The organism is Novosphingobium sp. (assembly GCF_965214355.1).
In the GTDB taxonomy this organism is placed as follows: domain Bacteria; phylum Pseudomonadota; class Alphaproteobacteria; order Sphingomonadales; family Sphingomonadaceae; genus Novosphingobium.
Genome location: NZ_CBDCBI010000002.1, coordinates 113,795 through 227,016 on the forward strand (window position 1 = coordinate 113,795; position 113,222 = coordinate 227,016).

Sequence of the window (113,222 nt, forward strand, 5' to 3'; positions counted from 1 at the left end):
GCCCGCGCGCGAACGGCAGACGCGGCTTTACCGCGATGTGCTGGAAGCCGCCGGCGACCGGCCGGTGGTGTTCCGCACGGTCGATATCGGCGGCGACAAGGTGCTGCCCTACCTGCGGCAGGACGACAGCGCGCTGGAGGAAAATCCCGCGATGGGCTGGCGCGCGCTGCGGGTTGCGCTCGATCGCGACGGCTTGCTGAAAGTGCAGGCGCGCGCGCTGATCGAGGCGGCAGGCGGGCGCACGCTGAACGTGATGTTCCCGATGGTGACCGAGCCGTGGGAATTCGACGCGGCCAAGGCCGTGTTCGAAAGCCAGCTGCAATTCCTGAAAAAGCGCAAGAAGCTGTTGCCCGAGGCGATCCGCTATGGCGCAATGCTCGAAGTGCCGGCGATTGCGGAATATCTCGATATCCTGGCGCCGCGTTTGTCGTTCCTGTCGATCGGCACCAACGACCTGACCCAGTTCCTGTTTGCCGCCGACCGGGGCCATCCCAAGCTGGCCGAACGCTATGACTGGGTTTCGACCGCGATCATGCGCTTTCTCAGCCGTGTCGTGCGCACCGTCGCACCGTTTGGCACCGATACCACGGTATGCGGCGAAATGGGCGGGCGGCGGCTGGAGGCGCTGGCGCTGATGGGCCTGGGCATTACCCGGCTGTCGATCACGCCGGCATCGGTCGGCCCGATCAAGGAGCTGGTCGGGCAGGTCGATCTGGGCGCCATTCGCACCGCGATGGACGGCTGGCTGGCGCAGCCGCCGCCAAGCATGCGCGTGGCGCTGCTGGAATGGGCGGCAAACCACGGTATCGATTGCGATTGAGTGATTGGGCGTTTTTCCTGCGTGCGCGACACCGGCTTGACCCGCGCACCGCAAACCCTGGCCATTTGACCGCGATTCCCGTTGACATTTCTCCGTTTGCAACCAAGCCTGATGCGTGAATGTTTACGATGCAAAGGGCTGCACAAAGGCAATGGATGACGCGCGCGAGGTGGTGCCCCGGGATGGCGATGATGATCGTGGGAACGACCAGCAAGCGATGAACGAGACCATGGCCGGCATCCCGGCGGTGCCGCCAACTGCGAGCGCGCGCTTGCGCACCGCGCGGGAAGCGCAGGGGTTGACCACGACCGATATTGCCGCGCGCACCCGCATTACCATCCGCCATGTCCTGGCGCTCGATCGTGGCGATCTTGCGGCGTTGCCGGGCCGGCCTTACGTCCTGGGCTTCGTCCGCAATTACGCGCGTGCCGTCGGGCTGGATGGCGCCGAACTGGCCGAATTGGCGCGTCAGGAAATGGACGCGGGCGTGCCGCGCGCGGCACCGCGCATGGTGCACCAGTTCGATGTCGACGATCCAGCCAAGACGCCGTCGCGGCTGGTGACATGGGTCGCTCTGGGCCTGGTCGTTGCGGTGCTGGCCGCAGGCGCGGTATTCTGGCGCAGCTATTATTCGCCCGATGCGGCACTGCCCTCGCTGGCCCAGCCCGATCAGCCCGCCGCCACGCCCGCTGCGGCCGGCGCGCCGGCGGTTGCACCGGCCGCGGTCGCCGGGGGCCCGGTGGTGTTCACCGCCAAAGAGAATGCCATCTGGGTCAAGTTCTACGACGGCCATGGGCAACAGCTGTTGCAGAAGCAGCTCGCCATGGGCGAGGCATACACCGTACCCGCCGATGCGTTCGAGCCGAAGCTGTGGACCGGCCGTCCGGATGCACTGACCGTTACTGTCGGCGGCCGGGCGGTTGCACCGATATCCGACAAGCAGGTGATCGTGCGCGATGTGCCTGTCACTGCGCAGGCGCTGCTGGCGCGGGGGCAGCCGGTGCCGGCTGCCGGCGCCACGCCGACGATGACGCCGGGCGCGGCTGCGCCGGTGGCGGGCGCGACCCAATCCGCGGCGCATCCTGCAACGCATATGGCACACGGACGGCTGCGCGAGTCGCCGGTTGATCACAATTCGGTCGATCTTGCACCGCCGACGACGGCGGTGCCCACTGCCGTACCAGCCCCGGCGGCACCACAATAGGTATTCGGGCAATAGGCGATTGGCGTGGGCGCTTTGCGCGCCTACGCATCAAGGCGTTGCTTGGCTTTGCGCCGGCGACCTGTTTTTGCGGGGACCATTGATGATTTGCCGATCCACGACCTGGTCGACGCGCCTGATGCCGCTGGTCCTGATCGCCTTGACTGTGCCCGCGCTGGTGCCGGTTGCGGCGCATGCGCAAGCCGACGGCACCGAGACGACCGAAGCGCGCTTGCGCCGGATCGAGGGCCAGATGCGCGCGCTGCAGCGCAAAGTGTTTCCCGATGGCGCAGGCAAGACCTTTGCCCCCGAAATCGCGCCGGGCGAGGCCACGGTGACAACCGCTGTACCCACGGGCAATGCCGGTGCGCTGGCCGATGTCCTGTCGCGGATGGACGCGGTCGAGGCGCAGATGAAAGCGCTGACAGCGAGCGGCGAAGACACGCAGAACCGGCTGGGCAAGCTGGAAAGCCGCGTCGGCGCGGTTGAAACGACACAGGCCAGCGCTGCTGCGGCGCCTGTGGCGCAGCCGCCGGTTGCCGCTCCCGTCGATGATACGCCCCCTTCGGCCAAGCCGGGCCGCCATTCGGCGAATGATGGCGCGGTTGCACCGTCCACGCCCGTTGCGGGGGATCGCGCGGCCGCGGTCGCCGCGATCAACCGGCCTTCGTCCGATGACAAGGGCGAAGACGCGTATATGTACGGATACCGGCTGTGGGAGGCGAAGTTTTATGCCGAGGCCGAGGCCGTGCTGCTCGATTTCGTAAAGCAGTATGCCAGCCACAAGCGCATCAGTTATGCGCGCAACCTGCTGGGCCGCGCTTATCTTGACGACAACAAGCCGGGTGCAGCGGCGCAGTGGTTTGCGCAGAACTACCGCGCGGACAAGACCGGCGATCGCGCGCCCGACAGCCTGCTGTACCTGGCCGTGGCGATGACCCGGCTGAAGGACACCAAGCGCGCGTGTATCGCGTTGGGCGAATTTCATCAGACGTATCCGGGCGAATCGGCTGGCCGGCTGAAAGGCCAGTACACCGCGGTAACCAAGACGGTGACGTGCAATTGACCGCAACGCACTGAGATTTCGGGCGGATTGGGCGCGGCTCTGGCCCGCCTGCCTGCCCGTCGGCTTGGCAGTGTCGGGTGGGCCCGACAGTCTGGCGCTGCTGATCCTGGCGCACGCGGCGCTGCCCGATGGCGGGTTTGCCGTTGCCACGGTCGACCACGGTCTGCGCCCCGAAAGTGCGGCCGAAGCCACCCATGTTGCCGGTATCTGTGGCGAACTCGGTATCGCCCACACCACGTTGTCGATCGCGATGGATCGGGGATCGGCCATGCAGGAACGCGCGCGCGACGCGCGGTATCAGGCGCTCGCGCACTGGTGCCGCGCCACCGGACTGGCGGCGCTGGTCACCGCGCATCACGCCGATGACCAGGCCGAAACGCTGATCATGCGGCTCAACCGGGGCGCGGGCCTGCGCGGCCTGGCCGCGATGCGCCCGATCGCCCAAGTGCCGGGCGACACGCTGCTGCCGGGCGACACGCTGCCGCTGCTGCGCCCGCTGCTGGGCTGGGCCCGCGCGTCGCTTGCAGACGTGGTTGATTATGCCGGCTTGGTCGCGATCGATGATCCGTCGAACCGCGATATCCGTTTCGAACGCGCGCGGCTGCGCACGCACCTGGCCGGTGCCCCCTGGCTCGACCGGCAGGGCCTCGCCGCCAGCACAGGGCATCTGGCGGAGGCGGATGTCGCGCTCGATTGGGCGGCCGCCGCCGTGCCCATCGGCGAGGCTGACGGGGGCCTGGCGCTTGAACCGGACCTGCCCCGCGCCCTGGCGCTCAGGGTGCTGGAACGGGTGATTGCGCGCCTTGGCGGCAGCACCCCGCGCGGCCGCGATCTTGCGCGGTGGCATGACAGGCTGGCGGCGGGGGACGTCGCCACGCTTGGCGGCGTTCGCGGCGACGGGCGGGCAAAGCCATGGCGATTTACGCTTGCGCCGCCGCACCGTTCACTGTGAACGAAAAAATGCGCAGGACCCGCGCAAATTCGGGTGCGCGGTTATATTGCCATTCACCCACGTCATCCTACATTGTGGTATCGAAGTGGTAGCACGACAGCGCCAGCATGATTCTGGCCGGCAGGAAGCGACAGGCAATGAACGAAGACCAGCCACAGGGTAACCCCTGGATCAAGAACCTCCTGGTATACGGCGGGATCTTTCTCGCGCTGTTGCTGGTGGTGTCGATGTTCAGCGCCCGCAGCGAAACCGCCGGCACCGTGATCGGCTATTCCGATTTCCGCGCGCATGTCGTTGCAGGCGACGTTCGCGAAGTGCAGATCGGCACCGACAAGATTACCGGCACGCTGAAAAACGAACAGCAGTTCCAGACCGTTCCTGTCCCCGGTGATGCCGATCTGACGCGCCTGTTGCAGGAAAAGGGCGTGCGTTACGCAGGCAAGGCGGCCGAAGAGCCCAATGTCCTGTTGTATATCCTCGCCAATTCGCTGCCGTTCCTGCTGATCCTGGGCATGATCTTCTTTGCCATGCGCCAGATGCAAAAGGGCGGTGGTTCGGGCGCGATGGGCTTTGGCAAGTCCAAGGCCAAGCTGCTGACCGAACGGTCGGGCCGCGTCACGTTCGATGACGTCGCCGGCATCGACGAAGCGCGCGAAGAACTGCAGGAAATCGTCGAATTCCTTCGCGATCCCACACGCTTTTCCAAGCTCGGGGGTCAGATCCCCAAGGGCGCGTTGCTTGTGGGCAGCCCCGGCACCGGCAAGACCCTGCTTGCTCGTGCCATCGCGGGCGAAGCCGGCGTGCCGTTCTTCACCATCTCGGGCTCCGATTTCGTCGAAATGTTCGTCGGCGTCGGTGCCAGCCGTGTGCGCGACATGTTCGAACAGGCCAAGAAAAACGCGCCTTGCATCGTCTTTATCGACGAAATCGACGCGGTCGGTCGCCATCGCGGCCATGGTCTGGGCAATTCGAACGACGAGCGCGAACAGACGCTCAACCAGCTGCTGGTCGAAATGGACGGTTTTGAAGCCAACGAAGGCATCATCATCATCGCCGCGACCAACCGTCCCGATGTGCTTGATCCCGCACTGCTGCGTCCCGGCCGCTTCGACCGCCAGGTCGTGGTGCCGATCCCCGATATCGAAGGCCGCGAAAAGATCCTGGGCGTGCACATGAAAAAGGTGCCGCTCGCCCCCGACGTCAATCCGCGCGTGATCGCGCGCGGCACCCCCGGCTTTTCGGGTGCAGACCTCGCAAACCTCGTCAACGAAGCAGCACTGCTCGCCGCTCGCCGCAACAAGCGCCTCGTCGCGATGCAGGAATTCGAAGACGCGAAGGACAAGGTCATGATGGGCGCCGAGCGCCGGTCCATGGTCATGACCGAAGACGAAAAGAAAATGACCGCCTATCACGAGGCCGGCCACGCCATCGTCTCGGTCAACGAACTGGCCAGCGATCCGATCCACAAGGCCACGATCATTCCGCGCGGACGAGCGCTCGGCATGGTCATGCGCCTGCCCGAGCGAGACAGCTATTCCTACCACCGCGACAAGATGCTGGCCAACCTGTCGGTCAGCATGGGCGGCCGCGTCGCCGAGGAAATCATCTTCGGCTACGGCAAGGTCTCGTCGGGCGCGTCGTCGGACATCCAGTACGCCACCGGCCTTGCCCGCAACATGGTCATGCGCTGGGGCATGTCCGACAAGCTGGGGCCGCTGCTCTATGAAGAAAGCCAGGAAGGTTACCTCGGCATGGGCTCGTCACAACGCACGATGATCTCTGACGAAACCGCCAAGCTGATCGACAGCGAAATCCGCCACCTGGTAGACGATGCCCACGCCCGCGCGACCACGATCCTGACCGAACACGCCGACAAGCTGCACCTGCTCGCGCAAGCCATGCTCGAGTACGAAACGCTGACCGGCGAGGAAATCAAGTCGCTGATCGAAAACGGCAAGCTCGACCGCCCCGACCTGACAACCGACACCTCGCGTCCGCCTTTGCCGCAAATCGTGTCGGTGCCCCGGGCAGGACGCCGGTTTATCGGCCGGGATACCGGCACGTCGCCGCAACCTTTGGGGGCCTGAGGGCCTCCGGCGGCAAAGGGTTATTACCCTTTGATCCCGTTACTTTCTGCGGCAGCCTCCTAATCGGTGCTTTGCGCCACAATCGCCAGAGTAAATATCCCCAGGGCAATGGCTGCCGCAACCAGCAGACCGAACGTGCGCAGGACCGCGCCGGGCCACGAACATTGGTAAGCGCCGCGTAGCTGCCGGTACATATGAACTGGCACCACCGCCGCGATCAGCCAATCGAACGACGCAAATCGCAGCCTGTCCGCTATCAGCATAATGACGCTGAGCAATGTCATGAAGCTGATCGAATACGTTACGAACACGGTGTGGTCGTAGATCGGAAAACGGCGGTCGAATGGAAACATCAGCCACACGAACGGGACCGAGATCGGTATTAGCAGCCAGCTGTACTTGTAGGCGTGGCTTTCGACTTTGTAGCGGACGAGCTCGGGATTTTCCCTGACGCTGGCGATCACGCGGTCAACAAAGGCAAGACCGGTCGGCATCCCGGTTATGGTCGCGGACTGCCCCTCGGGACTGATGCCGTGCCGAATCGAACTCAAGACGCTTTGCAATCTGGCGATACCGACGTCTGTGTCATGGGTGTCGTCATGGTGGGCCACCTCGGCGCGACGCTCGTCCTGCAATTTGCTGATCTGCGCCTCCACCTGCTGCAATTGCGTGGTCTGGCTGACACTGCTGCGTTGCGGTTCGGGCGGGGTGCCTTGCACGGTCAGCTGGATCGAGGCGTAGAGCAGAAACACGCAGAACAGGAATAGTGCGAGCGGCGAGATGAACCGGGTGCGTTGGCCGTTGATATACCGCCGCGTCAGCGCACCGGGTCGCGCGACCAGCAGCGGCAGCGTGTGCCAGATGCTGCTTTCGAAATGCAACACACCGTGGAGCAGGTCGTGAAAAAACGCCGCCAGCGTGCGGTGAGCATGCGCCGCCTGGCCACACTCGGTGCAGAACGGGCCGACCAGCGGCGTTCCGCAGTTCAAACACGCGGTTTCGTGCGTGTGGCCATCGTCCGGCATTGTCGGATCGGTGGCGCTATCCGGCAAATGGACGTTCTTTGCGGATCCGCCCTGTTCTCCGGCCAGTTCGGATATGCTCATGATTGCCCCCAAACCTGCAAAGCAGGTGCGATTTTACGCGCTGTTAACCCTGCGCGTGAGAGGGATCATACCGTGCTGGCTGTATAACGGAAAGACGACGCGCATGAGCTTTATCGGCTCCGATACCGCACAGTTCGAACCGCGCGGATTTGGCCGCGCGCTGCCGGGGCAGGCCGGCACGCGGCGCAGTGCGCTGTCGCATGCAGACGTGCGGCCGGCGCTGCTGCCGGCGTCCTTGCGCGATTGGCCGCATCCGCTGGCGCGGATATGGGATCGCTGGTGCCGCCGGATCGAAACGCGCTTTGCCGGGCAATCGCTGGCGGTGGACCTGCGCGACACCATCGGCAGCCGGAATTGGTTTGCCGGGCTTGCCCGCCTGATCGCGCTGGCGACGCTGGCGCTTGCATGCATGCCCCGCCTGACGCCATTCGAAGCGTCGCCGCTGCCGCTGCCCGGCGATAGCGAGCGATCCGAGTTTCACGCGCAAGCCATTGCCCCCCTCATCACCGGCGGTGCGACAGGGCGACATTTTGCCGCAACAAACAAAGTCGTGCGGCTCGATTCGGTGCCGGAACGCGCAACGATCGCGCTGGATGCCGTGCTGGGCGAAAACGATGACCTGGCGCACATGCTGCAACGCATCGGCCTGACCACCGGCGATGCCGATGCGGTCAAGGCCATGGTCACGCCGCTTGGGCCACCCGTACCGGGCACACGCTTTGCCATCACGCTCGGCCCCCGCGCTTCCGTGGGTGAGGCGCGGCCGTTGCAGTCGCTGACTTTCAGGCCACGCTATGATCTCGATGCCTCGATCGTGCGACAGGGCGGCGGGCTCACGCTGATCAAACACGACATTCCGGTCGATACTACGCCGGTACATCTGGTCGCAGCGGCCGGGTCCAGCCTGTATCGCTCGGCCCGCGCCGCCGGTGCCGCGCCCGAAACGGTGCAGGCCTATCTTCAGGCGATCGACCAGTATCTGCCGTTCGAAGCGATCGCGCCGACCGACCAGTTCGAGCTGGTGGTGTCGCACAAACAGGCGATCGACGGCACCAGGGGCGGATCGGGGCAGGATGGCGAATTGCTGTACGCCGGCGTGCTGCGCGAGGGCAAACCGCTGTTGCGGGTGATGCGGTGGGGCAAGGACGGCAATTTCTTCACGCCCGAAGCGTTCGCGGGTTCAGCGGATCAGGGTTCGGGATCAGGCTTGCTCGCGGCGCCGGTTGCGGGCAATATCACCTCGTGGTTCGGATACCGCCGGCATCCCATCCTGGGGTATGTACGCCTGCACGCCGGGGTCGATTTTGGCGCGCCCTATGGCACGCCGATCTTTGCGGTGACTGATGGCGCGGTGATCTATGCCGGGTGGCACGGCGGGCACGGCAATTATGTGCGCCTGACGCATGGCGGGGGCACCGACACCGCATATGGCCATATGAGCCGCATCGCGGTGGCCATGGGCCAGCATGTGTCGCGCGGGCAAGTGATCGGCTATGTCGGTGCGACAGGGCTCGCGACCGGGCCCCACCTGCATTACGAATTGTACCGCAATGGTCAGCCGGTCGATCCGCTGTCGATGCGGTTCGTCCCGCATCACAGCCAGGTCGATCCCGGGGAACTGGCGTCGTTTCGCGCGAAAATGAACGAATATCTGGCGTTGCCCCGGCTCGGTACACCGGCCCGCGGTTGAAAACCCTTTTGCGCGAGCGCCGGGGGCGATATGACTTCGCCCATGACCAGCTATCCGCATCTGCGCCTGCGCCGCACCCGCGCCTTGCCATGGAGCCGTGCGCTCCACCGCGAAGTCGAAATCACCCCTGCCGACATGATCTGGCCGCTGTTCGTGACCGAAGGGCACGATTGCGAAGTGCCGGTGGCTGCGTTGCCCGGCGTATCGCGCTGGTCGGTCGATCGCATTGTCGATCAGGCCAGGCTGGCGGTCGCGGCGGGCATTCCTGCGCTGGCGCTGTTTCCCAATACGCAGCCAGAGCGGCGCACGCATGATGGCGGCGAAGCGCTCAATCCCGATAACCTGATGTGCCGCGCGATCCGCGCGATCAAGGACGCCTGTGGCAGCGATATCGGCGTGCTGACCGATGTCGCGCTCGATCCCTATACCAGCCACGGCCAGGACGGGTTGATCGACGATCACGGCTATGTGGTGAATGATGACACGGTCGAAGTGCTCGTTGGGCAGGCGCTGAACCAGGCCGCAGCGGGCGCGGATATCATTGCGCCATCCGACATGATGGACGGCCGCGTCGCTGCAATCCGCACCGCGCTCGAGGATTCGGGGCATATCCATGTCCAGATCATGTCCTACGCGGCGAAATACGCCTCTGCCTTCTACGGTCCGTTTCGCGATGCGGTGGGCAGCCGGGGTTTGCTGAAAGGCGACAAGAAAACCTATCAGATGGACCCGGGCAATGCCGAGGAAGCGCTGCGCGAAGTGGAACTCGATCTGAACGAGGGCGCGGACAGCGTGATGGTCAAGCCCGGATTGCCCTATCTCGATATCATCTACCGCGTGAAGCAGGCGTTCGGCGTGCCCGTCTTTGCCTACCAGGTCAGTGGCGAATACGCCCTGATCGAGGCGGCAGTGGCCGCCGGCGCTGCGGATCGTGATGCGATGGTGCTCGAAACGCTGACCGCGTTCAAACGCGCCGGCTGCTCGGGCGTGCTGACCTACCACGCGCTCCACGCCGCGCGGTTGCTCGGCGCCTGACCATGCGCCCCGATGTCACGATCCTGTCGTTTGGCGGGCAAACCCCGCGCATTCACGAAACCGCATTCATCGCGCCGGGCTGCCGGATCATCGGCGATGTCGAAATCGGGCCCGATGCATCGGTCTGGTACAATTGTGTGATCCGGGGCGACGTCAACCGCGTGGTGATCGGCGCGCGCAGCAATATCCAGGACGGCACGGTCATCCACTGCGACAGCCCCGATCCGCGCCACCCGGAGGGCTTTCCCACGCTGATCGGGGACGACGTGCTGGTTGGGCACATGGTGATGCTGCATGGCTGCACCATCCACGATCGCGGGTTTGTCGGGCTGTCGAGCACGGTCATGAACGCGTGCGTGATCGAAAGCGACGGCATGCTGGCGGCAGGCGCGCTGCTGACCCCGGGCAAGCGGATTGCGTCGCGGCAATTGTGGGGCGGGCGCCCGGCCGCGTATATGCGCGATCTGACCGATGCGGCGCTGGCCGAGATGCAATTGGGCGTGGCGCATTATGTGGCGAATGCGCGGGCGCACAAGGCGGCACTGGGTTAGGCGTCGTCCCCGGTAAACGCGACCGGTGCCGACAGCCGGAGAGCAAAGGGCAGCATGACACCCGCCCACGCTGCGGCGATCCAGAGGCTTGCGAACGGGAGCCGCGAGTCCAGAAATGCACCGGTAACCGCCCCGGCCAACAGGCCGCACCATAGCCGCGCGTTGCTGCTCCAGCCCAGTGAAGGCCGGCCTGTCAGCCGCTGCGCCAATCCCTGACCCAATTTGACCAGCGCCCCGGTCATGTATGTCAGCCCGATCGCGACTTCGCGTAAGCGCTGTCCGGCCCCCACCTTGCGTGGGTGATGCCCAGCGTGGAGTTTGCGCGGCCTGATTTGGGCCGAGGGCGTTACTCCTATGATAATCCCGTGTGATGATCCTGTGAGCAAGGGCCCGCAGCGGTTCGAGATATTCACGGGCAAAGGCAAGCGGCGGGAATGGCCGCCGGAGCTCAAGGCCTCGATTGTCGCGGAATGCTATACTGGCGGCGAGCGTGTCGGCGCTGTCGCGCGGCGACATGGGCTTGATCCTTCGCAGGTCTATGCCTGGCGGAAGGATTTGCGCAAAGAACTTGAGGGTCAGGGATTGGCGCCTCCCCTGACAGAGCCGGTCAGCACGATGTTCGTGCCAGCAGTGGTCGAGCCGTCCACGCGACCGGAACCGGTAGCTGCGCGCCGAACACGGCGCAGGCGGCGTACCACAGCTGCTGCTGTCGAACTGGAGATCGATGGCGTGGCGGTGAAGATTGCGCGCGGCGCCGATGCCGGCGTGATTGCCGCGGTAATCGAAGCGCTCAAGGCCCCGCGATGATCGGGCCCGGTTCCGGCGCGCGCGTGATGGTCGCAACGCGTCCGGTAGATTTCCGCAAAGGGCCTGACGCGTTGGCTGCGCTGGTCGGTGCCGAGTATGGCGGCGATCCCTTTTCCGGAGTGATCTACGTGTTCCGGGCCAAGCGCGCAGACCGGATCAAGCTGGTCTGGTGGGACGGCACCGGCCTGTGTCTGATGGCCAAGAAACTTGAGCAGGGCGGCTTCAAGTGGCCGGGCATTCAGGATGGTGTGATGCGGCTGACGGCAGCGCAATTGGGCGCGCTTCTGGAAGGGCTGGACTGGCGCCGGGTGCATGGCGGACGCAAGCCCATCGCCCCGCAAATTGCCGGTTGACGGGGCTTTCTCCTGCTGATTCAATGCGTCCATGCTCATGGAAGCGGACCTTCCCGAAGACGTTGAAGCGCTGCGTGCGTTCGCACTCGAGCAGTCCCGCAAGCTCGCCGAAGTGACGGCGGCCAAGGGCGAGGCGGACGCCGAGATCGAGCGGCTGCAGTCGATTGTCGATGCCTTCATGCGCCACCGGTTCGGTGCGCGTTCCGAACAACTTGACCCTGATCAGTTGCAGCTTGGCCTTGAAGATGTTGAGACCGCGCTGGGTCAGGCTCGTGCGGCACGCGACGCGGCAATCGGCCAGTCCAGGTCTGACCGACCACGCAAGGTCAACCGTGGCTCGCTGCCTGCGCATCTCGAGCGGATCGAGCAGGTTGTCGATATCGAGGACAAGACTTGCCCTTGCTGCGGCGGGGCGCTCCATCAGATCGGTGAGGACGTTGCCGAACGCCTTGATGTGGTGCCGATCACCTTCCGGGTGCTGGTCACGCGCCGGCCTCGCTACGGCTGCCGCGCATGTGAGGGTGCAGTCGTGCAAGCTCCGGCACCGGCGCGGATCGTCGAGGGCGGCATTCCGACCGAAGCACTGATCGCACAGGTCCTGGTCGCAAAATACGCCGATCACCTGCCATTGTACCGGCAAGCCCAGATCTACGCGCGGCAAGGTATCCAGCTTGATCGCTCAACGTTGGCGGATTGGGTTGGCAGAGCAGCATGGTATCTGCGCCCTTTGCGCGACCACATCCTGGAACGATTGCGACGATCCGAGCGATTGTTCGCCGACGAAACAACAGCGCCGGTGCTCGATCCCGGGCATGGCCGGACCAAGACGGGGCAACTGTGGGCCTATGCGCGCGACGATCGCCCATGGGGCGGCGATACCCTGCCAATGGTCGCTTATGTCTATGCCGCCGACCGCAAGGGGGAACGGGCGGAAGCGCATCTCGGCAATTTTGCGGGTATCCTGCAGGTCGATGGCTATGGCGGCTACACCGCGCTGGCCAAGCGCCGACAGCAGATCGTTCTCGCGTTCTGCTGGGCGCACGTCAGGCGCAAGTTTTACGAGCTGGCGGACAATTCCCCGGTCGCCGTCGAAGTGCTGCAGCGGATCGCAGCGCTCTACAAGATCGAGGACGAGGTGCGTGGTGCCTCTGCTGAACAGCGCCAGCAAATCCGACATCAGCGCAGCCGCGTCATTGTCGACGACCTGCGGACATTTCTCGAGACCAAAAACCGCCAAGTCAGCGCAAAGGCCAAGCTCGGCGAAGCCATCCGCTATGCGCTGACGCGCTGGGATGGCTTGTCACGGTTCCTCGATGACGGTCGCGTCGATCTCGACAGCAACACCGTCGAACGCAGCATCAGGCCGCTCGCCCTGAATCGCAAAAACGCCCTGTTTGCTGGTTCGGACGAAGGCGGCGACAACTGGGCGGTGATCGCCACGCTCATCGAAAACTGCAAGCTCAGCGGCATCAATCCGAATACATGGCTGACGCAGACGCTCGAAAAACTGGCCAACGGTCATCCGGCGAACAGCGTCGGCGAACTCATGCCGTGGATCGCCGTGGCCTGAGAACATCGCTTACGACTTCGCCGTCGCGCTGAAACGTATTGTTGATTGCTCCCATCGCAAGCACCAGCGCGCCCAGCGTCACCACTTCCATTCCCAGTTGCCGGGCCGCAGCCCCCGTCAGCAGCAGGATCGCGACCAGCAACGCGATCGCTGGCTTGCGCCGGCGCCCGGCCGCGGTGGCGAGCAGCGAACCGGCGGTCACCCCCACGACAAAGCCCGCGATCAGCAACGCCGGGACCAGCGCTTCATGCGGGGCAGTGCCCAGCGCGACACCGAGGCGGGTCGTATTTCCCGACATGAACGCGACAAAATAGCCACCGGATGACAGAAATCCGATCGTATCGACGCAGCCGGACAGCGCGGCGAGGGCAACGGCATAACGCTGTCGATTGCGGTCATAGGCGATCATCGATCGGTTGTAACAGACCTGCCCAAATGTCCGTTATCAATCCGCGATCAACGCGACCAAAGAGGCCAGCAGATCGGCCTCATGCGCCGGCTTGTCATGCCGGATGCGGTTGATGCGCGGGAAACGCATGGCGACGCCCGATTTGTGACGCTTGCTGGCGTGGACCGAATCGAAGGCGACTTCGAACACCAGCGATTTGTCGGTTTCGCGTACCGGGCCGTATTTGGCGACGGTATGGTGGCGGACGTGGCGGTCGAGGTCTTTGAGTTCGGCATCGGTAAAGCCGAAATAGGCCTTGCCCACGGGCACCAGTTCGCCGCCGTGGTCGGGATCGCCGGTCCAGCAGCCAAACGTGAAATCGGAATACAGGCCCGAACGCTTGCCGGAGCCGGCTTGCGCGTACATCAAAACGCAATCGATCAGTAGCGGATCGCGTTTCCACTTGTACCACAGCCCGACACGCCGGCCGGCGACGTAAGGCGACTGGCGGTGCTTGAACATGATCCCTTCGATCGCGGCGTCGCGTGCGCTCGCGCGCAATTCCGCCAACGCATCCCAATCTGCCACATCGATGAGCGGCGACACATCGAAGTATATTCGATCGAGCCGACCGACGAATGCATCGAGCAGGACACGACGCTCGTGCCAAGGCAGCGGGCGCAGATCCGCACCATCGGCCAGCAACAGATCGTAGACCCTGAGAAATGCCGGTGCCTCGGCCAGCATTTTTGCACTGACGGTCTTGCGCCCCAGCCGTTGTTGCAAGGCGTTGAAGCTTGCCGCGCCGACGCCGGTGCTGAACCCTTGCGCCTCGCCACGCACCATCAATTCGCCATCGAGCACGGCCGGAACGTTCAGCGCACCGATCATTTCGGGAAAAGCGGCGGAAATATCGTCGCCGCCGCGCGAATAGAGCCGCGTCTGGCCCGCGACATGGACCAGTTGCACGCGGATGCCGTCCCATTTCCATTCGGCGACGAATTCGCTCAGATCGAGCGTCCCGTATTCCAGCGGGCTGGAAAGCATGAACGGGCGGAACAGCGGGACAAGGTCGGATGAGGGCGCGACCGCGCCATCGGCGGCCCATGCGAACAGTGCGGTGTAGGGCGGTGCCTGGCCATGCCAGTATTCCTCGACCAGCTCGACCTCGACGCCAAACGCTTCGGCAAAGGCGACTTTGGCCAGGCGCGCCGAGACGCCGATGCGCAGGGCACCAGTCGCGAATTTGAGCAGCGCATAGCGCCCGCTTTCATCCAGGCGATCGAGCAGGTCCGCCAGGATGGTGGGCGCATCGGCGCGGGTGGCATGAGTCAGGCGTTCGACGACTTCGGTCAGCGAGGGTTGGGGGCCGGGGTCGCCAGGCGGTTCGGGCCACAACAGACACGCGGTTTCGGCAGTGTCACCGACGAAATCGCGCGACAGGGCCCATAATACCGGATCGACCCGCCCGGCCAGCAGCGCGCGGATCGTGCCACCTTTGATCGCGGGAAAATCGACCCCCCCGGTCAGCGCGGCCAAAGCCCAGCCGCGATCGGGGTCGGGCATTTCGCGCAAGGTGCGCACGATCGCGGCGATCTTGCCCAGCCGGGACCGCGTCAGCAGCAGCGTATCGAGCAGGGTCGCAAACCGCCGCATCAGTCGTCTTCGTCTTCATAGCCGACGAGCGCCAGCGCACGGGCGCGGCGCTGGGTCAGTTCGCACCAGCGCAGCAAAGCGTCTTCGCGGCCGTGGGTGATCCAGGTTTCGGCCGGGTTTACCTGGGTGATCGTCTCGGTCAGTTCGTCCCAGTCGGCATGGTCGGAAATGACCAGCGGAAGCTCGATCCCGCGCTGCTTGACGCGCTGGCGCACGCGCATCCAGCCGCTGGCCATCGCCGGGATCGGATCGGGCATCCGCGTGGACCAGCGATCCCCCAAGGCCGAGGGCGGGCAGATCACGATCTGGCCAGCCAGCGCCGCTTTGGGCGTGCCGGCGACGGTGCGCAATTCTCCGAGCGCGACACCGTGCGCTTCGTACAGCCGGCACATTTTTTCCATTGCGCCGTGCAGGTAGATCGGCGCGTCGTATCCGGCGATGCGCAGTTCGCTGATCACACGCTGCGCCTTGCCCAGCGCATAGGCGCCCACGAGAATGGCGCGATCGGGATTGGCTTCGCGCGCGGCCAGCAGGCGCGCCATTTCATCCGCAATCGGCGGGTGGCGGAATACGGGCAGGCCGAATGTCGCCTCGGTGATCAACAGGTCGCACGGGGTTACGACGAACGGTTCGCACGTCGGATCGGCGCGGCGCTTGTAATCGCCGGTGACGATCACGCGTTCGCCGGCGTGTTCCAGCAGGACTTGCGCCGACCCCAGCACGTGGCCTGCGGGTATCAGCGTGGCGTGGACGCCGCCGGCCAGGGTTGCGCGCTCGCCATAGGGCATGGGCCATGCTTCGCCGATTTGGCCATAGCGTTCGCGCATGATCGCGATTGTTGCCGGGCTTGCCATCGTCACGCCATGGCCGGCGCGGGCGTGGTCGGCGTGGCCATGGGTGACCAAAGCAGAGCCGACTGCATGTGACGGATCGATCCACACATCGGCGGGGCGGATGTACAGCCCGCCGGGTTCGGGGCGGATCCAGGCGAAATCAGATGGCATCGTATGTGTGTAATGCGCGACATGGGGGCGGGGTGCCAAATCCTCCCCGAAACGGGGAGGGGGACCGCGCGAAGCGTGGTGGAGGGGCGGTGCCCCAAGGGAATCGTACGATCGGGCGCGCCTGCCCGGGTGGCCGGGAGTGCCTCATCGCGGACTTGACGCCAAGAGGCACCGCCCCTCCACCACCCTGCGGGCGGTCCCCCTCCCCGTTACCGGGGAGGATTTTGTTATACTTCGTCGATATTTGGCTCCGGCGTCGTGCCGGCCTTGGGCTTGCGCATCTTGCGCTTGACCAGTTTTGGCGCCGCCGGAGTCAGTTCGAACGATAGCGCGGTTACTTTCTGCGCGTCTTCCTTCAGGCTGACATGCACTTCGCCGCCAAACGCCAGCTTGCCGAACAGCAATTCCTCGGCGAGCGGTTTCTTGACCTTTTCCTGGATGACGCGCGCCATCGGGCGGGCACCATACAGCTTGTCATAGCCCTGTTTGGCCAGCCATGCGCGGGCATCGCTGTCGAACTGGATATGCACGTTCTGGTCGGCGAGTTGCAGTTCGAGCTGCAGGATGAACTTGTCGACCACGCGGCTGACAACTTCGGGCGGCAGATAGGCGAACGGCACGATCGCATCGAGGCGGTTGCGGAATTCGGGGGTAAACATGCGTTGCACCGCATCGTTGCCGGCGTCTTCCTTCGACACGTCGCCAAAGCCGATACCCTGTTTGGCCATGTCCGATGCGCCCGCATTGGTGGTCATGATCAGCACCACATTGCGGAAATCGACGGTCTTGCCGTGGTGATCGGTCAGGCGGCCGTTGTCCATCACCTGCAACAGGATGTTGAACAGGTCCGAATGCGCCTTTTCGATTTCATCGAGCAGCAGCACGCAATGCGGTTGCTGGTCGATCGCATCGGTCAGCAGGCCGCCTTGGTCGAACCCGACATAGCCCGGGGGTGCACCGATCAGGCGGCTGATCGAATGGCGTTCCATGTATTCGGACATGTCGAAGCGTTGCAGCGGAATGCCCATGATCTGCGCCAGGCTGCGCGCGACTTCGGTCTTGCCGACGCCGGTCGGCCCTGAAAACAGGAACGAGCCGATCGGCTTTTCCGGATCGCGCAGGCCCGCACGGCTCAGCTTCATCGCGCTGGACAGCACTTCGATCGCCTTGTCCTGGCCGAACACCAGGCGCTTCAGGTCACGGTCGAGATGTTCGAGCACGCGCTTGTCGTCGGTGCTGACCGATTTGGCCGGGATGCGCGCCATCGTGGCGATCACGAGCTCAATCTCGCGCGCGGTGATGGTTTTCTTGCGCTTCGATGGCGCCACCAGCATCTGCATCGCGCCGACTTCGTCGATCACGTCGATCGCCTTGTCGGGCAATTTGCGGTCGTTGATATACCGCGCCGACAGCTCGACCGCGCTCTTGATGGCCTCGGGCGTGTACTTGACCTTGTGGTGTTCCTCGAACGCGCTGCGCAGACCCTTGAGGATCTTGATCGTGTCCTCGATGCTGGGCTCGTTGACGTCGATCTTCTGGAACCGGCGCAGCAACGCACGGTCCTTTTCGAAGTGGTTGCGGAATTCCTTGTAGGTGGTCGAACCGATGCAGCGGATCGTGCCGCCCGACAGCGCGGGCTTGAGCAGATTAGACGCATCCATCGCGCCACCGCTCGTCGCGCCGGCACCGATCACGGTGTGGATTTCGTCGATGAACAGGATCGCGTCGGGCATCTTCTCGAGCTCGTTGACGACCTGTTTCAGGCGTTCCTCGAAATCGCCACGATAGCGCGTTCCAGCCAGCAGGCTGCCCATGTCGAGCGAATAGATCACCGCTTTCAACAGCACTTCGGGCACTTCGCCCTCGACGATCTTGCGCGCCAGGCCTTCCGCGATCGCGGTCTTGCCCACGCCTGGATCGCCCACATACAGCGGGTTGTTCTTCGACCGGCGGCACAGGATCTGGATCGTGCGATCGACCTCTGGCCCGCGCCCGATCAGCGGATCGACTTTGCCGAGCAGCGCCTTGTCGTTCAGATTGACGCAGAACTGGTCGAGTGCCGAATCCTTCTTGTTCGATTTGGTGTCGGTCTTCTCTTCCTGCTTGGGCACATCGTCCTCGGCGCCCTTGGGCGCACGGCTGTCGACCTGGCGGCCGCCCTTGCCGATGCCATGGCTGATGTAGCTGACGGCATCGAGCCGGCTCATATCCTGCTGCTGCAGGAAATAAACCGCATACGAATCGCGTTCGGAAAACAGCGCGACCAGCACATTGGCGCCGGTGACAGTGTCCTTGCCCGACGACTGGACATGCAGGATCGCGCGCTGGATCACGCGCTGGAACCCGGCGGTCGGCTGCGGATCGGCCTTTTCCTGCGTTTTCAGCGACTGGTATTCCTGGTCGAGATACTGGCGCACGACATCGCCAAGATCGCCAAGATCGACACCGCATGCCTGCATGACTTGCGCAGCATCGGTATCATCGATCAGCGCGAGCAGCAGATGTTCGAGAGTGGCGTATTCGTGGCTGCGTTCCGACGCATTGGCGAGCGCAGCATGAAGCGTCTTTTCAAGGCTTTGAGCAAAACTGGGCATCTGCGCTCTTCCGTCAGGCAGCCCGGCTGAAGATAGCCGGGTGCAGGGTGGGGACATCGTTCCACGGCAAGTCTATGCTTCGATTCTTAACCGGGCATAAACCACGTGTAGGAGGGTTTGGCAGGAGTGACAGAAACCCTGCACCACGGTTGAACGTGAGATACGGGCGGTTGCGTTGGATGGATCTGGAACCAGCAATATAGGTGTGCCGCCCGGGGTTTGAAGGGGCGACAGTCATCATGACGATTTCGGCCTGTTGAACAGCGAGTCGGCGGCAAGGCGATGCGTTCTGGCCTTGTCGCGGTGCGCCGCAGTCCGCGCGATTTCCGTTTCGAGCAGAGCGATTCGATCGCCCAGTTCATCAACCGAAAGATGGTCGAGCGATTCCATCGCCAGTTTGCTGGCCAGATCGCCGGTCGGGCGCGGAAGGTCGATACCGTCCATCGCCATGCACAATGAAGCGCCTTCGTTCTTGCTGTCAACCGGTCGTGTGAGTAGGGGGGCCTAATAGGATTTCTGCGTGGGGGCACCGCGCCCGTAACAACAGGTTCGGCCAGGCACATGGGTATCGCAAGCACGACGATTCCGGGCACGATGATCGCGATTGGTATTGCAGGGCCGGGCGGACCCGAAATGCTGCGCGGTGAAGCGCTGCCGGTGCCGGTTCCCGGGGCCGGCCAGGTCCTGATCGGTGTCGCGCATGCCGGGGTCAACCGGCCCGATGTGGCGCAGCGGCGCGGCGTCTATCCTCCGCCGCCGGGCGCATCACCGATCCCGGGACTTGAAGTCGCCGGACATGTCGTCGCATTGGGCGACGGTGTCACACAGCTTTCCATCGGCACGCCGGTGGCCGCGCTGGTCAATGGCGGCGGCTATGCACCGTTTTGCCTGGCGCAGGCAGACACCTGCCTGGTCGTGCCGCCGGCGCTGTCGCTGGCAGAGGCAGCGGCGTTGCCCGAAACGCTGTTTACGGTGTGGCACAATGTGTTCGGGCGCGGGTATGCGCGCGACGGCGAGACGCTGCTGGTTCATGGCGGCACCAGCGGTATCGGCACGATGACGGTCGCGCTGGCGCGGTTGTTCGGCCTGACCACGATCGTGACGTGTGGCAGCGCCGAAAAATGCGCGCGCGCGGTCGAATTGGGCGCGACTCATGCGATCGATTACAACGCGACCGATTTCGTCGCCGAAGTCGCGCGAATCACCGACAACCGCGGCGTCGATCTGGTGCTCGACATGGTCGCGGGCGATTATGTGCCGCGCAATCTGAAATGCCTCGCTCCCGATGGCCGCCATGTCACGATCGCGGTGCAGGGCGGCGTGCGGGCCGAGATCAACATGGCCGAGGTGATGATGCGCCGGCTGACGCTGACCGGATCGACGCTGCGCGCGCGCAGCGACGCGTTCAAGGCGGCGCTGGCCAGTGAAATCCGCGAAACCGTATGGCCGCTGGTGGCTGCGGGCGAATTGCGCCCGGTGATGGATGTCAGCTTTCCGCTGGCAGAGGCTGCGGCCGCACATGCCCGGATGGAACAGGGCAGCCATGTCGGCAAAATCGTGCTGAATGTTGCGTAACCGCGCGACAGCGCAACCCATACGATCCGATTGCAGCTTGCCGTTTGATTGTGGCTGGCCTACATCATGACAGTCTAGGCCGTCCCGCAGGGGCGGCCCTTATTGTTTTCACAGCTTTATTATAAAGAGGTTTTCGTGAGCCAGCAGGCTACGTATCCGTTGATGCCACATGCGACTGCGTCGTGGCTGGTCGACATCACCGCCCTGACCTTCGAACAGATCGCAGAATTCTGCGGTCTGCATATCCTGGAAGTGCAGGCGATGGCCGACGATCTGGCAGGCGCCAAATACACCGGGCGCGATCCGGTGCATTCGGGCGAACTGACCCAGCTCGAGATCGAGCGCGGCCAGGCGAACCCCGAATACCGGCTGAAAATGCAGAAGGCGCCGTTGTCCATCGGCCGCACCAAGGGCCCGCGCTATACCCCGGTGTCGAAGCGCCAGGACAAGCCCGACGGCATCGCCTGGATCCTGCGCAACCATCCGGAAATTTCGGACGCGCAAGTCGGCAAGCTGATCGGCACCACGCGCAACACCATCGCCGCGATCCGCGATCGCAGCCATTGGAACATCAGCAATATCAACCCGAAGGACCCGGTCACTCTGGGCCTGTGTTCGCAGCGCGAGCTCGATGCGCTGGTCGCCAAGGTCGCCAAGAAAATGGGCGTTCCCGAAGACGACCAGGGCGATGTCCGTCTGGGGTCCGATCGCGATGCGCTGATCGAGGAACTGCGCGCCGAACGCGAAGCGCTGAGCAAGGTGTCGGTGTCGGCCGGGGCGAGCCCCGAGGCCGAAGCGGCCGCCTGGCTTGCGGCGCGCCGCACGGAAGGCCGCTCGGACAGCTGATTTTCTGGTTTCAGGTTACGAAAAAGGGGCGATCCGCCGGCCGGATCGCCCCTTTTTTTCATTGCGCCATCACGAAAATTTGGTGTGGTTTACCCGATCAGCGCCAGACCCGGGCTGGCCGCGCCGTCGCGGCGCGCAAAATGTCCGTCGACATGCGCGCCCTGTTCGATCGTCAGCGCGTCATAGCGCACATCCCCGCGCACCATGGCGCTTTTCAGGATCACCACGTGCGCGGCCTCGATCGGGCCTTGCGTCGTGCCCGACAGGCGCACGCTGTCGGCGGTGATCGATCCGGTGATCGTGCTGCCTTCGCCCTGGACGAGCGCCTTGCACACGACATCACCCTCGATCGTGCCATCGACATGCAGGTCGGCATCGGCGTGCAGGCTGCCGCGCAGCACGATATCGGCGCCAAGCACCGAGAAGCTGGGGTCTGTCCCGCGATTAGCCATGGCTGACGGGCCGCCCGGTTGATTGGGTTTCCTGGAAAACATGGGGCAGCGGAGCCTCCAGAAACGGGCGCGGATTGACCGGCCGGTCGTTGACGCGAACTTCGAAATGCAGGTGCGGTCCGGTCGAGCGGCCGGTGCTGCCGATCGCGCCGATCGGCGTGCCGGCGACAACGGTCTGGCCCAGGTGCGCGATAATCCGCGACATATGGGCATAGCGGGTGACCAGGCCGTGGCCGTGGCTGATCTCCACGCAATTGCCATAGCCCTGGCGCACGCCGGTAAAGCTGACTTCGCCGGTGGCGGCGGCGTAGATCGGCGCGCCGACCGGGCCTTTGAAATCGAGCCCCGGATGGAACGCCGCGCCGCCGACAATCGGGTCGGTGCGCACGCCAAAGCCCGACGAGATATATTCAAAGCTGGCGGGCATGGCGTTGGGGATATGTGCCAGCCCCGCATTTATGGCGCTCATCTGGCCCAGACTGGCGGCGAGGCGTTCGAAGCGGGGGTCGATGCCGTTCCAGCCGAGCCGGATCAGCGGCCCCCCTTGCGCATGCGCGTCGCCGGCGATCACGCTGTCGGGGTTCAGCCCGACTTTGCGGATCGCGCCGCTGGCGGCGTTGGCGCGGTCGTCGGCAAACCGGGTCAGGCGTTCGGCAAAGGCGATCTGGCGCGCCTCGATCCGCGCGAGGCCGGCGGCCTGCGGCATGGCCTGCGAAATCTTGCGCACGGTCCGGGCGGTTTCACCCGTGCTGTCGCTGACGGTGCCTTTGGGCAGCGTTGCCGGAATCGGCCCGATCACGCTCTGCACCGCCTTTTCGAGAAAATCCTGCCGGCGTTTCAGATCGGTCGCGACCGCATCGAGATTGGCGTGATAGCGCGTGACCCGGCTTTCGGCATTGGCGACTGCCGCTTCACGCTGGAGCAGCGCATGGCGGTCGGACCCGTCAAACACCTGGCCGATCAAAGCCCAGGCGAGGACGCCGACCCAGCTCAGCACCATCACGGCCAGGGCAGCCGCGATCCGCGTCTGAAACCGGGTGGAGATGCGCACGAAGCGGACATGGCCTTCGCTGCGCATGAAAAATTCGCGTTCGGGAAACCAGCGTGTCGCATGGGCCCGCATCCATCCGCGCATGGCGATGAGACCTGCAATCCAGTTCATTGGCCAACCGGCAGGCGCGGCACCCGGGCGGGGCCGTGGAGGAATTGTACTTTGACCTGGCAAACTGGCGACCTTTTGTGGCTTCACGATACCGGCGTGAATGCCACCCCGCCGTGCGCAGGGCGTTCGACTCCAGCCGTGTGTCGCCTAGTATGCAAAGGGTTGCAGGGCACTAGGATCATGCCATTTTAGCGTTGGGCTGTTGCGTCAGAGCGGCCAACGGAACGCGGGAGGGCGGAACCGCTAACCAATCCGACCGATCGCGCGCGCGACTCGAACGCCGGTGCGGGGGCTGACAGTGACCGGTGGCCGTGATAGGACAAGCCATGGCTACCATCATCGAAACTGCGCCCCAACAGGCAGATACGCCCGGCGGCGAAAGCGTGACCGATCTCGTCCACCGGCTGGCAATCGATGCGCGCGCTGCACAGCGCGTGCTGGCGGCGATGCCGGCGGACGCCCGCGAACGCGCGCTGTTGCTGGCGGCCGATGCGTTGCGCGCGGCGGCGCCGGATGTGCTTGCCGCCAATGTGCGCGACATGGCCGCGGGCGAGGCGGGCGGTCTGACCGCTGCGCTGCTTGATCGGTTGCGGCTCGACCAGGGGCGGATCGATGCGATTGCGGCGGCGGTTGGCGATGTTGCGGTGCTGCCCGATCCGACCGGCAGTGTGATCGAGCGCAGTGCGCGGCCCAATGAACTGGTGCTGGAACGCGTGCGCATTCCGATCGGCGTGATCGGTATCATTTACGAAAGCCGGCCCAATGTTACCGCCGATGCGGCCGCGCTGTGCGTGCGCGCGGGCAATGCGGTGCTGTTGCGCGGTGGCAGCGAGGCGGTGCATTCGAACCGCGCGATCCATTCCGCGCTGGTCTCCGGGCTGGTCGCCGGCGGCGTGCCGGCAGCCGCCGTGCAATTGCTGCCGACGCAGGACCGTGCCGCGGTCGGCGCGATGCTCGGTGCGGCGGGGCTGATCGACATGATCGTGCCGCGCGGGGGCAAGAGCCTGGTCGCGCGGGTGCAGGCCGATGCGCGTGTGCCGGTGCTGGCGCATCTGGATGGCAACAACCACACCTTTGTCGATCGTGCGGCCGTTCCGGCAATGGCCAGCGCGATCGTGCACAATGCGAAATTGCGGCGCACCGGCATTTGCGGCGCGATGGAAACGCTGCTGATCGATGCGTGCTATCCCGATGCGCATGGCCTGGTCGAACCGCTGCTGGCGGCGGGATGCGAATTGCGCGGTGATCCGCGCGCGCGCGCGATCGATCCGCGCATCCTGCCTGCGACCGAGGCCGATTGGGATACCGAATATCTCGATGCGATTGTCAGTGTGAAGGTCGTCGACGGGCTCGATGCGGCGCTGGCGCATATTGCGGCGCATGGTTCGGGACACACCGATGCGATCGTCACCGCCGACGAGGCGGCCGCCGAGCGCTTTTTGCGCGATGTCGACAGCGCGATCGTGATGGTCAATGCGTCGAGCCAGTTTGCCGATGGTGGCGAATTCGGGCTGGGCGCGGAAATCGGCATTGCCACCGGGCGGTTGCATGCGCGCGGACCGGTCGCGGTGGAGGGACTGACCACGTACAAATGGCTGGTGCGCGGCACTGGCCAGATCAGGCCGTAATCCTGACCGGTACACGGACAATCGGGCTGCTTGGCGGCAGTTTCAATCCGGCTCACGGCGCGCATCGGCGGATCAGCCTGCATGCAATCAAGGCGCTGGGCCTGGATGAAGTGTGGTGGCTGGTGTCGCCGGGCAATGTGCTGAAACCCGCCGATGGCATGGCCGGCCTGCCGGCGCGCTATGCTTCGGCGCAGCGTGTTGCGCGCGGCGCGCCGATTCGCGTGACTGCGATCGAGGCCGAAATGGGCACGCGTTATACCGCCGATACGCTGGCGAAACTGGTGCTTCGGTACCCGCGGTTCCGGTTTATCTGGTTGATGGGGGCCGATAATCTGGCGCAATTCCATCGTTGGCGCAACTGGCGCGGGATCGCGCGACTGATGCCGATTGCAGTCATCGCGCGTCCGGGGTATGATGCACGTGCTATGGCGAGCCCCGCCATGGTCTGGCTGCGCCGCTGGCGCCGGCGGCACGGGCAGGGATGTCTTGCAAAAGACGGGTCAGGCGCAAGGCGGAGCAATCCGGCGCTGTACACGTTGCATTTCGATCCCGATCCGATGTCGGCCACGGCCATTCGCGCCGCCGACCCGGATTGGCATCGCCGCATTCCCGCCGCTCTCTTGCGCGATATGCTGACGAAACACCCGGTTCGATTGCCAAACCTCGGGGCAAAATCCTGACTTGTCGGGTTCGAATTCTTCGGTCTGCGCCATTCAGGGCAAGGGCCGCATTTGCCATTTCTGCCCTTTCAAGACGGAGCCAATCCCATCCCGATGACCGAAGTTCAACCTGATCCGACCCCGGCCAACACCGCCCCAAAAGCTGCGGTGGTGCAGCCGCGTCCGGCACCGACCTCGCTCCACGATCTTGTCATGCAGTCGCTCGACGATGACCAGGCACTGGAAGTCGTCTCGATCCCGCTCGAAGGCAAAAGCAGCATCGCCGATTTCATGGTGGTCGCGTCGGGCCGTTCGACACGCCAGGTTGCGTCGATGGCGCAGAAACTGGCCGAACGCATCAAGCACGGCGGCTTCGGCCATGTCCGGATCGAGGGCCTGCCTGCCGCCGACTGGGTGCTGGTCGATGCCGGCGATATCGTCGTGCATCTGTTCCGCCCCGAAGTGCGCTCGTTCTACAACCTGGAACGGATGTGGGCGTTCGGCGACCAGGGCGCCGCGTAAATCCGGATTCGCGTCGCTCATAATCTGCGCTAAGGCGGGGCATGCAATTGCACGTCATCGCCCGTGGCCGGATCGGCCGCACGCCAGAGGCGGACATGGTCGATCGCTATGCCAGGCGCATCGCGACCGGGCCGCTGGGCGCGCTGAAAGTGACCGAATTGCCCGATCGCGGTGGCACGCTGCCGCCACCGCCCGCCGGCGCCTTGCGCACCGTGGTGCTCGATGAACGCGGGCGGCAGATGGGCTCGGGCGAATTTGCGCGGGTGCTCGAACGCTGGCGCGACGATGGCGTGCGCGAGGCGCGGTTTCTGATCGGCGCCGCAGACGGGCATGACGAGGATCTGCGCGCACGCGCCGATGTGCTGCTCGGGTTCGGGCCGATGACCTGGCCACACATGCTGGCGCGGGTCATGCTGGTCGAACAGTTGTGGCGCGCGACCAGCATCGTCTCTGGCCATCCGTACCATCGTGAAGGCTGACATGCGCGCCTTGAGCCGGTATGGCATTCCTGTGGCACTGGGCATTGCCGTGGTCCTGGCCGGCACTGCGCTGGCGCTCGATGCGCCTTATGCCGATCGCGGCGAGGCGGGCGCGGCGCTGAACCAGGCCACCCGCGCGCTGGCCGATGTCAGGACGCGCGCCGTCATGCTGGACCGCGAAGCCGCCGCCGCAAACCAGGCCGCCGACCACACCGCGCGCGAAACCGCCGCGATCGCCGCGCGCATCCAGCAGGCCGAGGCCGAAATCGCGCTCGCCCATGCGCGCATCGCAGTGATCGACCGCGATCGCGCCGATCTGCGCGCGAGCATTGCCCAGCGCGAACAGCCGCTGGTGCGCCTGACCGCGGCGTTGCAGATGATGGCGCGACGGCCGCTGGCGTTCAGCCTGATGCGCGCCGATTCGCTGCGTGAAACCGTGTGGCTGCGCGCGACGCTCGAAACGATGTTGCCCGAAGTGGCGCAGCGCACTGCGGCCTTGCGCGCCGAGATCGCGCACGGACGCCAGTTGCAGGACCAGGCGCGCGCGCTTGCGGCGGGGCTTGAAGCCAGCCAGCACGATCTTGGCGCACGGCAGAAGGACCTGGCCGCGACCGAAAGCCGGCAGCGCATCGCCTCGCGCGCCGCGACCGGCGATGCCGGGCGCGAGGCCGACCGGGCGCTGGCGCTCGCCGAACAGACCCGCGACCTGGGGTCGCTGGTCACGCAGCTGGAACGCGACGATACGCTGGGGCGGCGGCTGGCCGCGCTGCCCGGACCGCTGCCGCGGCCGTCGAATATGGGCCCGCTCGATAGCGGCATGGCCAGCGCCGAGCCTGGCCATATGTTGATGGTCGAACGGGCCGATAGCGGCCCGCCGCTGATCCATTTCACCGGAATTCTGCCCGTTACCGGCCGCTTGCTCGGCGGATTTGGCGAGACCGGTGCGACCGGGCCAGCGCATGGCATCACGCTGGCGCCGTCGGGCGGGGCACAGGCGGTATCGCCGGCGGCGGGGCGGATTGCCTTTGCCGGGCCATACAACGGCTATGCACGCATCGTGATCATCGCGCACGACAACGGCTGGTCGTCGCTGATCACCGGGCTGGGCCGGATCGATGTCGCTGTCGGCGATACCGTCGTGCAGGGCGCGCCGCTCGGCGTGGCCGAACCCGGCCATCCGCGCGTGATGGTCGAACTGCGCCGGGACGGAAACCCGGTCAACCCGATGGAATTCCTGCATCCCTGAACGCGTGGCGGCGCTTTTCGCCGGTTACGCCCGATCGTCCATCTGGTATTCAGCGCGCGGCGCGTTTACATCATGGTGACAGGGTGCCCCCGGTATACGATCAAACCGGGCGCGCCCGATCTCATTGAAAGCTCCTCATGGCGATACGCCTTTCCATTGCTCTTCGTGTTTCCGCACTGGCCGTCGCGATTGCGCTGGTGCCGGTGGCGACTGTCGGTCTGGCCGCGATCGATGCACGGTCGGGTCCCGAATTCGGCAAGCTGATTGCGGTCTATCAGCGGATCAAGGAAAGCTATGTCGATCCGGTGGATGACGACAAGCTGATGAAAGGCGCGATCAGCGGCATGCTGGCCACGCTCGATCCGCACAGCGCCTATCTCGATGCGCGCGATTTCACCAATCTGAAGACGCAGACCGAGGGGTCGTACGGCGGCCTGGGCCTGACCGTCTCGCTCGACGATGGTGCGGTCAAGGTGATCGCGCCCACGAAAGGCAGTCCCGCCGACAAGGCCGGGGTAAAGGCCGGCGATTTCATCACGCACCTCGATGGCAAGCTGATCTTTGGCGGATCGCTCGACGATGCGGTGGATCAGATGCGCGGGCCGCCGGGCACCAAGGTCAATCTGCGGCTGTACCGAGTCGGGCGCGACGATCCGATCGAGGTGTCGATCACGCGCCAGATCATCGAACTGCAACCGGTCGACGGCAAGGTCGTGGGCAGCATCGGCGTGATCTCGGTCTCCAGCTTCAGCGCCAATGTCGCAGCGCAAGTCAACGATGCCTGGGCAAAGATCCGCATGCAGACCGGCGGGCATCCTTCGGGGCTGATCCTCGATCTGCGCGGCGATCCGGGTGGTCTGCTCGATGAAGCGGTCGCCTTGTCCGACCTGTTCCTCGACAAGGGCGTGATCGTGTCGCAGCGCGGGCGCTATGCCCGCGACACCGAAGTGTACAACGCGCGGCCGGGCGATATCGCCAGCGGACTGCCGATCATCGTGCTGGTCGACGAAGGTACCGCGTCTGCATCCGAAATCGTTGCCGGCGCATTGCAGGACCAGCATCGCGCGCTGATCATGGGCCAGCGCAGTTTCGGCAAGGGCAGCGTGCAGACGCTGATCCCGCTGAGCAAGGACACCGCGCTGAAGCTGACCACCGCGCGCTATTACACGCCATCGGGCCGCTCTGTGCAGGAGGGCGGGATCAACCCCGACATCGCCGTGCCGCAGATTTCGGACGTCGATGCACGCAAGCGCGCAGCGCGGTCGTACCGCGAAAGCGATCTGCGCGGGCATCTCGTGAACGAGTTGAAGGACGACAAGGAGCTGGAAAAGGACGCCGTCCCCGATCCGCGCTTCAAGATGACGCCCGAAGAGCTGAAAGCCAAGGGCATCGAGGATTTCCAGCTGTGGTACGCCGAGCAGACGATCGGCCGCACGACGCCGGCGGCTTTGACCGCGCGCAAGCCCGCTGCGGCGCAAGCCGCGCGAAAGAATTGACGTGAGGACGGTACCGAAACTGGCGCGCGCGCTGGCGATGATCGTGCCGGCTGGCGCGATGGCGGCCGCATTGATCGCGCAATACGGCTATGGCCTGGCGCCCTGCGAAATGTGCTGGTGGCAGCGGTATGCGCATATCGCGGCGCTGGTCCTGGCCATCCTCGCCTGGGTGACGCGCGATGTGCGTGCGCAGACGGTGCTGTTCTGGCTGGCGGTGCTGGGCATCGTGATCAGCGGGCTGATCGGCGGGTTTCATGCGGGCGTCGAATACCACTGGTGGCAGGGCCTGACGACATGTTCGACCACGCGGCTGGGTGGCGGCGATGCGCTCGATGCGATCATGAGCGCGCCGGTGATCCGGTGTGACGTGGCCGCCTGGTCGCTGTTCGGGATCAGCATGGCAGGATACAATTGCCTCGGTTCGCTGATTGCGGCGGCGGGGATTGCAGGACTCGCGCGCCGTGGCCGGTAAGGGACAGCAAAACCATGAGTGACAGAATGATCCGCGTCGACCAGGCCGGCGAATTCGGCGCGACCCGGATTTACGCCGGGCAAATGGCCGTGATGGGCAATCGCGCGCCGCACGCCGCCGAAATCGGCCGGATGGCGGGGCAAGAGGCCGAACACCGCGCCAAATTCGACGCGCTGATGGCAAAACGCAGCGTGCGACCGACGCTGTTGCAACCGCTGTGGTCGGCGGCAGGCTTTGCGCTGGGCGCGGCGACCGCGCTGATCGGGCCCGAAGCCGCGATGGCCTGCACCGCTGCGATCGAGACCGAAATCGACCGGCATTATACGCAGCAACTCGAAGAGCTGGGCGATAGTGACGCCGAATTGTCGGGCATGATTCGCGAATTTCGCGATGACGAGCGCGAACATCTCGGCGCTGCGCTGAACGCCGGCGCAGAACGGGCGCCGGCCTATCCGCTGATGTTCAATGCGATCCGGCTGGGGTGCCGCGTGGCGATCCGGCTGTCGGCACGGATTTGACCCCGGCAATGCTTTTCACTTCAGCTACCGTTCAAGCACCGAACGGCCTATAGTGCGATGAACCGCAGTCGGAGTTTGCCGTGATGAACCGCTTGATCCTGCCCACCCTGCTTGCCTGTGCTGTCGCCGGGCTTGCCGCGCCGCTGCCGGCGCTGGCCGCGCAAGGGGATGAACGGGTCAACCAGTTGATCGTCTATGGCACCGACGCGTGCCCGGCCTCGACCAGCACCGAAATCACCGTCTGCGCGCGCAAGAACGAAAGCGAGCGTTATCGGATCCCCGAGGATTTGCGCGACAATCCCAACCAGACATCGAACCAGGCGTGGACCGAACGGGTCAAGGCCTATGAAACGGTCGGCGCGTTTGGCACCAATTCGTGTTCGCCGATCGGTGGCGGCGGGGAAACCGGCTGCCTGGGCAAGCTGATCAACAATGCCTATGCCGAGCGCAAATCGTCGTCGAGCGTGCGCTTTGCCAAGCAGATCGAAACCGAACGCGCCAAGCGCCTGGAAAGCGTCGACAGCGATGCCGCCGCCGAACAGCGCCGCGTCGAGGCGATCGAAAAGCAGTACGACGCCAAATTGCTGAAGGAAAAGACGGCCGGCGACGCGCAACCGGGTGCACCAGTGCGGGGCAGCGGACTGGCGACGCCGCCAGCCGACGCCGAGCCAGGGCACCAGTAAGCTCCTCGGCTTTAGGCTACCGGATTCGCGTAAGTGGCTGAAGAGCCTCCGGCGGCCAAGGGCCATTGCCCTTGGATCCCGGTAACACATTGGTCTTAAAGCCGATTCAGCCTTGGTAATCCGATGCGAAGCGGCAGTTTTCTCGTCTTCCCGGGCTTGACCCGGGATCCCGCTTTTCTTTCGCGGTATCTTCAAATTCGGGCGTTTCCGCGCCGAAGAAGCGGGACCCCGGGTCAAGCCCGGGGCGACGATATTGTTACGTTAGCGCCTATGGGCGTTGGCCCTTGGCCGCCGGAGGCCTTTCTCCCATGACTTGAATTCCCCCAAAGCGGAAGGGGAGCAAACAGGTCACCCCAGCGCGATGTCGGGCGCGTCTTCCTGCTTCATGCCGACGACGTGATAGCCGCCATCGACATGGTGGACTTCGCCGGTCACGCCCGACGCCAGGTCGGACAGGAAATACAGGCCCGCGCCCCCGACATCCTCGATCGTGACATTGCGGCGCAACGGCGAGTTCAGCTCGTTCCATTTGAGGATATAGCGGAAATCGCCGATCCCGCTGGCGGCCAGGGTCTTGATCGGGCCGGCCGAAATCGCGTTGACGCGAATGCCCAGCGGGCCGCAGTCGTTCGCCAGGTATTTGACGCTTGCCTCGAGCGCGGCCTTGGCCACGCCCATCACGTTGTAATGCGGCACGACCTTTTCCGCGCCGTAATACGTCAGCGTCAGGATCGATCCGCCCGCGGTCATCATCGGCAACGCGCGCTTGGTCACGGCGACCAGGCTGTAGGCGGAAATGTTCATCGTCATCAGGAAATTGTCGAGCGAGGTGTCGTAATAGCGGCCGCGCAGTTGATTCTTGTCCGAATAGCCGATGGCATGGACGATAAAATCGATCGTCGGCCACCGCGCCGCCAGCGTTTCGAACGCGGTGTCGAGCGCGGTCATGTCGGACACGTCGCATTCGATCAGGAAATCGCTGTCGAGGCTGGCCGCGAGCGGACGCACGCGCTTGCCCAGCGCTTCGCCCTGATAGGCAAAGGCCAGCTCCGCACCCGCTTCGCGCAGCCGCTTGGCAATGCCCCAGGCTAGCGATTTGTCATTGGCGAGGCCCATGATCAGGCCGCGCTTCCCTTCCATCAGTCCGGTCATGCGCCCTCGGTTTCAATATTGTCTGCCTGCCCCAACAGATCGCGTTCCTCCGGCGTTTCGGCCAGCGCGGCGTTGAGTTCGGCCCCTACCACTATCCCTAAGCCGACAAGCCAGAAAAAGAAAAGCGCGATCATCACCCCGGCCAGGCTGCCATAGGTCAGATCGTACGAGAATACGTGGCGCATGAGCTTTGGCAGCAACAGCGTGATCGCCTGCCACCAGACCGTAACGAACAGCGCGCCGGGCCATTTGGGATACCGCGATCCGCGATAGGCACCGGGGCATAGCGACACGAACAGCACCCACAACGCCCCGAACAACAGCGGCATCGTCGCGTATTTCGATAGCGCCAGTGTCATGATCAGGCCTTCGAGATGGGGCGCGCGCACCAATAGCGCCTCCTGCGTCGAACCCAGCGCGATCTGCGCGGTGATCGACAGCAGGATCAGCACGACCGAGGCGACGATGAGGCCGGTCGAGCCCAGTCGCCGCCGCCAATACGCGCGGCTGACGCGCGTGCCATAGGCGCGGCGCAGCACATCGCGGATCGTTTCGACCAGGCTGCCCACGGTCCACAGCCCGACCGCGCCGCCCAGCCACAACAGCGATCCGGTGCGCGCGGCCAGCGCCTTGCGCGCGATCGGATCGAGCACAGTGGCGACATCGGGCGGAAATGCCGCGAGCACTGTCGCCAGTGCCGCCTCGCGCGCGCTGCCCCGGCCAACGAGCGAAAACAGCGCCGCGCCGGTCACGAAGAACGGAAACAGCGAGATCAGCATCATATAGGCAAAATTGCCTGCATGGATGGTGCCGTCGTTAATCACGCCCGCCCAGACGCGGCGCACGATCCGGATGGCGCGCCGCTGCGACCGGCGGCGCCAGTACATATGCAGGAATTCGGTGTGATCCTGTCCATAGCGCGCATATTCGCGCCGTGCCTCCGGCGAAAGGCTGGCCACGCCGGTCTCGGCAATCGCCGCCTTGATCGGATCGGGCGCAACCGGTTCGGGCGGATGGTCCGGTAAAGGCCTGTCGCCCGTCAAATACCCAGCCGCGCGCGCGGGTTGCGCGTGTCGTGCCAGCCCTCGAGCCGCTGTTTCAGATCGGCATCGTCGGCGGGCAGATCGATCTGCAATGTGACCAGCTGGTCGCCGCGCTCGCCGTCCTTGCGGCTGAAGCCTTTGGCCTTGAGGCGCAGCGTCTTTCCGCCGGTGGTGCCGGGCGCGATGGTCAGCATGACCGCGCCATCGACCGTGGGCACCTTCACGCGCCCGCCATGCACTGCTTCATCGAGCGTGATCGGCACATCGAGGCGGATGTTGTCGCCGTCGCGCTCGAAAAACGCATGGTTGGCTATCTCGATCGCCACGATCGCATCGCCGGTGCCGCCGGGGCCCGGATCGCCCTTGCCGGGGATGCGCACCTGCTGGCCATGCTCGACGCCCGGGGGCAGTTTCAGATCGATCGTCTTGCCGTCGCGCAACGTGATTCGCTGCGGTTCGCGCGTGGCGGCATCGGTGAACGGCACGACCAGCCGATAGGTCACATTGGGCCCGCGCGGCGGGGGCCCGCGCCGTGCGCCGCCACCGCCCCCGCGACCGCCGAACAGGCCTTCGAACAAATCGCCAAGATCCGGACCGCCTTCGGCCTGGCCGCCGGCGAATCCTTCAAACCCGTCATGGCGAAATCCGCCCTGGCCGCCGCCCCGGCCATACCCGAACGGCGCGGCCGGATTGCCGTCGCCATCGATTTCGCCGCGATCGAACTGCGCGCGCTTGTCCTTGTCCGACAGCAGGTCATAGGCCTGCGTCACCAGCCCGAACCGTTCGGTCGCGCGCGGATTGTCGCGGTTGCGATCGGGGTGGAGTTCCTTGGCCAGCTTGCGATAAGCGGACTTGATGTCTTTTTCGGTGGCGCTGCGATCGACGCCGAGTGTGGTATAAGGATCTGCCATAGCCCTGATAGCTAGGTTCCCGGACCCGATCCTGCAAGTTATCACTCACGCTTCCTCCCGCCTTTCGGGCAGAGCGGCGGGGCAATCAGCAAACCGATGGAATACGCCTTTCATGTCCGCATCCGACGCCATTCCCGATCATGATCCGTTCGCCGTGTTCGATGCCTGGTTTGCGCAAGCGCAGACCACTGAGCCCAATGACCCCAATGCGATGGCGCTGGCCACCGCGACGCCCGATGGCCATCCGTCGGCGCGGATGGTCCTCCTGAAAGGCTACGGGCCCGACGGCTTTGTCTTCTATACCAATTTCGAGAGTCGCAAAGGCATCGAGCTGGCCGCCAACGCGCATGTCGCGCTGCTGTTTCACTGGAAAAGCCTGCGCCGCCAGATCCGTATCGAAGGCATGGTCAGCGAAGTGACCGCAGCAGAGGCCGACGCCTATTTTCACAGCCGGCACCGCGAATCGCAGCTCGGCTCGGCCGCGTCGGACCAGTCGCGCCCGCTCGCCAGTCGCGATGTCTATATCGACCGGGTCGCGGCCCTGCGCGCGCAATATCCCGAGGGCGACATTCCGCGCCCGGCACATTGGTCGGGCTATCGCGTGCGGCCGGACGCGATCGAATTCTGGCAGGACCGCGAATTTCGCCTGCACGAGCGCCGCCGCTTTGTGCGGATCGGCGCAACGGCAGGGTGGACCAGCACCATGCTCTACCCGTAAGGGAGACGGCAATGACCAGCCCCCATCTCGATGCCGAAGCCAGCGGCCGGCTCAACCGCAGCGCCGCGTTCGCCTCGATCACGGTGGCGACGCTGCTGCTCGGGCTCAAGGGCTGGGCCGTGCTGTCGACCGGGTCGCTGGCGATGCTGGGCAGCCTGGCCGACACCGCGCTCGATCTGGTGGCCAGCGTGTCGACGTTGCTCGGGGTGTGGATCGCCGCGATGCCAAGCGACGCCAACCACCGGTTCGGCCATGGCAAGGCCGAGGCGCTGGCCGCGATGTTCCAGGTCGTGCTGATCTCGCTGTCGGCAATCGGCCTGGCCGTGCGCGCGATCGGGCAGATGTTCGGCAAGACCACGGTCGAGGATCCGGGCCTGGGTATGGCGGTTTCGGCGCTGGCGATCGGCGCGACTCTGGCGCTGGTCGCGTATCAGCGTCATGTGATCGCGCGCACGCGCAGCGTGGCGATTGCCACCGACAATGTGCATTACAGCGCTGATCTGCTGCTCAACTTTGCCGTGATCGCGGCGCTGGCGATCGAGCGCTGGGGCCATATTCCCGGCGCGGACGCGGTGTTCGGATTGATGATTGCCGGCTGGCTCGGCTGGGGCGCATGGGCCGCCTCGCAAGAGGCGATCGAGCAGTTGATGGACGGCGAATGGCCGCTCGAAAAACGCGAACGGTTTCTCGAGGTCGCAGGCCGCCATCCTGCGCTCAAGGGTATTCACGACTTGCGCACCCGCACCAGCGGCAATCGCGATTTCGTGCAGTTCCACGTCTGGGTCGATGGAGCGATGACCGTGACGCAGGCGCATCACGTGATGGACGAACTCGAGGCCGCGCTGGAGAGCGAATTTCCGGGCACCGAAATCCTGATTCATCCCGATCCCGAAGGCCTGATCGACGAAGACAAGCTGGGCGCGCAGGATTTGACCGTGGACTTGTCCGACGCGAGCCCCGCGCTGCTGGCGCAAGGCGAGCCGCGCGGATTTCGTACTACCTGAACAAGGCGACCACATCGCCCAGCTTGGCGGCGACCAGGTCGGTGTGATCCTCGGGCGTCATTCCCAGCCGCACCACGGTCAGCCGGCGCGAGGGCGATACCAGCACGTATTGCCCCAGGTGGCCTTCGCACGCGAACAGGTCTGCCGGGCCGCGATCGGGGAACAATGACGGGCGGCCGCTGGTCGCCGGGCGGTTGAGCCAGATCTGCGCGCCGTATTGCGATTCGCGCGGGGACGGCGAGGTCATGAAATCGATCCACTGGCGCGGCACCAGCTGTACGCCGCCGGCAGCACCGCGATGGCGCAGGAATTCACCGAACAGCGCCCAGTCGCGCGCGGTCGCATGGATCGAGCTGCCGCCGACCATCGTGCCGGCGGCATCGAATTCGGGCACGGCGGAATGCATGCCCACCGGATCGAACAAGCGCGTGCGCAGATAATCGAGCACCGCCCGGCGGCGCATCTCGGGCGCTCCATTGGGCGCCAGCACGCGCGCGGCCAGGTCGGCCAGAATGACTGCGGTGTTGGTCGAATAGACCCATTTCTGCCCGGGATCATATTGCAGCGGCTGCGCCTCGGCATAGCGGGCCATGTCGTCGCGCCCGTCGAGAAACAGCATGCGCACTTCATCGGACAGGTATGGCGGATCGCCGCCCTCGACATGGCGCAGCCCGGATCGCATCTGCAGCAACTGGCGCAGCGTGATCTCCCCGCGTGGATCGCCGGGGCGCTGCCACAAGGGGATCGGCACCGACGAATCGAGCCGCAGCCGCCCGTCGGACACCAGCATCCCGATCAGCACGCCCGTCACCGTCTTGGCCATCGACCAGCTGATGAACCGCGTGTTGCGGTCATAGCCGGGCGCATAGCGTTCGGCGATCAGCTTGCCATCGTGCCACACGACCATGGCGCGGGTTTCGCCGGCGCCGGGCGCGGTAAACACAGCGTCGATGCTTTGCGCCAGCGCCTCGCGCGTCGTATCGCCGGGATCGGCCGTAACCGCCGCGCGCGCTGCCGGATTGAGCGGAACCGCGACGGGTGCCGAATGACAGGCGATCAACGCTGGCACGAGTGCAAGCGGAGCGATAAGGATCAGCCGACCGGGAATCATCTTGCCCGACCCTTCACCGAGTTTTGCACGCCAGGCAATGACAAACACCAACCGCCCCGACACCGCGACCGATACCGCGCCCGGGCAACCACGCCGGCATTGGGCGCTGGGCGTATCGCTGGTCCTGGTGCTGGCGATTGTCATTGGCGTGGCATGGATCTGGGCCCCGGCACGCGAATACGCACGCACCGGCGCCTCGTACGGCGCGCGGGTGGCATGTTCGTGCCGCTATCTGGGCGGGCGCACGCTGAACGACTGCCACAAGGATATGGAGGGCGCGACCAGCTGGGTACGCCTGAGCGATGACCCGGCGAACCGCAGCGTCAGCGCCAGTTTCCTGTTCCTGGCGCGCCAGACCGCGACGTATCACGAGGGCTGGGGGTGCCAGTTGCAGCCTTGGTCGGGTGGGCGTTAGAGCGAAACGCTGCCCAGATTGACGATACGAGGGGTCAGCTCTTCTCGGTCCGTTCGATCCAGCCGCCGCCGACCACGCGGTCGCCCGCATAGATCACCGCCGCCTGCCCGGGTGCGACGCCGTATTCGGGCGTGGCAAAGCGGATCGTCACCGCTGCGCCATCGCCCAGCGCCCCGTCGAGCGTGATCGGCACGGGCTTGGCCAGCGACCGCACTTTTGCGGTCAGCGGCGTGCCTGCCGGCAGCGCGCCGATGCGGTTGGTATCCTCCAGATGCGCGGCACAGACGGCCAGCATCTCGCGCGGGCCAACCAGCACGCGGCGCCCCGGCGCATCGAGTTCGATCACATACAGTGGCGCAGGCTGCCCCCCGACCTCAAGCCCGCGGCGCTGGCCCACGGTGAAATGGATGATCCCCTTGTGCGTGCCCAGCACTTCGCCGGTGGCAGCATGGACGATATCGCCGGGCAGTGCGCCATGGGGCCGGATCGCGGTGACAACGCGCGCGTAATCGCCATCGGGTACGAAACAGATATCCTGGCTGTCGGGCTTGGTCGCCACGCCCAGGCCCATCGTGGCGGCAATCGCGCGCACATCGCTTTTGGGCAGACCGCCGAGCGGAAAGCGCAGGAACGAAAGCTGTTCGGGCGTCGTGCCATACAGAAAGTACGACTGGTCGCGCGCCGGATCGATCGCGCGATTGAGCGTTACGCCCTGGTCGCTTTCCATACGGCGTACATAATGCCCGGTGGCCAGGCAATCGGCGCCTAGGTCGCGCGCCATGCGCAGCAGATCGGTGAACTTGGGCCCCATGTTGCAGCGGATGCACGGGATCGGGGTGCGGCCGGCGAGGTAATCGTCGGCAAAGCGATCGACCACCGATTCGCGAAAGTCGTTCTCGTGGTCGAACACGTAATGCGCAAAGCCCAGCCGGTCGGCGACCGCGCGCGCATCGCGGATATCGTCACCGGCGCAGCATGCGCCCTTGCGCCCCGATGCCGCGCCGTGGTCGTACAGTTGCAGCGTGATGCCGATGACTTCGGCACCGCTGGCCGCCGCCAGCGCGGCCACGACCGAGCTGTCGACCCCGCCCGACATCGCGACCACGATGCGGCAAAGGTTTGCGGGGCGGGGCAGGTCGAACAGCTTTCCAGGATCGGTCATCGCATCGGAAAAAAATCGTGCCGGATTGGTGGCAACCGGAGTTACGGCGGAACTGGCGGAAATCGGGGCGTGGGGCGCAGACATGCGCGCGCTATAGGGGTTTTTGATGGACCGCGCCATCGCCGCGATGCCCCATGCGTAGACATTACGGATGCGCCTGTATCAGCGGCTTAATCATGCCTAACCACATATGAAGGCCGCTTTTACAGTCCCTTAGCCAACCGGGGTGTAAGTCCCGAAAGATGGAACTGGGACGCAACGATTTTGGCGCATTCGACGCGTCCGATGTCGAGGCAGCCCTGCGTCCGCTGGGCTGGAGCGAATTGTGCGCCCGGCTGGTGGCAGCGCAGGACTATCGGCGCGGACTGTCTGCGCCTGTCGCCGGTAAAGCGGATGCGCGCGCCATCGGTGCGGCGATCGCGTCCGGCGCCCACGACCTGCCCGCCCATGACCAGATTGGGCCCACCGGCGCAACAGGCAGCTTTCACACGGGAACCGCGCGCATGCTCGAACATTTTGAAATTGGTAACCGCGCCATTAACTCCAACTCTTCAACGTCTGGAAAAGTCAATCAGGGCACACCGGTCGACAGCCGCCAAACCACGCTGAGCGCTTTTGCGGAGCGCCAAGCCGATGAGAACAGCCATGATTGAAAACCAGAAGATCCGGCCCGTACAGGTCATAGGCCCGCTGGGCGAACCGTTGACGATCGACAGCCTGCCGCCGCCGGCCACGACCCGGTGGGTCGTGCGGCGCAAGGCCGAAGTGGTCGCCGCCGTCAATGGCGGGCTGCTGACGATCGATGAAGTGTGCGAACGCTACAATCTGACGCTCGAGGAATTCGCCTCGTGGCAGCGCGCGGTCGACCGGTCGGGCATGCAGGGCCTGCGCGTTACGCGCATCCAGCATTATCGCGGGCTGTACGAGCGCCAGCAGAAATATTGAGCCACCGGCGCCGATCCGGCGCGGGCAGGGGATCAGACAATCGGGGGCCACAGTCGTCAGCGACCGGTGGCCCCTTCCGGTTTGCCCTGCCGTTTTGCCCATCATGTCGTTGGTAGAGCGTGAATTGTAACTTGTCGGATCGGCCTCTATGACACAAAGCTGTCAGCACTAGCGTCGGTCGATGATATGCCGGGGCGCAATTCGGGTGTCCGCCCCGCTCGATTCGGCATCTCGAACAGGCAACGTTCGGGATGATCGCCGCATCGGCCGGGTTTGACAGGTATTGGGGTGTGTTGGTGGATACGATGACGGGTAAAGCTGGCAATCTTCGGTCTGCAGCATTTGCCGACCATGACAGCGCTGGCGATACACAAACATCGGATCAGCAGGCATCGGATCAGCAGACATCGGATCTTATGGCCGATCCGATGCTGCCGCTGGCCGCCGCGCCCCCATCATCCCCGCGCCGGCTGTTGCTGATCGGCCTTGCCGCCGCGCTGGCGCTTGGCGCCGGGTGGTATGGTATCGAACGCTATCTGGCCCCGGCCGCAACGGTCAATGCCGATGGCAATGCGCAGACGGTTACCGTGATCGTGCCGGGCCGGCTGACGGTTCAGGGCTCGATCACCGCCAGCGGCGTCCTGGCCGCGCGGCGCGACCTGCCCGTGGGCATCGCGGGCGAAGGCGGCAAGGTGTTGCAGGTGCTGGTCGATGCGGGCAGCTGGGTCGGCAAGGGCCAAGTGCTGGCGGTCATCGACCGATCGGTGCAATCGGAACAGATCGCAGGCCAGGCCGCAAGCGTGCAGGTCGAAGTCGCCAATGCGCGGCTGGCGCAAAGCAAGCTCGACCGCTCGATGAAGCTGGTCGCCAACGGGTTTATCTCCACTGCCGATATCGAACAGCTGGTCGCCACGCGCGATGCCGCCAACGCGCAAGTGCGCGTGGCCACCGCCGCGCTGGGCCAGTTGCGCGCCAGCGCCGCACGGCTGAATGTCGTGGCGCCCGAATCGGGTCTGGTGCTGACGCGCCAGGTCGAGCCCGGGCAGATCGTCAGCTCGGCGAGCGGGACGCTGTTTCGCATCGCCAAGGATGGCGAGCTGGAAATGCAGGCGCGCCTGTCGGAAAGCAACCTGGCGCGCATGGCAGTGGGCGACCCCGCCGATATCGTTCCGGTGGGCACCGCGCAGCATTTTACCGGGCATGTCTGGCAGCTGGAGCCGACGATCGACGCGACATCGCGCCAGGGCATTGCCCGGATCGCACTGCCTTATGACAAGGCGCTGCGCCCCGGCGGCTTTGCCTCTGCAACGCTGCGGTCGGGATCGACGACTGCGCCATTGTTGCCCGAATCCGCGATCCTGTCCGATGCCAACGGTGCGTTCGTCTATGTCGTCGGCAAAGGGCAGAAAGTGGAGCGCCGCGCGGTCGAAACCGGCGATGTGTCACCGGCGGGGATCGCCGTGACCAAAGGGCTGACCGGTAACGAACGCATCGTGCTGCGCGCCGGCGGGTTCCTCAATCCCGGCGACAAGGTGCGGCCGGTTATGGCCGCACCCCAATCTGCCGCAGTGCCAGCCAGCTGATCGGGCGGGCGCGATGAATTTCCGCAATCTGTCGTCGTGGTCGATCCGCAACCCGGTGGTGCCGATCGTGCTCTTTCTGGGCCTGACGATCATCGGCATCGTGTCGTTTATGGGAATGAAGGTCCAGAACACGCCCGATATCGAATTCCCGATGGTGATCGTTTCGATTTCGCAGCCGGGCGCCGCGCCCACCGAAATGGAAAACCAGATCACACAGAAGATCGAGGCCAGCGTCCGCACGATCGCCGGCGTCGACACGCTGAGCTCGACCACCGAAGAAGGCACGGCCACCACCCAGGTCCAGTTCAAGATCGGGCAGGACATCAACGCCGCAGTCAACGAAGTGAAGAATGCGGTCGATCGCGTGCGCGGCGAATTGCCCGAGGGCATTCTGGAACCGCAAGTGTTCAAGGCCGAAACCTCGTCGCAGCCGATCGCCTATTTCGCCGTGTCGGCCGACGACATGACGCTGGAACAGCTGTCGTGGTTTATCGACGATGCGGTGACGAAACGCCTGCTGGCGATTCCGGGCATGGCCGAAGTCAAGCGCTCGGGCGGGGTCGATCGCGAAATTACCGTTACGCTCGATCCGGCCCGGATGATGGCGCAGGGTGTGACCGCGACGCAGATCAACGCGGCCCTGCGCGCGATGAATGTCAATGCCGCGGGCGGCCGGGCCGAAGTTGCCGGATCGCGGCAGGCCGTGCGCGTGCTGGGCAATGCGCGCAGTGCCTACGACTTGTCGCAGATCGATGTCGGGCTGGCGGCGGGACACACCGTGCGGCTGGCCGATGTGGCTGACGTGCGCGACGGGTTCAGCGAAATCACGTCGCTGGCCAAGTTCAAGGGCAAGCCGGTCGTCACGTTCAGCATCGCACGCGCCCGCGGTGAATCCGATGTTGCGGTCTATGATGCGTCCGTTGCGGAAATGGCCAAGATCCAGGCCGAGCAGGGCAATCGCGTGCGGTTCGAAGTGCTGTTCGATTCGGTCGAATATACGCGCGATCAGTATCACTCCTCAATGTCGGCGATGGTCGAGGGCGCGGTGCTGGCGGTGATCGTCGTATTCTTTTTCCTGCGCGACTGGCGCTCGACGATCGTGTCGGCACTGGCAATCCCGCTATCATCGATCCCCACGTTCTGGGTCATGCGGCTGATGGGCTTTACGCTCAACACGATGTCGCTGCTCGCGCTGGGGTTGGTCGCGGGCGTGCTGGTCGACGATGCGATCGTCGAAATCGAAAATATCGTGCGGCATATCCGCATGGGCAAGACGCCGTTCCAGGCGTCGATCGATGCCGCCGATGAAATCGGGCTGGCGGTCGTCGCCACGACATTTTCGATAGTCGCGGTGTTCCTGCCGGTCGCGCTGATGCCCGGCGTGTCGGGGCAGTTCTTCAAGAATTTCGGCATGACCGTGGTCATCGCGGTGCTGTTCTCGCTGCTGGTGGCGCGCATGATCACGCCGATGGTGGCGGCCTATTTCATGACTGCGCACGGTTCGCACGACGACCACGACGGCGTGTGGATGCGCCGCTACATGCGCGTGCTGCGCTGGTCGCTCGATACGAGCAAAGCGGCGGCGCGCCGCGTCGGCCTGGTCCCCCGGGCCAGTGTATGGTGGTACTGGATCGTGCCGATGGTGATCATGGCGGTGGCAGGCACTGCCTTTGCGGCGGTGTGCCGGGCGATTTACACGCCGCTGGCGCAAAAGTCGCTGCCCGGCGCGGTGCCGGTGTTGGCGGGCATGGGCGGCGGTGCGATCGCGGCGGCACTGGCGCTTGTGGCCGGGTGCACGCTGGCGCGGATCGGGGGTGGTCCGCTAGCCACATGGATGACGTGGATCCTGGCGCGCATGCGTGCGCGGGCGGCCGATCACCGGCTGTGGATGATGGGCATCGGCTTTGGCGCGCTGATCATGACCGTCGTGCTGATGGCCGCGCTACCGACGCAGTTCTTTCCCGATACCGATGTCAACGACAGTGAAATCGATATCGTCATGGCGCCCGGCACGACCATCGCGCAGACCACGGCCAAGACCGACCAGGTGCTGGCGCTGGTCGAGCATCAGCAGGAAGTCAGAGTCGCGCTGGAATCGATCAAGGAAGGACGCGGCGAAATCTACATTCAGCTGCGCCATGATCGCAAGCGCACTTCGCTGAGGTTTGAACGCGACCTGACGCCGCTGCTGCAAACCATTCCCGATGCGCGCGTCAGCTTTGCCAACCAGAACGGCGGCGGCGGCGACAGCGGGTCGGGCCGCGCGATCAGCATCATGCTCTCGGGCTCCGATTCCGACCTGCTGCAACGCACCGCACAGACGCTCGTCACCCAGATGAGCGGGCTCAAGCATGTCGTCGGTCCCCGCGTCAGCGCCGACCTGCGGCGCCCGGAAATCGAGATCACCCCGAATTTCGATCTTGCCGCGTCGCTTGGCGTGACCACGCAGACGCTAAGCCAGGTCATCCGCATAGCGACGCAGGGTGAAATCAACCAGAACAGCGCCAAGTTTTCGCTGTCCGACCGCCAGATCCCGATCCGGGTCAAGCTGCCGGTCGAATCCCGGCGCGATCTCGCGACGCTGGAAAATCTTCCGGTGCCGACGGTGACCGGCGATTCGGTCCCGCTGTCGCGCGTCGCGACGATCGGTTTCGGATCGGGCCCGACCTCGATCCAGCGTTACAACCAGAGCCGCCGGGTGTTCGTCGGCGCCGATCTGCCACCCGATGTGGCGAAAGGCACCGCGATGGACGAGATCAAACGGCTGCCGATCATGCAGCACCTGCCCGATGGCGTGGCCAACACCGCGGCGGGCGAAGACCGGTTCCAGGAAGAACTTATGAACAATTTCGCCGCCGCCCTCGGCGCCGGGATCCTGCTGGTATTTTCGGTGCTGGTGCTGCTGTACCACCGCTTCATCTCGCCGCTGGTCAATATGGGATCGCTGTTCCTGGCGCCGCTGGGCGGGCTGGTGCTGCTGGCGATCACCGGGAATTCGATGTCGTTGCCGGTTTTCATCGGCATGCTGATGCTGTTTGGCATCGTCGCAAAGAATTCGATCCTGCTGATCGACTTCGCGCTTGAGGAAATGGCCACGGGCAAGCGCCGTCACGAAGCGATCGTCGAAGCCGGTCACAAGCGTGCGCAACCGATCGTGATGACCACGGTCGCGATGGTCGCAGGCATGATCCCGACCGTCCTGCCGATCGGCGGCGATGGCGGCTGGCGCGCGCCGATGGGCATCGTGGTGATCGGCGGGCTGTCGCTGTCGACATTGCTGACGCTGCTGATCGTGCCGGCCGGGTTCAGCCTGGCCGACGGGCTGGAAAAACGCGTCGGTCCGTGGCTGTCGAAACGGTTGCTGGGGCATGACCGGTCGGCGTCGCCTGCATCCCGCCCAAATCCGGCGCACGCAATCCATCCGGCTGAGTGACTCTGAACGCGGTCTCCCGGCGGTTGTCCGCTCCTTTGTTTCCGGTCGATCCCGGCCGGCGCATGCGGCTGGTGGCGACCGCGCTGCTGGTGTTGATGGCCGGGCTGTTTGTCGCCGCGCGCCATTTTGGCCATGGTCAGCCGGTATTCGGCTATCTGGCCGCGTTTGCCGAGGCTGCCATGGTCGGCGGCCTGGCTGACTGGTTCGCGGTGACTGCGCTGTTCCGGCGCCCGCTCGGCCTGCCGATCCCCCACACCGCGATCATCCCCGCCAACAAGGACCGTATCGCCGACAGCCTGGCGTCATTCCTGCGCGCCAATTTCCTCACCCCCCAGGTGGTCGCACGGCGTTTGCACAAGCTGGATGCCGCCGGCATGCTCGGCGGGTATCTGGCAGCTGCCAGATCGACCGGGACGGTCGCGCCCGGACGGATCAGCGACAGCGTGTCGAGCCTGCTGGCCGACATCCTTGAATCGCTTGACCCCGATAAAGTCGGGCGCCCGGCCAAGGCCTTGCTCAAAAACCAGATCGACCGGATCGATCTGGCGCCGTTGCTTGGCCAGGTGCTGGCGGGCATGATCGCCGATGGCCGGCACATGCCGCTGATCGAGGGCGTGCTGCGCCGTGCCGGGCTGTTGCTGGAGGCCAATGAGCCGACGCTGCGCGCGATGATCCGCGACCGCACCAGCACGCTGATGCGCTGGGCGCGGCTCGATGACCGGCTCGCCAATGCGCTGCTCGATGCGGTCTATGCGCTGCTCGCCGATACCGTGATCGACCCGGAACACCCGCTGCGGCTGCGGATCGACGAAACGCTGGCCACGCTGGCGCACGATCTGGTGCACGATCCCGCAATGCGCGCGCGGGTCGCGCGGCTGAAGTCCGATGCGCTGGACAATCCGGCCTTTGCCGCCTGGCTCGATGCGCTGTGGGAACGCAGTCGTGCCGGGCTGATTGCGCTGTTGCGCGCCCCGCCCGGATCGCATGGTAATTTCGGCGTGCAGGGCCTCAGCCGCGCGCTTGGCGAGGACGCGGCCTTGCGCGCGATGGTCAATCGCTTTGCAAGGCGCTCGCTGGCCGGGCTCGCCACGCGGCATGGCGACGATATCGTGCGGATCGTATCGGATACGGTGCGCCGGTGGGATGCACGCACGGTCACGCGGCGGATAGAAAGCGCGGTCGGGCGCGATCTGCAATTCATCCGCATCAATGGCACGATCGTTGGCGGACTGGTCGGCCTGGCGCTGCACGCGCTCGATCGTTATGCGCTGAACTGGTAATGCTGACCACTGCGCGCCTCGAGCTGTCGCAGCCGGTGGCTGCCGACCTTGCCGGTGTGGCCGCTATGGTCGCGCCTGAAACCGTGCGCCGTTTTCTTGGGAATCGCCCGGTCGACATGGCCGCCGAATACGCGCGTTTCGCGCGCAATGCGGGCAGCTGGGCGCTGTACGGCTATGGCAGTTTCATGGTGCGCGAGCGCGGCTCGGCGCCGATCATCGGCATCTGCGGGGTGTTTCACAGCTGGCGCGGCTTTGACCAGGGTTTCGATGACACGCCCGAAATCGGCTGGATCATCGGTGACACAGCATGGGGCCGCGGCTATGCAACCGAAGCGGCACGCGCGGCGCTGGCGTGGTTCGACCATATGCAGGGGCCCCGCCGGATCGCGTGCATGATCGAACAGGACAACACCCCATCATTCGCGATCGCCGCCCGGCTGGGCTTTGTCGCGTATGCGCAGCAGGATTACGGGGGCCGCATGCTGTCCTTGCTGCAACGCGGCGAGGACGCCCCGAAGTTGGTATAAGACAGTCGCTGCCATGAAATCGTCGCCGTCCTGACACACAGGCTGCCTAATCGCCCCCCATCGCCGCTCAAGACGGCGCCGGAATTTTGCCAACAGGGGGCACTCTCATGACCATTTCGCCAGCGCTTCGCGCGTCTCTGTCATCGATCGCACTGATCGCGGGTTTGCACGGCGGCCTGGCCCATGCCGCAGACCCCGCGCCGGCCGCTGTCGCCGATGCCGCGCCGGTGGCCGACGCTGGTGAAGCGATCATCGTAACCGCCAAGCAGACCCGTTCTGCCACTGCCGTGACCGGGCTCGAAATCCAGAAGATCCTGCCGGGTATCTCGCCGCTGAAAGCGATCGAGACGCTGCCCGGCGTGCTGTACATTTCGTCCGATCCGTGGGGCAACAACGAACAGAACGCCCAGATCTTCATTCACGGCTTCAATTATCAGCAGCTCGGCTATACGCTCGACGGCCTGCCGCTGGGTGACCAGAACTATGGCAACTACAACGGCCTGTCGCCGCAGCGCGCGGTCATTTCCGAAGTCGTCAGCCGTGTCGTCGTCTCAACCGGCGCCGGGGACCTGGGCACCGCCTCGACCAGCAACCTGGGCGGCGCGATCGATTCATTCACCGCCGATCCCAAGAAATCGCTCGGGCTCGAAGTTGCCGAAACCGTCGGCAGCTATGGCACATCGCGCACCTATGGCCGCATCGACAGCGGCGCATTCGGCCCGGGCGGAGATAATGCCGCGTATGTCGCGGTGGCGCGCCAGCGTGCCCGCGCGTGGGATTTCAACGGCATCCAGGGCGGCTGGCAGGTCAACGGCAAATTCGTCCACGATGACAGCGTGGGCAAACTGACCGCCTATTTCGACTATTCGCAAAAAACCGAGCCCAACGAGGATGCGACCAGCTTCCGCATTCCGGCAACCACCGCGGCGCAGGCTTACACCCCGTATATCCGCCCTTACGGCTATCCCAACTACGCCGGCTACACCTCGTACCTGAGCGCTTATGGCAACACCCCGGCGGCGCAAGGCAGCAATTACAACAACTACTATTCCGATGCGCAGCGCACCGATTACCTCGGGTACCTGAAATATGAAGCGCATCTGACCGACAAGCTGAACTGGTCGACGCAGGGCTATTTCCACCACAACGATGGCGTGGGCGTTGTGGCCGGGCCGCTGGGCCAGTCGATCACGGTGATCCAGGCCTACCTCGACCCCAATTACAAGACCGACACGCATTTCACCGGCAACAACAACGGCACCGGCAATCCCGCGCTCGGCGCGCAGCTCGTCGCCGCTACCGGCGGATCGGGCCAGGTGATCCGCACCACCGAATACCGCATTGATCGCGAAGGCGTGGTCTCTGCGCTGCATCTCGATGCCGGCGCGCACCAGATCGAATTCGGCGGCTGGTTCGAACACAATAGCGCGACCCAGTGGCGCCGCTGGTATGGCGCCGATGCCACCAACCCCAGCAGTTTTACCCCCTATATCCGCCCGTCGAACCCGCTGTTCACCCAATACCAGGGTGAAGCCCGCGTCCAGGACCTGCAACTGCATCTGCAGGACAACTGGCGCGCGACCGAGCGCCTGGCGATCGAGGCCGGGTTCAAGACCAGCGCGCAATGGGCCAATGGCTATTACCCGGTGCAGCCAAAGCTCGGTTCGCTGTCGGGACTGGGCGCCGGCGGCCTGCCGCAGGGCCGGATCAACACGACCAAGTGGTTCCTGCCCGCATTCGGCGCGAAATATGACCTGACATCGCACGAGCAGCTGTATGTCAACGTCCAGAAGAACCTGCGCCAGTACATGACGTATCTGGGCGGCGCATCGCTATCGCCGTGGTTCACCGGCAGCCAGTCCGCATTCAACACCTTCGCCAGCCAGGGCAAGCCCGAGGAAAGCTGGACCTATGAAGTGGGCCTGCGCACAAAACGCACCTTCGACAGCCCGATCTCGGCGCTCGAAGCCCAGGTCAACTATTACCATGTGAACTTCAGCAACCGTCAGCTGGCGATCAACACCAACCCCGGCGGTATCGCCGGCAGCGGCATCACCGGCGGCACCGCAATCCTGGTCAACGTGGGCAGTGTCCACACCGACGGCGTCGATGCCGGCTTCACCATCCACGCCGGCCCGCACGCCTCGCTGTACAACGCAGTGTCGTACAACCGCTCGACCTATCAGAGCGACTACACCGCGACCGCCAGCGGCATCGGCGCCGCCACCGGCACCTGCATCGGCGGCTATGTGGTCCCCGCCGCCGGCCAGCCCAATGCCGGTACCGTGCCGACCTGCGGCAAAGTCATCCCCGGCACGCCGATGTGGATGAACAAGACCGTCGCCTCGCTCAACTTCGGCCCGGTCGAATTCCAGGCCATCGGCGATTATGTCGGCAAGCGCTATGCCACGTATGTTAACGACACCAGCGTGCCCTCGTACTTCCTCGCCTCGGCCCGCCTCGCGGTGCATCTGCCCGCCGAAATGGTGCACCTGACCAAGGCCGACATCAGCCTGAACGTCACCAACATCACCAAGGAAACCGGCGCCTCGACGATCTCGATCGGCTCGGCAACGAACAGCTATTCGGTCTATCCGATCGCGCCGCGCCAGTGGTTCCTGACGTTCGGCGCGGGGTTCTGAAGTTTGTGATCTGAAGGGCCGGGGGGAGCAATCCTTCCGGCCTTTTTTTTGCCTCCGGCGGGCAAGGGCCATTGCCCTTGCATCCCGTTACTGTCCTGCTTGGTGTATCCAGCAATGTGACGCGCGATTGCGCTAAATTCGGCGCAAATCCTACAACATCCGCTCATCCTGAGCCTGTCGAAGGACACGCGCAAAGTTCGCCCAACGCGCTAGGTTGTTAGCGCCACGCGCAAATGCTGCGCGCGTCCTTCGAACTTTAGGTTTGGGGCAACAAAGGGATGCAAGGGCAATGGCCCTTGCCCGCCGGAGGCCCTTCAAAAAACAAAAAAAAGGCCGGAAGGACTGCTCCCCCCGGCCTCTCATGAATCAGCCGATCCGGCTGGGAAAAACAGGCTTCCTTAGAAGTCCATTCCGCCCATGCCGCCCATGCCGCCGCCGCCCATCGCAGGCGCCGGCTTGTCTTCCGGGCGTTCCACGATGGCGGCTTCGGTGGTGATCAGCAGGCCGGCAACCGAAGCTGCGTCCTGCAGGGCGATACGCACGACCTTGGTCGGGTCGATCACGCCGGCGGCTTTCAGGTTTTCGTAGACATCGGTCGACGCGTTGAAGCCAAGCGCTTCATCGGGCTGATCGAGCAGCTTGCCGGCAACGACGACACCGTCGAAGCCTGCGTTTTCAGCAATCTGCTTCAGCGGCGTGGTGATGGCGCGACGGATGATGTCGATGCCGCGGGTCTGTGCTTCGTTGGCCCCGGTCAGGCCTTCGAGAGCGCGCGTGGCATACAGCAGCGCCGTACCGCCGCCCGACACGATGCCTTCTTCGACGGCAGCGCGGGTTGCGTGGAGGGCGTCATCGACGCGATCCTTGCGTTCTTTGACTTCGACTTCGGATGCGCCGCCGACCTTGATCACGGCAACACCGCCGGCGAGCTTCGCCAGACGTTCCTGCAGCTTTTCACGGTCGTAATCGCTGGTGGTCACTTCGACCTGGGCCTTGATCTGGTCGACGCGCGACTTGATGTCTTCGGCCGCACCCGAACCATCGACAATGGTCGTGTTGTCCTTGTCGATCGTGACCTTCTTGGCCTGGCCGAGCATGGCCAGCGTAACGGTTTCGAGCTTGATGCCGAGGTCTTCCGAAATCAGCTCGCCGGCGGTCAGCGTGGCGATATCGCCCAGGATCGCCTTGCGACGATCGCCAAAGCCGGGAGCCTTGACCGCAGCGATTTTCAGGCCGCCGCGCAGTTTGTTGACCACGAGCGTAGCCAGCGCTTCGCCTTCGATGTCTTCGGCGATGATCAGCAGCGGACGACCCGACTGAACCACAGCTTCGAGGATCGGCAGCAGAGCCTGCAGGCTCGACAGCTTCTTCTCGTGGATCAGGATGTAGGGGTTTTCCAGCTCGACGGTCATCTTGTCGGGGTTGGTGATGAAGTACGGCGACAGATAGCCGCGATCGAACTGCATGCCTTCGACAACGTCGAGCTCGAATTCGAGGCCCTTGGCTTCTTCGACGGTGATTACGCCTTCCTTGCCGACCTTTTCCATCGCTTCTGCGATCTTATGGCCAACTTCGGTGTCACCGTTTGCCGAAATCACGCCAACCTGGCCGATTTCAGCGCTGCCGCTGACGGGAGTCGAGCGCGACTTGAGGTTTTCGACGACCTTGATCACGGCCAGATCGATGCCGCGCTTCAGATCCATCGGGTTGATGCCGGCTGCGACCGAGCGCAGGCCTTCACGAACGATGGCCTGGGCAAGGACGGTTGCGGTGGTGGTGCCGTCGCCGGCCTTGTCGTTGGCTTTCGAAGCCACTTCGCGCAGCATCTGCGCGCCGAGGTTTTCGAACTTGTCCTTCAGTTCGATTTCCTTGGCGACCGTTACACCGTCCTTGGTGATGCGCGGTGCGCCAAAGCTTTTGTCGATGACGACATTGCGGCCTTTGGGGCCGAGTGTGACTTTCACCGCGTCAGCGAGAATGTCGACACCCTTGAGAATGCGTTCGCGCGCATCGCGCGAAAAGCGGACGTCCTTGGAAGCCATGTGCGTAGTCCTTGTTTGGGAAGATTGAAGCGCGAATTGCTCAGCCGATTACGCCGAGGATATCCGATTCCTTCATGATCAGCAGGTCTTCGCCGCCAACCTTGACTTCGGTGCCCGACCATTTGCCGAACAGCACGCGATCGCCGATTTTGACATCGAGCGGCGTGATCGTGCCGTTTTCGGCACGGGTGCCGGTGCCGATCGAGACGATTTCGCCTTCAGCGGGCTTTTCCTTGGCGCTGTCGGGAATGATGATCCCGCCGGCGGTTTTTTCCTCGGCTTCGACGCGGCGTACCAGCACGCGATCGTGCAGCGGACGGAATGACATGGGGTGCTCCCTCGTTGTGGCAGACAAGTCGTTTAAACACGGGCTGGCACTCGGACGTGCCGAGTGCCAGCGATGCGCATATGGTGCCCGCCACGGGCAGCGTCAAGAGGGAGCGAGGACTGTTTCGCCCGGGCGTGGGACGGGTTGGGCAGGGCGCACCGCCGCGGCCACGACCGGGTGCGGCACCAGACCCAGCGCATCGCGGCGCACCCAGCGCCACAACAGCAGGGCCGCAACGACCACCAGCCCGACCAGCAGCCCGGACCAGACCCCGACACCGGCCAGCGGCGTAAACAGCCCCAGCCAGATCGCACTGCCAAGTCCCGGCACCCAGAAGCCGAACAGCGCGATCACCATGGGCACGCGCGTATCCTGCAGCCCGCGCAACAGCGCCGCGCAGACGGTCTGCGCGCCGTCGAACAGTTGGAACGCGGCGGCCACGACCATGTATTGCGTGGCAAGCGCGACCAGCGCCGCGTTGGCGGGCAGCGCGGGATCGACATATAGCGCGATGATCGTGCGCGGGGCAAACAGCAGCAGCGCGGCGGCCACCGCCATGAACCCGGTTCCGGTCAGCAAGGCGACCCGGCCCGCCAGCATGACGCCGTGTGGATCGCGCGCACCATATGCGCGCCCGACGCGGATCGTCGCGGCCTGGGCCAGACCAAACGGCACCGAAAACGAGATCGAGGCGAGTTGCAGCGCCAGCGTATGCGCGGCGAGCGGCAATTCGCCCAGCCGGCCCATCAGCAGCGCTGCGCCGTTGAACAGCCCGGCCTCGGCGACGATCGTCGCCATGATCGGCAGACCGATATGCAGCACATCGCGCATCCGCGCCCAATCTGCGCGCCACCACCGGCCGAGCAGGCGATACCGATGCAGCCGCCGGTCAAAGCGGATGACCGCGCAGTAGATCAGCATCGTCGTCACACTGGTCGTGACGCTGGCGATCGCCGCGCCGTTCAGTCCCAGCGCAGGGAAACCCCAATGGCCGAATACCAGCAGCCAGTTGCCCGTGCCGTTCAACACCACCGCCAGCCCGGTGATCATCGTGCCGACCGCCGGACGGCCCAGCGTTGCGACCGTGCCGCGCAACAGCCCGCCCATGACGGTCGGGATCGCCGCCCACATCAGCACATGCATGAACGGCACCGCCAGCGCGATGATCACCGGATCCTGCCCCGCCAGGCGCAGGATCGGGCCGATCATGCTGCAGATGATCATCGCGCCTGCGCTCGCGCCAAATCCGGCCCAACCGGCCATGCGCACCGACCGGCGCACTTCGCGCACGGCATGGTTGCGCCGCCCCAGTTCGGCGGCAATCAGCGGCGATGCCGCGCCCACCAGCCCGTTCAGCGACCAGATGAACAAGCCGAACACCGATACCGACAGCGCGGATGCGGCAAGCGGCCCGGGCCCGAGCCGCGCGACAAACACCACATCGAGCGCAAACACCGCCATCTGCAGCAGGTTTGCCGCAACCAACGGCACGGCCAGGCTCAGCGTGGCGCGCGCTTCGCCAAACACGGTGCGGGGCGGGGTTTCGAACATGATGCCGCCGCCATAGGGGTTGCGTCGGGGCATGGAAACAGGCGAAGGACGCAGGGAAGGCGAATTACGGGACAAAGTCATGCGGTCGATGCGTTGGGTATGTGCGCTGGTCATCTTGGGCGCATTGGCAAGTTGCGGTGAACCGCAGCCCGATGTCACTGTCGATGCGGGCGATCCGGCTGCGGCCAGCGATTCGGCGAGCGGCGCCGGCGCCAGCGTCGCGCTGGGCGCCGCGCCGCCCGCCTTCGGCATCTGCCGGTCGTGCCATTCGGTCGAAAAGGGACAGACCGTGGTCGGGCCGAGCCTGTACGGCGTTTATGGCACGCGCGCGGGCGATGTTCCGGGTTATGACTTTACCCCGGGTCTGAAGGCATCGGGGCTGGTGTGGAACGACGCCACGCTGGACAAATGGCTGACAAGCCCGGTCGCGATGGTGCCCGACACGCGCATGGGCTATGCCGGGCAGCCCGATCCCGCAAAGCGCAAGCTGATCATCGCGTACCTTAAAACGCTGCACTGACCCCACTTTCACAACCTTCGTCATACCGGACTTGGTCCGGTATGACGAAGGTTGTGGGGCTGGTGGCTGCGCGCTTGCCCAATCCGCCGATGCCTGCAACAGCAGCACCACAACAGGGGGCCGCAGATGACCGCAAAGACAGCACCATGGCTCGGCGCGACCCTGGTCGGGCTGCTGGCGCTCGCGGTGATGCTCAATTTCGTCGATCGCGGGGCGATCGGCATCGCCGCGCCGCTGATGAGCAAGCAGCTTGGCCTGTCGGCAACGCGGTTCGGCCTGGCGGTGTCGGCATTTTTCTGGACATACGGGCTGACCCAGCCGTTCATCGGCGCGCTTGCCGATCGCTGGCCGGCCGGGCGCGTGCTTGCGGTATCGGTCGCGTTATGGGCCGCTGCCACATTGCTGACCAGCCTGGCCAGCGGCCTGGTGATGCTCGTTGCATTGCGCCTGCTGCTCGGGCTGGGCGAAGCGGCGCTGTTTCCATGTACCTCGAAACTGATCGCCGCGCATGTGCCGCAGGCGCGGCGGGGCCTGGCCAATGCGGTGGTCGCCGTGGGGCTGGCGCTTGGGCCTGCCGTCGGCGTGCTGGCCGGCGGGGTGATCCTGGCGCGCTATGGCTGGCAGATGATTTTTACAGCGTTTGGCGCGGTGACGCTGGTGTGGGTGGTGCCTTGGCTGGCGATGCAGGCGCGTCTGCCTGTCGTGACGATCGCGGTCGAGGCGCCGTCGCCGGTGCGCGCGCTGCTGAAACGACGCACGTTGTGGATCATGGGCATTGCGCACGCGCTGGCCAATTACGGGTTCTTCTTCGTGTCGTTCTGGTTGCCGCTGTACCTGGTCAAATCGCGCGGATTGCCGATTGCGACAATGACGCTGCTGGCAACCGCGACGTATGTCACGCAGGCCGCGGCATCGCTGGGCTGGGGGCAATTGTCCGATGTGCTGGTGCGGCGCGGGGGCAATCCGGGCACGGTGAGGCGCTGGCTGTGCGTGATCGCGGAACTGGGTTCGATCGCGGGCATCGCAGGGATCGCGCTGGCGCATGGGCCGGCGCAATTGCTGGGCGCGCTCATGCTGACCGGCGTGTTCCTGGGGTGTTTGCCGACGATGGTCTATGCGCTGGGGCAATATCATGCGGGCCCGCGCGATGCCGCCGGGTGGATCGGGGTGCAGAATGCGATCGGCAGCGTGTCGGGAATCGTCGGCCCGGTCGTGACCGGCATGATCGTCGATGCCACGGGCAGTTTTACCGGTGCCTTTGCCTTTGCCGGGCTGGTCTGCGCGGTGGGCGCGGCGGTATTTGCACTGGCGCTGCCCTGAACCGATCGCGGTTCGTGCCGTATTAGCATGCATGGATCCGACCGAATGGTTTTCCCTGGGCATCGCGCTGACCAACCAGCGCCGGTTCGACGATGCAATCGCGGCGTTTCACAATGCCGTCGATCATGACCCCGCGCTGATCGATGCGCATACCAACATCGCGCTGCTGCGTTTCCTGCAGGGCGCTTATGACCTCGCGCTGGTCGATCTGGGCGCAGCGCTCACCCGCGATCCGGACAATTGTCGCGCGCTGGTGATCGCCGCGCGGGTACAGCAGCGGCGCGGCCGCCTGGTCGAAGCGCAAGGCCTGTGCGATCGCGTGCTGGCGCTCGATCCCTCGCACCTGCCGATAAGGCTGGTGTTGGGCAGAGTGCTGTTCGAGCTTGGCCAACTGGCGGATGCGCACGACGTGCTGGCCGAACTGGTCGCCGCCGATCCGCGCAATGCCGAGGCGCTGCATGAATGGGGCGTGGTGCAAAAGGCGCTGGGCCGGATCGATGATGCGCGCGCCACATTGCGCCAGGCGGTGCAGATCGATCCGCGTGCCCATGCCACGTATGCCGCGCTGGCCGATCTGGTCGATTTCGCGCAGGAGCCCGACCTTGTTGCGCAGATCGTAGCCGAATGCCGGGCGCTTGCCACAGATCCGCACCGGCTGACCGGGCCCAACGATCCGCTGATCCCGCTCCATTATGCCGCCGGCAAGGCGCTGGATGACCGGGGCGCGCATAGGGTGGCGATCGAGCACTATATCGCGGGCGCCGCATTGAAGCGCGCGCATCTGGCGTATGACGAAGGCGCGCAGATCGCCTTGTGCCAGGCGATCAAGGCAACATTCACCCCGGAATTCATGGCCAGCCACGCCCTGGTCGGCAATCCTTCGGCGGCGCCGGTGTTCATCGTTGGCCTGGCGCGATCGGGCTCGACGCTGGTCGAACAGATCCTGGCGTGCCACCCGGATGTGCATGGCGGCGATGAAGCCCGCCATCTGCCCGCGGCGATCGACGCTTCGGGCCTGCCCGGGTGGCCCGGCATGATGGGCGTACTGCGTCAGGATCACGTCGATGTAATGGCGTGCGCCTGGCTTGCGGCGGCCAGCGCACCGGCAGGCGCGGCGCGGCGGATCACCGACAAGTTGCTGTCGAATTGCTTCTTCCTCGGCCTGATCGCGGTGCTGTTTCCCAACGCCAAAGTGATTCAGATCGTGCGCGATCCGGTCGACACCTGCGTATCGGCATTCACCACGCTGTTCGCGCGCGACATGGTCCATTCGTATGATTTTGGCGAATTGGCGCGGTATCACCAACGCCATGTCGACCTGATGGACCACTGGCACAGCGTTCTGCCGCCCGGAATGCTGACGACAGTGCATTACGAAGACGTCGTGCGCGATCTGGAGGGCGAAGCGCGCCGCCTGGTCGCGTTCGTGGGGCTGGAATGGGACCCGGCGTGCCTTGCATTCCATGCCTCGGCGCGTGCCGTCCGTACCGCCAGCGTCGCGCAAGTGCGCCGTCCACTTTATGCCAGCTCAATCGCTCGCTGGCGCCGCTATGGCCCCGCGCTCGATCCGCTGATCGCCGCGCTCACGCCACACCCCATACACTTCGTCATTCCCGCGGACGCGGGAATCCAGACTGAGCGCCAAGTGGCAAGGCTTGTCCTTGGCGCCCAACCTGGATTCCCGCGTCCGCGGGAATGACGAAGTGTGTGAATGGCAAAGCGGCTGAGCCCGGGGTGACGAAACAAGAAGATGGCGCACGCAAAAAGGGCGGCCCCGCAGGAGCCGCCCTTCCTTGAAATCCTGGCCCAGCCCGAAGGGCGGAGCAAAAAAATCGCTTACTTGATTTCAACCGTACCGCCGGCTTCTTCGACCCGCTTCTTGATTTCTTCGGCTTCGGTCTTGGAAATGCCTTCCTTGATCGCCTTCGGCGCGGCTTCGACCAGCGACTTGGCTTCGGTCAGGCCGAGCTGCGTGATCGCGCGCACTTCCTTGATGACCTGGATCTTCTTCCCGCCGTCGCCGGTCAGGATGACGTCGAATTCGGTCTGCTCTTCAACCGCGGCAGCGGCTTCGGCAGGCGCTGCGGCAACCGCAACGGCGGCAGCGGCGCTTACGCCCCATGCTTCTTCCAGAGCCTTGGCAAGGTCAGCGGCTTCAAGGACGGTCAGTTTCGAAAGGTCTGCGACGAGAGCTGCGATGTCAGCCATGATATATCACTCCTGAGATTGGATAAATGTGGTTTGAACGTGTCTTACGCGGCATCTTTTTCGGCATAGGCAGCAAAGACGCGTGCCAGCTTGGCCGCCGGAGCGGTGACAACCTGGGCGATCTTGGTCGCCGGAGCCTGAATGAGGCCGATGAGCTTGGCGCGCAGTTCGTCGAGCGACGGCATCGTGGCGAGTGCCTTGATGCCGTTTACATCGAGAACATGCGAACCCATCCCGCCACCCAGGATTTCAATCTTGTCGGTGGTCTTGGCGAACTCGACGATCACCTTGGCGGCGGCGACGGGATCGCTGGATGCGGCAACTGCGGTCGGGCCGGTGAAAAATTCACCGATTCCGGCGTAGTCCGTGTCCTGGATGGCAAGCTTGGCAAGACGGTTTTTCGCGACCTTGTAGGTAGCGCCCGCTTCCCGCATCTTCGTGCGCAGGGCGGTGGTCTGGGCCACCGTCATGCCGAGGTTGCGGGTGATGACCACCGCGCCGGCCTCGTTGAAGAGATCGGTAAGATAAGCGACCGACTCGGCTTTTTGCGAACGATCCATGCCTTACTCCTTCACATGTGGCCGAACGGGCAAAGCGCCCGCGCGGCCGGCTACGTTGTCCGCATGCAAGATTGCACGCGGATCTGTCCGTTTCGACGAAGGGAAGGAGATGCGCCATGAACTGGCGCGGGCACCACGCAGGAGCGAAGGGCCGGATAAACTCTTTTCCCCGCCTATGCTGGATGATTAAGCCACAAGTGGCACCAGCGGTCTTGGACGGAAGACCGGACCCGAAGGCCTGATCAGGAGCGCGCCAATAGCAGGGTGGGGGGATGAGTCAAGGATTTGGCGCGCGCCAGGCGCACACGTCATCGCTCGGCAGCGAAAACCTTCTCAATGTCATTCCCGCGGACGCGGGAATCCAGACTGGGCCCCAAATGGTTAGGTCGGTGCCTGGCGCCGAGCCTGGATTCCCGCGTCCGCGGGAATGACGACAAGGCCGCAGGTATGGCGAATGGGAAGGTGGCGTAAATCCTGTCGGGCCACGGCACAATTTGACAACCGCTCCCCGCAATCCTACATGCAGCTCCACACCCATCGTTTCGAGCAAGGCTTTCCCATGCGCGGGGGATTGCCACGGAAGGAAACGACGGGCTTCCATCTGACGCGGCAGGCTGCAGCCGATGCCACTTTTTCCTTATGGGAAGCGGTGCGTATCAAGGCTCGCGGCCATTCTGCCGTTCGATGGTGCCACCAGCCGCGCGTGGCATTTTTCGGCCGTTTCCCCGGCCCGACTAACGAAAGAGGCACGACCCTCATGGCGACCAAAGCCCCGATCTACACAGGCTCACGCCCCGGTGTAAAAAAGCGCATCCGCAAGATTTTCGGCGACAACCACGAAGTCGTGCAGATGCCGAACCTGATCGAGGTTCAGCGCGAATCGTATGAGCAGTTCCTGCGTTCGGACCCGGCTACCGGCTATGTCTCGGGTCTGGAAAAGACGCTGCGTTCGGTGTTCCCGATCCAGGATTTCGCGGGCACCGCCAGCCTCGATATCAAGGAACGCGATGGCTACGTGCTCGAATCGCCCAAATACGACGTCAACGAATGCCGTGCGCGCGGGATTACCTATGCGGCGCCGATGAAGGTGACGCTGAAGCTGGCGACGTTCGAAGTCGACAGCGAAACCGAAACCAAGTCGCTGATCGATATCAAGGAACAGGATGTCTACATGGGCGACATTCCGCTCATGACCGACAACGGCACGTTCTTCATCAACGGCACCGAGCGCGTGATCGTCAGCCAGATGCACCGTTCGCCGGGCGTGCTGTTCGACCACGATCGCGGCAAGACGCATTCCTCGGGCAAGTACCTGTTTGCGGCGCGAGTCATTCCCTATCGCGGGTCGTGGCTCGATTTCGAATTCGACGCCAAGGACATCGTCAATGTCCGCATCGACCGCAAGCGCAAGCTGCCGGTCACCAGCCTGCTGTATGCGCTGGGCCTCAACGGCGAACAGATCCTCAACCACTTCTATTCGACCGTGACCTGGGCGCGGGCCGAAGGCGGCTGGCGCGTGCCGTTCGTACTCGACCAGTGGCGCGGCACGAAGCCGACATTCGATATCGTCGATGCCAAATCGGGCGAAGTGATCTTCCCCGCCGGCACCAAGATCAGCCCACGCGCTGCCAACAAGGCGGGCAAGGACGGCCTGGAACAGCTGCTGATCCCGACCGACGAAATCTTTGGCCGCTATGCTGCGCACGACCTGATCGACGAAACGACGGGCCGCATCTGGATCGAAGCCGGTGATGAAGTTTCGCCTGAAAATCTCGACGGGCTCGACAAGGTCGGCATCGACAGCCTCCAACTGCTCGATATCGATCACATCGGCACCGGTCCGTGGATCCGCAACACGCTGAAGGCCGACAAGGCCGAAGATCGCGATCATGCGCTGGCCGATATCTATCGCGTCATGCGCCCTGGTGAGCCGCCGACGCGCGAAACTGCCGAAGCGCTGTTCGACGGCCTGTTCTTCGACGGCGATCGTTACGATCTGTCGGCGGTCGGCCGCGTCAAGCTGAACATGCGTCTTGGCCTCGATTGTCCCGACACGATCACGACCCTGCGCACCGACGACATTCTCGCGGTGGTCAAGGAACTGGTCAATCTGAAGGACGGCAAGGGCGAAGTCGATGACATCGACAACCTCGGCAACCGCCGCGTGCGTTCGGTCGGCGAACTGCTGGAAAACCAGTACCGCGTCGGCCTGCTGCGCATGGAACGCGCGGTCAAGGAACGCATGAGCTCGGTCGATGTGTCGACGGTCATGCCCAACGACCTGATCAATGCCAAGCCGGCGGTGGCCGCGGTGCGCGAATTCTTCGGCTCGTCGCAGCTGTCGCAGTTCATGGACCAGACCAATCCGCTGTCCGAAGTGACGCACAAGCGCCGTGTTTCGGCCTTGGGGCCAGGCGGTCTGACGCGCGAACGCGCCGGCTTTGAAGTCCGCGACGTTCACCCCACGCATTATGGCCGGATTTGCCCGATCGAAACTCCCGAAGGCCCGAACATCGGCCTGATCAACTCGCTGTCGACGTTTGCGCGCGTCAACAAGTACGGCTTTATCGAAACGCCGTATCGCAAGGTCATCGACGGCAAGGTCACCGGCGATGTGACGTATCTGTCGGCGATGGAAGAGCAGAAGCACACCGTCGCGCAGGCATCGGCGATGCTGACGACTGATGGCGCGTTCGAGGACGAGCTGGTTTCGGCCCGGCAGAATGGCGAATTCGTCATGGCGCCGCGCGACACCGTCACGCTGATGGACGTCAGCCCGAAACAGCTTGTTTCGGTTGCGGCATCGCTCATTCCGTTCCTGGAAAACGATGACGCCAACCGCGCGCTGATGGGTTCGAACATGCAGCGCCAGGCGGTGCCGCTGGTTCAGGCCGATGCGCCGTTTGTCGGCACCGGCATGGAAGAAACCGTGGCCCGCGATTCGGGCGCGGCGATTTCCGCACTTCGTGGGGGCATCGTCGATCAGGTCGATGCGACGCGTATCGTGATCCGCGCCTCGGGCGATATCGAGGCCGGCCAGTCGGGCGTCGATATCTACACGCTGCAGAAATTCCAGCGTTCGAACCAGAACACCTGCATCAACCAGCGGCCGCTGGTGAAAGTGGGCGAGCTGGTCGAAAAGGGCGGCATTCTCGCCGATGGTCCTTCGACCGACCTTGGTGAACTGGCGCTGGGCCGCAACGTGCTCGTCGCGTTCATGCCCTGGAACGGCTACAACTACGAAGATTCGATCCTGATCTCCGAACGCATCGTGAAGGACGACGTGTTCACCTCGATCCATATCGAAGAATTCGAAGTGATGGCGCGCGACACCAAGCTCGGGCCCGAAGATATCACCCGCGACATTCCCAATGTCGGCGAGGAAGCGCTGCGCAACCTCGACGAAGCGGGCATCGTCTACATCGGCGCCGAAGTGCACCCGGGTGACATCCTCGTCGGCAAGATCACGCCCAAGGGCGAATCGCCGATGACGCCCGAAGAAAAGCTGCTGCGTGCGATCTTCGGCGAAAAGGCCAGCGACGTGCGCGACACTTCGCTGCGTCTGCCGCCGGGCGTTTCGGGCACGATCGTCGAAGTGCGCGTGTTCAACCGCCACGGTATCGAAGTCGATGACCGTACCCGCGCGATCCAGGCCGAGGAAATCGAACGCCTCGCCAAGGACCGCGAAGACGAACGCGGCATTCTCAACCGTGCGACGTTCAACCGCCTGCGCGACATGCTGCTGGGTCAGACCGCGGCCGCCGCGCCCAAGGGCCTGAAAAAGGGCATCGAGATCGACGAGCAGGTGCTTGCCGATGTCGAGCGCCACGAATGGTGGAAGTTCGCGGTTGCCGACGATGGCCGCCAGACGCAATTGGAAGCGGTCAAGGCCCAGTACGACGCGACCGTCAAGGCAATCCAGGACAAGTTCGAAGACCGCCGGGCCAAGCTCGAAGCGGGTGACGAACTCGCGCCCGGCGTGCTGAAGATGGTCAAGGTGTTCGTCGCGGTGAAGCGCAAGCTGCAGCCGGGGGACAAGATGGCCGGTCGCCATGGCAACAAGGGTGTGATCAGCCGCATCCTGCCGGTCGAGGACATGCCGTTCCTCGCCGACGGTACGCACGTCGATATCGTGCTCAACCCGCTGGGCGTGCCGAGCCGCATGAACGTCGGGCAGATCTTTGAAACGCATCTGGGCTGGGCCGCGCGCGGCCTGGGCCAGCAGATCGGTCATGCGCTCGAGGATTGGCGCCATGCCAATCCCGATATCACGACCGCGCCGGTGCCGACGGTGCTGGTGGACAAGCTCAAGGAAATCTATGGGCCGAAGTATCACGCCGAAATCGAGGATCGCAACATCCCCGAACTCGTCGAACTGGCGATGAACCTGAAGGCCGGCGTGCCGATGGGCACGCCTGTTTTCGACGGCGCGCGCGAACCCGACGTTTCGGCGATGCTCGAAATGGCCGGGCTCGACACCTCGGGCCAGGTCACGTTGTACGATGGGCGCAGCGGTGAAGCGTTCGACCGCAAGGTTACCGTGGGCATCATCTACATGTTGAAACTGCATCACCTTGTCGACGACAAGATCCATGCGCGTTCGATCGGGCCCTACAGCCTCGTCACCCAGCAGCCGCTGGGCGGCAAGGCCCAGTTCGGTGGTCAGCGCTTTGGGGAAATGGAAGTCTGGGCGCTGCAGGCCTATGGTGCTGCCTATACGCTGCAGGAAATGCTCACGGTGAAATCGGACGACGTCGTCGGCCGCACCAAGGTCTACGAAGCGATCGTCAAGGGCGACGACACGTTCGAGGCCGGCATTCCCGAAAGCTTCAACGTGCTTGTGAAGGAAATGCGCAGCCTCGGCCTGAACGTCGAACTGTCCTCGTTTGAAGACGACGACGACGATCTGGCCGCCGCGGCGGAATAACGGCGATTTCGGCGGGCCCGCCAGGCCCGCCGGCACGCCCGCAAGCCACACGAAATTCTCCCTCCCGGCGAGGAACACGCAATGAACGATCTCTCCAAATTCACCAATCAGATCGCCAAGCCCGAAGGCTTCGATCAGATCCGCATCGGTCTTGCCAGCCCGGAACGCATCCGTTCCTGGTCGTTCGGCGAAATCAAGAAGCCCGAAACCATCAACTACCGCACGTTCAAGCCCGAACGTGACGGCTTGTTCTGCGCGCGCATCTTCGGTCCGGTAAAGGACTACGAATGCCTGTGCGGCAAGTACAAGCGCATGAAGTACAAGGGCGTCGTCTGCGAAAAGTGCGGCGTCGAAGTGACCGTGACCAAAGTGCGTCGCGAGCGCATGGGTCATATCGAACTGGCCGCGCCCGTCGCGCACATCTGGTTCCTGAAGTCGCTGCCAAGCCGCATCGGCCTGCTGCTCGACATGCAGCTCAAGCAGCTTGAGCGCATCCTGTATTTCGAAAGCTATGTCGTGATCGAGCCGGGCATCACCCCGCTCGAACGCTACCAGTTGCTGACCGAAGACGAACTGCTCGATGCGCAGGACGAACACGGCGAGGATTCGTTCTCGGCCGGGATCGGCGCCGAAGCCGTCAAGCAGATGCTGATGGATCTCGACCTGGTGCAGGAACGCGAGGACCTGCTGAAGGACCTGGCCGAGACCAAGTCGGAACTGAAGCCCAAGAAGATCATCAAGCGGCTGAAAGTCGTCGAATCGTTCATCGATTCGGGCAACCGTCCCGAATGGATGATCCTCGACGTGGTGCCGGTCATTCCGCCGGAACTGCGCCCGCTGGTGCCGCTGGATGGTGGCCGTTTCGCGACGTCGGATCTCAACGATCTGTATCGCCGCGTGATCAACCGCAACAACCGTCTGAAGCGCCTGATCGAGCTGCGCGCGCCGGACATCATCGTGCGCAACGAAAAGCGCATGTTGCAGGAAGCGGTCGATGCGCTGTTCGACAACGGCCGCCGTGGCCGCATCATCACCGGCGCCAACAAGCGTCCGCTGAAATCGCTGTCCGACATGCTCAAGGGCAAGCAGGGCCGCTTCCGCCAGAACCTGCTGGGCAAGCGCGTCGACTATTCGGGCCGTTCGGTCATCGTGACCGGCCCCGAACTGAAACTGCACCAGTGCGGGCTGCCCAAGAAGATGGCGCTCGAACTGTTCAAGCCGTTCATCTACGCCCGGCTCGATGCCAAGGGCCTGTCGATGACGCTGAAGCAGGCGAAGAAATGGGTCGAAAAGGAACGCAAGGAAGTCTGGGACATCCTGGATGAAGTGATCCGCGAACACCCGGTCATGCTCAACCGTGCGCCGACGCTGCACCGTCTGGGCATCCAGGCGTTCGAACCCGTGCTGATCGAAGGCAAGGCGATCCAGCTGCATCCGCTCGTCTGTTCGGCGTTCAACGCCGACTTCGACGGTGACCAGATGGCCGTCCACGTGCCGCTGTCATTGGAAGCGCAGCTGGAAGCGCGCGTGCTGATGATGAGCACGAACAACATCCTGTCGCCTGCCAACGGCAAGCCGATCATCGTGCCTTCACAGGACATGGTGCTCGGGCTGTATTACCTGTCGATGGATCGCAAGGGCGAACCAGGCGAAGGCATGCTGCTGGGCGATATGGCCGAAGTGCATCAGGCGCTGTTTGCCGGCGCGGTCACGCTGCATTCCAAGATCGTCGCCCGCGTTCCGCAGACCGACGAGAAGGGCAAGCCGTTCCTCAAGCGCTACGACACGACGCCGGGCCGCATGCTGCTGGGCGAATGCCTGCCCAAAAGCAGCACCGTGCCGTTCGAACTGGTCAACCGCCTGCTGACCAAGAAGGAAATCGCCGACGTCATCGACCAGGTCTATCGTCACACCGGTCAGAAAGAGACCGTGCTGTTTGCCGATGCGATCATGACGCTGGGCTTCCGCAACGCGTTCAAGGCGGGGATCTCGTTCGGCAAGGATGACATGATCATCCCGCCGAGCAAGGACGCGCTGGTCGACGAAACCAAGGCGCTGGTGGCCGATTACGAGCAGCAGTACCAGGACGGCCTGATCACGCAGCAGGAAAAGTACAACAAGGTCATCGACGCCTGGAGCCGTTGCGGCGACCAGGTCGCGGCGGCCATGATGGAAGAGCTGAAGGCCACGCCGATCGACGATTCCGGCCGCGAACGGCAGGTCAATGCGATCTACATGATGAGCCATTCGGGCGCGCGCGGTTCGCCGGCGCAGATGAAGCAGCTTGCGGGTATGCGCGGTCTGATGGCCAAGCCTTCGGGCGAAATCATCGAAACGCCGATCATCTCGAACTTCAAGGAAGGCCTGACCGTCCTTGAATACTTCAACTCGACGCACGGCGCCCGCAAGGGTCTGGCCGACACCGCGCTCAAGACGGCAAACTCGGGTTACCTGACCCGCCGTCTGGTCGATGTGTCGCAGGATTGCGTCGTCACGATCGAGGATTGCGGCACCGAACGTGCGCTGGAAATGCGCGCGATCGTTCAGGGCGGTTCGACGATCGCTTCGCTTGGCGAACGTATCCTCGGCCGTACGCTGGCCGAAGACATGATCGAAGCCAAAACCGGCGAAGTGGTCGCGGCCAAGGGCGCATTGCTGGATGAAGCGGCGATCACGCTGATCGAGGCGGCGGGTATTCAATCCGCGCGCATTCGTTCGCCGCTGATCTGCGCGTCGTCGGTCGGGGTTTGCGGCAAATGCTATGGCCGTGATCTCGCGCGCGGTACGCCTGTCAACATCGGCGAAGCGGTCGGCGTGATCGCGGCGCAGTCGATCGGCGAACCGGGCACGCAGCTGACCATGCGCACGTTCCACATCGGTGGTGCAGCGCAAGTCAACGAACAGTCGCATCTGGAATCGCTGTGCGACGGTACCGTGCAATACCGCGACATCCCGACGATCACGGACAGCCGTGGCCGCCGCCTGTCGCTTGCCCGTAACGGTGAAATCGCGGTCTATGACAGCGATGGCCGCGAACGCGCGATCCACCGTGTCCCATATGGTACGCATCTGATCAACGAGAACGGCTCCACCATCAAACTGGGCGAACGCCTGGCCGAATGGGATCCGTTCACTACCCCTGTCATCACCGACAAATCGGGCATCGTGCGCTACATGGATCTGGTCGATGGCCGCACGCTGACCGAGCTGGTCGACGATGCGACCGGTATCGCCCAGCGTGTCGTGACCGAAAACCGCGCCGGTGGCCGCGCCAAGAAGGAAGATCTGCGGCCGCGCCTGACGCTGCTCGATGAAAATTCGGGTGAAGCCGGGCGCTACCTGATGGCGCCGGGCACCACCTTGTCGGTCGAAGACGGACAGATGGTCAACGCCGGCGACGTGCTGGCACGCGCCAGCCGCGAAGCTGCCAAGACGCGCGACATCACCGGCGGTCTGCCGCGCGTTGCCGAGCTGTTCGAAGCGCGCCGTCCCAAGGACAACGCGATCATCGCAAAGATCTCGGGCCGCGTCGAATTCGTGCGCGACTACAAGGCCAAGCGCAAGATCGCGATCATCCCGGAAGAGGGTGAACCGGTCGAATACCTGATCCCCAAGTCCAAGGTGATCGACGTCCAGGAAGGCGACTACGTCAAGAAGGGCGACAACCTGATTTCGGGCTCGCCCGATCCGCACGATATTCTCGAAGTGCTCGGCGTCGAAGCGCTTGCGGAATACCTCGTTGCGGAAATCCAGGAAGTCTATCGCCTCCAAGGCGTGAAGATCAACGACAAGCACATCGAAGTGATCGTTCGGCAGATGCTGCAAAAGGTGGAAATCACCGACGGCGGCGCCACGACCCTGCTGCCGGGCGAACAGCTCGATTTCGAGGAAATGAACGAATACAACGCCAAGCTCGCCGCCGGTGAACAGCCTGCGGTCGGCAAGCCGGTCCTGCTCGGGATCACCAAGGCCAGCCTGCAGACGCGTTCGTTCATCTCTGCCGCGTCGTTCCAGGAAACCACCCGCGTCCTCACGCAGGCCGCCGTCGAAGGCAAACGCGATAGCCTGATCGGGCTGAAGGAAAACGTCATCGTCGGCCGCCTGATCCCGGCGGGCACGGGTGCCAGCATGAGCCGGCTGCGCGTTGCCGCCACCAGCCGCGACGTCGCCCTGCGCGCCGCCACCCGCCGGTTCGAAACCGCGCTGGTCGCGCCGAAGTCCGCTGCGGAAGAACACGCTGCGGAATTGAAGCAGGGTGCGGAAGCTGCGATCGGCAACGATCCGCTGGCTGCGGTCGAGGGTGAAACCCACGGGCTCGACAGCGATGCCGGCGATTACCTGATCAAGGGTGATGACGATTGATGGGAATGGCGCGGGTTTCGGCCCGCGCTTTTCCGACCCGTTATCGGGTCCAAACAAAAACCCCGCCGGAGCGATCCGGCGGGGTTTTTATTTAATTATACCAGAGCCCTTCCCCTTCAGGGGAGGGGTTGGGGTGGGGCCTCTCCCCAGGCGCCAACGCTTATGGGACCATCGCGACGTGGGATTGTAGCCGAGAGGCCCCACCCCCGGCCCCTCCCCTGAAGGGGAGGGGGGAAGAGTCAGGCGTCCAGAGGCACCCCCACCCTCACACCTTTGCGCGATGCTCCCCGCGCACCCACCGCACAGTTCCCGAACTCGCGCGCATCACGACGCTTTCGGTCGTCATCACGCCCGATTTCTTCCGCTTCACGCCCGCCAGCAGCGAGCCATCGGTCACACCGGTCGCGGCAAAGATGCAATCGCCCTTGGCCAGTTCGGTCAGGTCGTATTGCTTGTTCAGATCGGTGATGCCCCACTTCTTCGCCCGCGCGCGCTCATCGTCGTTGCGGAACACCAGGCGGCCTTTGAACTGGCCACCGACACAGCGCAACGCCGCAGCGGCAAGCACGCCTTCGGGGGCACCACCCTGGCCGACGTAGATGTCGATGCCGGTGTCTTCATTGGTGGTGGCGATCACGCCGGCGACATCGCCGTCGGAAATCAGCACGATGCCGCAGCCAAGGCCACGCAATTCGGTGATGATGTCATCGTGGCGGGTACGGTCGAGCACGCAGGCGACTATGTCCGAAGGCGCGACGCCCTTGGCCTGGGCCAGCGCGGTCACGTTTTCGGTGACCGTGCGGTCAAGGTCGATGATGCCGTCGGGATAGCCCGGGCCGACCGCGATCTTGTCCATATAGACATCGGGTGCGTTCAACAGGCCGCCTTCTTCGGCAACGGCGAGCACGGCGAGCGCGTTGGGGCCGGCCTTGGCGGTGATCGTCGTGCCTTCCAGCGGATCGAGCGCAATGTCGATCTTGGGGCCTTTGCCCGGCGCCAGGCCAACCTTTTCCCCGATGAACAGCATCGGTGCTTCATCGCGTTCACCTTCGCCGATCACGACGGTGCCGTCCATGTACAGCTCGTTCAGCGCCGCGCGCATCGCTTCGACAGCGGCGGCGTCTGCGGCTTTTTCATCGCCGCGGCCGATCAGTTTGGCTGCGCCGATGGCTGCTGCTTCGGTCACGCGCACCATTTCGAGCACGAGGACACGATCAAGGACCTTGGAGGCCGGAACAGTGGACTGGGCGGGTTGTGCAATGGGTTGGGTCACTGTAGTTCCTGTGTCGGGGTGGGTCGTGAACTGACGGCGTGCACACGTATGCACAACAGCCCTAGACTGAGGAAGACGGTCTTGTCGAGAATTACCCATGTGATTTGTGCCGCGGTTCTGGCGCTGGCGCCGCTTGCGGTTGCGCAGGCGCAAAGCGCGTCGAGCCAGGCCGCTGCAGGACGGTCGCCCACCGCGCAGCAGGGCACGCCTGCCAACGGCAACAACCCGGCGGCATCGTTGCCGGCGGAAAGCGAACCGGCCGAGCCGAACCTGGCCGAGCGGGTGCTGGTATCCCCGCGCGAGCCGCGGTGCGAAGACGAAACCGTGTCCAACGGGATCACCGTCTGCGGCAAGAGACGGGACAATTCGCGCGATCGGCTGCCGATCCCGAGCGAACTCGATTCGGCGACCGCGCTTGGCGACGGCTTGCCCCGCGCGCCCGATGTGATGACGAACCGGATCACCGGGCACAGCATCAAGCTGGGCTGCATGCTCGGCGGCTGCCCGCCGGGCATGCTGCCCAACATCGACTTTCGCAAGATCCCTGCGGCGCCACCGGGGTCCGATGCAGACCGCGTCGGCCACGGGGAAATCCGCGGAAACTAGGCGCCTATACGTCCAGAATGGGCATGACCAGCGGGGGCTCGGCCAGGTTGGGTGAGCCGTCGAGCAGGCGCAGCGCGTGCTCGATCGCGCTTTCCGGGCCCTCGTGGGTGACGAGCGAGACGAGCGCGCGGCTTTCGCCGGCGATTTCGACGCGCCCCTTCTGGATCAGGCTTTCGATCGATACGCCCGCATCGCGCATGGCGGCGGCGATTTCGGCAAGCGTGCCGGGGCGGTCGGCGACGGTGAAGCGCAGATAGGTCTTGCCCGTGCGATGCCCGCTGTCGGCGCGGGTGGCATGGCCCAGTTCGGCGGCGGGCACAGAGAAGGCCGCGCCGATATCACCGCGTGCAATATCGATCAGATCGGCAACGACGGCGCTCGCGGTCGGGCCATCGCCCGCGCCCGCGCCCTGAAACAGCAGGCGGCCGACGAAATCGCCCTCGGCGACAACGGCATTGGTCGCGCCATCGACATGCGCCAGCGGGTGATCGCGATGAACCAGGTGCGGATGCACGCGCTGGAAAAGGCGGCAATCGGCAGAGGTATCGCCGGGGATCGCGGATTCCACATCGGCCATCCCGATCAGGCGGATGTAATAGCCCAGCGCGTCGGCCTGCGCGATATCGGCGGCCAGCACGCGGCGGATGCCGGTGACCGCAACGCCGGGAAAGTCGATCGCGGTGCCGAATGCGATCGAGGCCAGGATCGACAGTTTGTGCGCGGCATCGATCCCGTCGATATCAAAGCTGGGATCGGATTCGGCATAGCCTTTGGCCTGGGCTTCGCCCAGCACATCGGCGAAATCGCGGCCGGTGTCTTCCATCGTCGACAGGATGTAATTGCAGGTGCCGTTGAGGATGCCATAAACGCGGTGGATATGGTTGGCCGCTGCGCCTTCCTTCAGGCCCTTGATCACCGGGATGCCGCCGGCGACGGCCGCTTCGAACTTCAGCGCGACGTGCGCGGCTTCGGCGCGTTTGGCCAGGTCGATGCCATGGTGCGCGATCATCGCCTTGTTTGCGGTCACGAGCGCCTTGCCCGCCTCGAACGTGGTGCGCGCCAGCGCGAGCGCAGGGCCATCGGCGCCGCCGACCAGCTCGACCACGACATCGACATCATCGCGTTCGCCCAGGATGACCATGTCGTCTTCCCAGGCATAGGCGGTCGCGTTGAACCCGCGATTCTTGCCGCGATTGCGCGCGCTGATCGCGGTAATCCGGATCGGCCGGCCCGCGCGCCGCGCAATCAGGTCGGCATTGGCCTCGATCAGGCGGACCACACCGCCGCCGACCGTGCCAAGCCCGGCGAGCGCAACACGCAAAGGTTCGTTCATGATATCCCCGATCGGGCGACTGCCGCCCGCATTGCGCTCTGCCTTAAAAGCATCGCGCCATGACGTGAACCGGTTTTGTAAAGGCCGCGCTACTTTGTCACGCGGTTGCGCCGGCACGGGCCGAGATCGCGCAGGATCAGCGCGTAGTCCTCGGCAGCGATCCGCCGGTCGGTCTCGTCCGACGAAATCGCGGCGCGGGCGGGCATGACCGGGGGCAGCGCACACGCAAGGCGATACCAAGCGAGCGTGTCGCGGCGCGGCGGCTGTGCGGATTGATCGACAATCTCGCTGAAGCTGACGCCCCAGCGGGTCGGCTCGCCCGGGCGTCGCACGACCGAGATCGACACCGGCGGCGCGCTGCCATTGGCGCCCTGCGTGGTAAAGAAGAACTGGCTCTCGCCTTCACCGACCAGATTGCCGGGCACGTGCAGCGCCTCACGCAACGCAATGATCCGCGGCGGCGCATCGGGCGCGATCAGCTCGGTCAGGATTGCGCGGGTGCGGGTTTCGAGTGCGGGGCTCCAGGCAAACATAGTGTCTGCGGCGCTCAGTTGCAGCTCGCCGGGCTTGCCGGGCACCGCGTTGCCAAACAGCAACACCTGTGTCTTGTTTAACCGGGGTATCTTGCCATTCGCGGCAATCGGTATGTCGGCAAGGAAGCGAAGTGATTCGCCAAGCGTCGGCCCGACCAACACCGCATTGGTATCCGCCTCGATATAAAGGCGGACAAAACCGGGGGCCAGACCAGGCGAATCGCTCGGTTCGAGGCGGGTCTGACGGCGCACCGTCGCCTTGACCACGACGGGGCTGGCCAGCGCCAGATCGACCATATCGGCATATGTCTGACCCGCGATTTCGCCCTCGGGCAGGGCGGTTGGCGCGTGCGGGGCAACAGGGTCGGGCAACCGGTCCAAAGCCGCAGAATCCGAGGCATTTTGTGCAAACGCGGCATGACTTGCGCCAGCTGTGATCACGGTCAGCGCGATCGCCGCCGCACATGTTTCAAAGGTCTTGCGAAAGGGCTTTGACATATGCGTATCCTGCTGGCTTGAAGCACCGACGCCTGTCTGAAACGGGCTGCCCCCGGGCTCTTCAGGAGGCGATATGAGGTGAATCAGATGTGAACCGATAAAGCAATTGCGCGCCCAAAGGTTCGGCGTTAATGCTTGCGTCGGATCAGGCAAAACATAATGATGTCTGACCGATACCGCCGACGGGACCGTGTTCGATGCATGGGCCCGATGTCGGTGGACCGGTTTGCCGGCAGGGTGGAATGAAATCGCTGGATTGGCCAATCGTGCGCAACGGTGTTGCGGGCGAGGCTCCATCTTGATCCTTGTTTCGGGGGTGTGTCTCCGTGGCCAGGGCCTTGGGGAAGATCAGGAGTATTAAGGCTGAATGGCTTACGCTGACCAACAAATGAGCGGTAACAAGATCGTGACGCTCGTCATCGTTGCTCTTCTGCATATCGCGTTGATTTATGCACTGGTCACTGGCCTTGCATATTCGGCCTTTAAGAAGATCAAGGATGTGACGACCGCGGTCAAGATTGACCCGGATAAACCGCCGCCGCCTCCACCGCCGCCACCGCCGAAGACGGATACACCTCCGCCTCCGCCGATTGTGGCGCCGCCTCCGGCTATCACTTTCAACGCTCCGGCGCCTGTGCTCCAGACCGTGACAGCTCCGCCGCCGATCCCGGCGCCGCCAGCTGCCGTGGTGATCCCGGCGCCGCCCGCACCGCCGCCCCCGAAGTTTACCGCAAAAGCTGCGACACCAAAGGGACGTCCGGGCGACTGGGCATCAGACAGCGACTACCCGTCACGCGCGCTCCAGCTCAGTCAGGAAGGCGTCACCGGCTTCCACGTGAGCGTCGGCACCGATGGGAAGGTCACGAGTTGCGAAATCACCAAGTCCAGCGGCAGTCCCGAACTGGATAAGACGACCTGTGCCGTGGTTACGCGCCGTGCGCGCTTCAACCCTGCCACAGACGGTGATGGAAACCCCACCACGGGCAGTTTCAGCAATTCGGTCCGCTGGCAAATTCCGAAGGATTGATTTGCAAACCTTCGTGAACACGCCTCGGGCTCCGTCGAACCCACCCTATCGAGAGACACCTGTGTCTCTTATCGCCCAGACTTTACCCTATTGTATGAATTCTTGAGAGGAAGATCGGAATGCTCATTCAGACGCTCGCTGCGGCCGCGACCAGTGCTGCGCCGCAGAACAAGTTCGGCTTCGTCGAAGCACTCCAGGCCGGCGGTTTCATTTCGTATGCAACCGTTACGATCCTGGGCATCATGTCCTTCGGTACGTTCTTCATCCTGCTGACCAAACTGTTCGAACAGGGCAAGGTCATGAGCCAGTACAAGGCAATTGCCCCGTTCTGGCGCGCATCGACCCTGCGCGAAGGCACGGGCAAGCTCGAAAAGAACAGCGCTTGGCGCCAGATCGTCGATGACGGCCTGCTTGCCGAAGACCAGACGACCAAGCTGGTCGACCAGACCGAAGCCCACGACTGGCTGCACGGTTCGCTGGCCCGTTCGGAAAACTCGATCAATGCCAAGCTGGCCGGCGGTCTGCCGTTCCTGGCAACCGTGGGCGCGACCTCGCCGTTCATCGGTCTGTTCGGGACCGTGGTCGGCATCTATCGCGCGCTGATCGCCATCGGCCTTGCCGGTTCGGCCTCGATCGACAAGGTCGCAGGTCCGGTTGGTGAAGCTCTGATCATGACCGCGCTCGGTCTGCTCGTCGCGGTTCCCGCGGTGCTTGCCTACAACTACCTGCAGGCACGCAACAAGCGCATCGCGGAACTGCTCACCGGGTTCAGCACCGACGTGCTGGCCAACATCGCATCGCATGGTGCGGTGAAGCCTGCTCTGCCGGCCGCACCTGCTGCAAAGCCGGCTGCTCCGGTTGCTGCTGTCAAGAAGTAAGGTCCTCGGGGCCGGCCTGTTCGGGTCGGCCCCGGTCAATCAAAGTGTCCTGAAATGCACGTCGGGGGCGGACATTCCCAACCCTGACGGAGCCAAACTTCTACGCGGCCAGACCTGTAAAGTGGTCACACGGATAGGATTTAACCAATGGCAATGTCTGTAGGCGGCGGGGGCCAGGAACGCCCGATGTCGGACATCAACACCACCCCTTTGGTGGACGTGATGCTCGTGCTGCTGATCATCTTCCTCATTGCGGTTCCCGTCGCGATCCAGACCATCGAAAAGCTGAAAGTGCCCATCCTGAAGTCTGAAGAGACCCAGGACAAAGTGGAAAACCTTTTGCTTGCCGTGGTTGCGACCGACGCTGCTGGCCGCAGCCCTCGTCAGCCGGGCTATCAGGGCTCTTCGCCGACGGGTGAATGCCGCGTTTACATCAACAACACCACGCCGGTCGACAACACCGAATTGTACAAGCAGGCATTCGACCGGCTTGATGCGATCGTGAAGCGCGAAGGTGGTGCAGCATCCATGGACCCGGACAAGATTCCCGAAGTCCATATTCGCGGCGACATCCACGTTCCGTGGAAGTGCATTGCCGGTGCGATCTACAACGTGCAGACTGCGGGTTATCCCAAAGTCGGCTTCATCTCGACCCCGGTGGATCCCAACGGGTAAATATTGGCCAAAGGCTAACCGTGTCGGGGTAACACCCGCACGGACGACCCCCACGGATCATCAGACGGGCGGATCACCGTAACCGGGATCCAGCGATCAAGGAGTACCACCCATGGCAATGAGCGGCGGCAAGGACGATGGCTCGCCGATGATGGAAATGAACACGACGCCGTTGATCGACGTCATGCTCGTGCTCCTCATCATGTTCATCATCACCATCCCGGTGGCGACCCACTCGGTCAGCGTCAACCTGCCCCAGGCAACGCCTCCGACGAACAATCCGATCATCAACCCGGTGAAGAACAAGCTGATTCTCACGACCCAGAACGTGATCATGTGGAACGGCTCACCGATTACCCAGGGCAACCTCGTATCGCTGTTGCAGGCGACCAAGGCCTTGGCAGTCGAGCCGGAACTGCAGTTCCAGCCCGAACCTTATGCAAACTACGAAGTCGCCAACGAGATCCTCAAGATCATCACCGATTCGAAGGTGACCAAGTTCGGCTTCGTCGGCAACGAAAACTACGCCGTGTTCGGCAAGGCGCCCCAATAAGCGCCTGGCCAGTGCGGTTGCATTCCGATGCGATCTCTTTGAATTTGAAAAGGGGAATGGCCACGCGCCGTTCCCCTTTTTCATGCCTGGCGGATGTAGGGCAGGCCTTTACGCTATGCACATATCGCATCCTTGTTCGTCATTCCCGCGGATGCGGGAATCCAGACTGGACGACAAATGGTTGGACTTGTGCTTGATGCTCAGCCTGGATTCCCGCGTCCGCGGGAATGACAACATGCGGCGGCTTATGAGATGGGTGGCCCGCCAATGAGGGCTGGCCAGTGTCACGCAAGGCTCGCTGAACGCCCGGTCAAGGCCGCATCGCTGTCGCGCCCAAACTCTCCGCCTCAACCAGCAGATCCTCATCCGCCGCGCCGATCGGCAGGCTTTCGCGCCCGATCATCACCAGCACCGGCACCGCCAGCGGACTGACGCGATCGAGCAACACATGGTCCAGGTGCCGCGCCGCGCGTTCCAGCACGGCCGCAAGCCGGCCCAGATCGGTCAATCGCGCGCGCGCATCGGCCCAGGCCGCCTCGATCAGCATATGTTCGGGCTCGTATTTGCGCAGCACGTCGTAGATCAGGTCGGTCGAAAACGTGACCTGCCGCCCGGTCTTGCGTTTGCCGGGCTGCTGTCGTTCGACCAGGCCCGATATCACCGCAACCTCGCGGAACGCGCGGCGCAACAAGTACGAGTTCTGCACCCATTCATCGAATTCGTCGGCCAGGATCGTCGGCGTCAGCAAGGCACCGGGATCGGTCACCGGTTTCAACCCCCACACCGCCAGTGCATAGTCGTTGGCAACGAAGCCCAACGGCGCCAGCCCCGCATGCTCCATCCGGCGCGTGATCAGCATCCCCAGCGACTGGTTCGCGTTCCACCCCTCGAACGTGTAGAACACCGTGTATTCACGCGACCCGTAAGGAAAGCTTTCGACCATCAACGCATCGGGCCCCGGCATCGCGCTGCGGTAGTCCTGCATTTCCAGCCATTCACGCACATCGTCGGGCATCCGCGCCCAACCGGCGCGATCGACCAGTAGCGCACGCACGCGATCGGCCAGATGCGTCGTCAACGGCATGCGCGCGCCCATATAGCTGGGGATCTGGCCTGATCGCCGCGCCGCGCGTACGAGCACCGCGCTGTCACGCAGCGCCTCGACCTCCAGATCGAGCCCGGCAAAGCGGAACGTATCGCCCGGCGCCAGTTGCGCGCCAAACCCTTCCTCGACCTTGCCCAGCGCGCGCCCATTGCGAAACCGCACTTCCAGCATTTCGGAATCGATGATGATCCCCGCGTTCAGCCGGTGCCGCGCCGCCTGGTCGGGATGCGTCAGCCGCCATTCGCCCGACTTGTCGCGCACGATCCGCTTGAACCGGTCATAGGCGCGCAACGAATACCCCCCCGTCGCCACGAACGCCAGAACCCGCTGCCACGCCGCCGCATCGAGCCAGTCGTAGGCCGTCGCCGACTGCACCTCGGCCAGCAAAGCCGCCTCGTCGAATGGCCCGGCGCACGCCACACCCATCACATGCTGCGCCAGCACGTCGAGCCCGCCCGGCCGGAATTCGTCCCCATCGCGCTGCCCGGCCTCGACCGCATCGCACGCCGCCAGCGCCTCCAGAAACTCGAACCGATTGCCCGGCACCAGCACCGCGCGGCTCGGGCTGTCGAGCCGATGGTTGGCGCGCCCGATCCGCTGCAACAACCGCGAAGACCCTTTGGGCGCGCCCATCTGCACCACCAGGTCGATGTCACCCCAGTCGACGCCCAGATCGAGACTGGCGGTACACACCAGCGCGCGCAATTCGCCGCGCGCCATCGCGCCCTCGACCTTGGTGCGCGCCTCACGGCTCAACGAACCATGGTGGATCCCGATCGGCAGCAGGTCCTCGTTGGCATCCCACAGCTTCTCGAACAGGAATTCGGCCAGAAACCGCGTGTTGGTAAACACCAGCGTCGTGCGTGCCTTGCGGATCAGGTCATACACTTGCGGCACCGCCCACGTCCCGGCATGCCCGCCCCACGGCACCCGGCTGTCGATGGGCTGCAGGATCTCGACCACAGGCGGCGCGCCGGGATCGCCCTCGACCAGCGCAACTCGCGCGCAATCCCCGCCTGGCGCCAGCCACGCGCGATAGGCATCGGGATCACCCAGCGTGGCCGATAGCGCGACGCGCCGCATCGCGGGGCTGAGCGCCTGGAGCCGCGACAAGGCCAGGGTCAGCAGATCACCGCGCTTCCCCGTCGCAAACGCATGCACTTCGTCGATCACCACGCGCCGCAACGTAGCAAACAGCTCCGCACTCTCGGGATAACTCAACAACAGCGACAGCGATTCAGGCGTCGTCAGCAAAATATGCGGCGGCCGCACCCGCTGCCGCGCCTTGCGCTCGCTCGGCGTGTCGCCGCTACGTGTCTCGATCCGGATCGGCAACCCGATCTCGTCGACCGGCGTCAGCAAATTGCGCTGCACATCGGCGGCCAGCGCCTTCAGCGGCGAAACATACAGCGTGTGCAGCCCCTCGGGCGGCGGCACCCCCCCCAGCCGCGACGGCGCAAACTCGGCCAGCGTCGGCAGAAACCCCGCCAGCGTCTTGCCCGCCCCGGTATCGGCCACAACCAGCGCATGCTCCCCCCGCGCCGCCGCCGCCAGCACGCCCGCCTGGTGCCGCCGCAGGCTCCACCCGCGCTGCGCAAACCAGGCGGCAATTTCGGGGGGTAGCTGGGCGTCGGTCATACCGGTGCAATACCGCACCTGCCGGTCAGGTGCTACCGGCGCTAATCTGCTGTAGTGTCTCAGCGTGAATCGCGGTTGTTACGGGCTCGGGAGCTGGCGGCTTTCGCGAATGCGCGCCGGGATGGCGGTGGTTGGTCGCAAAGAACCGATGCGGCAGGTGCCGACCAACTCAAGCCGTTCGTGAAGCGAGCTGCGAATGGCAGCTTCGGACGGAACCCGTCATTCAGTGGGCCAACAGGACTGTCGACGGTCCCCATGTTGCCACAGTGCGCGTCCCGGCCACTGGCCTTGAACGCCGTCATTCCTGAGGGGACGCACGCCACCATCAAGCCGACTGGCGAGGGCCCATTGCCAACGCACAGCTATCGGGCACCGCGGTGCCGATAGCCGCTATACAACTTGCAAGACCACATATGCGGGCCCGCTTTGCGCCACGTTAGGGGAGTCGAACCGCCATTTCGATCTCAACCAGAATTTCCGGCGTATAGAGCGCCTGAACGCCGATCGTCGTCATGCTGGGCTTCGCGTCCCCGAGCAGAGGCCGTAGCGCGCTCAGAACCTGCTGGAACGCTTCGGTGGTCGCATTCACGACATAGACGCGCATCATAAGGATGTCCTGCGGGGACGCCTTCAATTCATCGAGCGCGGCCGCGAGGCTAGCCGTCGCAAGCGTTGCCTGGCCAGCGACGTCCTTGGGAGGGTCTGCGCTGCCGGGTGCTGCCGCGATCTGGCCGGACACAAAGGCGATGCGGCCCGGTTCGCCGATACTAATCTGCGAGAACCCGCCTGACGCCATATTCCACATCGTCGCAGGATTGCGGCGATCCACTGACGCCGATGGATTTGATTCGCGTTGCGCCATTACATTGTCCTTTTGATGCAGGGAGGTGTTTGGCGCAGCGCGCCACTTAAAGGTTCTGAGCCTAGTTCAACGTGCTGCCTTTAAGGCCCGGCAGGAGCAATAATTCGGCCGCTGCGTCCGCATCTTCGAGGAGCGTTTTACGCGGTGCGCCCATCTGCGCGTGCATTGTCAAACCACGGGCAAGGTCGAGGGTTTGGCGCGCGCGCGCGACCACGGGAAAGTCGGCCGGTATTTCTCCCGCGGTGATCCCATCCCGGAAACGGCGTTCAACAAGGGCCGCGCCGGCAGTGACGGCATCTTTCAAGAACTGCCTGACCTCTGCGTCGTCCACGAGGGGCGCGACGCACACCATCAAACATCCTGCCGCAGTCCCTTCCGCGGTCGCACTCTCGACGGCGTGCCTTAGGAAGCTGGCGATAGAGTCACGAAGAGTCAGCGGGGCGAAGAGCGCCTTCGCGGCGCGAGCACCTTTTGCGCTCGCGTATGTCCGAAGGACGCGCAGAAAGAGCGTCCGTTTGTCGCCGAACACTGAATACAGACTTTGCCGCCCCACGCCCATGCCTGCGATCAGATCATCGATCGTCACACCGTCATAGCTTTTAGACCAGAAGAGCCGGGTCGCTTTTTCCAGTGCTTCATTCTCATCGAAGCTTCGCGGTCGTCCCCGCGCCCGAGTAGCATTGTTTAGCATTCAGTCCAAAACTCCTTGACCGCGCTGTCACAGCAATTATATGCACTTTCAGTCCATAAATGGCAAGTCGGCGTCTCGGTTCATGATCCGTCCGACCGTCATTTTTTACCACGGAGCCGCCCATGGAACATACGATTGCTCTCGTCACCGGGGCCACCTCCGGTTTAGGCCACGCGGCGGCCCGCTCTCTTGCCGAAGAGGGCTGGCGTGAGATCATCATCACCGGGCGCAGCGCCGCTCAGATTCGGGAATCGGCCGCACAACTCTTGGCTAAAACCAACAAGAAGGTGTTCACGCCGCTCGAACTGGATTTGGACAAACCGGCCAGCGTTAAATCCGCGCTTGCCGAACTCGTCAAGCGGGGTCGGTCGATCGACTTTTTGCTGCTCAACGCCGGAATGGTTCCGGGAAAGAACCGCGTCATCACTGCGGCGGGCGTCGAGGCGTCTCAAGCCCCGCTGATCGGCCATCATCAACTGACTGTCGGTTTGCTTCGCGCCAACCTGCTGAGCCCCAACGCGCGGATCGTTATCACCAGTGCGGAGCCTGCCCGTGGGGGGGTGCCGATGTTCAAATACACCGATGCGCCCGCCTTCGCAGCCCAATACTTCCACGGCGACCAAACCGCTGCTGTCGAAGCCCTGATCCGCAATGGGCCGCACGTGAAGTACGCACCCAACAATGCGTATGCCGACGCCAAGCTCGTTGTCGCTTGGTGGGTCGCGGCTCTCGCACGCCGGCTACCGTCTGGCATGGCGGCTTACGCTGTCTCGCCCGGCGCATCGAATGCCACCAATGTTGCGCGAAATGCCGGCCCTTTGTTGAAATATCTGATGATTCCGATCGTGAACCTCATTCCCGGCATGAATCAGACACCCGAAACTGCGGCCCGTCGCTACCTCCAAGCATCTGAGTTCGGGACCGACGTTTCAGGGCAATTCTTCGCCTCGGCTCAAGGGAAATTCTCAGGCCCGATGGAAGTGCAGCTCCAACCGCACCTTCTCGACGGTGCAAATCAGGAAGCTGCATGGCAGGCCGTCGTCAATGTATCTGGCATCGACTTAGCTCATCCAGAATGGATGAGGGAGGTGTCTGAAAGAAGCGCAGCGCATGGCACCCTGTGATCAAATACTTCGCTGTATGGCTTCCGATCGCACTTGGTGTCGTGATGATCGGGACTGGCGCGGCCAACCTCGCCGGTCCTCCGCTGGCGCTTAAGAACTTCGCGCTCTGGGGCTATCCGGCTGGCTTTCACCGGGTAGCGGGCTCCCTCGGAATAGCGCTCGGTATACTTCTCATCATCCCGGCGACGGCGCGGGTCGGAACCAATGGAAGCGCCATTTTCATGCTGGTCGCTGTCGCAACTCTAATTCGCAGCCGCGATTGGGGGCACCTGCCGGCCGCGGCCGTCCTGATGGCGGCCTCCGTCGCAGTGATAGCGATGCAACATCGCGCCTAATATCTCCTGATATCGTCCAAAACTATCAACGTAATCATAACCTCACGAGGGCAATTCACATGAAACGATATCAAGATAAAAAGGTCGTGATTATCGGCGGCACCAGCGGAATGGGCCTCGCGACGGCAATGATGCTCCTCGATGGGGGCGCGCGCGTTCTGGTGACTGGCCGCTCGCAAGCGGGTCTGGATTCGGCGCGGCTCGCGCTTGGAACCGACGCCATCGTGGTTTCGAGTGACGCCCGTTCGTTGACGGACCTTGATGCTCTCGCCGCTCAAGTGAAGACCGAGTTCGACACCATCGACCTGCTTTTCGTCAACGCCGGTTTCAGCATTCCAACGCCTCTCGAAAACGTGACCGAGGCCATCTACGACGAAATGTTCAACCTGAACGCCAAGGGACCGTTTTTTGCGGTCCAAAAGCTTGCGCCGCACATCAACCGGGGCGGCTCGGTCGTCCTCACGACCTCCGTCGCCAACGTCAAAGGTCTGCCGGGCCAGGCTACCTACGGAGCGGCCAAGGCTGCGCTGCGATCGTTCGCCCGTGTGCTTGCCGCTGAACTTCTTCCGCTGGAGATTCGCGTCAATGCGGTGTCGCCCGGCCCCATCGATACCGGCATTCTCGAAAAGGTGTTCCCCACAGAGGAAATGCGAGCCCACGTGAAAGGGCACACGCTCGGCATCGTCCCGATGAAGCGCTTCGGCACTTCAGAGGAGATCGCGAAAGCTGTCGCCTTTCTCGCGTTCGACGCGACCTTTACGACCGGCGTTGAAATTCCGGTCGATGGAGGTTGGTCACAACTTTAACGACGGTGAAGGCCATGCCGCTGTTAAAAAAGCAAGATCGCCGTCGTCACCGGCAGCAGCAGCGGCATTGGCCTGCCGACCGCAAAGCGGTTCCTTGAAGAGGGGGCCTACCCGTCCCGAGACGGCGCGACCGAAGCCAGAAAGCAGATCACTGCGATGACGCCTCTGGCGCGCTTGGGGCGCCCAGCCAAGATCGCTTCCGGCCCCGTTCCTCGCTTCGGACCTTCGCAGCTACTTCGCCGGCATCGATCTTCCTGTCGATGGCGGCCTGACGGCTATCTGACCAAAAAACCTGACCAATGAGGAGCGTTCGATGAAAAATGCAGCCGACCATTTGGTGCCAAAGACCGGGAAATTTCGCCGGGCCCTCGCGACCGTTTGGGCCTTCGTGCAGGCGATGGAATCCACCAGCTTCGATTATACGCTCGATCGAATCAAACATTTGGATCGGGAGGTTGGACGACTGAGGGAGGAACTGCGCCAAAGCCGGGAGTCGGGGACATCGTCATCGATCGACGGACGTTAGGTCCGAGCGCGCCTACTCTAAAAGGCGGCACCGAGGCGGCCACCTAACAAGCGCTTGCCTTCCGGAGACCTATGGTGCGAGTGCCTGCTTCTATCCGATCCCGCCGTTCGCGGCCGACGACTTTTGTGACCGCTAAGTCCCAAACCAGGTCGATCCGATGTATGCGCGGATCGCCATCGGAACGGCCGCTTCCAGATTCAGTGAAGCAGCCGCGCTATGGTGGGATAGGGCGGAAGCGGAACTTCATACCGAGGCACTACGCGATCCGCGCGAGCCAACTATTCATATTGTCCAGCACGCGCGCGAGGCCCGCCTCGGTCAGGCTCTCGGCGCGCGCGGTCAGCATCGCCTGCGTGTTCGATGCTCGCAGCAACCACCAGCCATCGAGCGTGGTCACGCGCGCACCGTCGGTGCCATCGAACGCCACACCCGCATCGCGCAACCGCGCAACCAGATCGGCGATCGCGGCAAACGGATCCATGCCCGGCACGGCAAAGCGCAGATCGGGCGTAACGTGCGTCTCGGGCATCGCGTCGCGCAGTTCGGTCAACGAATGACCGAGCCGTGCGCTTGCCGCGAGCAGGCGCAGCGCGGCGTACAGCGCGTCGTCATAGCCGTAGTAATCATCGGCGCAGAACACATGGCCGGTCATTTCGCCGGCGAGCACCGCACCAGATTGCTTCATTCCCGATTTGATCAGCGAGTGCCCGGTCGGGGCCATCAGCGCGCGGCCGCCGAGCGCGGCGATCGTGTCGAACAGCGTCTGGCTGCACTTCACATCGGCCATGATCAGCGCGCCGGGGCGGTGTTGCAGCAGGTCCTGGACAAGGATCATCAGGATCTGATCGCCCCACAACACCCGCCCGCGGCCATCGACCACGCCAATCCGATCGCCATCGCCGTCGAAAGCAAAGCCGAAATCGATGTGTCCCCGCGCGACGGCATCCACCAGATCGCGCAGGTTTTCTGCCTCGGTTGGATCGGGATGGTGATTGGGAAAATGGCCGTCGACAGACGTATGAAACAGCACATGGTGCCCCGGCAGATGGCCGACCAGGTGTTCGATGAGCGGCCCGGCCGCGCCGTTCCCCGCGTCCCAGCCGATGCGCAAGGTCGCGATTTGGGCCGGGTCTATGCCATCGAGCGCTTGCCGGATGCGCGCGACATAGGCCTGCGCCAGGTCGGCATCCTCGACAGCGCCGGCGCCGCGGCTCCACGCGCCGGCAGCGGCGATCCGGCCGAGATCGAATATGTCATCGCCAAAGAATGGCTGGCCCCCAAGATCCATCTTGAAGCCATTGTGATCCTTGGGATTGTGGCTGCCGGTTACCTCTATGCCGCCGTGCACCTCTGGCGCTGAGGCGACCGCGTAATACAGCAACGGTGTCGGCCCGAGCCCGATCCGCCGTACATCGACACCACTGTCGATCAGGCCCGCGACCAGCGCTATTTCGAGTTCGAGCGAGCTTAGCCGCCCATCGCGCCCGACTGCCACGCGGTCCCCGCCGACCGCCCGCACCCGCGTCGCAAAGCTGCGGCCCAAGGCATAAGCATCGCGCGCATGCAGCGTGTCGCCAAACACCCCGCGGATGTCGTATGCGCGCAGCACGCTCGGATCGAAGACGTGCCGTGCGATGCCCGCAAACACGATCAGCGCGCGGCGCGGTTGCCGGGGCCGAGCCGTTCGAGCAGCAGGTCGCGCGCGGCATTGGCCTCGAACACTGCGTCGCTGGTGCCGCCGCGATCGGGATGAACTTGCGTCAGCAGCCGCCGGTGCGCGTCGATGATCGCCTCGCGCCCGGCATCGGGCGCCAGGCCGAGCAACACGCGCGCCTGTTTCTCGCCCCCGCGTGCATTGCGCGCCTGCCACCACGCCCACGGCCATTGGCCGGTGGCAAACCGGAACACCAGGCTGCCCAGCACAGCCAGGACGACAAAGCGTTCGATCATGCCGAAACCGGACTGACGCGATCGAGCGGCAGTTGCGCCGCAGCAGTGATCGGCGGCAGGTTCAGCCCGGCAAGCAACGTGCGCAGTTCCTGGCGCGCGACCAGATGGCTGGTGCCCAGTTCGCCCAGATGCCCCTTGTCGAGCAAGGTCAGCCCGCTGGGGAACAGTTCGCGATAGATCACGCGTTCGGACAGCCCGCTGGCGACCCGAAAGCCGACGCGTTTCGACAGTTCGGTCAGCGCCTGGTCGATACGCTTCTGGTTGCGCGCCTCGGTATAGCCGGTGCGGTTGCGCACGACGACCCAGTCCATCTGTTTGCGCTGGTCCTTGATCGTCGACATTGCGCGCTTCTTGCGTGCTTCCCAGATCAGCTCGGCATAAAACGACAGCCGCCGCACTTTGAAGGTTTCGGCATCGACCTGCCCGATCAGGTCGAAATCGACGAAACTGTCGTTCAGCGGCGTGACCAGCGTATCGGCGCGCGTGGCGACATGGCGCGCCAGCGGATCGTCGCGGCCGGGCGTGTCGAAGATCACGAAATCGGCCGACGCGCCCATCTCGTGCGTCAGCGCGTCGAGCTCGTCGGTGCTGTCGCCGCCAAACACCGCAAATTCCGCGGTGGGCAGCGCAATCTGGCGCCGGCGATGCGTCTCCGCGCGGTTTTCGAGATAGCGGTGCAGCGTGCGCTGGCGCGCATCGAGGTCGATCGCGACGACGCGCGCGCCCTGATACGCCAGCGCGATCGCGACATGCACGGCCGTCGTCGATTTGCCCGTGCCGCCTTTTTCGTTGGCAAAAACTATACGGTGGGGACCGTCGGACACTGGCGCTTCCTTCTTGGGCAGTTCCACCTGATCCGCCGATAGATGTCGGCCGATCGGGCGAGTTGCAATTTAGGCTGGAAATTTGCGGCTATAACGCCCAAATCCGGATGGCAAGCACCGGACCGTTTTGCTCGGGCACAACTGGCCTCAACCCCCCGCCTCATCTGGGCTGGACGATAAAGGAGAGACGAGCCCCATGCAAACTGTCTCGACCCGCGCAGCGCTGGCGAATGCATTGATCGCGCTCAAAAGTGGGGGAAAAACCCTCGCACTGGTGCCGACGATGGGCGCGTTGCACGACGGGCATCTGGCGTTGGTGCGCCACGCGCGCCAGGTTGCCGATCGCGTCGCGGTGTCGATTTTCGTCAATCCGCTGCAATTCGGCGAAAACGAGGATCTGGATGCCTATCCGCGCCAGTTGGCGCAAGACAGCCAGCTGTTGCAGGACGCCGGCGTCGATCTGTTGTGGGCGCCGACGGTTGCGGAAATGTACCCGGCCGGATTTGCCACGACGATCGCGGTCCAGGGGCTCGACCAGGTGCTGTGCGGGGCGAACCGCCCCGGGCATTTCGACGGCGTGGCAACGGTGGTCGCGAAACTGTTCAACCAGGTCCGCCCCGATGCCGCGCTGTTCGGCGAAAAGGACTGGCAACAACTGACGATCATCCGCCGCATGGCGCGCGATCTCGATCTCGCGCTGCCGCAGGCCGATCGGGTGATCGGGGTGCCGACCGTGCGCGAAGCCGACGGCATGGCCATGAGCAGCCGCAACCGCTATCTGTCGCCCGCAGATCGTATCCGCGCCCGCGAACTCAACCGCGCGATGCGGGTGGCGATCGGCGCGATACTGGCTGGCGGCGACCAGAGCCGCGCGCTGGCAACGTTGCGCCGGTCGATCCTGGCCGCCGGGTTCGATCGGATCGACTATGCCGAATTGCGTACCGCCGAAACGCTGGACGATGTCGCGCAGTGGACCGGGCAGGCGACCCGTTTGCTGGTCGCCGCCCACATCGGCGGCGCCCGCCTGATCGACAATATGGCGGTCGAGCCGGCGATGGCGATACCACCCGAAACAATAAGCGCGGCCTGACCGGGACCGGCGCAACCGAGGAGAGCAAGATGGCCACGCAGATCCGCCCCGAAACGACCTACAGCGAAGCCGAATGGCAGGCCCGCCTCGACCTGGCGGCGTGCTACCGCATATTCGATCTGCTCGGCTGGTCGGAGTCGGTCTACAACCACATCTCGGTCAAAGTGCCGGGCCAGGATGATGCGTTCCTGATCAATCCTTATGGCCTGTTGTACAGCGAAGTCACCGCCAGCAACCTGGTCAAGATCGACATCGACGGCAACACGCTGGGCGCGTCGGCGTATCCTGTGAACAAGGCCGGGTTTACCCAGCATGCCTATTTTCACCGCCATCTGCATTGGGCGCAGGCGATCTGCCATGTCCACACCACCGCCTCGATGGCGGTGTGCAGCATGGAAGAAGGCTTGCTGCCGATCAACTTCTACGCCTGCAATTTCATCGGGCGGCTGGCCTATCACACGTTCGAGGGCGTGACGGTGCGCGCCGAAGAGGGCGAGCGGCTGCTGGCCAACCTGGGCGATCGCAACATCCTGATGCTGCGCAACCATGGCCCGGTCGTGCTCGCGCCGACACTGCCGCTGATGTTCCTGCAGATGTGGGCGCTGCAGCGGGCCTGCGAAATCCAGCTGGCGACCCTGTCGATGGGGCAACCGGTGCGCCTGGTGCCCGACGACGTGGTCGCGGTGCACCAGCGCGATCTCGGCTCGGTGATGATCCCCGGGGTGCAGCCGGGCGCGACCGATTTTGCCGCGTGGGTGCGGCGGATCGATCAGGTGGATCGCAGTTGGCGCGATTGAGTGGGTGTCCGGCGGGGCGGCGGGGCGCAGATGTCAGGATAGCAAACAGTTCAAGACATTAAAGGGATCCAAGGGCAATGGCCCTTGGCCGCCGGAGGCATCTCTGAAACGCAAGGATTTCAAGTGGCACGCCTGATCGTCAACACCCAACCGGTCGAATTCCGGCTCGATGGCGATGTCCCGCTGCTGTGGGCGCTGCGCGATGTCGCCAATCTGACCGGCACCAAATACGGCTGCGGCACCGGCGAATGTGGCGCGTGCATGGTCATTGTCGATGGGCAGGCGATGCCCAGTTGCACGCTGTCGCTGGGTGAGGCCGAGGGGCGCACGATCACCACGATCGAAGGTTTGTCGCCCGATCGCAACCATGCGGTGCAGCAGGCGTTCGTTGCCGAACAGGCGATCCAGTGCGGGTTCTGCACCCCCGGGCTGGTGATGGCGGCGGCTGCGTTGCTGGCGCGCAACGTCAATCCGACCGAGGCGGATATCGGCAGCGCCATCACCAATATCTGTCGCTGCGGTGTTCAACCGCGGCTGATCCGCACGATCCAGCGCGCGGGGCGCATTTTGCGCGGCGAGGAACCGGGCCAGCGCGTGCCGGTACCCGCGACATCGACCACGCCTGTACTTTGAGGGAGAGCACCATGAAGGCGACAATCTGGCACAACCCCGGCTGCGGCACATCGCGCAACACGCTGGCCCTGCTGGAAGCGGCAGGCGCCGTTGTCACGGTGATCGAATACCTGAAAACCCCGCCCACCGCCGACAAACTCGCGCAACTGTACCGCGATGCCGGGATCACGCCGCAACAGGGCCTACGCCTGCGCGGCACCCAGGCCGAGGCGCGTGGATTGCCCGGCGCAGACGATGCGACAGTGCTGGCGGCGATGGTCGCCGAGCCAAAGCTGATCGAGCGGCCGTTGGTGGAAACCGGCAAGGGCGTGCGGCTGTGCCGACCCAAGGAACTGGTGCTGGAGATTTTGTAAAAACCCACCAACGTCGAAACCCCATCCCACGTCATCCCGGGCTTGACCCGGGATCCCGCTGCCTTTGATAACGGCAGCGCGGAAGACCAGCGGGACCCCGGGTCAAGCCCGGGGTGACGCGCGAGAGAGCGGTGAAGGATCGAGCGGCATTACCTGATTGTCGGATTGGGCGCCCGGCCCGGAACCCGCCTCAGAGCGGAATAAACCGCCCCGCGCAGACCAGTGCGCAGGCGCACGTCACCACCATTGCGAAGCGCAAGGCGTCTTCGAACAGAGCTGGTGAAAGGCGCGCGGTGATACCCATACGCACGGCTTTGCACGCGGGATGTTAAAAACCCGTAAACGCTGCTCAGCCCAGCCATTCGTGCAACGATTGCAGGCACGCGCGCGCCAGCAGGGCCGATCGCTCCGGGCTCCAGCCTTGCAACGGGCAGGGCAGGTCGTCGTTGTCCTTGAACGGCATTTCCAGCGTCATCGCCACCGCGCCAAATCGCTCCGCCACCTGATTGGTCGACATCGTCAGGTTGGCGGTGCCGGGTCGCGCTGCCGGATAGCCGTATTTCGTCTGGAAGTCGGGCGTGCGGCGTTCCAGGATCGTGCGATAGCGGCGATAGCCTTCGCCCTGGTCCTCGCGCCACGACGGAATGCCGTCGAACCCGGCGACGAACACATGCGGGATCGCTTCATCGCCGTGCACATCGATCGCAAAATCGACCCCGGTCGCATCCATCGCATTGCGGATGGCCAACACTTCTGGCGACCGTTCCGCGCTCGGTTCGTGCCATTCGCGGTTCAGATTGACGCCCGCCGCATTGGTGCGCAGATGCCCGCGGACCGATCCATCGGGGTTGGCATTGGGCACGATGTGGAATGTGCAGGCGGCGCGCAAGGCCCGGCCATGCGGATCGGCCGGATCGGTCAGCAGCGCCAGCGCGCCTTCGATCCACCATTCGGCCATCGCTTCGCCGGGATGCTGGCGCGCATAGAACCACACCTGCCGCGCGCCGGTGCCCAGGGTCAGGCAATCGATCGGCCGTCCTTCGATGCTGTGGCCCAGCACGCGATGCGTCACGCCGGGCGCGGCCGCACTGCGCGCGACCAGGTCCTGATGCCGTTCCCAGGAATAGGGCGCGAAATAGGCAAACCAGCATACGTCGCCCGCCGGCTGGTGCCGGATCGTCAGCGTGCCGCCGTCGACCGCCGGATCGTATTCGCCAGGCGCACGCCCCCAGACCATGCGATTTTCGCTGCACGCCGCGTTGTAATTGCGCCACCCGTCGGGATAGGCCGACGACGCCAGCCCGGTAATCCGCAGCTCGACCATACGTCCGGCCGCGCCCGCGACGCGAAAATGGAACCACTGGAAAAACGCCGAATGCGCATCGCGGCGGATGGCGAGATCGGCGCGCGTACCCGCGATGGCCAGCACGTCGATATTGCCGCTGTCGAACGCGGCGTCGATTGCCATAGAAGTGTCAGTCATGGGAAAACCTTACTCGCCGCCGCGGCCCGGCGTGGGCAGATCGACCGCCTGAACCACTTTGCCATCGGGAAACCGCGCAAACAGCGCCACGGCCAGCCGCGTCGCCATATGCCCGTCGTCGATGCCGTCCGATCCGTTCTCCGTCGCGCGCGACTGGCCCTGGGCATAGCCCTCCCACAGCACCTTGCGCGTGGCCTTGTCGCGGATGCGCACATCCATGCGCGTGGCCATGATCGCCTTGCGCGGTTTGGACAGATCCACCGCGAGCGCCAGGCCATAACCCGATCCGCGATTGCTGACGCCGACGCTCATTTCGCCGCTGACCGGCTTGTGTCGTGCTTCTTCGGGAATGACGACATCGCTGGTGATCATCACTTCGACCAGTTGGCGGGGGTCGGCAATATGCGAAATGTCATATCCCTTGTGCGCCAGCTGGTCCACGACGGCGGACTGATAGACGGGCAGCTTGGCCTCGGTATCCCCGGTCACGACGATCGCGCTATCGTCGCCATCGCTGTTGCGCGGCGGGCGCGTGGGCGCGTCGCTGACGACGATCCGGCCTTTGCCCAGCTGATCGCCCGCATCCGCCGCACGAAAGGTCTCGACATCGATCTGCCGCGATGGCTCGGCGCCGCCTTGCGTTCCGACGCGCTGGCCGCCGCCCCACTGTCCGGGATATCCGCCTGGGTAGCCTTGCGCAAAGGCAGGCGTCGCGCACATCAGGATACATGCGGCAAGGAATTTACGGGCGGTACGTGATGGCATGGGGCGGGGGTCCTGACTGGCCGGCTGCATACATATGCTTTTCCGACAGCACTACAACGGATGCTTAGGGGGATTCCTTCTATCGCAAGGCTTGGGTACGCAAAAGTACACGCGACAACGAAGGTGATTCGCAAGTGAGCAAGGTTCCCGTTCTCGTTACCGGCGGCGCCGGTTATATCGGCAGCCACGCAGTCCTCGCGCTGAAAGATGCCGGCTGGCCGGTCGCCGTGATCGACAATCTGGTCACCGGCTTCCGCTTTGCCGTGCCCGACGGCGTGCCGTTCTACCAGGGCGATATTTCGGACGACGCATTGCTGGCCCGGATCTTTGCGGACCAGGGGACTCGCGCGGTCATGCATTTTGCCGGGTCGATCATCGTACCCGAATCGGTCGAAAATCCGCTGAAGTATTACCACAACAACACGGCATGCAGCCGGTCGCTGATCGCCAGCGCAGTCGCCGCCGGCGTGCCGCATTTCATTTTCAGCTCGACCGCTGCGACCTATGGCAGTCCCGAAGTCTCGCCGGTCAGTGAAGACAGTCCCAAACTGCCGATCAATCCGTATGGCATGTCGAAGCTGATGACCGAGATCATGCTCGCCGATACGGCGCGCGCACACCCGATCAACTATTGCGCCTTGCGCTATTTCAACGTCGCCGGCGCCGATCCGCAGGCGCGCACCGGCCAATCGACCGCAGGCGCGACGCACCTGATCAAGGTCGCGGTCGAGGCGGCGCTGGGCAAGCGCGACAAAGTCGCGGTGTTCGGCACCGATTTCGATACCGCCGATGGCACCGGGGTGCGCGATTACATCCATGTCAGCGACCTGGCCGCCGCGCATGTGCTGGCGCTGGAGGCGCTGATTGCCGATCCTGCGCAATCGCTGACGATGAATGCCGGCTATGGCCGGGGCTTTTCGGTGCTCGAAGTGCTCGATGCGGTCGATCGCGTGACCAATATGACGATCAAGCGCGAACTCGGCCCGCGTCGCGCGGGCGATCCCGCGTCGCTGATTTCGGACAACCGCCGGATCAAGGCGACGCTGCCGTGGGTGCCGGCACATGCCGATCTGGATACAATCGTGGCGCATGCGCTGGCGTGGGAACGCCGGTTGACCGAGCTTCGTGCGGAAGCTTGACTTTCAAGGGGCGCGCATCTACCCGCCCATTTCTGTTTTTCGGCCCGGTCGCATCGGGCAAAAGGATTCGCCATGAAAGTTCGCAACAGCCTGAAGTCGCTCAAAGACCGCCATCGCGACAACCGCGTGATCCGTCGTCGCGGCCGGACTTATGTGATCAACAAGACCCAGCGCCGGTTCAAAGCCCGCCAGGGCTGATCCGTCATGCCCCGTTTGTCGGGGCATGATCTGCTGCAAGGTACCTGACACCCTCGCCCGAAAGGCGGGGGTTCGGTCGTTTTTAAGGACACGGCATGGCCGCAGTCGATGCCGTCGTGTGGGATATCGGCCGCGTGCTGGTGCAGTGGGATTTCCCGCTTATCTGGCGCGATGTCATCCCCGATCCGGTCGCGCGTGCCGCCTTCACGACGACCGTGGTCAGCGAATCATGGCATTCCCGCCATGACGTCGGCGAGACGATGGATGCGTTGATCGCGGAGCGGGTCGCGGAGCATCCCGCCGAGCGCGCCCTGATCGAACGCTATCGCACGCATTGGCTGCTGGCGGTGCCGGGCCCGATTGCCGGCACGCATCCGCTCGTCGAAGGGCTGGCTACGGCCGGCGTGCCACAATTTGCACTTACCAATTTCGGCGCCGATGCGTTTGCGATGTTCCGCCCGACATTCCCCGTGCTCGATCACATGATCGAGATCGTCGTGTCGGGTGACGAACGGCTGGTCAAACCCGATCCGGCGATCTTTGCGCTGGCCGCGCGCCGCTTTGGCCACGATCCCGCGCGGATGCTGTTTATCGACGACAACGCTGACAACATCGCCGCCGCGCGCAAACTGGGGTGGCAGGTGCACCACTTTACAGGGGATGCCGCCGCGCTGGAGGCGGATCTGATCGCGTTGGGGCTGCTTTAGTGGCGTGCGTCTAATCTGAAGCGTTGCTGATAGGAGGCGTGTGGGCAAGAGCCGTTAACCACAGCCGTAACGCTGTTTTTTCGTCTTCCCGGGCTTGACCCGGGATCCCGCTTTTTCTTCGCGCCACATCAGATCCGTGTATTTCCACGCAAAAGAAGCGGGACCCCGGATCAAGTCCGGGCGACGATTGTCTTATGTTCGTGCTTTGCGCCTGGCCCTTGTCCGCCGAAGCCGTGCTGATCGCAGCGCCCAAATGTTTTGTGTCGGCTGCATTCAAGAATCGCCGGCGTCGTGGCAAACGGGGCCATGACCATTGGCAAAGCCAGCGCGGACAATCGGGCCTATCGCAAGATATCGGCATGGCAGATCGTCGCTGCCGCCTGGCTGCACTTTGCGGTGCCGATCTATGTCGTCGCCATGCCGGTGACCGCACTGATGGTTGCTCCGGCCGGTGCGCCCTTTGCGGCGATGCTTACGCTGGTGCCCAGGCTCAGCATGTGGTTTCTGGGCAGCTACGCCGGGCTTGGCGTCGTCTGTGTCACCACCGCGATGGCGGTCGAGCCGTTGCTGCACTGGCGCAGTGCGCGGCGCGAGGCGAGCGATCCGAACCGTGCTGCGCTGGCGTCTGCCCGGCGTGTCGCGCGCGCGATCGCGGACGGGACAAACCTGCTCGGCGGCGAACCGGCAGCGTTGCTCAGTGCGATGCGAGATCCGCGCTGGGATCATGCCGATACCCGGTTCCAGGCGCTGTCCACCGATCTTGCCGAAGTCGTGCGGACGACATGCGCCGCGCTTGCCACCGCGTCGGCCGATCGGCGGGCGGCAATCGTCATGCTGGCAACAACCTCCTTGCGCCGCATCGCAACCGCACTGACGGCCCTCCAGGCAGAACAGAGCCGCCTGGACGAAGGCGATGCCCAGGCCATCGCGCGCTATGTCGCCATGCGCTACGACACGCCCGATATTGGCGGCGATTTCGCTGGTGATGAGCATTGAGCGGGTCTAAATAATGCCCGGGCGCTGCTCTTGCGCTTGTCTTCCGGTCCCAAGGACACCTTAGATAAAATGACAAACAGCTATGTGTTCGGCGCTGCCGCCGTCGCAATTTTCGTCGTGTTTTGTCTGTTCACCTTGTCGCGCTGCGTCCGATACGTCGGCAACAACCGCGTTGCGATCGTCGAAAAGCTGTGGAGCCGCAATGGTTCGATCACCAGCGGGCTGATCGCCATGAATGGCGAGGCCGGGTATCAGCCGGTCCTGCTGCGCGGCGGCTATCACTTCTTCATGCCGTTTCAATATCGCATCCATGCCCAGCCGCTGGTGACGATCCCGCAAGGCCAGATCGGTTATATCTTTGCGCGCGACGGTGCGCCGCTGGGGCCCACGCAAACGCTTGCCAGCAATGTCCGCACTGCCGATTTCCTCGATGTGCGCCGCTTTCTCGAAGATGGTGGGCAGAAAGGTCCGCAGCGCACGATCCTGCGCGAGGGCACGTATGCGATCAACCTTGCCCAATTCGTGATTATCACGCGTGACCACATCTATGGCGTGATGCTCGAAGCAAACGACACCGACCTGTTCACCAACATGCAGACCGTGATCGCGCAGCGCACCGGATTCGACACGGTGGTGATCCGTGATTCGACCGATCAGATCGGCGTGGTGACCGTGCACGACGGCCCGGCGCTGACCGCCGACCAGATCATCGCGCCCGAAGTCGGCACCAACCAGGCCGATCCCGCGACCTTCCACAACAGCTTCCAGGATCCGGAAAAATTCATCGCCGCCGGCGGCCGCCGCGGGCGCCAGCTGCAGGTTCTGGTCGAAGGCAGCTATTTCATCAACCGACTGTTTGCGACGGTCGAAATGGTGCCCAAGACCGTGATCGAGGTCGGTCACGTTGGCGTTGTGATCAGCTATACCGGCGACAATGGCGCGGATACGTCGGGCGAGGATTACCGCCACGGCGAGCTGGTCGATCGCGGCACGCGCGGCGTGTGGAGCGAACCACTGCTGCCGGGCAAATACGCGTTCAACACGTATGCCGGCAAGATCATCATCGTGCCGACAACCAATTTCATCCTGAAGTGGGACCAGGACACCACCGGCCAGCACAAGTTCGACGAGAACCTGTCGCAAGTCTCGCTGATCACACGCGATGCGTTCGAGCCGACGCTGCCGCTGTCGGTCGTGGTGCATATCGACTATCGCAAGGCGCCGCTGGTGATCCAGCGCTTTGGCGACATCAAAAAACTGGTCGAACAAACGCTCGATCCGATGGTCTCGGCTTATTTCAAGAATGTCGCGCAGAAAAAGACGCTGATCGAACTGCTACAGGAACGCTCCGACATCCAGGAGCAGGCCGGCGGCGAGATGCGCGCCAAATTCACCGCCTATAATCTCGAGCTGCAGGAAGTGCTGATCGGCACGCCGCGCGCCGCTGTCGGCAACGACCAGATCGAAAAGGTGCTGCAGCAATTGCGCGAGCGCCAGGTCGCCGAAGAGCAGGTGACGACCTATCAGAAGCAGCGCATTGCCTCCGAAGGCGAAAAGGAGCTGCGTGCGGCCCAGGCGCGGGCACACCAGCAGACCGCGATCACCGAATCCGAGCTGTCGATCACGGTGCAGGAAAACCAGGGCAAGGCGGCGGCAAAGCGCGCGACGCAGGATGCCGAACAGACCCGAACGCTGGCACGCGCCGAATCCGATCGCATCAAGATCATCGGCGAGGGTGAGGCCGCCAAAGTCGTGGCGCTGGCCGGCGCCGAGGCGGACCGCATCACCAAGACCGGGCTCGCCACCGCCGAAACCATCGAAAAGCAGGCTGCGGCATCGGGCGGCGCACAGTACCAGCTCGCACGCCAGGTCGTCGAACGCCTCGCCGAAGCGCTCGAAGCTTCGGGCGTCGACATCGTGCCGCGGGTGCAGATCAACACCGGCGGGGCGAACGGCGAGGGCGGCGGAACGCTGCAGGCGCTGATCGGCATGCTGCTGTCGGAAAAGGGTATGGCGTTTCTGTCGAGCCCCGCCGCGCAGGACAAGGCCGCCACTGATACCAAGGCTTGATTATCGTGCATCTTCCCCCCTCCCCTCCGGGGGAGGGGCCGGGGGTGGGGCCTCTCGGCTTGGTCGTACCGGCGAAGATGTCACACGCGTCGGTGGGGACCCACCCCAACCCCCTGCCCTGAAGGGGGCGTCGGGATTGCGGTCGCCATGAACCTGCAGATTTGTCGCAGCGTGATCTTAAGGCTTGCCCGAAATGGCCGCGGTGTGAAAAAGCTGGAGGAGAGGTGAAGAGGAATCATGAGCACGGCAACGTCCGTCACACGACCGGCAACTGTGGTGGATGCAGACCTCGCGCCGGTCCGGGCAGACCTGACGGCATGGCTGGCGCTGGCGGCGGGCGCGATGGGCGCGTTCATGGCGATGCTCGACATCTCGATCGTCAATTCCTCGCTGCCTGTCATCCAGGGCGAGATCGGCGCGAGCGGTAGCGAGGGGACCTGGATCTCGACCGCTTACCTGGTTGCGGAAATCGTGATCATTCCGCTGTCGGGCTGGCTGGAGCGGGCGCTGGGGCTGCGCACGTTCCTGCTGATCGCAACCACGCTGTTCATCTGCTTTTCGATGACCTGCGGCTTTTCCCACACGTTGCCGGTGATGATCATCGGGCGCGTCGGCCAGGGCTTTACCGGCGGCGCGCTGATCCCGACCGCGATGACGATCATCGCCACACGCCTGCCGCGCGAACAGCAGCCGCTCGGCAGCTCGATATTCGGCGCGGTCACGATCCTGGGGCCGGTGGTGGGCCCGGTGGTGGGCGGCTGGCTGACCGAAAATGTCAGTTGGCATTATGCCTTTTTCATTAACCTGCCGGTCGGCATTGCGCTGCTGGTCCTGCTGCTCGTCGCCCTGCCGGCGCAGCGGCCCAAATGGGATATGCTGCGCTATGCCGACTGGTTCGGCATCGCCGGGCTGGCGCTTGGCCTGGGCGGATTGACCGTGGTGCTGGAGGAAGGCCAGCGCGAACAGTGGTTTTCGTCGCCCACGATCTGCTGGCTGGCCGCGACATCGGCGATCGGCTTTGTGTTCGTCGGCATCGGCCAGGCCACCGCGACCAAGCCCGTGATCCGGCTGAGACTGCTGCTCGACCGGCAATTCGGCGCGGTGGTCATCATGGTCACGATGGTCGGCATGGTGAGTTATGGCACCTCGTACGTTATTCCGCAGTTCCTGGCCGGGACCGCCGGATACAACGCACTGCAATCGGGCCAGGTCGTGCTGTTGTCGGGCGTGCCGATGATCCTGATGATGCCGTTTACGCCATGGCTGGTGGAAAATATCGATATCCGCATCGCGGTGGCGTTCGGCATGGGCCTGCTGGCGCTGTCGTCGTGGATGGAGGTCGATCTGACCGTGCAATCAACCGGCGCCGAGTTTGCCGCAACGCAGGTGATGCGCGGGATCGGCACCATTTTTTCCGCAATGTACATGAATCGCGCCGCGATCCGTTCGGTCAGCCGCGAAATGGCGAGCGATGCCTCGGGCCTGTACAACACCGCGCGCAACCTGGGCGGCAGCCTGGCGCTGGCCAGCATCGGCGTGATCCAGGACCATCGCATGTGGCTGCACAGCCGGCGTATCGAGGAAACGCTGACCGCCAATTCGGACATGGTGCAGACGTATATGCAGCAACAGGGCCAGACGCTCGGCAGCAGCGACGCCGCCTACCAGTCGCTGGGCAACGCAATCCAGGCGCAGGCGATCGTCATGACTTACGCCGATCTGTTCTGGCTGCTGGCGGTGGGGATCGTGTGCGTCAGCCCGTTGGTGCTGCTACTGCGCCCGATACCCAAAACGAAGGGGCCGGCGCCGCTTACGCATTAGAGTCGGGCAAGCCGATCAGCGCTATTTCGCGGCCATACCCAGGTTCGCCTCTATGCGTCGCGCGGCGGTACGAGAAGAAGCGGTCGGGTTGCGCATAGGTGTCTTCGCCCAGCATCGCGACGGTGCCCACGCCCGCCGCACGCAGGCGTTCGACGACATAGCCTTCCAGGTCGAACCAGCTGTGCCCGGCGCGTCCGGCGCGGAAAAAACGCGCGTTTGCAGCGTCTGCTTCGACAAAACGCCGCTCGAACGCATCATCTACTTCATAGCTTTTTTGCGCGATGCACGGGCCCACCACGGCGGCGATATCGGCACGGCGTGCGCCCAGCGCTTCCATTGCCGCGATCGTCGTATCGGTGACGCCGCCAAGCGCGCCCTTCCAGCCAGCATGCGCTGCGCCCACCACGCCGGCCTGCGCATCATGAAACAGCACCGGCGCGCAATCGGCGGTCAGAATGCCCAGCAGCACCCCGGCGCGATCGGTGACCAAGGCGTCGGCGCGCGGCCGGTCGTCTTCGGCCCAGGGCGCGGTCACGGTCACCACGTCGGACGAATGGACCTGATACGCACACACCAGCGCCGCGCCGGGCAAGACCGCTGCCACCGCCCGTGCGCGATTTTCCGCAATCGCGGCGCGGTCGTCGTCACTGCCCCAGCCGACATTCAACCCGGCATGATCGCCGGTGCTGACCCCGCCGCGCCGCCCGCAAAACCCGTGCGCCACGCCCGCGAGCGCGACGTGGGTCAGCACTTCGACCCGATCAGCCAAGGCTTTTGGACACCTGTTCGCGCACATCGCGCGATAGTGTGGTCACAGCCGCAATCCGTTCCAGCTCGCCGCGCATCAGCGCCGCGCGGCCCGGCTCGAACTTGCGGAACCGGCCGAGTGGCGGCACGAAGCGCGCGGCCAGGCTGCCGTTGATCGGATCCAGCGTCAGGATCAGATCGGCAATCATGCGATAGCCCTCGCCCGACGGATCGTGGAACGCGGCGGTGTTGGCCATGAACCCCATGTAGAGCGCGCGGGCACGGTTGGGATTGGCCAGCGTGAATTCGGGATGCTTGGCCAGCGCCTTCACATGCTCGATTGCATGGGGATGCAGCGACGCCGCCTGCAACGAAAACCACTTGTCGATCACCAGCGCATTGCCGGCAAACCGCCGGGCGAAGTCGGCCAAGGCAGCCTCCCGCTCCGGAGTGTCCAAACCGCACAACACCATCAGCGCGCCCTGGCGGTCGGTCATGTTGTCGGCGGCGGCATATTGCGCAGCGGCGCGGCGAATCGCTTCGGCAGGGTCTGCCGCGGCAAGATAGACCAGCGCTTGCGTCTTCAGCTTGCGCGCGCCGCGCGACACCGGGTCGAGGCTGAACGTGCCCGACGCCGCGCCCGAGATTGCAGCGGTCCGGTCGTGCAGCGCACGCCACGCTTCGGACAGATGCGTGCCGAGCCAGGCTTTCAGCCCTTCGCGTTCGGCGCGCACGCGGCCCGGATCGACCGGATCGAGCTGTTCGGCGAGATACCCTTCGCCTGGCAGGATGATGAATTCGCCGCGCATCAGGTCGTCGAGCGCGGGGTCGGCCACTACTTTGGCAAACGCCTCGCCGATCGCCGCCCGGCCCGAATCGCGCGCGGTGTCGCTCAATTTGTCGGTGATCGCGGCGACAAGGTGCTGCACGACCAGCTGCTGCATCGCTTCATAGCGTGCAAACGGATCGTCGTCATGCGCGGCCAGGAACACCAGATCGGCATCGGCGAGGGGATTGTTCAGCGCGACCGGCGCGGAAAATCCACGGTTGATCGACACCACCGGCGCCGTTGCATGGCCTGTGAACGTAAACGTGTGCTCGGCATCGGTCAGCACCAGCAGATGTTCGCCCGAATGCTTGGCCGTCGCGCGGTCGAACAGCGCGGTGCGCAGCGGGATCACCATCGGCTGCTTGTCGGGCTGGCCGGGTGTCGGCGGCACGGTCTGTTTCAGCGTCAGCGTGACGGTATCGCCCGCGTGCGCCATCGTCACATCGATGCGCGGCGTGCCGGCCTGTTCGTACCAGCGGCGGAACTGCGCCAGGTCGATGCCGGCGCCATCCTCGATCGCCTTGACGAAATCCTCGCAGGTCGCGGCCTGGCCGTCGTGGCGATCGAAATACAGGTCGGTGCCTTGGCGAAACCGTTCGGGCCCTGTCATCACATCCATCATGCGGATGACTTCGGCGCCCTTGTTATACACGGTCGCGGTGTAGAAATTGCTGATTTCCTGATACGAATCGGGCCGGATCGGGTGCGCCAGCGGCCCCGAATCCTCGGGGAACTGCGCGGCGCGCAACACGCGCACGTCTTCGATCCGCTTGACCGGGGCCGATCCGCGATCGGCGCTGAACTGCTGGTCGCGCAGCACGGTAAAGCCCTCTTTCAACGACAGCTGAAACCAGTCGCGGCACGTAACGCGGTTGCCCGACCAGTTATGGAAGTATTCGTGCGCGACTACGCCCTCGATCGCGTCGTAATCGCCGTCGTTGGCGGTTTCGGGATCGGCGAGGATATAGCGCGTGTTGAACACGTTCAGGCCCTTGTTCTCCATCGCGCCGGCGTTGAAATCGGACACCGCGACGATGTTGAACAAGTCCAAATCGTATTCGCGGCCATAGGCCTTCTCGTCCCAGGCCATCGATGCGATCAGGCTGCGCATCGCATGATCGGTGCGCGTCTCGTCGCCGGGGCGGACATAGATGGCCAGATCGACCTTGCGGCCCGACATCGTGACAAAGCTGTCGCGCTGCGCCACCAGATCGCCCGCGACCAGCGCGAACAGGTACGAAGGCTTCAGCCACGGATCATCCCACTGCGCCCAATGCGTGCCGGCCGGGCCGTCGCCGCTGGCAACCGGATTGCCGTTGGACAGCAGCACCGGGAACTGCGCCTTGTCGCCGCTCATCCGCACCTGGTACCGGCTCAGCACATCGGGCCGGTCGGGGAAGAACGTGATCCGGCGAAACCCTTCGGCCTCGCATTGCGTGCACAGCAGGCCATTGGACGCATAGAGCCCCGACAATTGCGTGTTGGCGACCGGGTTGATCACCGTTTCGATCGTCACTTCGTGGCGGTCGCCGGGCAGCATGATGACCAGGTCGTTGCCGTCCATGTCCCAATGGTTGTGCACCTGGCCATCGACCGACAGCGTCGCCACCGCAATGCCGTCGCCATTGAGCCGCAGCGGCGCATTGGGTGCTGTACGCGTAACCGACAGCGTCGCACGCACGCGCGTCGCCTCGGGCGACAGCGCAAAATCGAGTGCGATTTCGGGTACCTGCCAATCGGGCACACGGTAGTCGAGCCGGTTGGTCGCGGCGTGCGCGGGTTCGGGGCTGTGGACGGCGGGGGGGCTGGACATATCGTTCATGCCCCCAATGTAGGGGCTGCGCGCGCGTGGGCCAATGGGAAACGCGCGCAGGACCCCGAGAAAGATATGGCTTTCGGCTTGACTTGCGGGGCTCGCGCACCGCACCCAGCGTATTCGCCCGCGGCAAGCCGGGGCGGCGGCTGAGGGGCAAAGATGGCGGGCATGCGTAATCCTGGGGCGATGGGTCTGGCATTGGCGGGCGCGACGCTGGCGTTGCCGGCGCGCGCGGCGGCGTTCGATGTCGATCATGCGACCGCGCTGTACCTGGCCACGCTCGGCCCGGTGGCGCGCGCGCGATCGGATGCGTATTTCGACGGGCGCGTGTGGATCGATATCGTCTCGTCGCTGCTGACCGTGCTGGTGTGCTGGATGATCTTGCGCAGCGGCGTGCTGGTGCGCTGCCGCGATGCGCTGCGGCGGAGCGGCTATCGACCGTGGATGGTGATGCTGACAGTGTCTGTGCTGTTCCTGGTGTGCCTGACGCTGATCGAGTTGCCCTGGACGATCCTCATCGATTTCGTGCGCGAGCGGCGCTTTGGCCTGATGAACCAGTCGTTCGGCGGCTGGCTGGGGCAACAGGCGATCGCGGCGTTGCTGACGCTGATCCTGGGCGGCGGGCTGCTGACCGTAATCAACGCGGTGATGCGGATGTTTCCGCGGCACTGGTGGCTGGTCGGGGCCGGCGTCGTGGGGCTGTGCGTCGCGCTGCTCGGGCTGGTCGCGCCGGTCTTCATCACGCCGTTGTTCAACACGTATACCGAATTGCCCGCAGGGCCCTTGCGCACCCGGATCGGCGCGATGGCAGCGGCCAACGCCATTCCGGCGGAAAACATCTACCAGTTCGACGCGTCGCGCCAGAGCAACCGGATATCCGCCAATGTCTCGGGACTGGGCCCGACGGTGTGGATCAGCCTGACCGACAATATGCTGAAACAGACCACGGTGCCTGAGGCGGTCGCGATCGTCGGGCACGAAATGGGGCATTATGTGCTGGGCCATGTCTGGCGCGATGTGGTTTTCGTCACCCTGCTGAGCGCGCTGGAGCTGTGGCTGCTGGCAAAGCTGGGCCCGATGGCGATCGCGCTGGGCGGACGGCGGCGGGCGGTGCGCGGGATCGACGATCCGGCGGCGCTGCCGGTGCTGGTCGGGGTATTGACCGGGCTGTCGCTGCTGTTCCTGCCGATCACCAACACCCAGACGCGCCTGGCCGAAAGCGAGGCCGATGCGTTCGGGCTGAACGCTGCGCGCGAACCCGACGGGTTTGCCGCCTCCGCCATGAAGGTGTCGACCTATCGCAAGATCGCGCCGCCCGCGATCGAGGAGGCGCTGTTCTACGACCATCCCTCGGGGCTGACGCGCGTACGGATGGCGATGCAGTGGAAGAAAGACCACGTGCCCGGGGCAAAGGAAGTGACCCCGCCACCGTTGCCCAATCCCTGATGCGGTGTTTCGTATTCGGGCTGGGCTATAGCGCACGCGTGCTGGCAGCGCGCCTTGCCGGGCAGGGCTGGCGGGTCGACGGCACCGGGCGTCATGGCGCTGTCGCCTTCGATGATCGCGACAGTGTCGGCGCAGCGCTGGGCACCGCGACGCATGTGCTGTCGAGCGTGCCGCCGGGGCGTGACGGGCGCGACCCCGTGCTCGATGCCTATGGCGCCGCGTTGCGCGACGGCCCGCCGCGCTGGATCGGCTATCTGTCGTCGACCGGAGTCTATGGCGATTGCGGCGGCGCGTGGGTCGATGAAACCGCCGCGATCGGCGCCGGCCGGCGCACCGCGCGCAGCGATGCCGATCACGCGTGGCAGGCGCTGGGCGCGCGCGTATTCCGCCTGCCGGGGATTTATGGCCCGGGGCGCAGCGCGTTCGACCGGTTGCGTGATGGCACCGCACGGCGACTGATTGCGCCTGGCCAGGTGTTCAGCCGGGTGCATGTCGATGATATCGCAGGCGGCGTGATCGCTGGCATGGCCGGGCCGCCCGGCGTCTACAATCTGGCCGATGACGAACCGTGCGATGGCAACACTGTGATCGAGGAAGCGGCGCGCCTGATCGGCGTGGCGCCGCCGCCGCTGGTGACGCTCGAACAGGCGGACCTGTCACCGATGGCGCGTGCATTCTATGCCGAAAACCGCCGCGTCGCGAATGGCAAGGCGTTGCGCGTGCTCGGCTGGCGGCCGCGCTTTGCCACCTATCGCGAGGGCTTGCGCGATTGCAATGCGACGACCAGCCCGGCCAGCGCGAGCAGCGCACCTGCGATATTCAGCCCGGTCCAGCGATAGCTTTCGAACGCGGTCGACAGCAGCATCGCAACGACAGGCACCACCACGCCGTTATACGCCGCGCGACCCGGCCCCATTTCGCGCAGCAACAGGTTGTACAGCGGAAAGGTCAGCACCGATCCGACCAGTGCGAGATATGCAACGGCGCCCGCATACATCGGTGACCAGCTGAACACCGGTGGCCCCGACAACACCCAGGCGATGACAAAATCGACCGCCGCGCCGATCGTGAATGCCCAGGCGAGCAGCATCGCCGCCGGCACCCGGCGCGCGACCTGGCCTGCCTGCAACACATTGCCGGTCGACGCACACACCAGCGCCAGCAGCGTCATCCCCGCGCCCAGCGGCACATCGCTACCCGCCGGCGCCGCATGGTATTCGCGGATCATCAGCAGCACGATCCCGGCGAGCGCGATCAGCGAGCCCAGCACAAACCCGCGCGTGACCGGCGTGCCCAAAAATATCCGCGACAACACCGCATTGGGCAGCACCAGCAGCGCAAACACCACCGCGACCAGCCCCGATGTCAGATGGCTTTCGGCGCGATAGACGAATTGAAAATTGCCGCAGAACAGGCTGACCCCGATCAGCCCGGCGCGGACCAGCACCGCGCGCTCGGGCACCAGCGCGTTCAGCCGGATATCTCCGCGCACCAGCCCCAGCGCAAACATGCCGATGGCCGCGCCGGTAAAGCGCCACGTTACCGACCAACTGGCGGGAACGGGTCCGATCTGCGCCTTGATCACCAGCCACGTCGATCCCCAGACCAGCGCGGTGACGATGAAGGCGACAATGACTTTGGGGTCGCGGCCCCCGACCTGCGCGCTCATAGTGCCGATAAGGCGCGCGCCAGCGCTGCGACATGCGCCGGATCGCTGTTCCACGATGTGACCAGCCGGGCGGCGCCGGGCGCGCCGGCAGGCGCGTTCCAGTCGTAGAAATCGAACCCGGCCGCGCGCAACGCGGCAGCTTCCGCGGGCGAGACCACCAGAAACACTTCGTCCGCCTCGACCTTGTGGATCAGGCGGTCGCCCGCTGCCGCGGCGATCTCGCTCGCCGCCGCATTGGCGGCGCGCGCATTGCCGAGCCACAGATCGTTTTTCAGCAGCGCCAGGATCTGCGCTGCCAGATAGCGGCCTTTCGATTGCAGATGCCCGGCGCGCTTGCGCATGCGGTGGATGCTTTCGATCAGCGCCGGATCGCGCGCGTCATCAAACAGCACGATCGCCTCTGCACCCATCCCGCCATTCTTGACGAAGCCGAAACTCAGCGCATCGACCCCGGCATCGACCGTAATTGCCGCCGGGTGACACCCCAGATGCGCGACCGCATTGCCGAACCGCGCTCCATCCATATGCAGCCACAGATCGCGCGAAGCCGCCAGGGCGCCGATCGCGGCGACTTCGGCAGGGGTATAAACCCGGCCATATTCGGTCGACTGCGTGATCGAGATCGCATGCGGCTGCACCTGGTGCACGCCTTCGCGGATCGGTGCGAGCGCGGCCTCGATCGTTGCAGGCGTCAGCCGCGCGCCATCGCCTTCGGCCAGGATCAGCTTGGCGCCGTGCGTGTAAAACCCCGGCGCGCCGCCCTCGTCGGTTTCGATATGCGCCTCGCGGTGGCAGACGATCCCGCCCCACGGCGGCACCATCGCCGCCAGCGCCAGGCAATTGGCCGCAGTGCCCGTTGCAACCCAAAGCGCGGTCGCGCGTTTACCGAACAGATCGGAAAACGCGTCATCAAGCCGGCGCGACAGCCCGTCGCCGTCATACCCGGTATCGGGCGCATCGGCGGCGTGCATCGCGGCCCAGACATGCGGATGAACCGTGGCGGCGTTGTCGGAAAAGAACTTCATGACCACAGCGAATGCGGCGTGGCGACACGCCGGTCAACCCAGTGAGGACCAAATCATGACCGAGATGACAATTACGCACGAATTGATTTCTGCCGGCATCGTCGGCAGCGGCGGCGAATTCATCGCGACCTTGCCCGGCGAAGAGGCGACCGGCAAACTGACATATGTGACGCGCGGCGACGTGCTGGTGGCGGAACACACGCTGGTGCCATCGTCGATCGGCGGGCGCGGCGTGGCTGCGGCACTGGTCGAGGCGCTGGTCGCGCATGCGCGCGCGGAGAACCTGAAGATCGATCCGCAGTGCAGCTATGTTGCAGAAGCGTTCAAACGCCATCCGGATTGGGCGGATCTGCTGGCGTAACGCTATCCTCGCGATCCGCACGACATCCGCCCCACTCGTCATCCCGGATCAGGTCCGGGATGACGGTGTGGGTAGGGTGAGGGTGGGGGGCGGGTCAGGTTTGTGCGCCGTTGCTTGCACGCGCGCGGGGAAATGGTGCTGCTGGGGAGGATTGAACTCCCGACCTCAGCCTTACCAAGGATGCGCTCTACCACTGAGCTACAGCAGCACACCATTTCCCGCTGATTCCGGAAAGCTGTGTTCCGGGACAGGCGCGCCCTTTGGCTGTGGGGGCCCGCTTTGTCAAGCACTCGAGGTCCGGCTCGCGCAGGTTGGGGTTGCGCCCGAACCGCCCATTCGCCAGAACGCAGCGATGACGCAAAGCCCACCCGATGCAAAGACCGACCGGCAGGCGCGGCTGGCCGAGCAATTGCGCGCCAATCTGCACCGGCGCAAGGCGCAGGCACGCGCGGTGGCCGCCGAGGACCGGGCGGGCGAGCCCGGCGCGGACCTGCCCAAGACCGATCTTTCCAAACCATGATCCAGGCGCTACGTCGCGCAACTCCAGACCCTGATACAGGAACGCCGATGCCCCGCCTGATCCTTGTCCGCCATGGCCAGTCGCAGTGGAATCTGGAAAACCGGTTTACCGGCTGGTGGGACGTCGATGTGACCGAAAAAGGTGCGGACGAGGCCACGGCCGCGGGCGCGCTGTTGCGCGAAAAGGGCGTGTTGCCGACCATCGCCTTCACTTCGGTTCAGTCGCGCGCGATCAAGACGCTGCATCTGGTGCTCGAAGCCGCTGGCCGGTTGTGGGTGCCCGAAACCAAGGACTGGCGGCTGAACGAGCGGCATTATGGCGGGCTGACCGGGCTCGACAAGGCCGAGACGACCGCGCTGCATGGCGAGCGCCAAGTGAAAATCTGGCGCCGCAGCTTCGACACGCCGCCGCCGCCGCTGGAACCCGGCAGCGCGTTCGATCTGTCGCGCGATCCGCGTTACGCCGGGATCGCCATCCCCGATGCCGAAAGCCTGAAAGACACGATCGCACGCGTGCTGCCGTATTATGAGGCTGCGATCGCACCCGCGCTGGCATCGGGCGAAACGGTGATCGTCGCCGCACACGGCAACTCCCTGCGCGCATTGGTGAAGCATCTGTCGGGCATTTCGGATGCCGATATCACCGATCTGGAAATTCCGACCGGGCAGCCAATCATTTTCGAACTTGATGACAATCTGGCCGCGACCGACCGTTATTATCTGTCCGAGCGTTAAATGACCGCACCTCTTCCTCCTGTCGCGATCATCATGGGTAGCCAGTCCGACTGGGAAACCATGCAGAACGCCGCGACCGTGCTCGACCGGCTGGGCGTCTTGCATGATTGCCGGATCGTGTCGGCGCATCGCACGCCCGATCGCCTGGTCGAATTTGCCAGGACCGCGCATACGCAGGGCTTTCGGGTGATCATCGCGGGCGCCGGCGGCGCGGCGCATCTGCCGGGCATGGTCGCGGCGATGACGCATCTGCCGGTGCTGGGTGTGCCGGTCCAATCGCGCGCGCTGTCGGGGCTCGACAGCCTGCTGTCGATTGTCCAGATGCCCGGCGGCATTCCGGTCGGCACGCTGGCGATCGGCGCGGCGGGCGCCACCAATGCCGCACTGCTGGCAGCGGCGATCCTGGCGATCGGCGATCCCGCGCTGACCGACAAACTGATCGCCTTGCGCGCCGAACAGACGGCCGCGATTGCCGAACGCCCTGTATGAGCGACAGCACCGTCATCTCGCCCGGCGAAACGATCGGCATCCTGGGCGGTGGCCAACTGGGCCGGATGATCGCGCTGGCAGCGGCGCAACTGGGCTATCGCTGCCACATTTACGCGCCCGAATTCGATGCGATCGGCGCCGATGTCTCCGCCGCGTTCACGCAAGGGCGCTTCGACGACACCGCGGCGCTGGCGGCCTTTGCCGCGACATGCGCCGTCGTCACGTACGAATTCGAAAACGTCGCTGCCGAACCCTTGGCCGCGATCGAGGCGCATGCGCCCTTGCGCCCGCCCGCCCGCGCGCTGCAAGTGGCGCAGGACCGCGCCAGCGAAAAACTGTTCGTCGAACAACTTGGTGGCCGCCCCGCGCCGTGGGCCGCGGTCGATACGCGTGCCGAATTGCATGCGGCGATGGCCCGGATCGGCGTACCCGGCGTTCTGAAAACACGGCGCGACGGCTATGACGGCAAAGGCCAATGGCGGATCATGACGCCAGCTTCCGCCGATGTGGTCGATCTCGACGATGCCGCGCTGATCTACGAAGGTTTCGTCACGTTTTTCGGCGAGTTTTCGGTGATTGTCGCGCGCGGCACCGATGGCGCGATGGTCTTCTGGGACAGCGCGCACAACGAGCACAACGAGGGCATTCTGGGCAAATCGACCGTGCCCGCGCCGGCAGACATCGCAGCCCAGGTGCCCGAAGCGCGCGCGCTCGCGGCCAAGGTTGCCGATGCGCTCGACTATTTCGGCGTGCTGACGCTGGAATTCTTTGCGACCGCGGATGGCCCGGTGTTCAACGAAATGGCACCGCGCGTGCACAACTCGGGGCACTGGACGATCGAAGGCGCGCTGACCAGCCAGTTCGAAAACCACGTCCGCGCGATCTGCGGGTTGCCGCTGGGCGCGACGACATTGACGGCACGCGGGGCGGTGATGGATAACCTGATCGGCGATGCCGCGCATGACTGGGCTAAAATCCTGTCCGACCCGGCCAACCATCTGCATCTGTACGGCAAGGCCGCCGCGCGGCCCGGCCGCAAGATGGGCCATGTCACGCGGCTGGTGCTGTGAGCCAACCAGTTCTGATCGGCGTGTGGGCGGTGGGGCTGAATGAAAACGGCACCTATACCGTACTGGGCAATGACGGGGATCTACCCTGGCATTTGCCTGCCGATCTGAAGCGCGTAAAGGCGCTGACTATGGGCAAGCCGCTGATCATGGGGCGAAAGACATTCGAATCGCTGCCCAAATTGCTCCCTGGCCGGCGCCATATCGTACTGACGCGCGATAGAAATTGGCATTCCGAGGGCGCCGAGGTTGCGCATACGGCTGATGCATCGGTCGGCCTGGCTTATGCCGGTGGCCAATACCCGGAAGTGATTATTTTTGGAGGTGCACAAATCTATACGTTGTTTTGGGATCGAATGGACCGTGCAGAAATAACGCTGGTTCATGCGCGCACCGAGGGAGACGCGTTTATACCCCCGTCCGACCCGGCCGAATGGGTGGACCAAATCGGCGAACATTTCGAAGCGGATGGCGATCGACCCGCATTTACCTTCCACTCACTGACCCGGCCCGATGGGCGGATCCCACGATAATGCGCTTTGACGCGAGCCAGCCGCTGCCCGAGGCGTTTCGCGGCGCGATTATCGCGCTGGGCAATTTCGACGGGTTTCACCTGGGGCACCAGGCCGTCGCGCGCGAAGCGGTCGAATGGGCGCGCGCCGAAGGCCGCCCGGCGATCATCGCGACGTTCGATCCGCACCCGGTCCGCTATTTTCAGCCCGATGCGCCGCCGTTCCGCCTGACCACGCTCGACCAGCGCGAGGAATTGTTTGCCCGGGCCGGCGCTGCGGCGACGCTGGTGTTTGCGTTCGATCACGTGCTGGCGGGCACGACTGCGACTCAATTCGTGCACGATCTGCTGGTCGGACGGCTGGGCGCGGCGGGCGTCGTGACGGGCGAGGATTTCACGTTCGGCAAGGCGCGCAGCGGCAATGTCGCGGTCCTGGCCGAGCTTGGCGCGCAGGTTGGCCTGCGCACGCGCACGATCGGCCCGGTGCTGCTGGGCGGAGAAATCGTCTCGTCCAGCCTGATTCGCGATGCATTGACGCAGGGCGATTGCCAGACCGCCGAACGGCTGCTGACCCGGCCCTTCGCCATCCGTGGCCCGGTGCAGCATGGCGATAAAGTCGGGCGCACGATCGGCTTTCCCACCGCGAACCTGGCACTCGGCAACTACCTGCGCCCGCGCTACGGCATTTACGCGGTCACCGCGCGGCTGGCCGATGGCACTTGTCTGAAAGGCGCGGCCAATGTCGGCATCCGCCCGACCTTCGATCCGCCCAAGGAATTGCTCGAGCCGCACTTCTTCGATTTTTCGGGCAGCCTGTATGATCAGGATATCGAAGTCGCGTTCCATCATTTCCTGCGCGGCGAATGGAAATTCGATTCGCTTGACGCGATGATGGCGCAGATCGCGATCGACTGCGACGAGGCCAGGCGGATGCTTGCAGACTAGGCGCGTGTACCAACTCCGCTCGATCGATTGGGGAGGCGGACATGGAAACGCCGCCGGCCTTCCAACCGGCGGCGCTCCCGCCAAGTGCGGTGCTTAGGCGTAGCTGGCAGTCGTGCGGACGTTCGAACGCTTGCGCATGCCAAAGCCGACGAGGCCAAAGCCAACCAGCATCATCGCCCAGGTCGAAGGCTCGGGCACAGCCGAAGTTGCAACAACAAAACTGTTACCTGTGGCCTTGGACGTGTCCAAGGTAACCAGACCCTTGTCGATCGCGGCGAGGATCGGGTTTTTGACCTTGCTGACGTCCGTGGCGACGATTGTCGTATTTTTATTCAGGACATTTTTCGCGGTCAACAGGATGTAATCGTCGCCGCCAGCGACCTTCACGTCAATGACGCACGTAATGCTGCCAAAGCAACCCGAAGCAACGCCATGAGAAGAAGCCAGGGCAAGGCCCGAGAGGGCCGATACGTCCGAGGCCACATCCGTGTCCAATGTGATGTCCTTAATGGCGTCCGCAAAATCATAGAAGACAGCAGCATTCGCGGTACCAGCCGAACCCAAAGTTGCTGCAGCAGCCATGAGGCCGATGACAAGTTTCTTCTGCATGTGAAATCTCCTGAATTTAGAGTGTCTCAAATACGGGCCGGCATTTTTCGCTCGATAAAAGCTTACCCTTAGGTGCCCGCGCGCTCCGCAAAGCATGATCCATGCCAATCTTAGATTTCCGGGAACGACGATCGCCTTAACTCTGATGTGTAAGCGGGAGCTTCACCTGCAGCAAAGTACCATCCCATTGTGGGACAGTTGTTGGGAAAGAACCAGATTGCAAAGATAAATTCCAATCATTAGCGTGACTGTGCAGATGTGCATGAAAATTGGGAATTTTAGGTTATATTGTAATCACTATTAAGAGAGTCGCGTGTCGGACTTTACTCAACTCGGCAAAAGCAAAATTGGAACTGCTTGCATTGTATATTGAAAGTTAATATGGCGCGTACTATTCAGAAATAGGATGCCCGATTTAATCGGCTGAATTTATCGCCACTCGCATATATTCACAATCGATCGAACGGCGGAATATGGCGATTGCTAGCTGCCCTTGCCTGAAGCAGTGCGCTTGTTGATCACCCGGATAGTAGTTGCCCCAATCGGCTGACGATTGCGAGGCTCCCAGGTCCACCCCTGGTAATACAGCCCGAACGAACTCGCTGCCGCAAAGATCGCAGGTATTCGCGTCATCAGCCACTGGCGATCCGGGTTTGTGGTCTCCCACGCCTCCAAGCGATCTACTAAGAACTCCACCCCAAACGACAAGAACGGAAGGCAAAGATGGCGGTAAGTTGCCTCTACGCTGACCGTCATCGGATCGACCGGGTTTACTGCAGAAAAATGATGGCAAATAGGCTCGGGTGTGGTGTGTAGGTAATCCGCATCGATCCGGGAGAGCGCAACTTCCCCCGCAGATAGGTGCTCGTCCAAATTCCAGCTAGGTGGTTCGTTGGTGTCCATCAGCAGCAACTTAAACCCGGACTGCAATGACGGTAATCGGGGCCATTCCGGTCGCTCTACCTCGTATCAATTTCCCGCGCAATTTGTCCACGCCGCATACCCCCCGCGCAACGCCCGCCTGCGGGCTAGCGCGTTCGCGAAGACCACGCTAAGGCCCTTGGCCCATGACCCAGCGCGATTACCGTAACACCGTCTTCCTGCCGAAGACCGATTTCCCGATGAAGGCCGGCCTGCCACAAAAAGAGCCCGGGATTCTCGCGCGCTGGGCCGACGCGGACCAGTACCGCCTCGTTCGCGATGCCCGCAAAGCACGCGAAAAATTCATCCTCCACGACGGCCCGCCCTACGCCAATGGCGACATGCATATCGGTCATGCGCTGAACCATATCCTGAAGGATATGGTCGTGCGCACGCAGACGCTGCTGGGCAAAGATGCGCCGTATGTGCCCGGCTGGGATTGCCACGGCCTGCCGATCGAGTGGAAGGTCGAGGAAGAGTACCGCAAGAAAAAGCTGAACAAGGACGAAGTCCCGCCGGCCGAATTTCGCGCCGAATGCCGCGCCTATGCGCGCAGATGGGTCGATGTGCAGCGCGAGCAGCTCAAGCGGCTGGGCATCAATGCCGATTGGGACCACCCCTACCTGACGATGGATTTCGCCGCCGAGGCGACGATCGTGCGCGAGCTGATGACATTTGCCGAGACCGGCCAGCTGTATCGCGGCGCCAAGCCGGTGATGTGGAGCCCGGTCGAGAAAACCGCATTGGCCGAAGCGGAAATCGAATACGAAGACATCACCTCGACGCAGATCGATGTGGCGTTCGAGATCATCGAAAGCGCCATACCCGCGCTGGTCGGCACGCATGCGGTCATCTGGACGACGACGCCGTGGACGATCCCTGTCAACCAGGCGATCGCCTATGGCGCGGCGGTCGAATACCTGCGGATCGCGCTGGGCGAACACCGCTACCTGGTGGCCGCGCCGCTGGTCGACACGTTCGTCGCGCGTGCGGGCGGCGAATACACCGTGCTGGACACGATCACCGGCGCCGCGCTCGAAGGCACGATCGCGCGCCATCCGATGCATGCGCTCGGCGGGTTCTACGCGCGCCCGCGCCCGTTCCTGGCCGGCGATTTCGTCACCACCGAATCGGGCACCGGCCTGGTGCATATGTCGCCGGATCACGGCGAAGACGATTTCATCCTGTGCAAGGCGCACGGGATCGAGCCGGTGTTCGCGGTCGAGGCCGATGGCCGTTATCGTGCCGACTGGGGCTGGCTGCCGGGTGAAGGCAGCGTGATCAATCCGAAATTCAACGCGCCGGACGGCCCGGTCTGCACCGCCTTGCGCGAAGTGGGCGCGCTCGTCGCCGCCACCGCCGACTACAAGCATTCCTATCCGCACTCGTGGCGGTCAAAGGCCAAAGTGATCTTCCGCTGCACGCCGCAATGGTTTGTGCCGATGGACAAGGCCATCACGCTCGACGGCGATACGCACACGTTGCGCGAACGGGCGGTCACCGCGATCGCGCAGACGCGCTGGGTGCCCGAAAAAGGCCGCAACCGCATCGCCGCAATGGTCGAAGGGCGGCCCGACTGGGTGCTGTCGCGCCAGCGCGCCTGGGGCGTGCCGATCGCGCTGTTCGTGCATCGCCAAAGCGGCGAAGTGCTGGTCGATGCCGCGGTCAACGCGCGGATCGTTGCCGGCATCGAGGCCGAGGGCGTCGACGCCTGGGATGACGCGAATGCCGCGCAGTTCCTCGGGCCCGATCGCGATGTGGCCGATTACGAACGCGTCGCCGACATTCTCGATGTGTGGTTCGATTCGGGTTCGACCCATGCGTTCGTGCTGGGCAGCGGGCGCTGGCCCGATCTGACGCGGCCCGCCGGCTACTCAGGCCCGCTTGCCGATTTGTATCTCGAAGGGTCGGATCAGCATCGCGGCTGGTTCCAGTCGTCGCTGCTCGAATCGTGCGCGACGCGCGGCCATGCGCCGTACAAGGCAGTGCTGACTCACGGCTTCACGATGGATGCCAAGGGCCTGAAGATGTCGAAATCGCTCGGCAACACGATCAGCCCGATCGACCTGATGCGCGATTACGGCGCGGATATCCTGCGGCTGTGGGCGCTGTCGGTCGATTTCACCGAAGACCACCGCATCGGCAAGGAAATCCTGGCCGGTGTGGCCGACCAGTACCGCAAATTGCGCAATACGTTCCGCTACCTGCTCGGCGCACTCGAAGGGTTCGGCGAAGCCGAAGCGCTGCCCGTGGCCGAAATGCCCGAACTGGAACGCTATGTCCTGGCGCGGCTGGGCGCGCTCGATGCGACCTTGCGCACGGCGGTCGATGACTTCGATTTCAACACCTATGTCCGCGCGCTGACCGATTTCTGCAACGAAGACCTGTCGGCGTTCTTCTTCGATATCCGCAAGGACAGCCTGTATTGCGACGCGCCGACCGATACGCGCCGCCGCGCGTGCCGCACGGTGCTCGATACGCTGTTCCAGGCGCTGGTGCGCTACGCCGCGCCGGTGCTGGTGTTCACCGCCGAAGAGGTCTGGGGCACGCGCTATCCCGCCGGGGGCAGTGTGCATCTGCTCGAATGGCCTGAAATCCCGGCCGTCTCGGTTGATGAAGCACGCTGGACCGAATTGCGTGCGCTGCGGGCGACGGTCAACGAGGCGATAGAGCCGCTGCGCCGCGAAAAGGTCGTCGGCTCTGGACTGGAAGCGACCGTTACCGTGCCCTACGCCGGCGCGGCGACCGATCTGGCCGAGCTGTTCATCACCGCGGCGGTCCATCCCGGCGACACGCTCAGCGTGACCCGCACCGATGACCATAAATGTGGCCGTTGCTGGCGTCATCTGCCAGAAGTGGCGCAGGATGGCGACTTGTGCGCGCGTTGTGACGAGGTGGTGGTGGCAATGGACACGCTTTCCGGGGACCAGGTTTCCGCATGATCGATCAACCCGGTCCCGAAGCCCGGCGCCAGTTCGAGGCGTGGACCCGGCGCGCATTCGGCTATGGCCTGGCGCTGCTGGTGTTTGCGATCGATCGCGGGGTCAAGGCGCTACTGCTTGGCCCGGTTGCGCTCGATCATGTCGATGCGGTGCCGCTGCTGCCGGTGTTTGCTTTGCGCTACACGCAGAATTTCGGCGTTTCACTCGGGCTGTTTACCGCGACCTCGGCCAATATGCGCCTGATCCTGATCGGGGTGACGACGGCCATCGCACTGGGTGTTGCAGTCTGGCTGATGATCGAGCGCCGCCGGGTCGACGTGATCGGCCTGGCGCTGGTGCTCGGTGGTGCACTGGGCAATATTTTTGACCGGGTGGTTTATGGCTTCGTCATCGACTATGCCGATTTTCACATCGGCCAATGGCGGCCGTTCCTGATTTTCAACTTTGCCGATGCGGCGATCACCTGCGGCGTGCTGATACTGCTTGCCCGCTCGCTGCTTTCCGGCGAAAAGCCGGCCAACGATCGCGCAATACCCCCTACGGAGAATTCTTGATGCGCAAGCCCGCCCTGTTTGTCTTTGCCGGTTGCGCGGTAATGCTGTCCCTGCTTGGCGGGTGCAGCTCGCATTCGTCGCTGTTCAACCGCGCGCGACCCGATGAATTCGCCGTGACGCGCCAGGCGCCGCTCGCCGTGCCGCCCGATTTTGCACTCGCCCCGCCGAACCCCGGCGCGCCGCGTCCGCAGGATGTCGATTCGAGCCGCCAGGCTTTGGACGCACTGTTCGGCGCTTCGGCCCCGCGCAGCGCGGTGGAAACCGATGCCTTGGGCAAGGCCGGCGCATCGGCCCCCGCGATCCGCAGCACAGTGGGCGATCCCAAGACGCAGACCGTGCCCAAGGGCGCGGCCGTTCGCGATATCGTGCGTGCGCCGGAAAGCACG

104 protein-coding genes and 1 tRNA gene (2 of these 105 running past the window's edge) are annotated in these 113,222 nt (G+C 64.3%); 68 read left to right on the forward strand and 37 right to left on the reverse strand.

Annotated elements, in window-relative coordinates:
• The 5 genes from ptsP to ftsH all read left to right on the forward strand — a co-directional run.
• Positions 1-820, forward strand: partial view of a phosphoenolpyruvate--protein phosphotransferase gene (gene ptsP / locus ACOOE2_RS01110; protein WP_420381188.1) — the 3' portion only. It extends 1,460 nt beyond the left edge of the window; only the last 820 of its 2,280 coding nucleotides appear in the window; its start codon lies off the left edge, out of view; its stop codon occupies positions 818-820.
• A gap of 217 nt (positions 821-1,037) precedes the next feature.
• Positions 1,038-2,024, forward strand: coding sequence for a helix-turn-helix domain-containing protein (locus ACOOE2_RS01115; RefSeq protein WP_420381189.1), 987 nt, complete (start codon positions 1,038-1,040; stop codon positions 2,022-2,024).
• A gap of 100 nt (positions 2,025-2,124) precedes the next feature.
• Positions 2,125-3,087: a hypothetical protein gene (locus ACOOE2_RS01120; protein WP_420381190.1), complete on the forward strand. Its 963-nt coding sequence runs from the start codon at positions 2,125-2,127 to the stop codon at positions 3,085-3,087.
• Between the two features lie 70 nt (positions 3,088-3,157).
• On the forward strand, positions 3,158-4,039 hold the full coding sequence (gene tilS, locus ACOOE2_RS01125; RefSeq protein WP_420384534.1) for a tRNA lysidine(34) synthetase TilS: 882 nt from the start codon (positions 3,158-3,160) through the stop codon (positions 4,037-4,039).
• A gap of 137 nt (positions 4,040-4,176) precedes the next feature.
• Positions 4,177-6,126, forward strand: a complete 1,950-nt coding sequence (gene ftsH / locus ACOOE2_RS01130) for an ATP-dependent zinc metalloprotease FtsH (protein WP_420381191.1) — start codon at positions 4,177-4,179, stop codon at positions 6,124-6,126.
• A gap of 59 nt (positions 6,127-6,185) precedes the next feature.
• On the opposite strand, the gene ACOOE2_RS01135 is transcribed toward ftsH, so the two are convergent.
• Positions 6,186-7,232 carry a DUF3667 domain-containing protein gene (locus tag ACOOE2_RS01135; RefSeq protein ID WP_420381192.1) on the reverse strand — a complete coding sequence of 349 codons (1,047 nt, stop codon included), beginning with the start codon at positions 7,230-7,232 and terminating at the stop codon, positions 6,186-6,188.
• Positions 7,233-7,335: 103 nt separating this feature from the next.
• Here ACOOE2_RS01135 and ACOOE2_RS01140 point away from each other — a divergent pair, with 103 nt between their 5' ends.
• From ACOOE2_RS01140 to ACOOE2_RS01150, 3 genes are read left to right on the forward strand one after another with little or no spacing between them, the layout of a single operon-like run.
• On the forward strand, positions 7,336-8,922 hold the full coding sequence (locus ACOOE2_RS01140) for a M23 family metallopeptidase (RefSeq protein ID WP_420381193.1): 1,587 nt from the start codon (positions 7,336-7,338) through the stop codon (positions 8,920-8,922).
• A 42-nt stretch (positions 8,923-8,964) separates the two neighbouring features.
• Positions 8,965-9,957: a porphobilinogen synthase gene (hemB, locus tag ACOOE2_RS01145; RefSeq protein ID WP_420381194.1), complete on the forward strand. Its 993-nt coding sequence runs from the start codon at positions 8,965-8,967 to the stop codon at positions 9,955-9,957.
• Positions 9,958-9,959: 2 nt separating this feature from the next.
• The gene (locus ACOOE2_RS01150; RefSeq protein WP_420381195.1) at positions 9,960-10,508 is read left to right on the forward strand and encodes a gamma carbonic anhydrase family protein; all 549 of its coding nucleotides are present in this window, start codon (positions 9,960-9,962) and stop codon (positions 10,506-10,508) included.
• Here ACOOE2_RS01150 and ACOOE2_RS01155 read toward each other — a convergent pair.
• On the reverse strand, positions 10,505-10,921 hold the full coding sequence (locus ACOOE2_RS01155; RefSeq protein ID WP_420381196.1) for a DUF1275 family protein: 417 nt from the start codon (positions 10,919-10,921) through the stop codon (positions 10,505-10,507). The two genes, ACOOE2_RS01150 and ACOOE2_RS01155, sit on opposite strands and share 4 nt — an antisense overlap.
• On the opposite strand from ACOOE2_RS01155, the gene tnpA reads away from it, so the two are divergent.
• From tnpA to tnpC, 3 genes are read left to right on the forward strand one after another with little or no spacing between them, the layout of a single operon-like run.
• Positions 10,887-11,315, forward strand: coding sequence for an IS66-like element accessory protein TnpA (gene tnpA, locus ACOOE2_RS01160; protein ID WP_420381197.1), 429 nt, complete (start codon positions 10,887-10,889; stop codon positions 11,313-11,315). The genes ACOOE2_RS01155 and tnpA overlap by 35 nt on opposite strands.
• The gene (tnpB, locus tag ACOOE2_RS01165) at positions 11,312-11,668 is read left to right on the forward strand and encodes an IS66 family insertion sequence element accessory protein TnpB (RefSeq protein ID WP_420381198.1); all 357 of its coding nucleotides are present in this window, start codon (positions 11,312-11,314) and stop codon (positions 11,666-11,668) included. The genes tnpA and tnpB overlap by 4 nt, the downstream gene beginning before the upstream one ends.
• Positions 11,669-11,699: 31 nt before the next feature.
• Positions 11,700-13,238, forward strand: a complete 1,539-nt coding sequence (tnpC, locus tag ACOOE2_RS01170; RefSeq protein ID WP_420381199.1) for an IS66 family transposase — start codon at positions 11,700-11,702, stop codon at positions 13,236-13,238.
• Here the strand turns inward: tnpC and ACOOE2_RS01175 are convergent.
• From ACOOE2_RS01175 to ACOOE2_RS01195, 5 genes are all read right to left on the reverse strand, one after another.
• Positions 13,213-13,647 (reverse strand): DUF1275 family protein, encoded by a 435-nt coding sequence (locus ACOOE2_RS01175; RefSeq protein ID WP_420381200.1) that lies wholly within the window; start codon positions 13,645-13,647, stop codon positions 13,213-13,215. The genes tnpC and ACOOE2_RS01175 overlap by 26 nt on opposite strands.
• 36 nt (positions 13,648-13,683) lie before the next feature.
• Positions 13,684-15,282 carry a cisplatin damage response ATP-dependent DNA ligase gene (locus ACOOE2_RS01180; RefSeq protein WP_420381201.1) on the reverse strand — a complete coding sequence of 533 codons (1,599 nt, stop codon included), beginning with the start codon at positions 15,280-15,282 and terminating at the stop codon, positions 13,684-13,686.
• Positions 15,282-16,286: a ligase-associated DNA damage response exonuclease gene (locus tag ACOOE2_RS01185; protein ID WP_420381202.1), complete on the reverse strand. Its 1,005-nt coding sequence runs from the start codon at positions 16,284-16,286 to the stop codon at positions 15,282-15,284. Before ACOOE2_RS01185 ends, ACOOE2_RS01180 begins: the two co-directional genes overlap by 1 nt.
• A gap of 227 nt (positions 16,287-16,513) precedes the next feature.
• The gene (gene clpA, locus ACOOE2_RS01190; protein ID WP_420381203.1) at positions 16,514-18,880 is read right to left on the reverse strand and encodes an ATP-dependent Clp protease ATP-binding subunit ClpA; all 2,367 of its coding nucleotides are present in this window, start codon (positions 18,878-18,880) and stop codon (positions 16,514-16,516) included.
• Positions 18,881-19,117: 237 nt separating this feature from the next.
• The gene (locus tag ACOOE2_RS01195; RefSeq protein ID WP_420381204.1) at positions 19,118-19,330 is read right to left on the reverse strand and encodes a DUF1192 domain-containing protein; all 213 of its coding nucleotides are present in this window, start codon (positions 19,328-19,330) and stop codon (positions 19,118-19,120) included.
• A gap of 111 nt (positions 19,331-19,441) precedes the next feature.
• Between ACOOE2_RS01195 and ACOOE2_RS01200 the strand changes: the two genes are divergently transcribed.
• Together ACOOE2_RS01200 and ACOOE2_RS01205 are read left to right on the forward strand one after the other, a co-directional pair.
• A complete protein-coding gene (locus ACOOE2_RS01200) occupies positions 19,442-20,455 on the forward strand; it encodes an NAD(P)H-quinone oxidoreductase (protein WP_420381205.1) in 1,014 nt (337 codons plus the stop codon).
• A gap of 162 nt (positions 20,456-20,617) precedes the next feature.
• Positions 20,618-21,301: a DUF1013 domain-containing protein gene (locus tag ACOOE2_RS01205; RefSeq protein WP_420384535.1), complete on the forward strand. Its 684-nt coding sequence runs from the start codon at positions 20,618-20,620 to the stop codon at positions 21,299-21,301.
• Positions 21,302-21,390: 89 nt separating this feature from the next.
• On the opposite strand, the gene ACOOE2_RS01210 is transcribed toward ACOOE2_RS01205, so the two are convergent.
• Together ACOOE2_RS01210 and ACOOE2_RS01215 are read right to left on the reverse strand one after the other, a co-directional pair.
• Positions 21,391-21,753, reverse strand: coding sequence for a bactofilin family protein (locus ACOOE2_RS01210; RefSeq protein ID WP_420381206.1), 363 nt, complete (start codon positions 21,751-21,753; stop codon positions 21,391-21,393).
• On the reverse strand, positions 21,746-22,888 hold the full coding sequence (locus ACOOE2_RS01215) for a peptidoglycan DD-metalloendopeptidase family protein (protein ID WP_420381207.1): 1,143 nt from the start codon (positions 22,886-22,888) through the stop codon (positions 21,746-21,748). The genes ACOOE2_RS01210 and ACOOE2_RS01215 overlap by 8 nt, the downstream gene beginning before the upstream one ends.
• Before the next feature lie 353 nt (positions 22,889-23,241).
• On the opposite strand from ACOOE2_RS01215, the gene ACOOE2_RS01220 reads away from it, so the two are divergent.
• The 9 genes from ACOOE2_RS01220 (at position 23,242) to ACOOE2_RS01260 (ending at position 30,618) form a co-directional block, all read left to right on the forward strand.
• Positions 23,242-24,543 (forward strand): glutamate-5-semialdehyde dehydrogenase, encoded by a 1,302-nt coding sequence (locus ACOOE2_RS01220; protein WP_420381208.1) that lies wholly within the window; start codon positions 23,242-23,244, stop codon positions 24,541-24,543.
• Positions 24,507-25,223: a nicotinate-nucleotide adenylyltransferase gene (locus tag ACOOE2_RS01225; protein ID WP_420381209.1), complete on the forward strand. Its 717-nt coding sequence runs from the start codon at positions 24,507-24,509 to the stop codon at positions 25,221-25,223. The genes ACOOE2_RS01220 and ACOOE2_RS01225 overlap by 37 nt, the downstream gene beginning before the upstream one ends.
• 93 nt (positions 25,224-25,316) lie before the next feature.
• Entirely contained in the window at positions 25,317-25,724 is a 408-nt protein-coding gene (gene rsfS / locus ACOOE2_RS01230) for a ribosome silencing factor (protein ID WP_420381210.1), read from the forward strand.
• A 41-nt stretch (positions 25,725-25,765) separates the two neighbouring features.
• Positions 25,766-26,203, forward strand: coding sequence for a 23S rRNA (pseudouridine(1915)-N(3))-methyltransferase RlmH (locus ACOOE2_RS01235; RefSeq protein WP_420381211.1), 438 nt, complete (start codon positions 25,766-25,768; stop codon positions 26,201-26,203).
• A gap of 1 nt (position 26,204) precedes the next feature.
• Positions 26,205-27,449: a murein hydrolase activator EnvC family protein gene (locus ACOOE2_RS01240; protein WP_420381212.1), complete on the forward strand. Its 1,245-nt coding sequence runs from the start codon at positions 26,205-26,207 to the stop codon at positions 27,447-27,449.
• Between the two features lie 137 nt (positions 27,450-27,586).
• Positions 27,587-28,945 carry a S41 family peptidase gene (locus ACOOE2_RS01245; RefSeq protein WP_420381213.1) on the forward strand — a complete coding sequence of 453 codons (1,359 nt, stop codon included), beginning with the start codon at positions 27,587-27,589 and terminating at the stop codon, positions 28,943-28,945.
• A gap of 1 nt (position 28,946) precedes the next feature.
• Positions 28,947-29,417 (forward strand): disulfide bond formation protein B, encoded by a 471-nt coding sequence (locus ACOOE2_RS01250; protein ID WP_420381214.1) that lies wholly within the window; start codon positions 28,947-28,949, stop codon positions 29,415-29,417.
• A 14-nt stretch (positions 29,418-29,431) separates the two neighbouring features.
• Positions 29,432-29,935 (forward strand): demethoxyubiquinone hydroxylase family protein, encoded by a 504-nt coding sequence (locus ACOOE2_RS01255; protein ID WP_420381215.1) that lies wholly within the window; start codon positions 29,432-29,434, stop codon positions 29,933-29,935.
• A gap of 83 nt (positions 29,936-30,018) precedes the next feature.
• On the forward strand, positions 30,019-30,618 hold the full coding sequence (locus ACOOE2_RS01260) for a hypothetical protein (RefSeq protein ID WP_420381216.1): 600 nt from the start codon (positions 30,019-30,021) through the stop codon (positions 30,616-30,618).
• Between the two features lie 348 nt (positions 30,619-30,966).
• Here the strand turns inward: ACOOE2_RS01260 and fabI are convergent, their stop codons facing one another.
• Genes fabI through ACOOE2_RS01275 form a run of 3 tightly spaced genes read right to left on the reverse strand, consistent with a single transcriptional unit; the run spans position 30,967 to position 33,724 of the window.
• Positions 30,967-31,770, reverse strand: a complete 804-nt coding sequence (gene fabI / locus ACOOE2_RS01265; RefSeq protein WP_420381217.1) for an enoyl-ACP reductase FabI — start codon at positions 31,768-31,770, stop codon at positions 30,967-30,969.
• Positions 31,767-32,813, reverse strand: coding sequence for a YihY/virulence factor BrkB family protein (locus tag ACOOE2_RS01270; RefSeq protein WP_420381218.1), 1,047 nt, complete (start codon positions 32,811-32,813; stop codon positions 31,767-31,769). Before ACOOE2_RS01270 ends, fabI begins: the two co-directional genes overlap by 4 nt.
• Positions 32,810-33,724 carry a DnaJ C-terminal domain-containing protein gene (locus ACOOE2_RS01275; protein WP_420381219.1) on the reverse strand — a complete coding sequence of 305 codons (915 nt, stop codon included), beginning with the start codon at positions 33,722-33,724 and terminating at the stop codon, positions 32,810-32,812. Before ACOOE2_RS01275 ends, ACOOE2_RS01270 begins: the two co-directional genes overlap by 4 nt.
• Positions 33,725-33,836: 112 nt before the next feature.
• On the opposite strand from ACOOE2_RS01275, the gene pdxH reads away from it, so the two are divergent.
• Together pdxH and ACOOE2_RS01285 are read left to right on the forward strand one after the other, a co-directional pair.
• The gene (pdxH, locus tag ACOOE2_RS01280) at positions 33,837-34,442 is read left to right on the forward strand and encodes a pyridoxamine 5'-phosphate oxidase (protein ID WP_420381220.1); all 606 of its coding nucleotides are present in this window, start codon (positions 33,837-33,839) and stop codon (positions 34,440-34,442) included.
• A gap of 11 nt (positions 34,443-34,453) precedes the next feature.
• Complete coding sequence (locus ACOOE2_RS01285) at positions 34,454-35,446, forward strand: cation diffusion facilitator family transporter (RefSeq protein WP_420381221.1); 993 nt, start codon at positions 34,454-34,456, stop codon at positions 35,444-35,446.
• On the opposite strand, the gene ACOOE2_RS01290 is transcribed toward ACOOE2_RS01285, so the two are convergent.
• The gene (locus tag ACOOE2_RS01290) at positions 35,439-36,557 is read right to left on the reverse strand and encodes a serine hydrolase domain-containing protein (RefSeq protein ID WP_420384536.1); all 1,119 of its coding nucleotides are present in this window, start codon (positions 36,555-36,557) and stop codon (positions 35,439-35,441) included. The two genes, ACOOE2_RS01285 and ACOOE2_RS01290, sit on opposite strands and share 8 nt — an antisense overlap.
• A 37-nt stretch (positions 36,558-36,594) precedes the next feature.
• Between ACOOE2_RS01290 and ACOOE2_RS01295 the strand changes: the two genes are divergently transcribed.
• On the forward strand, positions 36,595-36,972 hold the full coding sequence (locus ACOOE2_RS01295) for a hypothetical protein (protein ID WP_420381222.1): 378 nt from the start codon (positions 36,595-36,597) through the stop codon (positions 36,970-36,972).
• Between the two features lie 34 nt (positions 36,973-37,006).
• On the opposite strand, the gene mnmA is transcribed toward ACOOE2_RS01295, so the two are convergent.
• Positions 37,007-38,134 carry a tRNA 2-thiouridine(34) synthase MnmA gene (mnmA, locus tag ACOOE2_RS01300; RefSeq protein ID WP_420384537.1) on the reverse strand — a complete coding sequence of 376 codons (1,128 nt, stop codon included), beginning with the start codon at positions 38,132-38,134 and terminating at the stop codon, positions 37,007-37,009.
• A 242-nt stretch (positions 38,135-38,376) separates the two neighbouring features.
• Here mnmA and ACOOE2_RS01305 point away from each other — a divergent pair, with 242 nt between their 5' ends.
• The 7 genes from ACOOE2_RS01305 (at position 38,377) to ACOOE2_RS01335 (ending at position 48,544) form a co-directional block, all read left to right on the forward strand.
• Entirely contained in the window at positions 38,377-38,787 is a 411-nt protein-coding gene (locus ACOOE2_RS01305) for a hypothetical protein (protein WP_420381223.1), read from the forward strand.
• The gene (locus ACOOE2_RS01310) at positions 38,780-39,079 is read left to right on the forward strand and encodes a DUF1153 domain-containing protein (RefSeq protein WP_420381224.1); all 300 of its coding nucleotides are present in this window, start codon (positions 38,780-38,782) and stop codon (positions 39,077-39,079) included. The genes ACOOE2_RS01305 and ACOOE2_RS01310 overlap by 8 nt, the downstream gene beginning before the upstream one ends.
• Before the next feature lie 305 nt (positions 39,080-39,384).
• Complete coding sequence (locus ACOOE2_RS01315) at positions 39,385-40,662, forward strand: efflux RND transporter periplasmic adaptor subunit (RefSeq protein WP_420381225.1); 1,278 nt, start codon at positions 39,385-39,387, stop codon at positions 40,660-40,662.
• A gap of 13 nt (positions 40,663-40,675) precedes the next feature.
• Positions 40,676-44,095 carry an efflux RND transporter permease subunit gene (locus tag ACOOE2_RS01320; RefSeq protein WP_420381226.1) on the forward strand — a complete coding sequence of 1,140 codons (3,420 nt, stop codon included), beginning with the start codon at positions 40,676-40,678 and terminating at the stop codon, positions 44,093-44,095.
• Between the two features lie 62 nt (positions 44,096-44,157).
• Positions 44,158-45,375 carry a DUF445 domain-containing protein gene (locus tag ACOOE2_RS01325; protein WP_420384538.1) on the forward strand — a complete coding sequence of 406 codons (1,218 nt, stop codon included), beginning with the start codon at positions 44,158-44,160 and terminating at the stop codon, positions 45,373-45,375.
• Entirely contained in the window at positions 45,375-45,902 is a 528-nt protein-coding gene (locus ACOOE2_RS01330) for a GNAT family N-acetyltransferase (RefSeq protein WP_420381227.1), read from the forward strand. Before ACOOE2_RS01325 ends, ACOOE2_RS01330 begins: the two co-directional genes overlap by 1 nt.
• A 107-nt stretch (positions 45,903-46,009) precedes the next feature.
• Positions 46,010-48,544, forward strand: a complete 2,535-nt coding sequence (locus ACOOE2_RS01335; protein ID WP_420381228.1) for a TonB-dependent receptor — start codon at positions 46,010-46,012, stop codon at positions 48,542-48,544.
• A 398-nt stretch (positions 48,545-48,942) separates the two neighbouring features.
• On the opposite strand, the gene groL is transcribed toward ACOOE2_RS01335, so the two are convergent.
• The 3 genes from groL to ACOOE2_RS01350 all read right to left on the reverse strand — a co-directional run bounded on the left by groL (position 48,943) and on the right by ACOOE2_RS01350 (position 52,465).
• Positions 48,943-50,586 (reverse strand): chaperonin GroEL, encoded by a 1,644-nt coding sequence (groL, locus tag ACOOE2_RS01340; RefSeq protein WP_420381229.1) that lies wholly within the window; start codon positions 50,584-50,586, stop codon positions 48,943-48,945.
• A gap of 40 nt (positions 50,587-50,626) precedes the next feature.
• Positions 50,627-50,914: a co-chaperone GroES gene (gene groES, locus ACOOE2_RS01345; RefSeq protein ID WP_420381230.1), complete on the reverse strand. Its 288-nt coding sequence runs from the start codon at positions 50,912-50,914 to the stop codon at positions 50,627-50,629.
• A gap of 102 nt (positions 50,915-51,016) precedes the next feature.
• Positions 51,017-52,465: an MATE family efflux transporter gene (locus tag ACOOE2_RS01350; protein ID WP_420384539.1), complete on the reverse strand. Its 1,449-nt coding sequence runs from the start codon at positions 52,463-52,465 to the stop codon at positions 51,017-51,019.
• A gap of 79 nt (positions 52,466-52,544) precedes the next feature.
• On the opposite strand from ACOOE2_RS01350, the gene ACOOE2_RS01355 reads away from it, so the two are divergent.
• The 3 genes from ACOOE2_RS01355 to ACOOE2_RS01365 all read left to right on the forward strand — a co-directional run bounded on the left by ACOOE2_RS01355 (position 52,545) and on the right by ACOOE2_RS01365 (position 56,004).
• On the forward strand, positions 52,545-52,985 hold the full coding sequence (locus tag ACOOE2_RS01355; RefSeq protein ID WP_420381231.1) for a c-type cytochrome: 441 nt from the start codon (positions 52,545-52,547) through the stop codon (positions 52,983-52,985).
• A gap of 126 nt (positions 52,986-53,111) precedes the next feature.
• A complete protein-coding gene (locus ACOOE2_RS01360) occupies positions 53,112-54,305 on the forward strand; it encodes an MFS transporter (RefSeq protein ID WP_420381232.1) in 1,194 nt (397 codons plus the stop codon).
• A 31-nt stretch (positions 54,306-54,336) separates the two neighbouring features.
• Complete coding sequence (locus ACOOE2_RS01365; RefSeq protein WP_420381233.1) at positions 54,337-56,004, forward strand: tetratricopeptide repeat-containing sulfotransferase family protein; 1,668 nt, start codon at positions 54,337-54,339, stop codon at positions 56,002-56,004.
• Between the two features lie 137 nt (positions 56,005-56,141).
• Here the strand turns inward: ACOOE2_RS01365 and rplL are convergent, their stop codons facing one another.
• Positions 56,142-56,513 (reverse strand): 50S ribosomal protein L7/L12, encoded by a 372-nt coding sequence (gene rplL, locus ACOOE2_RS01370; protein WP_420381234.1) that lies wholly within the window; start codon positions 56,511-56,513, stop codon positions 56,142-56,144.
• 44 nt (positions 56,514-56,557) lie between these two features.
• Complete coding sequence (gene rplJ / locus ACOOE2_RS01375; protein ID WP_420381235.1) at positions 56,558-57,073, reverse strand: 50S ribosomal protein L10; 516 nt, start codon at positions 57,071-57,073, stop codon at positions 56,558-56,560.
• Between the two features lie 757 nt (positions 57,074-57,830).
• Between rplJ and rpoB the strand changes: the two genes are divergently transcribed.
• Positions 57,831-62,000 carry a DNA-directed RNA polymerase subunit beta gene (gene rpoB, locus ACOOE2_RS01380; RefSeq protein WP_420381236.1) on the forward strand — a complete coding sequence of 1,390 codons (4,170 nt, stop codon included), beginning with the start codon at positions 57,831-57,833 and terminating at the stop codon, positions 61,998-62,000.
• 81 nt (positions 62,001-62,081) lie between these two features.
• On the forward strand, positions 62,082-66,362 hold the full coding sequence (gene rpoC, locus ACOOE2_RS01385) for a DNA-directed RNA polymerase subunit beta' (RefSeq protein WP_420381237.1): 4,281 nt from the start codon (positions 62,082-62,084) through the stop codon (positions 66,360-66,362).
• A gap of 265 nt (positions 66,363-66,627) precedes the next feature.
• Here the strand turns inward: rpoC and glpX are convergent, their stop codons facing one another.
• Positions 66,628-67,635, reverse strand: coding sequence for a class II fructose-bisphosphatase (gene glpX, locus ACOOE2_RS01390; protein ID WP_420381238.1), 1,008 nt, complete (start codon positions 67,633-67,635; stop codon positions 66,628-66,630).
• Positions 67,636-67,716: 81 nt separating this feature from the next.
• Between glpX and ACOOE2_RS01395 the strand changes: the two genes are divergently transcribed.
• Entirely contained in the window at positions 67,717-68,241 is a 525-nt protein-coding gene (locus ACOOE2_RS01395; protein ID WP_420381239.1) for a hypothetical protein, read from the forward strand.
• Positions 68,242-68,245: 4 nt separating this feature from the next.
• On the opposite strand, the gene ACOOE2_RS01400 is transcribed toward ACOOE2_RS01395, so the two are convergent.
• Positions 68,246-69,574: a homoserine dehydrogenase gene (locus ACOOE2_RS01400; protein WP_420381240.1), complete on the reverse strand. Its 1,329-nt coding sequence runs from the start codon at positions 69,572-69,574 to the stop codon at positions 68,246-68,248.
• Between the two features lie 89 nt (positions 69,575-69,663).
• A complete protein-coding gene (locus tag ACOOE2_RS01405) occupies positions 69,664-70,605 on the reverse strand; it encodes a hypothetical protein (protein WP_420381241.1) in 942 nt (313 codons plus the stop codon).
• Between the two features lie 367 nt (positions 70,606-70,972).
• Here ACOOE2_RS01405 and ACOOE2_RS01410 point away from each other — a divergent pair, with 367 nt between their 5' ends.
• The 4 genes from ACOOE2_RS01410 (at position 70,973) to ACOOE2_RS01425 (ending at position 73,738) form a co-directional block, all read left to right on the forward strand.
• A complete protein-coding gene (locus tag ACOOE2_RS01410) occupies positions 70,973-71,632 on the forward strand; it encodes an energy transducer TonB (protein ID WP_420381242.1) in 660 nt (219 codons plus the stop codon).
• Between the two features lie 119 nt (positions 71,633-71,751).
• Positions 71,752-72,510 carry a MotA/TolQ/ExbB proton channel family protein gene (locus ACOOE2_RS01415; protein WP_420381243.1) on the forward strand — a complete coding sequence of 253 codons (759 nt, stop codon included), beginning with the start codon at positions 71,752-71,754 and terminating at the stop codon, positions 72,508-72,510.
• 147 nt (positions 72,511-72,657) lie between these two features.
• Entirely contained in the window at positions 72,658-73,185 is a 528-nt protein-coding gene (locus ACOOE2_RS01420) for an ExbD/TolR family protein (protein ID WP_420381244.1), read from the forward strand.
• Between the two features lie 112 nt (positions 73,186-73,297).
• Positions 73,298-73,738: an ExbD/TolR family protein gene (locus ACOOE2_RS01425; RefSeq protein WP_420381245.1), complete on the forward strand. Its 441-nt coding sequence runs from the start codon at positions 73,298-73,300 to the stop codon at positions 73,736-73,738.
• 310 nt (positions 73,739-74,048) lie between these two features.
• Here ACOOE2_RS01425 and ACOOE2_RS01430 read toward each other — a convergent pair whose 3' ends face one another.
• The 3 genes from ACOOE2_RS01430 to ACOOE2_RS01440 form a co-directional block, all read right to left on the reverse strand.
• The gene (locus tag ACOOE2_RS01430) at positions 74,049-76,481 is read right to left on the reverse strand and encodes a ligase-associated DNA damage response DEXH box helicase (protein ID WP_420381246.1); all 2,433 of its coding nucleotides are present in this window, start codon (positions 76,479-76,481) and stop codon (positions 74,049-74,051) included.
• Between the two features lie 436 nt (positions 76,482-76,917).
• Entirely contained in the window at positions 76,918-77,343 is a 426-nt protein-coding gene (locus tag ACOOE2_RS01435; protein ID WP_420381247.1) for a RidA family protein, read from the reverse strand.
• A 61-nt stretch (positions 77,344-77,404) separates the two neighbouring features.
• On the reverse strand, positions 77,405-78,034 hold the full coding sequence (locus ACOOE2_RS01440) for a TetR/AcrR family transcriptional regulator (RefSeq protein ID WP_420381248.1): 630 nt from the start codon (positions 78,032-78,034) through the stop codon (positions 77,405-77,407).
• Positions 78,035-78,156: 122 nt separating this feature from the next.
• On the opposite strand from ACOOE2_RS01440, the gene ACOOE2_RS01445 reads away from it, so the two are divergent.
• From ACOOE2_RS01445 to ACOOE2_RS01460, 4 genes are all read left to right on the forward strand, one after another.
• Positions 78,157-79,158 (forward strand): SDR family NAD(P)-dependent oxidoreductase, encoded by a 1,002-nt coding sequence (locus ACOOE2_RS01445; protein ID WP_420381249.1) that lies wholly within the window; start codon positions 78,157-78,159, stop codon positions 79,156-79,158.
• The gene (locus tag ACOOE2_RS01450) at positions 79,155-79,493 is read left to right on the forward strand and encodes a DoxX family protein (RefSeq protein WP_420381250.1); all 339 of its coding nucleotides are present in this window, start codon (positions 79,155-79,157) and stop codon (positions 79,491-79,493) included. Before ACOOE2_RS01445 ends, ACOOE2_RS01450 begins: the two co-directional genes overlap by 4 nt.
• A gap of 59 nt (positions 79,494-79,552) precedes the next feature.
• Positions 79,553-80,299: an SDR family oxidoreductase gene (locus ACOOE2_RS01455; protein WP_420381251.1), complete on the forward strand. Its 747-nt coding sequence runs from the start codon at positions 79,553-79,555 to the stop codon at positions 80,297-80,299.
• Positions 80,300-80,612: 313 nt separating this feature from the next.
• Entirely contained in the window at positions 80,613-80,825 is a 213-nt protein-coding gene (locus ACOOE2_RS01460; protein WP_420381252.1) for a hypothetical protein, read from the forward strand.
• 256 nt (positions 80,826-81,081) lie between these two features.
• Here ACOOE2_RS01460 and pgmG read toward each other — a convergent pair whose 3' ends face one another.
• From pgmG to ACOOE2_RS01475, 3 genes are read right to left on the reverse strand one after another with little or no spacing between them, the layout of a single operon-like run.
• Positions 81,082-82,473, reverse strand: coding sequence for a phosphoglucomutase/phosphomannomutase PgmG (pgmG, locus tag ACOOE2_RS01465; protein WP_420381253.1), 1,392 nt, complete (start codon positions 82,471-82,473; stop codon positions 81,082-81,084).
• A 2-nt stretch (positions 82,474-82,475) separates the two neighbouring features.
• Positions 82,476-82,775 carry a molecular chaperone DnaJ gene (locus tag ACOOE2_RS01470; RefSeq protein WP_420381254.1) on the reverse strand — a complete coding sequence of 100 codons (300 nt, stop codon included), beginning with the start codon at positions 82,773-82,775 and terminating at the stop codon, positions 82,476-82,478.
• The gene (locus ACOOE2_RS01475) at positions 82,772-83,599 is read right to left on the reverse strand and encodes a division plane positioning ATPase MipZ (protein ID WP_420381255.1); all 828 of its coding nucleotides are present in this window, start codon (positions 83,597-83,599) and stop codon (positions 82,772-82,774) included. The genes ACOOE2_RS01470 and ACOOE2_RS01475 overlap by 4 nt, the downstream gene beginning before the upstream one ends.
• Before the next feature lie 196 nt (positions 83,600-83,795).
• Between ACOOE2_RS01475 and panC the strand changes: the two genes are divergently transcribed.
• The 4 genes from panC (at position 83,796) to ACOOE2_RS01495 (ending at position 86,472) form a co-directional block, all read left to right on the forward strand.
• Positions 83,796-84,689 carry a pantoate--beta-alanine ligase gene (panC, locus tag ACOOE2_RS01480; RefSeq protein WP_420381256.1) on the forward strand — a complete coding sequence of 298 codons (894 nt, stop codon included), beginning with the start codon at positions 83,796-83,798 and terminating at the stop codon, positions 84,687-84,689.
• A 29-nt stretch (positions 84,690-84,718) separates the two neighbouring features.
• Entirely contained in the window at positions 84,719-85,486 is a 768-nt protein-coding gene (locus ACOOE2_RS01485; protein ID WP_420381257.1) for a class II aldolase/adducin family protein, read from the forward strand.
• 123 nt (positions 85,487-85,609) lie between these two features.
• Positions 85,610-86,119: a (2Fe-2S)-binding protein gene (locus tag ACOOE2_RS01490; RefSeq protein WP_420381258.1), complete on the forward strand. Its 510-nt coding sequence runs from the start codon at positions 85,610-85,612 to the stop codon at positions 86,117-86,119.
• A gap of 11 nt (positions 86,120-86,130) precedes the next feature.
• Positions 86,131-86,472, forward strand: a complete 342-nt coding sequence (locus ACOOE2_RS01495; RefSeq protein WP_420381259.1) for an arsenate reductase family protein — start codon at positions 86,131-86,133, stop codon at positions 86,470-86,472.
• A gap of 349 nt (positions 86,473-86,821) precedes the next feature.
• Here ACOOE2_RS01495 and ACOOE2_RS01500 read toward each other — a convergent pair whose 3' ends face one another.
• Both ACOOE2_RS01500 and ACOOE2_RS01505 read right to left on the reverse strand, forming a co-directional pair.
• Positions 86,822-87,955 carry a M14 family metallopeptidase gene (locus ACOOE2_RS01500; RefSeq protein WP_420381260.1) on the reverse strand — a complete coding sequence of 378 codons (1,134 nt, stop codon included), beginning with the start codon at positions 87,953-87,955 and terminating at the stop codon, positions 86,822-86,824.
• 9 nt (positions 87,956-87,964) lie between these two features.
• Entirely contained in the window at positions 87,965-88,720 is a 756-nt protein-coding gene (locus ACOOE2_RS01505) for a DUF4136 domain-containing protein (RefSeq protein ID WP_420381261.1), read from the reverse strand.
• A gap of 134 nt (positions 88,721-88,854) precedes the next feature.
• On the opposite strand from ACOOE2_RS01505, the gene galE reads away from it, so the two are divergent.
• The 6 genes from galE (at position 88,855) to ACOOE2_RS01535 (ending at position 95,651) form a co-directional block, all read left to right on the forward strand.
• Positions 88,855-89,859 carry a UDP-glucose 4-epimerase GalE gene (gene galE / locus ACOOE2_RS01510; protein ID WP_420381262.1) on the forward strand — a complete coding sequence of 335 codons (1,005 nt, stop codon included), beginning with the start codon at positions 88,855-88,857 and terminating at the stop codon, positions 89,857-89,859.
• Between the two features lie 72 nt (positions 89,860-89,931).
• Entirely contained in the window at positions 89,932-90,057 is a 126-nt protein-coding gene (ykgO, locus tag ACOOE2_RS01515; protein WP_420381263.1) for a type B 50S ribosomal protein L36, read from the forward strand.
• Positions 90,058-90,152: 95 nt separating this feature from the next.
• Positions 90,153-90,764, forward strand: coding sequence for an HAD family hydrolase (locus ACOOE2_RS01520; RefSeq protein WP_420381264.1), 612 nt, complete (start codon positions 90,153-90,155; stop codon positions 90,762-90,764).
• 306 nt (positions 90,765-91,070) lie between these two features.
• The gene (locus ACOOE2_RS01525; protein WP_420381265.1) at positions 91,071-91,760 is read left to right on the forward strand and encodes a hypothetical protein; all 690 of its coding nucleotides are present in this window, start codon (positions 91,071-91,073) and stop codon (positions 91,758-91,760) included.
• Positions 91,761-91,829: 69 nt separating this feature from the next.
• Positions 91,830-93,830, forward strand: coding sequence for an SPFH domain-containing protein (locus ACOOE2_RS01530; protein ID WP_420381266.1), 2,001 nt, complete (start codon positions 91,830-91,832; stop codon positions 93,828-93,830).
• Between the two features lie 237 nt (positions 93,831-94,067).
• Positions 94,068-95,651, forward strand: a complete 1,584-nt coding sequence (locus tag ACOOE2_RS01535) for an MDR family MFS transporter (protein ID WP_420381267.1) — start codon at positions 94,068-94,070, stop codon at positions 95,649-95,651.
• On the opposite strand, the gene pgeF is transcribed toward ACOOE2_RS01535, so the two are convergent.
• Positions 95,641-96,447 (reverse strand): peptidoglycan editing factor PgeF, encoded by an 807-nt coding sequence (pgeF, locus tag ACOOE2_RS01540; protein ID WP_420381268.1) that lies wholly within the window; start codon positions 96,445-96,447, stop codon positions 95,641-95,643. The two genes, ACOOE2_RS01535 and pgeF, sit on opposite strands and share 11 nt — an antisense overlap.
• Complete coding sequence (pepN, locus tag ACOOE2_RS01545) at positions 96,413-99,049, reverse strand: aminopeptidase N (RefSeq protein ID WP_420381269.1); 2,637 nt, start codon at positions 99,047-99,049, stop codon at positions 96,413-96,415. Before pepN ends, pgeF begins: the two co-directional genes overlap by 35 nt.
• Before the next feature lie 162 nt (positions 99,050-99,211).
• On the opposite strand from pepN, the gene ACOOE2_RS01550 reads away from it, so the two are divergent.
• Together ACOOE2_RS01550 and ACOOE2_RS01555 are read left to right on the forward strand one after the other, a co-directional pair.
• Positions 99,212-100,489, forward strand: coding sequence for a M48 family metalloprotease (locus tag ACOOE2_RS01550; RefSeq protein ID WP_420381270.1), 1,278 nt, complete (start codon positions 99,212-99,214; stop codon positions 100,487-100,489).
• Positions 100,489-101,328, forward strand: coding sequence for an SDR family NAD(P)-dependent oxidoreductase (locus ACOOE2_RS01555; RefSeq protein ID WP_420381271.1), 840 nt, complete (start codon positions 100,489-100,491; stop codon positions 101,326-101,328). The genes ACOOE2_RS01550 and ACOOE2_RS01555 overlap by 1 nt, the downstream gene beginning before the upstream one ends.
• Here ACOOE2_RS01555 and ACOOE2_RS01560 read toward each other — a convergent pair.
• Positions 101,238-102,158 carry a DMT family transporter gene (locus ACOOE2_RS01560; protein ID WP_420381272.1) on the reverse strand — a complete coding sequence of 307 codons (921 nt, stop codon included), beginning with the start codon at positions 102,156-102,158 and terminating at the stop codon, positions 101,238-101,240. The two genes, ACOOE2_RS01555 and ACOOE2_RS01560, sit on opposite strands and share 91 nt — an antisense overlap.
• Positions 102,155-103,183, reverse strand: a complete 1,029-nt coding sequence (locus ACOOE2_RS01565) for a threonine aldolase family protein (RefSeq protein ID WP_420381273.1) — start codon at positions 103,181-103,183, stop codon at positions 102,155-102,157. The genes ACOOE2_RS01560 and ACOOE2_RS01565 overlap by 4 nt, the downstream gene beginning before the upstream one ends.
• Before the next feature lie 55 nt (positions 103,184-103,238).
• Between ACOOE2_RS01565 and ACOOE2_RS01570 the strand changes: the two genes are divergently transcribed.
• Entirely contained in the window at positions 103,239-103,544 is a 306-nt protein-coding gene (locus ACOOE2_RS01570) for a GNAT family N-acetyltransferase (RefSeq protein ID WP_420381274.1), read from the forward strand.
• A gap of 133 nt (positions 103,545-103,677) precedes the next feature.
• Here the strand turns inward: ACOOE2_RS01570 and ACOOE2_RS01575 are convergent.
• A tRNA-Thr gene (locus tag ACOOE2_RS01575) sits at positions 103,678-103,752 on the reverse strand.
• A gap of 144 nt (positions 103,753-103,896) precedes the next feature.
• Between ACOOE2_RS01575 and ACOOE2_RS01580 the strand changes: the two genes are divergently transcribed.
• From ACOOE2_RS01580 to ACOOE2_RS01605, 6 genes are read left to right on the forward strand one after another with little or no spacing between them, the layout of a single operon-like run.
• On the forward strand, positions 103,897-104,064 hold the full coding sequence (locus ACOOE2_RS01580; RefSeq protein WP_420381275.1) for a hypothetical protein: 168 nt from the start codon (positions 103,897-103,899) through the stop codon (positions 104,062-104,064).
• A gap of 47 nt (positions 104,065-104,111) precedes the next feature.
• The gene (gene gpmA, locus ACOOE2_RS01585; RefSeq protein WP_420381276.1) at positions 104,112-104,798 is read left to right on the forward strand and encodes a 2,3-diphosphoglycerate-dependent phosphoglycerate mutase; all 687 of its coding nucleotides are present in this window, start codon (positions 104,112-104,114) and stop codon (positions 104,796-104,798) included.
• Positions 104,799-105,287, forward strand: a complete 489-nt coding sequence (gene purE, locus ACOOE2_RS01590) for a 5-(carboxyamino)imidazole ribonucleotide mutase (RefSeq protein WP_420381277.1) — start codon at positions 104,799-104,801, stop codon at positions 105,285-105,287.
• On the forward strand, positions 105,284-106,357 hold the full coding sequence (locus tag ACOOE2_RS01595; protein ID WP_420381278.1) for a 5-(carboxyamino)imidazole ribonucleotide synthase: 1,074 nt from the start codon (positions 105,284-105,286) through the stop codon (positions 106,355-106,357). The genes purE and ACOOE2_RS01595 overlap by 4 nt, the downstream gene beginning before the upstream one ends.
• Positions 106,358-106,368: 11 nt before the next feature.
• Complete coding sequence (locus ACOOE2_RS01600; protein WP_420384540.1) at positions 106,369-106,887, forward strand: dihydrofolate reductase; 519 nt, start codon at positions 106,369-106,371, stop codon at positions 106,885-106,887.
• Positions 106,887-107,810 (forward strand): bifunctional riboflavin kinase/FAD synthetase, encoded by a 924-nt coding sequence (locus ACOOE2_RS01605; protein ID WP_420381279.1) that lies wholly within the window; start codon positions 106,887-106,889, stop codon positions 107,808-107,810. Before ACOOE2_RS01600 ends, ACOOE2_RS01605 begins: the two co-directional genes overlap by 1 nt.
• A 93-nt stretch (positions 107,811-107,903) precedes the next feature.
• Here ACOOE2_RS01605 and ACOOE2_RS01610 read toward each other — a convergent pair whose 3' ends face one another.
• Both ACOOE2_RS01610 and ACOOE2_RS01615 read right to left on the reverse strand, forming a co-directional pair.
• Entirely contained in the window at positions 107,904-108,419 is a 516-nt protein-coding gene (locus tag ACOOE2_RS01610; protein ID WP_420381280.1) for a PEPxxWA-CTERM sorting domain-containing protein, read from the reverse strand.
• A gap of 483 nt (positions 108,420-108,902) precedes the next feature.
• Positions 108,903-109,322: a hypothetical protein gene (locus ACOOE2_RS01615; RefSeq protein ID WP_420381281.1), complete on the reverse strand. Its 420-nt coding sequence runs from the start codon at positions 109,320-109,322 to the stop codon at positions 108,903-108,905.
• A gap of 164 nt (positions 109,323-109,486) precedes the next feature.
• Here ACOOE2_RS01615 and ileS point away from each other — a divergent pair, with 164 nt between their 5' ends.
• The 3 genes in view from ileS to ACOOE2_RS01630 are tightly spaced (each overlapping or abutting the next) and all read left to right on the forward strand, a layout consistent with a single transcriptional unit that may run on beyond the window.
• Positions 109,487-112,282: an isoleucine--tRNA ligase gene (gene ileS, locus ACOOE2_RS01620; protein WP_420381282.1), complete on the forward strand. Its 2,796-nt coding sequence runs from the start codon at positions 109,487-109,489 to the stop codon at positions 112,280-112,282.
• Positions 112,279-112,836, forward strand: a complete 558-nt coding sequence (gene lspA, locus ACOOE2_RS01625; protein WP_420381283.1) for a signal peptidase II — start codon at positions 112,279-112,281, stop codon at positions 112,834-112,836. The genes ileS and lspA overlap by 4 nt, the downstream gene beginning before the upstream one ends.
• Positions 112,836-113,222, forward strand: partial view of a DUF3035 domain-containing protein gene (locus tag ACOOE2_RS01630; RefSeq protein WP_420381284.1) — the 5' portion only. The gene runs 33 nt beyond the window's last position; only the first 387 of its 420 coding nucleotides appear in the window; its start codon is at positions 112,836-112,838; the stop codon falls past the right edge of the window. The genes lspA and ACOOE2_RS01630 overlap by 1 nt, the downstream gene beginning before the upstream one ends.

Excerpts from the sequence above, each read along its gene's own strand:
- ACOOE2_RS01495 (WP_420381259.1), top strand. The coding sequence starts at position 86,131 with ATGAAGGCGACAATCTGGCACAACCCCGGCTGCGGCACATCGCGCAAC.
- pdxH (WP_420381220.1), top strand. The coding sequence starts at position 33,837 with ATGTCCGCATCCGACGCCATTCCCGATCATGATCCGTTCGCCGTGTTC.
- ACOOE2_RS01325 (WP_420384538.1), top strand. The coding sequence starts at position 44,158 with ATGCGGCTGGTGGCGACCGCGCTGCTGGTGTTGATGGCCGGGCTGTTT.
- ACOOE2_RS01310 (WP_420381224.1), top strand. The coding sequence starts at position 38,780 with ATGATTGAAAACCAGAAGATCCGGCCCGTACAGGTCATAGGCCCGCTG.
- ACOOE2_RS01195 (WP_420381204.1), bottom strand. The coding sequence starts at position 19,330 with ATGGCGATGGACGGTATCGACCTTCCGCGCCCGACCGGCGATCTGGCC.
- ACOOE2_RS01435 (WP_420381247.1), bottom strand. The coding sequence starts at position 77,343 with ATGGCGCAACGCGAATCAAATCCATCGGCGTCAGTGGATCGCCGCAAT.
- ACOOE2_RS01560 (WP_420381272.1), bottom strand. The coding sequence starts at position 102,158 with ATGAGCGCGCAGGTCGGGGGCCGCGACCCCAAAGTCATTGTCGCCTTC.
- ACOOE2_RS01305 (WP_420381223.1), top strand. The coding sequence starts at position 38,377 with ATGGAACTGGGACGCAACGATTTTGGCGCATTCGACGCGTCCGATGTC.
- ACOOE2_RS01330 (WP_420381227.1), top strand. The coding sequence starts at position 45,375 with ATGCTGACCACTGCGCGCCTCGAGCTGTCGCAGCCGGTGGCTGCCGAC.
- ACOOE2_RS01425 (WP_420381245.1), top strand. The coding sequence starts at position 73,298 with ATGGCAATGAGCGGCGGCAAGGACGATGGCTCGCCGATGATGGAAATG.
- gpmA (WP_420381276.1), top strand. The coding sequence starts at position 104,112 with ATGCCCCGCCTGATCCTTGTCCGCCATGGCCAGTCGCAGTGGAATCTG.
- ACOOE2_RS01470 (WP_420381254.1), bottom strand. The coding sequence starts at position 82,775 with ATGATCGAACGCTTTGTCGTCCTGGCTGTGCTGGGCAGCCTGGTGTTC.
- ACOOE2_RS01225 (WP_420381209.1), top strand. The coding sequence starts at position 24,507 with ATGGCTGGTGCGCGGCACTGGCCAGATCAGGCCGTAATCCTGACCGGT.
- ACOOE2_RS01350 (WP_420384539.1), bottom strand. The coding sequence starts at position 52,465 with ATGTTCGAAACCCCGCCCCGCACCGTGTTTGGCGAAGCGCGCGCCACG.
- pgeF (WP_420381268.1), bottom strand. The coding sequence starts at position 96,447 with ATGTGCGCGAACAGGTGTCCAAAAGCCTTGGCTGATCGGGTCGAAGTG.
- ACOOE2_RS01500 (WP_420381260.1), bottom strand. The coding sequence starts at position 87,955 with ATGACTGACACTTCTATGGCAATCGACGCCGCGTTCGACAGCGGCAAT.
- ACOOE2_RS01565 (WP_420381273.1), bottom strand. The coding sequence starts at position 103,183 with ATGAAGTTCTTTTCCGACAACGCCGCCACGGTTCATCCGCATGTCTGG.
- groL (WP_420381229.1), bottom strand. The coding sequence starts at position 50,586 with ATGGCTTCCAAGGACGTCCGCTTTTCGCGCGATGCGCGCGAACGCATT.
- ACOOE2_RS01555 (WP_420381271.1), top strand. The coding sequence starts at position 100,489 with ATGCGGTGTTTCGTATTCGGGCTGGGCTATAGCGCACGCGTGCTGGCA.
- ACOOE2_RS01210 (WP_420381206.1), bottom strand. The coding sequence starts at position 21,753 with ATGGCTAATCGCGGGACAGACCCCAGCTTCTCGGTGCTTGGCGCCGAT.
- fabI (WP_420381217.1), bottom strand. The coding sequence starts at position 31,770 with ATGACCGGACTGATGGAAGGGAAGCGCGGCCTGATCATGGGCCTCGCC.
- ACOOE2_RS01610 (WP_420381280.1), bottom strand. The coding sequence starts at position 108,419 with ATGCAGAAGAAACTTGTCATCGGCCTCATGGCTGCTGCAGCAACTTTG.
- ACOOE2_RS01360 (WP_420381232.1), top strand. The coding sequence starts at position 53,112 with ATGACCGCAAAGACAGCACCATGGCTCGGCGCGACCCTGGTCGGGCTG.
- purE (WP_420381277.1), top strand. The coding sequence starts at position 104,799 with ATGACCGCACCTCTTCCTCCTGTCGCGATCATCATGGGTAGCCAGTCC.
- ACOOE2_RS01220 (WP_420381208.1), top strand. The coding sequence starts at position 23,242 with ATGGCTACCATCATCGAAACTGCGCCCCAACAGGCAGATACGCCCGGC.
- ACOOE2_RS01605 (WP_420381279.1), top strand. The coding sequence starts at position 106,887 with ATGCGCTTTGACGCGAGCCAGCCGCTGCCCGAGGCGTTTCGCGGCGCG.
- ACOOE2_RS01200 (WP_420381205.1), top strand. The coding sequence starts at position 19,442 with ATGGGTATCGCAAGCACGACGATTCCGGGCACGATGATCGCGATTGGT.
- panC (WP_420381256.1), top strand. The coding sequence starts at position 83,796 with ATGCAAACTGTCTCGACCCGCGCAGCGCTGGCGAATGCATTGATCGCG.
- ACOOE2_RS01460 (WP_420381252.1), top strand. The coding sequence starts at position 80,613 with ATGAAAAATGCAGCCGACCATTTGGTGCCAAAGACCGGGAAATTTCGC.
- rplJ (WP_420381235.1), bottom strand. The coding sequence starts at position 57,073 with ATGGATCGTTCGCAAAAAGCCGAGTCGGTCGCTTATCTTACCGATCTC.
- rplL (WP_420381234.1), bottom strand. The coding sequence starts at position 56,513 with ATGGCTGACATCGCAGCTCTCGTCGCAGACCTTTCGAAACTGACCGTC.
- ACOOE2_RS01260 (WP_420381216.1), top strand. The coding sequence starts at position 30,019 with ATGAACCGCTTGATCCTGCCCACCCTGCTTGCCTGTGCTGTCGCCGGG.
- ACOOE2_RS01185 (WP_420381202.1), bottom strand. The coding sequence starts at position 16,286 with ATGCCATCTGATTTCGCCTGGATCCGCCCCGAACCCGGCGGGCTGTAC.
- ACOOE2_RS01365 (WP_420381233.1), top strand. The coding sequence starts at position 54,337 with ATGGATCCGACCGAATGGTTTTCCCTGGGCATCGCGCTGACCAACCAG.
- ACOOE2_RS01285 (WP_420381221.1), top strand. The coding sequence starts at position 34,454 with ATGACCAGCCCCCATCTCGATGCCGAAGCCAGCGGCCGGCTCAACCGC.
- hemB (WP_420381194.1), top strand. The coding sequence starts at position 8,965 with ATGACCAGCTATCCGCATCTGCGCCTGCGCCGCACCCGCGCCTTGCCA.
- ACOOE2_RS01205 (WP_420384535.1), top strand. The coding sequence starts at position 20,618 with ATGCCACATGCGACTGCGTCGTGGCTGGTCGACATCACCGCCCTGACC.
- clpA (WP_420381203.1), bottom strand. The coding sequence starts at position 18,880 with ATGCCCAGTTTTGCTCAAAGCCTTGAAAAGACGCTTCATGCTGCGCTC.
- rpoB (WP_420381236.1), top strand. The coding sequence starts at position 57,831 with ATGGCGACCAAAGCCCCGATCTACACAGGCTCACGCCCCGGTGTAAAA.
- ACOOE2_RS01115 (WP_420381189.1), top strand. The coding sequence starts at position 1,038 with ATGAACGAGACCATGGCCGGCATCCCGGCGGTGCCGCCAACTGCGAGC.
- ACOOE2_RS01245 (WP_420381213.1), top strand. The coding sequence starts at position 27,587 with ATGGCGATACGCCTTTCCATTGCTCTTCGTGTTTCCGCACTGGCCGTC.
- ACOOE2_RS01335 (WP_420381228.1), top strand. The coding sequence starts at position 46,010 with ATGACCATTTCGCCAGCGCTTCGCGCGTCTCTGTCATCGATCGCACTG.
- ACOOE2_RS01135 (WP_420381192.1), bottom strand. The coding sequence starts at position 7,232 with ATGAGCATATCCGAACTGGCCGGAGAACAGGGCGGATCCGCAAAGAAC.
- ACOOE2_RS01290 (WP_420384536.1), bottom strand. The coding sequence starts at position 36,557 with ATGATTCCCGGTCGGCTGATCCTTATCGCTCCGCTTGCACTCGTGCCA.
- ACOOE2_RS01485 (WP_420381257.1), top strand. The coding sequence starts at position 84,719 with ATGGCCACGCAGATCCGCCCCGAAACGACCTACAGCGAAGCCGAATGG.
- tnpB (WP_420381198.1), top strand. The coding sequence starts at position 11,312 with ATGATCGGGCCCGGTTCCGGCGCGCGCGTGATGGTCGCAACGCGTCCG.
- ACOOE2_RS01595 (WP_420381278.1), top strand. The coding sequence starts at position 105,284 with ATGAGCGACAGCACCGTCATCTCGCCCGGCGAAACGATCGGCATCCTG.
- ykgO (WP_420381263.1), top strand. The coding sequence starts at position 89,932 with ATGAAAGTTCGCAACAGCCTGAAGTCGCTCAAAGACCGCCATCGCGAC.
- ACOOE2_RS01175 (WP_420381200.1), bottom strand. The coding sequence starts at position 13,647 with ATGATCGCCTATGACCGCAATCGACAGCGTTATGCCGTTGCCCTCGCC.
- ACOOE2_RS01420 (WP_420381244.1), top strand. The coding sequence starts at position 72,658 with ATGGCAATGTCTGTAGGCGGCGGGGGCCAGGAACGCCCGATGTCGGAC.
- ACOOE2_RS01430 (WP_420381246.1), bottom strand. The coding sequence starts at position 76,481 with ATGACCGACGCCCAGCTACCCCCCGAAATTGCCGCCTGGTTTGCGCAG.
- rpoC (WP_420381237.1), top strand. The coding sequence starts at position 62,082 with ATGAACGATCTCTCCAAATTCACCAATCAGATCGCCAAGCCCGAAGGC.
- ftsH (WP_420381191.1), top strand. The coding sequence starts at position 4,177 with ATGAACGAAGACCAGCCACAGGGTAACCCCTGGATCAAGAACCTCCTG.
- ACOOE2_RS01570 (WP_420381274.1), top strand. The coding sequence starts at position 103,239 with ATGACCGAGATGACAATTACGCACGAATTGATTTCTGCCGGCATCGTC.
- ACOOE2_RS01455 (WP_420381251.1), top strand. The coding sequence starts at position 79,553 with ATGAAACGATATCAAGATAAAAAGGTCGTGATTATCGGCGGCACCAGC.
- ACOOE2_RS01315 (WP_420381225.1), top strand. The coding sequence starts at position 39,385 with ATGACGGGTAAAGCTGGCAATCTTCGGTCTGCAGCATTTGCCGACCAT.
- ACOOE2_RS01550 (WP_420381270.1), top strand. The coding sequence starts at position 99,212 with ATGCGTAATCCTGGGGCGATGGGTCTGGCATTGGCGGGCGCGACGCTG.
- ACOOE2_RS01410 (WP_420381242.1), top strand. The coding sequence starts at position 70,973 with ATGGCTTACGCTGACCAACAAATGAGCGGTAACAAGATCGTGACGCTC.
- ACOOE2_RS01520 (WP_420381264.1), top strand. The coding sequence starts at position 90,153 with ATGGCCGCAGTCGATGCCGTCGTGTGGGATATCGGCCGCGTGCTGGTG.
- ACOOE2_RS01535 (WP_420381267.1), top strand. The coding sequence starts at position 94,068 with ATGAGCACGGCAACGTCCGTCACACGACCGGCAACTGTGGTGGATGCA.
- ACOOE2_RS01440 (WP_420381248.1), bottom strand. The coding sequence starts at position 78,034 with ATGCTAAACAATGCTACTCGGGCGCGGGGACGACCGCGAAGCTTCGAT.
- ACOOE2_RS01415 (WP_420381243.1), top strand. The coding sequence starts at position 71,752 with ATGCTCATTCAGACGCTCGCTGCGGCCGCGACCAGTGCTGCGCCGCAG.
- ACOOE2_RS01255 (WP_420381215.1), top strand. The coding sequence starts at position 29,432 with ATGAGTGACAGAATGATCCGCGTCGACCAGGCCGGCGAATTCGGCGCG.
- ACOOE2_RS01150 (WP_420381195.1), top strand. The coding sequence starts at position 9,960 with ATGCGCCCCGATGTCACGATCCTGTCGTTTGGCGGGCAAACCCCGCGC.
- ACOOE2_RS01275 (WP_420381219.1), bottom strand. The coding sequence starts at position 33,724 with ATGGCAGATCCTTATACCACACTCGGCGTCGATCGCAGCGCCACCGAA.
- ACOOE2_RS01580 (WP_420381275.1), top strand. The coding sequence starts at position 103,897 with ATGACGCAAAGCCCACCCGATGCAAAGACCGACCGGCAGGCGCGGCTG.
- mnmA (WP_420384537.1), bottom strand. The coding sequence starts at position 38,134 with ATGACCGATCCTGGAAAGCTGTTCGACCTGCCCCGCCCCGCAAACCTT.
- ACOOE2_RS01615 (WP_420381281.1), bottom strand. The coding sequence starts at position 109,322 with ATGGACACCAACGAACCACCTAGCTGGAATTTGGACGAGCACCTATCT.
- tnpC (WP_420381199.1), top strand. The coding sequence starts at position 11,700 with ATGCTCATGGAAGCGGACCTTCCCGAAGACGTTGAAGCGCTGCGTGCG.
- ACOOE2_RS01320 (WP_420381226.1), top strand. The coding sequence starts at position 40,676 with ATGAATTTCCGCAATCTGTCGTCGTGGTCGATCCGCAACCCGGTGGTG.
- ACOOE2_RS01240 (WP_420381212.1), top strand. The coding sequence starts at position 26,205 with ATGCGCGCCTTGAGCCGGTATGGCATTCCTGTGGCACTGGGCATTGCC.
- ACOOE2_RS01530 (WP_420381266.1), top strand. The coding sequence starts at position 91,830 with ATGACAAACAGCTATGTGTTCGGCGCTGCCGCCGTCGCAATTTTCGTC.
- ACOOE2_RS01405 (WP_420381241.1), bottom strand. The coding sequence starts at position 70,605 with ATGTCAAAGCCCTTTCGCAAGACCTTTGAAACATGTGCGGCGGCGATC.
- ACOOE2_RS01180 (WP_420381201.1), bottom strand. The coding sequence starts at position 15,282 with ATGCGGCGGTTTGCGACCCTGCTCGATACGCTGCTGCTGACGCGGTCC.
- ACOOE2_RS01215 (WP_420381207.1), bottom strand. The coding sequence starts at position 22,888 with ATGCGCGGATGGATGCGGGCCCATGCGACACGCTGGTTTCCCGAACGC.
- pepN (WP_420381269.1), bottom strand. The coding sequence starts at position 99,049 with ATGAACGATATGTCCAGCCCCCCCGCCGTCCACAGCCCCGAACCCGCG.
- ACOOE2_RS01400 (WP_420381240.1), bottom strand. The coding sequence starts at position 69,574 with ATGAACGAACCTTTGCGTGTTGCGCTCGCCGGGCTTGGCACGGTCGGC.
- ACOOE2_RS01120 (WP_420381190.1), top strand. The coding sequence starts at position 2,125 with ATGATTTGCCGATCCACGACCTGGTCGACGCGCCTGATGCCGCTGGTC.
- ACOOE2_RS01445 (WP_420381249.1), top strand. The coding sequence starts at position 78,157 with ATGGAACATACGATTGCTCTCGTCACCGGGGCCACCTCCGGTTTAGGC.
- groES (WP_420381230.1), bottom strand. The coding sequence starts at position 50,914 with ATGTCATTCCGTCCGCTGCACGATCGCGTGCTGGTACGCCGCGTCGAA.
- ACOOE2_RS01355 (WP_420381231.1), top strand. The coding sequence starts at position 52,545 with ATGCGGTCGATGCGTTGGGTATGTGCGCTGGTCATCTTGGGCGCATTG.
- ACOOE2_RS01140 (WP_420381193.1), top strand. The coding sequence starts at position 7,336 with ATGAGCTTTATCGGCTCCGATACCGCACAGTTCGAACCGCGCGGATTT.
- ACOOE2_RS01235 (WP_420381211.1), top strand. The coding sequence starts at position 25,766 with ATGCAATTGCACGTCATCGCCCGTGGCCGGATCGGCCGCACGCCAGAG.
- ileS (WP_420381282.1), top strand. The coding sequence starts at position 109,487 with ATGACCCAGCGCGATTACCGTAACACCGTCTTCCTGCCGAAGACCGAT.
- ACOOE2_RS01525 (WP_420381265.1), top strand. The coding sequence starts at position 91,071 with ATGACCATTGGCAAAGCCAGCGCGGACAATCGGGCCTATCGCAAGATA.
- ACOOE2_RS01505 (WP_420381261.1), bottom strand. The coding sequence starts at position 88,720 with ATGCCATCACGTACCGCCCGTAAATTCCTTGCCGCATGTATCCTGATG.
- ACOOE2_RS01295 (WP_420381222.1), top strand. The coding sequence starts at position 36,595 with ATGACAAACACCAACCGCCCCGACACCGCGACCGATACCGCGCCCGGG.
- lspA (WP_420381283.1), top strand. The coding sequence starts at position 112,279 with ATGATCGATCAACCCGGTCCCGAAGCCCGGCGCCAGTTCGAGGCGTGG.
- rsfS (WP_420381210.1), top strand. The coding sequence starts at position 25,317 with ATGACCGAAGTTCAACCTGATCCGACCCCGGCCAACACCGCCCCAAAA.